Genomic DNA, 115,343 nt, shown 5'->3' on the forward strand with positions numbered 1-115,343 from the left:
CTTTGTGAGGGCGGCGGCGTCGCCGGTGGTGTTGTACTGGTTGACGGCGTCCTGGAGCTGCTGGGTGTGGTAGTCGGTCATGGCGCCGCCTAGGGTGGTTGAGGCCCACTGGTCCAGGGTGACCTGGCCGATGAGGTTGGTCAGGGCCCGGTCGGTGAACTTCGGGTAGTAGGTGGTGGTGCCGTCGGCGTTGACGTTGCTGCCCAGTGGGCCGCCGGTGTTGCCTTTATCGGTGGAGGCGTCTACGCCTTGGGGGTAGCGGGCCATGACCGCGGCGACGGACTGGCGGGCCTCGGGGGACAGGTTCAGGGGGTCGGTGCCGGAGCCCAGGCCGTTGAGGATGCCGGAGGTGGCGGTGGCACGGGCGGAGCTCTTGTACTGCCTTGCAGGATCGGCCATGCCCGTGGAGGGGAGTTGGTCGATCTGGTTGGCGAGCATGGCCCAGTCGGTGGTCCAGGACTGGTCTGTCAGGCCGCCGGTCTCAATGAGCTGCTGGATGCGCTTGGCGTGCTCGACGGACTGGGAGGTGGTGACCGGTTCGGTGGTGCCGTCCGGGTTGGTGACCAGCCACTTGGTGGCGGCGTCGGGGTTGCCGGTCATGGCATGCACGACCCCGGCCAGCGGGTTGTCTGTAGGGCCTATAGGGAACTGTTTGTCATATGCGTCCCGCCCCTGGGGCTGATAGCGCCCTGGATCGGGGTTGAAGTTCTCCAGCCGGTTGGCGAGTGTGAGTAGTAGCTGGTCGTTGTAGTTAAGGCCGATGTCCTCGGGGGTGCCGTCGGAGTCGATGTCGGCGGGACGGGAGGCGGCGAGCATCTGGTTCAGCGCACCTATGCGCAGAGGCTTGCCCTTCTCCTCCGCATAGTTCACGAGCCGGTTGGCGTAGGCCTCGGCCTTGTCGTCGTCCCAGGTCATTGAGGCGGTGGCAAGCACGTGCCCCAGAGCATCGGCCAAGTCCTCGCCCGCGTTCGGACGGTCGCTGGTGCTGATGCCCTGTGGGTGAGTGAAGGTCAATTGGTCTTGGGTGTCTCCGGGCAGGTCCAGCAGGCGGCCGGGTCCGATGTTGTTCAGGATGGTGTTGGCGTAGACCGCGTCGCCTTGGTTGGCCTGGACGCGCCCGATGAGCTCGTCCCACTCCTCGGGGGTGCAGCCGTTGATGGAGTAGTCCACCATGGTCTGGGCGTCGGCGCGGGCCTGGTTGACCTTGTCCACCTGGTTGTGCGTTTTGATGTTCTCGGGGGTGTCCTCGGTGCCTTCGGGCAGCCAGTAGCAGATCGTGCCGTCCGCGGCGGTGGTGGTTATGCCGCCCTCGTTCGCGGCCTTGGCCGCGTCCAGGCGGGCTTGCAGGGAGTTGATCTCAGTCTCCAGGGCGCTGGCGTGTTGGCCGGCCGTGTTGGAGCGCCCGCTCAGCTTGGCGGGATAGTCCTGTACCCGGTTGGTGCTGGTTACCGTTTCCCAGCTGGTCTCGGACTGGTCCTTGTAGTCGGTCAGCTTGTCGATGATGTCCTGGACGCCATCGGCGTCAAGCGATACATAAGTCATTGCTCACTGCCCCCACTTCGCGCGGTAGTCGTCCTCGTCGACATACGTCGGCTCGGCCTCCCAGTCGTCACTGACCTCTACGGTGGCGCTACGCACGTTGGAGATCATCTCGTCGATGATTCCCACAAGCTTGTCGTGCATGGTGTCAGCCAGGGGAGACTGCCACACAGAGTCCTCCCCGCCCAGGCCTTGGGTCAGCAGGGTGGACTTCGGAGTCATACCCACTGTGGCCGGATCCGCATCCAGGTCGTCCTGAGCCTGCTCAAGCGCATCAGCCACCCTCTTCAAAGCGAACTTCTTGTAGTTGTAGTCCTCCCCATCACCCGGCGGTGGGATAGGCGAAGGACCCGGAGACGGGCAAGGTGTGGGGTAAGACATCAGTAGTCAGGTCCTTTCAAAGTGTTCGAGCGAAATAGGCCGACAGAACGCGGCCCGGCTCATCAACCATCCTGGGTTTTATGGCTCCTTGGTTGGCCTGGTGTTGAGGGTTTGGATTTCGGCTACGGGGATGTTGGTGGTTGTGGTGGTGGTGTGGGTGTTCATGGTGCCGGTGGCGCCGTCGGTGGCGGTGTAGGTGATGGTGTAGGAGACCTTGACGTCTACCGGGGTGGTGTTGTCCTTGAAGTGTGCGCTGGAGCGGTCGAAGACGATGATGCAGTCGGTGCCCTTGGTGTCGTTGTCCTGGGTCCAGGGGATGCCGAAGCTGGTGCAGGAGGCGGTGCCGTCCTTGGGCTGGAGCGTCAGCCGGGACGCCGTGGCGGTGATGGTGGCGGTCACCGGGCCGGCGGTTGCGGTCACGCGTACTTCCTTGGGGGTGTCGCCGGTGGCCCAGATCCAGGTGTCCATGCCAACGACCGTGGCTTGCATGTCTCCTACCGTGGGGTTGTAGCCGATTGTGGCCGTAGGAATCGTCACCGCGTCCCACGCCGCCCGCGCCAGGGTGGCGCCGTCGATCACCGGGTCCGGGGGCGTGCCGCCAGCGGGCACCCACACCGGGCCGTTCTCGGCGAAGTACTTGTCGGAGATCGCGAAGTACTCCTCGATGTCGTTGTATTCGAGGTACTCTGATGAGCAGGCCGGGCCGTACCAGTGGCCCTCAGTGTCGTCAGCGTGGGATTCGTAATCCGGGTAGCGTTCCTTGTGCTGCTCTACGGTTTTACCGCCGGCGTCGAAGTGCCTGATATCCCAAGCCGCCTGCCCGGAGTCAAACCACTCCGCCAGCTCCTTTCCGCTTGATCCCTGCTCGTACCAGCACACCGGGTGTACCGAGCTTGCCACCGTTTGCGAGGAGACCGTTGTCCCGCCTGCCCCAGAGCCATCCGACGCAGCCGACACATACTCCGCCGACACCGCAATCTGCACAGAACCATCCCCACCCGACGAAACCGAACCAGAAGAGGCCCCAGTATTCGCGTCGCGCCCGTAATCGGCCCGCGCCGACGGTGTGCTTGTGAGGAGTGCGGCCAGGCAGAGTGCTGTGGCGCAGACAATCGATACTGCCCTGTTCGTTGTTGGCATCGTTCATACCGTGCATTCGTTAGTTGAGACAAGCTGCTCGTAGGAGTCCTTCCAGGTATCGTCCTCGTACACCATGGTAAAAATGTACTCGTAACGACCTTGGAGTGTCTCCGGGTTGCTGACGTCATTTCCGTCGGCATCATAGGCGACGAGGTCGGAATGATCGCTGCAGACCCTTACTTCCGCCCGTGCGTTGGCCGGGTCGGGGGCGGTCATGGTCACGGCGATGACCGCCACGCGCAGGTTTCCATCAACAGTCTCGTCCGCGATCGGCTCATAGTTGTCTTGGAGGGTCTGATAGGCCTCTGCGGTCATGAGCGGTTGGGCGTTTTCTACGCCGGTGCCGGTGAACCAGATGTTCCAGGTGACCTGGTCGTAGTTGATGAAGGCCTTGAGGACCTCGGTCTGCGGATCGTCCAGGTCCTCGGGGATGGAAGTGACTATGTAGCGGTCGGTGGACAGCGACTCCGCGGTTACCACGCCCGCCGCTTCCGCGGAGGCCGCGGCGGACGCGGACGCAGCCGCCGCGGCGGCCGACTCCGAGGCCTTGGCCGAGGCCATCGCCTCGGGGTCGAAGGTGCCGATGCCCAGAGGGTTGTCCTCGGAGTCGGAAGAGCACCCTACTAGCGCTGAGCTGGCAAGCAGAATGGCTAGCGTCTTACTAATGAGGTGCTTGTGTGTGTTCTTCTGGCTGCGGTGCTCGGGGATGTGGTCAGTGGACATTGGGTTCCTTCAGGGGACGTTTCGATGCGACGAGTCGTGTGAACGACGGCGGGCGGCCGACGTGCCGGATCTGCAACCCGGACGCCGACCGCCCCGACGTGCCGCTTGTGAGCCGCCTTATGCGTCGTAGGATGCGACGTCGGCGAGATCTGCCGCGTCAGTCACGCCGTTGGCGGCGGCGATGTTGTTGTGGTTGTGCGCCACGTCCGTCGCGGCATCCGCCAGAATCGCCTCGAAGGCAGTCAGCTTGGGCTTGAACTCGTCCCATGCGGCACGGAAGGACTGCGCGTTGGGGCTCTCCCAGTTGGCGTTCTGCAGTGCCGTGTCGGTGTCCGAGTGGATGGAGTGGGCGGAGTCCACATCGGCCTTGAGGGTGTTGTAGAGGGTCTCGAGGGTGTCGAGGTCTGCGGTGGTGGTTGCCACTGGTTACTCCTAGGGCTCAGGTTCGGATACATCTCTGTCGCATGGTCTTGACTGAGACGGGTACGTGACCGTTTTCGCGTACCGGGCAGCACCTAGGTTTCCATGTCGAGCCGCTCAGTGCAAGCGGTTTGGGTAGAACTACCCATGTGGTGTCGGTGCCTGTAGGCGCACCACTTTGAGGATACGGCGTGATTCTGCGGTTCTGTACTCGTGTGAGAGGTGCGGTGTTGTCATTGCCTCAAACTTGGTTGCAACGTTGCCGTGGCGTAATCGCCTGCGGTGGGGGTACCGTACCGCTGTCCCGCAGATCTCACCCACGAGGTTCCAACGATGTCTCAGCCCCAGGACGGTCGCGTCGCTCGGCGTCGCGACCGTGATGCTCGCGGTTCGTTGTCCACCCGCGCCAGGCGGACCCGCACCGCGTCACGCCTGCCCTCCGCGCCTCGGGAGCGGCGCCCGCTGCTGGCCGCGCTTGCAGTGCTGCTGATTGTCGGTGGGGCGCTGCTCGCCGGACTGCTGGCTACCCGTGCGGACCACCGAGTCGAGGTTCTGGTCGCCGCCCACACGGTTCGAGCGGGGGAGGTCATCACCGACGAGGACCTCGTATCGACCCCGGTGTCCTCGACGCTCGGCACGCTCATTCAAGCGACCCAGGCGGAGCAGGTGGTTGGGCGCACGGCCCGCGTCGAGATCGCCGAGGGGCAGCTGCTGGACACGTCGCAGCTGCTGGACACGTCGCTGCCGGGGACCGGCACTCAGGTGGTCGGCGTCTCGCTCGAAAGCGGCCGGTTTCCGGCCGGTGGGCTGACCGCGGGAGATGTGGTGGACGTCGTCGACGTCAACGACGGGGCCGTCAAGGTGGGTGGCGCCCAGGTGCTGACTGCGGTCCCCAACTCCGGTTCGAACAATGACTGGACCTCCGGGTGCGTGCTGTCCCTGATCGTCTCCAGTACCGATGCGCCGACGCTGGCGGCCGCCAGCGCGAGCGGCAGTATTGCCGTGGTCCTGACCGCCTCCGGCCAGCCGATCGGGGAGGGCTGATGCTGCTATCCATTGCCTCGGCCAAGGGCTCGCCCGGCGCGACTACCGCCGCCCACGTGCTGGCCGCCGTCTGGCCGCGTGACGTACAGCTGGCCGAGCTTGACCCGGCCGGCTCGGATCTCATGTACCGGCTGCGCACCCGGGCCGGACAACCCATCGACTCCGCACGGGGGCTCGTCTCCCTGGCAGCGGCGGTGCGGCGCGAGTCCGCAGCGGCGCTGGAGGATCACCTCACCGTCGTCGAAGGCGGGCTGGAGGTGCTCATCGGCCTGGGCCGCCCTGACCAGGCGGCGGCCATCGGCGGCGGCTGGGCGGCCGTGGCCCAGAGCCTGCGGCAGCCGGTTGACGTCATCGCCGACGTCGGGCGTCTCACTCCGGGCACGCCGAGTCTGGCCGTGGCGCTTGCCTCCGACCGCCTGCTCCTGGTCGCCCGTCCCGGTGTGGACCACTACGGGCACCTCCGCGAGCGCCTGAGGTGGATCGCCGAGGAGACAGCCCACCGGACCGAGCGTCCCGAGCTCGGCGTGCTGCTCATCGCCCCGTGGAAGGAGCGCCATGAGGCGGAGGCCCTGAACCGGTTGCTGCACTCCGGAGGCCTGGACGTTCCCGTGGTGGGGGTGCTCGCCCACGACGACGCCGCGGCGGACGCGCTGTCGGGACGTCGTCCCCGGCCGTTGGACCGCACCCTGCTGGTGCGCTCCGCCCGGGAGCTGGCCGCCGGGCTGGCAGGAATGGGGGAGCAGCGATGAGCGTGGACCAGAACCTCGTACGCACCATGCGTGAGGAGGTCGCCGAGCTGCTCGCCAAGCAGCGGCACGACGACGCCGCCTCCGGCATCCCGCCCATGACCCCGGAGGATGAGCGCCAGTTCGCCCGGGCCCTGATTGGACGTGTGCTGGAGCAGTACGCCCGCACCGAGATCGCTGCCGGGCGCAGTCCCCTGGACGCCCAGGCCGAGGAGGAGGTCTCCCAGGGGATCCACGCCGCCCTGTTCGGGGTCGGCCGCCTGCAGCCCCTGCTGGAGGACCCCGACGTGGAGAACGTGGACATCAACGGCTACGACAACGTCTTCATCCAGTACGCCGATGGACGCGAGGAGCGCGGAGCACCGGTCGCCGATTCCGACGACGAGCTCGTCGAGCTCGTCCAGGTGCTCGGCTCCTACTCCGGGCTCGCCTCCCGCCCCTTCGACTCGGCCAACCCGCAGCTCGACCTGCGGCTGCCGGACGGGTCCCGCCTCTCGGCCGTCATGGACGTGTGCTCCCGCCCTGCCGTGTCGGTGCGCCGTGCCCGCCTGGACAAGGTGGGGCTGGACGAGCTGGTGGGCCTGGGCACCCTCAGCCCCCGGCTGGCGGCCTTCTGCTCGGCGGCGGTGCGCGCCCGCAAGAACATCATGATCGCCGGCGCCACCAACGCCGGCAAGACCACCTTCCTGCGCGCGCTGGCCAACGAGATCCCGCCGTCCGAACGCCTCATCACCGTAGAGCGCGCGCTGGAGCTGGGGCTCGGTGAATTCGCCGACCTGCACCCCAACGTGGTCGCGTTCGAGGAGCGCCTGCCCAACTCCGAGGGCGCCGGCGCCATCACCATGGCGGACCTGGTGCGCCGCTCCCTGCGCATGAACCCCTCTCGCGTGATCGTCGGCGAGGTGCTGGGCGATGAGATCGTCACCATGCTCAACGCCATGAGCCAGGGCAACGACGGCTCACTGTCCACCATCCACGCCAACTCCTCGGCTGAGGTGTTCAATCGCATCGCCACCTACGCCATCCAGTCCGCCGAGCACCTGCCGCAGGACGCCACCAACCTGCTGATCGCGGGCGCCGTTGACTTCGTCATCTTCCTCACCCGTGAGAACCGGTTCAGCGAGGGCGGCTCCATGCGTCGTTACGTGGCCTCCGTGCGGGAGGTCAACGGAGTGGACGGGAGGGTGCTGTCCAGTGAGATCTTCGCCGACGACGGCTCCGGGCACGCCCAGCCGGCGGCGCCCATCGAATGCGTCGCGGACCTGATCGAGGCCGGCTACGACCCGGCCGCCGCCTACGCGCGGGGGGCCCGATGAACAGCTCCACAGCCATGGCCGCCCTGCTGGCCGGTGCGCTCATCGGCACCGGGCTGTTCCTGCTGATCGCCTTCGCCCTGGGCGCTGACCCCCTGCCCGCCCGCGTTCCGGGGGCCGACGGCGGACGGCAGCTGCTCGCCGGCCGCCCGCTGCGTCGGTTCATCCTGGCCGGCGGCGTCACCGTCGCCGTGCTGGTGCTGACTCGCTGGATCGTACTGGCGGCGGCCGGCGGCGTGTTGGTGGTGGTATGGCCGCTGCTGTTCGGCGGCGCCCGCCAGGAGCGGGAGGCGGCGGCCAGAATCGAGGCGCTGGCGACTTGGGCGGAGTCCTTGCGCGACACGATCGCCGGAGCCGTCGGCCTGGAACAGGCCATCCCCGCCACCGTCTACGCCGCGGCCCCGGTTATTCGCGAGGACCTGGCGCTGCTGGCCGACCGGATGCGCGTGCGCGTGCCCCTGGCCACCGCCCTGCGCCAGTTCGCCGACGACCTCGACGACCCGACCGCCGACCTGATCGTATCGGCGCTGATCATGAACTCGCGGCTGCGCGGCCCCGGGCTGCGCCAGCTGCTGGGCTCGCTGGCCGACACGGCCCGCGCCGAGCTGGACATGCGCCAGCGCGTCTCCGCCTCCCGCGCCGGGACCCGGCGCTCGGCCCAGATCGTCGTGGTGTTCTCCGTGATCGTCATGCTGGGGCTCGCACTGTTCAACCGGAGCTTCGTGGAGCCCTACGCCAGCGCGCAGGGCCAGCTGGTCCTGCTGGTGGTGGTCGGACTGTTCACCGTGGGCCTGATGTGGATGCGGCACCTTGCCGGCGTGGTGCTCCCACGCCGTTTCCTGACCGTCACGAACGGGGGCGCCGCATGAGCATCTGGATCCTGGTAGGCGGCGCCGTCAGCGGTGCCGGGCTGCTCCTGCTGGCGGTGCTCATCGCTCCGCCGCGTATCCAGCCCGCACCCGCACTGGCCGAGCTGGACACGCTGCGGGACGAGACCAGGCTGCGCCGCGACGCCCGGCGCCTCAACCCCGCCGAGCGCGCCCTGCCCGACTGGCTCGACACGGTCGGCTTCCGTGCGGCAGCGCTACTGCGGCGCACCGGAATCGACCTGGGGTCCCTGAGCGCCGACCTGGCCGTCATGGGCAGGTCCCTGGAACGGCACCTGGTGACCTCGCTGCTGTACGGGCTGGTCGCATTCACCGCACCGCTGGCCCTGGTGGGGGCGGCAACCGCGCTCGGAACGATCACCTCCTGGGAGACCCCGGTCCTGGCGTGCATCGTGCTCGGCCTGCTGGCCCTGATCCTGCCCACTGCCCGGTTGCGCGGGCAGGCCGACGAGGCGCGCCGCGACTTCCGGCACGTGGTGGGCTCCTACCTGGACCTGGTGTCAATGTCCCTGGCCGCCGGCCGGGGCGTGCCCGAGGCCCTCGACGCGGCCTCGACCCTGTCCGACGACCCGGCCATGGTGCGCATCCGTGACGCCCTGGCCGCAGCTCGCCTGCGCGGCGAGACCCCCTGGGCCGCCATGGGCGGCCTCGGGGACCAGCTGCGGATCGACGAGCTGCGCGACCTGTCGGCCGCGCTCGGGCTCGTCGCCGAGGACGGGGCCAAGATCCGCGAGTCACTGGCCGCCAGGGCCACCAGCATGCGGCGGCGCGAACTGGCCGACGCCGAGGGCAAGGCCGGGGAGAGCTCCGAATCCATGCTGGTGGCCCAGCTCATCATCGCCATGGGCTTCATCGTGTTCCTCGTCTACCCGGCCCTCGCCGGGATCATGGGCGGCACGTGACGCTCCCGGCATGACCCGATCCGCCAAGAAAACAACCCTGCAGAAAGGAACGGACATGCTCCGTCTTATGTGCGCACTTCAAGTCATCGCCGGTGACCTCACCGGCACGATCCGAGGCCGTCTGGGCACTCGCGACGGCGAGAGAGGAGCCTCTACGGTCGAATGGGTGATCATCACCGGATTCCTCATCGTGCTGGCGGCCCTGGTAGGCCGGGTCGTCTACGGGCTCGTCCAGGACGCCTCCTCCAACCTCGAAGTGCCTACAATCGGCAACAACGGTGGCGGCGCCGGTGGCGGGAACGGGGACAAGCCCTGACCATGTCTGCCTGGATTTGCAAGCGACTGCGGGAGGAGACCGGCGCCTCCTCGGTGGAGCTCCTGGTCTTCTTTCCGCTGCTGATGCTCATCATCCTCGTCACCGTGCAGGTCGCACTGTCCTGGTACGGCAATGAGGTGGCCATCGCCACCGCCCGGGAAACGGCCCGGGTGGTGCGCGAGGGCGCCGCCACCCAGGCGGAGCTCGCCCAGGCGGAGGCCGACGGCGCCCAGTACGCCACTCGTGTGGGCGGAGGCCGCGCGCTCACCGACGTCGACGTGCACATCGCCTTAGACGGGGAACAGGCGCGGATCATCGTCACCGGCACCTCCATGGACATCATCGCCGGACTCGCCCCCGGCATCGAGGCAACCGTCACCGCACCGATCGAGACCTTCCGGGAGGACACATGACCAGCGCTCCTCGTACCGCATCCGGGCGCCGGCGACGCGGCGAGCGCGGCACCATGTCGGTGGAGATGGTCGTGATCGCTCCGGCCCTGCTGATGATCGTCATGCTTGTGGTGGCCGCAGGGCGCTGGGTCTCCGCCGAGGGCATGACTCAGGCCGCGGCGCGCGACGCTGCCCGCGCCGCCTCCATGGAGCGCTCCGCCGGCATGGCGGCCAGCGCGGCCGCGGCCAGCCTGGCGGCGGCCGACACCGCCAACGCCGAGTGCAGCTCCGCCACCGACGTGTCCGACTTCTCCCGGGGAGGCACGGTGAAGGTCACCGTCAGCTGCCGGGTGCGCCTGGCCGACCTCGGCCTGGTGTTCCTGCCCGGCACCACCACCGTCACCTCCACCTCGATCTCGCCGGTCGACACTTGGAGGGGAACCCGATGAGGACACGCACCCACGAACGCGGCTCTACATCGGTGTTCGCGGTGATCGTGGCCGCCGTGCTCATGGCGCTGGCCGGACTGTGTGTTGACGGCGGCAAGGTCCTCAATGCCCGTGCCACCCTGACCGACACCGCCGAACAAGCCGCCCGCGCCGGCGCCCAGGAGATCTCCGCCGGCTCCATGCGCGGTACTGCCGGCGTCAGCCTCGACGCGACGGCCGCCCGCACGGCGGCCGGCAGGCACCTCACCGCCTCGGGCATCAGCGTCGACAGCTTCACCGTCGCCACAACCGGTCAGGAGGTGGTGGTCACCCTGGAGGAGGACGTGCCCACCACCATGCTTCGCATCGTGGGCGTGGATTCCGTGCACGTGAGCGCCACCGGCAACGCCCGTGCCGCTGTCGGCATCAACCAGGAGGAATCGTGACACCGACGCTTCAACGGACGCCACCGGGGCCGGCCCGCTTCCGCTCCCCGACACCGGAGCAGCGCGAGCCCGTGTGGCGCTCCATCCTGTCCGTCCTCGTGCTCGCGACCGTCATCATCGGCCTGCCCTGCCTCCTGCTCTGGCAGGCGGGGCCGCCGCCGTTGCCGCAGCACCTGGACGTCTCCGTCTTGACTCGTGCGGTAACTGCCGAGACCGTGCTCGGGGTACTGACCTGGGTGGTGTGGCTCGCCTGGTTGCAGTTCACGGCATGCACCGTGGTCGAGGTCGCCTCCGCGCTGCGCGGGCGCGGCCTGCCCGCGCACGTGCCGCTGGCCGGCGGCACCCAGGTGCTCGTGCGCCGCCTGGTCGCCTCCGCGCTCGTCCTGGGCGCAGTCGCCGCCCCCGCCGCCGCGGCCGAACCGGTCACCGCACCGGAGCCGCCCCCGATCGCGGCCGTGCAGGCACACGGCGCCGTCGACGCGGCCCCGGCCGCACTGAGCCGGGACGCGGGCCCAGCCGAAAGCAGCCCAGACGCTCACACGCAGGCGACAGCTCCTGCGGACCAGGCACAATCCGTGCGCTACATGCTCGGCGACACCGAGTTGCCGAGCGACATCGGCTCCGCGCTCCTCGGGCAGCGCGTGTACATAGTCCAGCCGCCCGCCGGCCGCTACCACGACAACATGTGGGACATCGCCGAGCGCACCCTGGGAGACGGCCGCGCCTACCAGCAGATCTACGACCTGAACGTCGGCCGGGTTCAGCCCGACGGACGCTCCCTCGAACTCGCCCGGCTCATCCAGCCGGGGTGGTACCTGATCGTGCCCGAATCCGCGCAGAACGTCGAACGCGTCGTCGCCGTTCCCGTCGATGAGACCGCCCAGACGCAGGCGGATGCCGCCGCCGGGAGCGGTTCGTCGGCGGGACCCGCCGATGGGGCCGCGGCCTCCGACAGCTCCAACCAGGCGGTTGCCGCGGTGCCGGATGTTCCTCCTGCCCAGATGCCCGCGATCGGCGCCCTCATGGCTGCCACCCTCACCGCGATCCTCGCAGACCGGCGACGTCGCTCCCTGGGGGGCGCGCCCGGAGACGACGCCCTTGAGCTTGCTCGGCTCATGCGCGTGGGAGCCGATCCGCAGCGCTCGGACCGGCTGAACCGGATCCTGCGCAGCCTCGATACCCTGCCCGGTAAACCGGTGCCCTACGCCGTCGTCATCGACGACGCCGCATGCCGGCTCCTCCTGCCGCGCCCGCTCCCGCAACCTCCGGAGCCCTGGACCACTAACGACGGCGGCGCCACGTGGAGCCTGGCGGCAGGCGCAGAGCCGGTATCCTCCGGCAACGGCACGACAAGCGACATTTCTCCCGGCTGTACGGGACTGGTGACCATCGGCCGTGATGAGCACGGAGCCGACATCCTTATCAACCTCGGTGCGGTCGACGGCGACGTGGTGGTCGGGGGAGAACCCACCGCCGCTGCCGAACTGGTCGCCGCCCTGGCACTCGAGCTGTGCACCAATCCGTGGTCGCAAGCCGCCTCCGTGATCACCGTGGGCCTGCCCACCGCCCTGGGACGCATTGTCGGCGAGCGGATGCGCACAGCAGCTGACCTGGACGAGGTTGCGGCCGCCTACCCGCCGGCACCCGCTGACGTCCTGGACGGGCGCCACCGCGGCGAGCAGGTGTTCGTCCTCGCGGCAGGCCCGGACACTGCTACGCCGGGACAGCACGGCTTCAACCTCATCCGCACCGGCCGGGCCGACGACGCCCGTTGGCGAATCGACCTCGACTCATCCGGAACCGCCCGCATCGACCCGCTGGGCGTAGCCGTGACCGCGACGAGAGCCACCGAGCCGGAACTCGACGGGCTGGTGGGGCTGCTCGCTCCCGCGGCCCCCCTGCCCCCAGGGGACGATTCGCGCCCACCAATTCCGGACCCGCCCCAGCCCCCGCTGTCCGCGGCGGCACTGCGCACCGCCGCAGTCAGGATTCTGGTGCTCGGTCCCGCCGCCGTCGAAGCGCCTCGACCGGTAGAGCCCGAGCGCCTCGACCTGCTGACCGAGGCGGCGGTCTGCCTGGCCCTACATCCCGAGGGCATCAGGCCCGAGACCCTGGGCGCCATGCTCTGGCCCCTCGGCGTCACCGGCGACGTGGTCGCCGCGACGGTCGGGCGCCTGCGCAACTGGTTCGGCAACGACTCCCAGGGCATCCCGCATGTGCGTGAGGACGTGGATGGCCGACTGATACTCGGCCCGGACGTGGTCTGCGACTGGGACGTGCTGCGCTCGCTGCTGTACGCGTCCCGCCGCAGCGATCTTCACGACGAGGTGGGGCTACTACTCGACGCCCTGCGCCTGGTGCGCGGGCAGGTGGACTCCGAGCTGCCGCACGGCCGGTACAGCTGGCTCGCCAGGGTGCGCACCGCCCGCGAGGCCGATGCACTCATCACCGACGCCGCGCACCGCGTCTTCCAGATCCTGCACGACACCGACCCCGACGGGGCGGCGCTCGCGGTGGGTACGGGGCTGAAGGTTGTTGACCTTGACCAGCGGCTGTGGCGCGACCGGCTGAGGCTCGCGGCGGTACGCGGCCGCGACGAGCTGCTCGCCGAGCTCGACGTACTGCTGGACGCCGCCGGCGCTGAGGACGTCATGCACGTGGATCCGGCCACAGCGGCACTGGTTGAGGAGCTCGCCCCCGGCGCCTCTGTCCGACGTACAACGGCCTGACCCTCCCGGAGCTCCCATGCGCGTACTACTGAGTGTTCAGCCCGACCCTGCCGATGGAAGGCTGCCGGGCGACTTCATCGTCACGGCACAACCGGAGTCCACGGTCAGTGAATTGGCGCAGGCCCTGGACCGCGCCCTGGGCGGACGTGCCGAGTCGACGCCGGAACAGCCACTCCAGCTTGTCGTCGAGCGGCAGGAAGCCACAGGCGATTCCAGTCATGCGGCGCCGTCCCTGTGGCGGGGAACCACCCGCCTGGATCCGCACAGGAGACTGGACGACGGTTCCGTCCACGATGGCATGACGCTGGGGCTGGGAGGTCCCGCAGCGGACGGGCTCGAACCTGAAGGCGTCGTCGAACTGCGCGTCATCTCCGGTCCTGGCGCGGGAACAGTGCGTCGCCTTGGTCTGGGGCGCTACACCATCGGCGGCGCCGGTGCCGACATCAGCCTGGAGAGGCAGGAGACCGGGGCACTGGTCGACCTGGTCGTGTTCTCCGGCGGTCGGGTGGTGCTGAGCCCACGCGACGAGGCCGCCGAGCGGCTCATGGACCCCGACCCCGCTCGTAAGCGCGCTCTGCCTGGACCACTGGTGCTCGGCCTCAAAAGGGAACCGGAACCGGAAAAGCGGCGTCGCCGACGTCATCGTCGGCGCCGTGCCCGCAAGCGGGACGACGCGGCCACGGTGCAGGCCCTGGAGGAGCAGGAGCCGGACGCCCCCCGCAGGTTCCTGGAACTGGACCGGCGCCCGCTGGTCCCCGACACCGCCTGGAATGACGGCGCGGTGCTTGCGGTTGGACGCACCCAGCTGACCATCGGGCCGGTGCCCGCCGCGGACGCCGTGGCCACCCCCACTCCGGGCGCGCCCACCATCGACTTCAACCGACCGCCGCGCCTGGCCCGTCCCACTCGAGAACGGACCTTCACCCTGCCGCGCGAACCGCAGCAGCCCCGCAAGCAGCCCTTCCCCCTCGCCCTGCTGATCTCGCCGCTGATCATGGGGGGCGGCATGTATCTGATCACCCACAGGACCGCGACGCTGCTGTTCGTGGTGCTGTCACCGATCCTGATGCTGGCCAACCGCATGCAGGGCCGCTCCACGCGCAAGCGCGTCTACCAGGAGGACCTGGGCCGCTACCGGCGCCAGAAGGCCGACACCGAGGCCGCCGCCCATCGGGCCCTCCTGGACGAACGGGGACTGCGGCGCGGGGACCACCCGGACCCGGCCGAGATCCTGCTGCGAGCCACGGGCCCTCGTTCGGGGCTGTGGGAGCGCCGTCCCGGCGACCGCGACTGGCTGGATCTGCGGGTTGGCACCGCGGACGTGCCCAGCGAGGTGGTAGTCCAGGATCCCACACGCGCCTCCTATGAGGAGCCACTGCGCTGGACCGTCCCTGACGTCCCGGTAACGGTAGGGCTCGGCAGGCTCGGCGTCGTCGGCGTTGCCGGGCAGGAACGCCACCGGACGGCCGCATGGCTGCTGGCCCAGGCCGCCGCCCTGCACTCTCCGGCGGAGTTGAACCTCGTCATCCTCGCCGACCCGGAGCGGGCGGATGCGGCCGAGGCGGAATGGGACTGGGCACGCTGGCTGCCGCACCTGCGCACCCCTGAGGGCGTCGGCCCGCGCGCCCGCGTCGGGCTGGACGAGGAGACCGTGACGCGACGCGTCAACGAACTGCTCGCGATGATCGAGGCCGGCCGGGAGAAGGACGCCAAACGGGCACCCGGACGTCTGCTCGTCGTGCTGGACGGCGCCCGGGCGCTACGCCTGCTACCCGGCATGGTGCAAGTCCTGCGTGAGGGGCCGCAGCTGGGCATCCACCTGCTGTGCCTGGACGTCGACCGGACGGCCCTGCCGGAGGAGTGCCGCGCGGTGGTTGCCACCGGGCCGGGCCCGGCGGTCGTGGCCGAGACGGGCTGCGACGAGGTTGAGCAGATCGTGCTCGACCTGGTCCCCACGGGATGGTGCGAGCGGGTGGCCCGCGCCCTGGCCCCGATTCGAGACGTGTCTGCCGCGGGCGCGGAGGGAACCATCCCGACCAGTTCCAGGTTCCTGGACGTGGCCGGCATACCCGAGCCCAGCGGCCAGGCCGTGCTACAGACCTGGCAGCGGGTGGGCCGCACCACGCGGGCCGTGATCGGCGAGGACGCGGAGGGGCTGTTCGCCGTGGACATTCGCGCCGACGGGCCGCACGCACTCGTCGCCGGCACTACCGGCTCGGGCAAGTCCGAGCTGCTGCAGACGCTGATCGCGTCCCTGTGCGTGGGCAACTCACCCGATGACATGACCTTCGTACTGGTCGACTACAAGGGTGGTGCCGCGTTCAAGGACTGCTCCCGTCTGCCCCACACAGTGGGCATGGTCACCGACCTCGACGGGCACCTCACCGCCCGGGCGCTGGAGTCGTTGGGGGCTGAGCTGCGTCGTCGCGAGCTGCAACTCGCCGGCGCCGACGCCAAGGACATTGAGGACTACGTGGCGGCCATGGAGCCCGGAGACGAGCCCATGCCGAGGCTGATGATCATCATTGACGAGTTCGCCGCCCTGGTGGCCGAGCTGCCCGAGTTCGTCACCGGCCTGGTGGACATCGCCCGCCGTGGACGTTCCCTGGGCGTGCACCTGGTCCTGGCCACGCAGCGGCCTGCCGGTGTGGTCTCCGCCGAGATCAAGTCGAACACCAACCTGCGCATCGCCCTGCGCGTGACCGATGAGGCGGACTCCGACGACGTCATCGAATCGCCCGTCTCCGCCCAGATACCGCCATCCATTCCCGGCCGCGCCTTCGCGCGCCTCGGGCATGCCAGCCTGCGCCAGTTCCAGGCCGCGCGCGTGGGGGGACGCCCCCGCGGCGCCGCCCCACAGGCGCCGCTGCGCGCCGGCCCGCTGACGCTGGCGGAGATGTCGCGCCCCGAGCCTGCCCCGCCCCAGCTGGAGGAGGACATCTCCATCCCCACCGACCTGGCCACGCTGGTGGACGCCATGAACCAGGCCCACGCGTTGACCGGCCGACCCGACCCGCACAGCCCATGGCTGGAGCCGCTGCCGGAGAACGTAACGCTCGACGCGCTGGAGGAACGGCTAAGATCCGAGCAGCCGCAGACCGACGCGGTGCCAGCGGTCTCGTCGCAGGCAGCTGCCGATGTCCTGGACCAGGGCTTGCTGCCCCCGCTGATCCTTGGGCTTGAGGACATCCCGTCCGAGCAGGCCCAGCGTCTGATGACCTGGGACTACACCCGCGCCGGGCATCTGGGTGTGGCGGGGGCGGCGCGATCAGGCCGCTCCACGCTGCTGCGCGCCCTGGCGGTGGCGGCCGCCCGCACGGCGTCCCCCGAGGACCTCCACATTTACGGCATCGACGCCGGCAGCGGCGGACTACTGCCGCTTGTCTCCCTGCCGCACACGGGCGCCGTGGTCACCCGCGACCAGCCGGACCGGATGCGCCGGCTCACTGACCTACTCGGCAAGGAGATCAGCCGCCGTCAGCAGGCGCTCGCAGTAGGCGGCTTCGCCTCCATCACCGAGCAGCGGGCCGCCGTCCCCGCATCTGAGCGCATGCCCTACCTGCTTCTGCTGCTGGACCGCTGGGACGGCTTCAAGGCAGCCTTCGAGCAGGTCGACAGCGGTCTGCTCCTTGAGCGGATGGAGACGCTGCTGCGCGAAGGGCCTGCGGCCGGGCTGCGCGTGGTCATCGCCGGGGACCGCGGTACCTTCCGCGGGCGCATGGGCATGATGCTGGAGGATCGGATCGTGCTGCGCATGCCCGCGCCGGAGGACTTCGAGCTGGTCGGAATGCGTTCCCGGGACGTGCCCGAGTCCATGCCTCCCGGACGCGCCTTCCGCAGCGGCACCAGCCCCCGGGAGGTGCAGCTCGCACTGCTTGACGCCGACGCCGCCGGCACCGCGCAGGTGGCCGCAGTGCACAGGGAGGGCGAAGCATCCAGGCAGCGTTGGGGGGAGATTCCCGCGGAACTCCGGCCTCCACGCGTGGACGAGCTGCCACTGGCAATCACCGCCGCCGAGGCACTGGCCCTCGGACCGCAGCTACGGGAGGGCGAATTCGCGCTCGGGGTGGGAGGCGACACGCTGTCTATCCTCCCGCTGCGTATGGATGAGATCGGCAACGGCGTGCTGGTGACGGGGCCGCGGCGCTCGGGTAAGTCCACTGCCCTGTGCTTCGGGCTGCAGACCGCGCTGGAAGGCGGTGCCCCGGTGATCCTCGTGCTCGCCCGCCGCTCTCCGCTGGATGCCTACAGGAATTGCTCCGGGATCATCGGAGTCCTTGACAGCTCCGCCAAGGCCGATGACCTGCGTGAGCTGCTGAAGGCTCACGGGACGTCGACCCTGGTGGTTGTGGACGATTACGACGTGTTGGGCAATGACCATGCGCTCGTGCCGGTTCTCGAGGAGCACGTCAAGACATGTCGTGATCAGTCGGGCGGTGTGCTGGTGGCCAGTGGCGTGGACGAGCTGACGGGGATGTACCGGGGACTGATGACGTTGGTCAAGCGGAACCGTACCGGCCTGATCCTGGCCCCGCGCTCTTCGCAGGACGGCGACGCCCTGTCCGCGCGCCTGCCCCGCTCGGTGGGGCAGCCGGTTCCCCTGGGGCGTGGCATCCTGGTCCGATCGGGCTCCTGGTCCTGGGTGCACGTGCCCCACGGCGACGGCGCTCGGTAGTCCCGCACGCATGCAGTCCCGGGGTGGTTGAACGAGGCCTCAGCGGGCGGCGACCGGGGCGGACCACTCGATCCGCTCGCGCATCCGCAGCAGGGCGGAGACGATGGTCTCGGTGCGACCGGGGGTGAGCCGGTCGATGGGGACCGAGCAGCTGATCGAGTTCCGTACTGGCGAGGAGTAACGCAGCGGCACGCCGAAGCAGCGCAGCCCCGTCTGGGACTCCTCGTCGTCGATGGCGTACCCGCGCTCGCGCGTGCGCTCCAGATCCGCCGCCAGAGCCGGGGCGGTGTCGATCGAGTGCGGGGTCAGGGGTGCGGGGAACTCGGTGATGGTCACGTCCGGGTGCTCGGACAGCACCGCCTTGCCGAGCGAGGTGAGGGTGGCGGGCATGCGGCGGCCGACCCGGTGGTGGTAGCGGCGGTACTCGTGCGACTCCACTGTCAGCAGATAGACGATCTGATCGCCGTCGAGCCTGCCCATGTGCATCGTCTCACCCAGGCCGAAGGCGGTGTCTGACAGGACGGGGTCCACCAGGCGGATGTAAGGATCGCGGTCGAGGTAGCTGGTGCCGGCGAGCAGTGCCCTAATCCCGATGGAGTACTCCGCCCCGCTCGGGTCGGTTTCCACCCAGCCGCGCGCGACCAGGGTCTGCAGCAGCGCATACGCCGAGGAGCGGGGCGTGCCCAGCCCCTCGACGACGTCACCCAGCTTGGTGACAGAGCCGTGCCTACCGGCGAGGAACTCCAGCAGCTCCACCGTGCGCGCGGCGGACTTCACCTCGCGCACGCCGGTGTCGCCGGCGCTCGTGCCGTCCGTGGTCTCACTCATGCCGACGCCACCAACCTCCCTCGGGGAACCATATGCCAATCCGGCCTGCCCGCGAGCACCGGTGGGGCGATCGGGCAGGAGAGTGAGCATATTGGAACGAGCCGTCGCGGTAGCCCCACTCACGCAACACGACTTAGGGCTGGCGGGTGTTGGTGTTCAGGACCTGGATCTCGGCGACTGGGATCTCAACGGTGCTGGTGGTGGTCAGGGCACCTCTAAGTAACCCGAACGATCCGTCGTCGACCTCCACGACGCACTGTACTGGACCTCCACATCCATCGGGGTAGTGCCGCCCAGGTGAGCGCTGGAGCGGTCGAATACGATAACGCAGTCGGTGCCCTTAGCATCGTTGGCAGGAGTCTACGGAATCCCGAAGCCCGTGCAATCGGCCTCGGCGTCCTGCGTCGAAAGATCCAGCCCCGACGATGTAGCAATAACCGTCACGCTGGTCGGGCCCACCGTGGCAACAATCTCCACCCGAGTAGGCGTATCCTCCGTGGCCCACACACAGGAGGGTTATTCATGGGGTGTATGTGAAGGTGAGGGCGAGTACGGTGGTGATGGTTGTTGGGAAGGTTTGTATGGGTCGGCGGTAGCCGGTGTGTAGGACGCGCCAGGTTTTGAGGTTGGCGATGGTCCGTTCGGCCATGTAGCGGATGCGGTTGATCGAGGTGTTGAAGGCCTTGTCGGCCTCGTGCAGGGGCATCCCGGGTAACTTCTTGATGGGGGTGGTCATGCCCAGCCCGAGGTAGCCCTTATCCCCGATATGGAGGGCAGCGGTAGCGCCGTCGGGCAGGTGGTCGGGTGGGACGTCCAGCAGGCCGCTGGCCCGCAGCGCGGCGGCGTCATGCGTGGCTCCGGGTAGCGGGTCCGAGACCCAGGCGATCGCCCCGGAGGGGGTGCAGGCCACCTGTACGTTCAGCCCGGTGGTGCGGTACTTGCCGGAGAACAGGCCCGGGACACCCTTCCAGTCCCAGCACTTCAGTACGGTTCCGTCAATGATCAGGGTTTGGGTGGGATCCAGGTCCTCCACCGTCGCCACCGCCCGACCGAGGGCGTGGGCGATCAGGGTGGTGTAGGCGCCGATGATGCGGGAGGCGGTGGGCTGGGAGATGTCGAAGATCTCGGCCAGCAGCTCCTGGCTGATGTTGTGGCGCAGCGCCATCACGGTCAGCTTCACGCGCTGGTACAGGCCCAGGACCCGGCTGCCGGCCACCGGCAGATCTCCCTGGCTGTGCAAGATGGCGCACAGGTCAGTGAGCTGGTGGGGGTCGAGTTTCGTGCTAGCGTTCATGGTGGCGGTCTGCTTTCTGAGAAGTTTGGACTATGACACCCAAAGCGTCTCAGGAGCAGGCCGTCCTAACCCTTACCCTCTATGCGCGTGTCGCGAATCACCCACACCCCCTATGAATAACCCTCCAGACCTCATCAGGAGCCTCCCAGGAACATCACGTAAGGAAAAATCACGATTTGACCATGCCAGTCATCGGCGCGTGCCGCCAGAACCGCTAGTAGGACTGTCAAGCAGACGAGTATCTGTCCGCCTTATGAGGCCGGTGTTTGCCCGCGGAGGGAAGTGGAGCCTGCATGGGCGTGCCGCAGTGCGTTGCGTGAGCAGAAGCACTCGCATCCTGCGTAACGGCACGGTATGGTAACGGCAGCTTTGTTCCTCGAACCCTGCTGGGAGGCCATGCATGTGCGGTGACGCCGATACCACTGATGGGGGTCCCCAAGAGAACCTCTACCGAGATGCCATCAACGGTCACTACACGGACGTTGGTAACTCGATCTCTTACAAGCTCACCCCGCCCAACGGCGCCGGGCACATCTGCACTGCGGTCTGCCAGGGAACCGTCGAGGCGTGGGTGTCTCCCGCGGCGGAGGACTGGATCGAGGGCATCGACACGCTGGGATCCGACATCAAAACTGCCTTCAGCAATTACTGGGACGACGTCTACGACGCGTATGCCCAGGAGCCCGAGACAGTTGAGGTCCCTGGCGAGGAAGCCTGGAAGGCGGACTGGGAGTGACGCGCCGGCCGCCTGCCATTGATCGTTTCCCGCTCCCGCAGGAGGAGAATTACCCATGACACTGGTCAAGGTCAATATTGACGACTTGCGCTCGGTGGCCACCTCGCTGTCCAGCATCGCGGACACCGTTGAAGGCCTTTATGAGACCACTACGGCGGCGGGGCAGAAGCTCTACCTCTCTACGGCCTCTCTGGCAAGCGTGCCTGACTACGTGCAGAGCCTGAAAGACGAGTCGACCTTCCTGTCAGCGAAGGTCGACTGGATCGTCCTGATCAACTCCGACAGCGAAGGCAACCTGCCCGAGTCCGGGGAGGTGAGCTACGAGGTCGATGGCGAGGACCCCGACACCCTGGAGGAGATGGAGACCGCACTGGGTGAGGCGATCGCGGCTCTCGGCGCTGACATCGCCACCTCCGACTATGAGGAGGGAGATCCGCGCCTTGAGACCCTGAACAAGTATCTGGATACCTGGGGCGGCAACGCGAATGCTACCGCCGCCATGTTCAGTAGCCTGGGTCCCGATGGGACGCTGGCGCTGACCGAGGCGGTGGGGAACCACGTGGGCCTGGCCTATCGGGCCGGCGAGTCCGAGAGTGAGCTTGCCCAAACCACGCTGGCTCAGTTGAAGGACGCCCTGGAGACTGCCACTAAGGAGTGGAAGCCGGACTACGCCCAGCAGTTCGGCTCCGACCTGGTAGAGGCCGCACAAGGCCTGGACTACGACTCTCCCTACTACCGGATCGGTGATCGCAACGAGTCCCTCGCGTACCTCCTGTACAATGCCAACGGCACCAGTAATCCATTCATACTGGGCGCGGCCGAGAAGATGGACCAGCTCCAGCTTAAAGCCAACGAGTACCACCTGCCTAGCCCGTGGACCTGGTACGGGCCCTCGCGCTTCCTGCCCAACATGATCAATGAAGCCGACGAGGGCTGGGCCTTTGACATTCCCTCGATCATCATGCACGACTTGGGTGATCATCCTTCCGCCTCCAACCAGTTCTTCTCCGGCAATGACAGCCGGGTCAACTACTGGGTAGGTAAGCATCCCTATAAGATGGGCGACCTCTCCGGCATCGCCGCCGCCCTGGACTCTGCTTCAACCTATGGATTCGCCATGATGTATGACAGGGAGAAGACCGCCACCATCGCCGCGCGCGGCCTGGAGGCCATCGCGAACCGGGACGACTTCGGCGTAAAACGCGGCAAACGCGGAGTCGAAGGAGCCCAGTCCCTTGAGCACATTCTTGAGACCTACATGGACTCCCTAGTCGACTCCTACGCAAACTCGCAAACGGACCCGTGCGGCGACAGTCCGACCTACAGCTTCAGCACGGTTACGGGGCAGAAACTCGCCAACCGTCCCTACTTCAGTGTCAGCACGCTGGATTCGATCCTCGCGGTTGTTGGCCAAGACGGACAGGCACTGATCGACCTGCGCGCAGCGGTCAACGAAGCCGAAGCCAATTCTCTGCCCCCAGGAAGCGACGAAAGCGACATCATTCAAGTGGCTGATGCTTGGGGCAGCACCGAAGGTGCCATAGCCAATGCGATTGGCACCGGCGGTATTAACAAGGCCCGCTCCAATGACGAGTATGCGCAGGCCTGGATCGATCTGGCCGGCAAGCCCGCCTCCGAACTGGCCGGCCTGGTCAAGACCTACGCGCCAGCCGGGACTGCCAAGGGCGTTGGCTGGGCGTCAGATGCGCTTGTCAACCATCTCCAGGAACAAGCCAGCCAGACCTGGGCCAACACCGAGGAGAAAGAGAAAGAGAAACAAGAGCTAATGGCGGACGAGGCATATTCCTCTTTCATGCGCAGACTCCTTTGGGCTGCCGACGCCGCCGAACTCAACGGCTACCAGAATCCCGACTCGGGCCTCACGCTCGACGGATATGAATACGCCACCGTCCAGGAGCCGGACGGCACCTACAGGCTCATCACCCCAGAAGAATACGAACGCCTGAGCGACGCCGATAAAATTGCCGCAAACAAAGAGATGCGAAATATCGCAACCAGCGATTACGGCATGGATGCCGCCGCAACCAACGCCGACACCAGCTTCAATCAGATGTTCCAGGAACGCTACCCATGAGCCGCACACGTAGCCTCAAGTCGTTCCTGGTGCTGGTAATGGCGGTCGGCCTGGTCGCTGCCTGCGGTCATGGTGGCGCCGATCAAGAGGCGACTGCCACGTCGGAGCCGATTCCCACCACGGCCCTGACACTTGCGGACGTACCTGGAGCAACTAGTCGGGCCGCCTACCGCGGAAAACGTTTGGAAGTGCTCTGCAAGCGCGTCGAAACCAGCATCCGCCATGCTACCTTGATGTCAGGGTCAGGCAAGCCGGTTACTGTCGAGTATGAAGTGGGTGACGTCACTGTGCATGAGACTCTCGCCCTCGATCTGAACACCATCAGGCCTAACGCTAGTTTCGCCGGTATTGCCAAGGACATTGCCGCGTGCGACGGCACTACTGAGGAGACCCAGTTCTGGTCAGAAGGTGCGATTGAGCCGAGTGGGGAGGGCGTCTTTCACGCCACTGCTGACCTGCCGGAGACCCTGGTGGGTTTCACCATCAACACGACCGGTGAGGATGGTGTCCAGCACCATATTGAGCGTATCTATGCAGCCGTGACCACCAACGACGGCGAGTACCCCGGCATTATTGTGCTGACCACTGTGTCCGATACTGACCAGCCCGGCACGCCCGCGCCCCTGGACCTACTCGACGCCGCCCTGGAACGGGCCGATGCCACTTTGGACCCGACCGCCATCACCACCGACCTCGGCCCCCACACCACCCCACGCCCCACCAACACCCCCGCGCAAGGCTGAATCGTAATCGTGACCTCAGCCGGTTCTTTCCCGGGCGTCGGAGAACCTGGCCTTGAGGGAGTCGATGATCTTGCTCGTCAGCTGCTTGGCTCGGGTGGGCACGGCGCGGTTCAGGGTGGTGTCGTTGACAGCGTGCTAGGGCGCCCCAAGGCCACCGCCACGCGCCGCGTCAAGGTCCTCACCACCACGCCCTCAAGCCGGAAGAACCGCAAATGTCCGAAGCAACCGAACGACATGGTGGCGGACAACTGTCTACGCAGGTGGACTCGCACCCATCAACGGAGACGCTGCTGTCTTCGTCGCCACCAATAAAGGACCGCAAACATGCCCCTCGTCATCGTCGCCGTTGCGGTAGTCCTGCTCATCTTGTTGATGACGCGCTTCAAGCTCAACGGATTCATCTCCCTGCTCGTCGTCTCCGTGCTCGTCGGCGTCTTCGCCGTCGCCACCGGGACCCTCACCTACGACGACGACCCCGCCGGGCTGGTGGCCATCGCCGACCTCATTGAGGACGGCATCGGCAGCCAGATGTCGTCCACGCTCGTAGTCATCGGCGTGGGTGCCATGATCGGCCGCGTCATTGGCGACGCCGGAGCCGCCCAGCGCATCGCCCTGAAGATCGTCGACGTGTTCGGTGAGCGCGGCGTGCAGTGGGCCATGGTCGTCACCTCGGTGGTCATCGGCATCACCATGTTCTACGAGGTCGCCTTCGTGATCATCGTGCCGGTCGCCGTCACCCTGGTTCGGGCCACCCGGCAGTCGCTGCTGTGGATCGGACTGCCGATGTCCATCACCCTGTCGACCATGCACAGCTTCCTGCCGCCGCACCCCGGCCCCACCGCGGTCGCCGGCATGTATGACGCCTCCGTGGGCCACACCCTGGCCATCGGCCTGCTCATCGCGCTCCCCATCGGCATCGTCGTCGCCATCGTCAGGCCGCGACTGCCCTTCGTGCGCACGGTCACCCCGGAGATCCCGCAGGGCCTCATCTCCGACAAGGAGTTCTCCGACGACGAGCTCCCGCCCATGGCCCGCTCCCTCATGGTTGCGCTGCTGCCGGTCATCCTCATCGCCGGCGCCGCGCTGTACGACATGGCCCAGCCCGCCGACAACCTGCTCACCGACATCATCGGCTTCGTCGGCTCCCCGGCCATCGCCCTGCTGATCGCGCTGCTGACCTCGATCGTCGTGTTCAGTCCCGCCGGCGGCCGGTCGATGAGCGAGGTGGCCGCCTCCATGGCGGACGGCGCCAAGTCCATGGCCATGATCCTGATGGTCATTGCGGGCGGCGGCGCCTTCAAGCAGGTCCTCACCGGTGCGGGCGTGGCCGACTACATCGCCGAACTGACCGGCGGCTGGTCCATCAGCCCGATCATCCTCGCCTGGATCATCGCCGTGATCCTGCGCATCGCCCTCGGCTCGGCCTCGGTAGCCGTGGCCACCGCCGCCGGCATCGCCGCCCCGCTGGTCGCCGTATTCATCCACTGACCCAATCGCTCAATCACCGTCAAGAAAGGACACCGCATCATCATGCGCATCGGATTCATCGGTCTCGGCATCATGGGCAAGCCCATGGCCATCAACCTGGTTCACGCCGACTACGAGCTGGTCGTCTTCAACCGCAGCCCCCAGGCGGTCGCCGCCCTGGTGGCCGAGGGCGCCAGGGCCGCCGACTCGCCCCAGCAGGTCGCCGAGCAGGCCGACGTCGTGCTTACCATGTTGCCCAACGGCCCCGACGTGCTCTCCGTCGTTGAGGGGGAGCGCGGCCTACTCGCCGGCGCCCACGCGGGCCTGACCCTCATCGACATGAGTTCCATCTCCCCCGGTGTCTCCCAGCAGATCGGCGGCCTGCTGGAGGAACAGGGCGTGGGCATGCTCGACGCTCCCGTCTCCGGCGGCGAAGCCGGCGCCATCGACGGCACCCTGGCCTTCATGGTCGGCGGCCCGCAGGACCTGTTCGACCGCTACCGGGACGTCCTGGGCGTCATGGGCTCCTCGGTGACCCGGGTCGGCGAGCTCGGCGCCGGCAACACCGCGAAGCTGGCCAACCAGGTCATCGTCGCCGTCAACATCGCCGCCCTGTCCGAGGCCCTGGTGCTGGCGCACCAGGCCGGTGTAGATCCGCGCGACGTCGTCGACGCCATCCGCGGCGGCCTGGCCGGCTCCAAGGTGCTTGAGCAAAAGGCCGAGAAGATGCTGACCGACGAGTTCGCCCCCGGCTTCCGAATCGACCTGCACACCAAGGACCTGAACAACGCCCTGGAGACCGCCCACTCCGTGGGCGCCGCCCTGCCCCTGGCCGCGGCCGTGCGCGAAATGATGACCGCCATCTCCAACGACGGCCACCTGCGCGACGACCACTCCAGCCTGCTGGCCTACTACGAGCGTCTGGCCGGCACCGCCCTGGCGGACTTGGCGGAATAGACCGGGCACCCGCCGGGAGGAGAAACCGAGATGACTGCACCCAAGATCGAGAAGTTCGAGGTCTACCCGGTCGCCGGCCGCGATGTCGGCGGCCGGGCGTGCAGACCTTCGACCTGTGCACCACGGTGCATGCCGTGACCGCCATCAGGGCGGCCATGCTGGACCTGCTGGGCAAGTACCTGGACCCGCCAGTGGCGGCCCTGCTCGGCGGAGGCCGTCTACGGCTGGAGGGCTCGGTCCGCGTCGCCCAGCTCTGCCACGACCTGGGCCTGACCTGGGGGCTGCCACTCGAACAACCACTTCGACATCTGCCTGGCGATGGTCGTCCAGTGCGGAGCCGCCGCCCCGGGCCGCAGTAGGTCCGCGCCTTCCCGGCCTGCCTCAGCCGATCCCGGTGATGGGCGCGGACAGCGGCGTACCCGAGGCGTCCCGGCGCTCGTCGGCCTCCGGCAGGTCGACGGGCTGCCCCCCACTGCCCACGGCGCGGGCCGGACCGACCCCCACCCAGGCGAGCACCAGCTCGTCCTCACCGCGCAGGAAGCGCTGGGCACGCACGCCCCCGGTCGCCCGCCCCTTGGCCGGGTACCGGTCCAGGGGGGTGACCTTGACGCTGCCGGAGCCGGTTCCGGGCAGCGCGCCCGCACCGTCCGCCACCGTCACCACCACGGCCTCGGCCAGCAGGTCGACGGGCACCGCCGCCCCGGCCACCACGCGGGCGCCCTCGTGCAGGGCGACCCCCGCCATACCGCCGGCGCCACGTCCCTGCGGACGCACCTTGGACGCCTCGAAGCGCAGCAGGCGTGCATCTGAGGTCACCAGCACCAGCATGTCCGAATCTGCCGCCACCCCGGCGAAGACCACGCGGTCGCCGTCGGCCAGCGAGATGACCTCCCAGGCATCGCCGCTCCTGGGCTCGCTGCCCGGCTTGACCCGCTTGACCACTCCGCCGGCGGTGGCCAGCACAATCGGTATGCCGGAGTCATCTCCGGGGGAGCCGATAGGCACCAGCCCCACGATCCGCTCCTCCGGCTCGACGTCGGCCAGCAGCTGTGCGGGTTGCCCGCCGGCCAGCGACGTCGTCCCCTCCAGTCGCGGCACCTCCGGGGCAGACAGCACCTCCATGCGCACCAGCCGACCAGTATCGGTGATCGCACCTACGTGGCCACGCGCCGTCGTCGCCACCTGGGAGACGACCGCGTCATGCCGCTGCCGACCGCCCGTCCGCGGCACCGGCTCCGCCCCGCCGACGCGAGCCACCAGGCCGGTCGCCGACAGCAGGACGCGGCACGGGTCATCCGGCACCGTCAGCGGCACCTCACCGGCGCTGGCCATCAGGCTCACCGCCGCGGCCTGCCGCATGGCCTGGGAGGCGCCCGCGCCGGCACCGCCGGGTGCGCCCACACCGCCGCTGAGCGCCCCCGCGCCCGTGCCCGCAGCCTCCAGCAGCACCGTGCGCCGCGGCGTGCCGAACTCCTCCGCCACCGCCGCCAGCTCGCGGGACACAGTTGCCCGCAGCAGCGACTCGTCGTTCAAGATCGCCTCCAGCTCCGCGATCTCGGCCGCCAGCTCGTCGCGCTCCTTCTCCAGCTCGATCACCGAGAACTTGGTAAGACGCCGCAGCTGCAGCTCCAGGATGTAGTTGGCCTGTGGCTCGGACAGGTCGAATACCTGCATCAGCCGCCGCCGGGCCGTGGCCGCGTCCTCACTGGAGCGGATCACCTGAATGACCTCGTCGATGTCGACGATCGCGATCAACAGTCCCTCCACCAGGTGCTGGCGCTCGCGCCGCTTGCCCAGGCGGAAGCGGGTGCGCCGCTCCACCACCGTCAGGCGGTGGCGGACGAATACGTCCAGCAGCTCGCGCAGGCCCAGCGTGCGCGGCTGGCCGTCCACCAGGCACACGTTGTTGATGCCGAAGGAGTCCTCCAGTGGCGTGTACCGGTACAACTGCGCCAGCACCGCCTCAGGGTTGTAGCCGTTCTTGACCCCGATCACCAGGCGGGTGCCGTGCTTGCGGTCGGTGAGGTCCGCGACGTCGGTGATGCCCTGCAGCTTCTTGGAGGCCACCGTCTCCTTGATGCGGGCGATCACCTTCTCCGGCCCCACCAGGTAGGGCAGCTCGGTGACCACAATGCCCTTCTTGCGGGCGGTGATGTTCTCGACGCGGGCAGTGGCACGCGTGGAGAACTTGCCGCGACCGGTGCGGTAGGCCTCCCGGATCCCGTCCAGGCCCACGATCATGCCCCCCGCCGGCAGGTCCGGCCCGGGCACGAACGCCATCAGGTCCTCCAAAGTGGCGTCCGGATGGGCGAGTAGGTGCCGGGCCGCCGCCACCACCTCGATCAGGTTGTGCGGCGGCATATTCGTGGCCATGCCCACCGCGATGCCGGAGGCGCCGTTGACCAGCAGGTTCGGGAAGGCCGCCGGCAGCACCTCCGGTTCGGTGAGCGTGTAGTCGTAGTTGGGTGCGAAGTCGACCGTGTCCTCGTCGATGTCAGCCGTCAGCGCCAACGCGGGGGAGGCCAGGCGGGCCTCCGTGTAGCGGGGGGCGGCCGGGCCGTCGTCCAGGGAGCCGAAGTTACCGTGCCCGTCCACCAGTGGCAGACGCATGGTGAAGGGCTGCGCCAGACGCACCAGTGCCTCATAGATGGCCACGTCCCCGTGGGGGTGCAGTCGCCCCATGACGTCGCCGACGACGCGGGAGGACTTCACATGCGGGCGGTCCGGGCGCAGGCCCATCCGGTCCATCTGGAACAGGATGCGCCGCTGCACGGGCTTCAGACCGTCGCGTGCATCCGGCAGGGCCCGCGCGTAGATGACCGAGTAGGCGTACTCCAGGAAGGAGCTGCGCATCTCCGTGGGCAGGTCCTGGTCCACAATGAGATGGTCGGCGGGCGGGGGCGTCGGTGGGGCGGACTTCGGCATGGTCGCATTGTGTCCCGGGGCGGCTTCGCCAACGGGGCAACGACACCCGGGGGTGACGGGAACGATGGCATGATCTGCCCCATGACGTGGACTGCGCAGGCTCGCCCCGGGGATGAGGCCCCCACCCCGACGTCGCTTGTTGACGAGGTCACCCGGGCCGGCTACTACCCGGAGCTCGTGCTCGGCACCCTCGACGTCGCCGTCGCGGGGGAGGAGGTGCTGGTTGACCTGGTACAGGCCGAGACCGTGTTCGACGACGCCGTCCACCGGCACCTGACCGTGCTCGCCCTGACGCCCAGCCGGCTGGTGATCGTGCACGTGGACGACGCACCCCGCGAGGACGGACTGCCCGGGGCGCTGGCCACCAGCGAGGCGGTGCCGATCTCCCGGATCAAGTCCGTGGGGCTCACGCGCGGCGTGTCCGAGCCGGCCGTCGGCGGTGGACGCCTGACGGAGATGACCATCGCCCTGTCCTGGGGGTCCGTGCGCCGTATCGACCTCGAGCCCGCCGCCTGCGCCGATCCAGACTGCCAGGCGGACCACGGACTGACCGGCGTGTCCGTGCCCGATGACATCGTGGTGCGCGTCGCCGCCGGGGTGGAGGGGGACGAGGCCCTTGCCCGTGCCGAACGCTTCGCCCGGATCCTGTCCGCGGCCACCGCCCGCGCCGCGGCGCGCGCATGACCGCCCCGCACCTGCGGCAGGTCCTGGCGGCGGCCGCGGCCGGTGCCGGCCTGGCGCTGCGGGACGGTCCGCCAGGATCCATCACCGCCGCTGAGGCCGACGTGGCCGCCTCTGAATGGGGACTGCGCGGCTCCGACGCCATGTCCGCCACCGAGACCGCGCCGTTCACCTCCGCCGGGGTGGTCGTCGTCCTTGTAGACGGTCTGGGGTGGCACCAGCTTCATGAGCGCCGCGGGCACGCCCCCACCCTGCGCACCTGGCTGTCCGACGCGGCCTCCTCCCCGGCAGGCGGGCCCGCCCGGACCTGCGTCCCCTCCACGACGGCGGCCGCCCTGACCACGCTCGGCACCGGCGCGCCGCCCGGCATCACCGGCATGGTCGGCTACAGCGTGCTCAACCCGCGCCTCGGCCGCGACCTCCCCGCCGACACGACCCCGCACGCCACCCAGAACCTGAGTCTGATCACCTGGGAGGGAGACGCCCCCGATCCGCGCCGCTGGCAGGACGTGCCCACCATCTTCGAACGGATCATCCCCCCACACGGTGATGCAGCGCGCGCTGCGACCCCGGCGGTAACCATCGGCCCGGCGCGCTTCGCCGGCTCCGGACTGACCGAGGCGGCGCTGCGCGGCGCCCGCCACCTGGGAGCGGACCGCATGGAGGACCGTCCCGGCCTGGCCGCGGACGCCCTGCGGCGCGGAGTGCCCCTGGTGTACCTGTACGTCGGCGAGCTCGACCACGCCGGTCACCGCCACGGCTGGCGCTCGGAGAACTGGCTCGAGCAGCTTGAGCGCCTGGACGGGGCCATGGCGGAGCTGCTGCGCCGCGTGCCCGCCGGCACGCGCGTGCTGCTGACCGCCGACCACGGCATGGTCGACACCGACCCGGCTCACCGCATCGACCTGACCGATCACCCCGAGCTTGCCCGCGACGTCGTCGCCGTGGCCGGGGAGCCGCGCTTCAGCCAGCTGTATGTGCCTCACTCCGACCCGGAGACGGCCGCAGCGGTCGCCTGCCGCTGGCGGACGGTGCTGGGAGAGCGGGCGCTGTGGGTGGGCACTCGCGCACAGGCCGCCGCCCGGCTCGGTCCCATCGGGGAACGCGCGGAAGGCGTCCTGGGCGACGTGCTGGTGGCCATGGCGGACAACTGGGTGGTGGTCGACCCGCGTGTTCACTCCGCGGCTGCGATCGGCCTGCCGGGCGTGCACGGCTCACTCACGGAGACCGAGATGACCGTTCCGCTGCTGCTCGCCCGTACCTGACCGGTCCTGCCCGCGGCCCTGGCGGCCGGCTGACCCGCTACTCCGGTTTGGAGCCGAAGACGATCTCATCCCATGAGGGTACGGAGCGGCGCACCCGCCGCTTGGGCTTGGGCGCGGGCGCCGCGGGCATGTCCGGCAGCGCCTCCTGGGTGGCGTCGGCGTCGTCAGGGGTGCCTGCGCTCGGCTCCTCCTGGGTGCGTGCGGGCGCCGGGGCCTGATACAGCCTGCTGCCCGCCGGGTGGTTACCGGTGTGCGCGCGACGCCTCTCCGACATGGACACTACCTGCGCCTGCCCCCGGGGCTCGGTGGCGTCCTCCGGGACGTCGTCTACGGCGTCGGGGGCGCTGACCTCAATGCGGCGACCACGGTTGGAGGCCAAGTCCGCCAGCAGCGCATCCGTGGAGTCCACGGCTGCCGGCCGCGGGTCATCACCTCCGGGTGCCGGGGACGCGGCAGCGGGCGGTGACGCTGCGGGAAGGGCCGCGGAGGAGGCGCCGGGAGCCGCGGAATCCTGGTCGAATACGGTGGGGCGTCGCCCACCGCCCGCCTCCGTGAGCCAACGGGCCTCGTCATCCAGGGCGGACACGGAACGTGCCGTCAGGTCCAGTTCCCAGTGCGCCTGCTTCGCCTCAGCGCCCTGGACGAAGGTCAGCACGATCTGCCACGGCTCCCTGCCCTCCCGCAGTGCATCCCACTCCAGGCTGCTGGGCTCGACGCCGCGCGTGGCCAGCCTGTCCACGGCGAGCTCGCCCAGGACCGGGGAGTCCTGCTCCCAGCCGATCCTGCACGCCTGCGCCTGCTGCACCGCCCACAGGCGCTCGGCGACGACAGGCCCCTCGAAGCGGCGCACATGCTCGACGTTCAGGCCGGTGGCGGAGGCGACCTCCTCCGCGCTGGCACCGGCACGCATGAGTGCCTGCAGCTCCCGGGGGCGCACTGCCGTACCGGGAGCGGGCGGCTCCGGGGTGGGGGAGAGGGCTGCGGGGCGCGCGCGTCTCACAGCGGCGCGCAGGGCGTCGTCGACGACGATGCTGTAGCGCTCCCCGCGTGAGTCGGTCATGACGATGGTGTCGCCATTGGCACCCAACAGCTCAAGCTCGATCATTGACGTGGGCCTCCTTACAGTCCCTCATGCAACCCGAGGCGGGCGGGCTGGCACATGTCTCAGCGTGCCATCTATGCCGCTCCGAGTCCGGGAGGCGGGGCGGTGTGGCACGCACGAGCTCGACGGCTGTTCGCCCACAGCCGTTGCGTATGCCCTGATGAGGCGGTTCCCGCGGCCGCGACGTGGTGCTATGGTGCGCGTGCCCTAGCTCGGAGGGGCGGCGTACGTTCGGCAAGCAGGACGATCGCCGTTCCCGGCAGCGCCTGCCGCTGCCCGAGAGCCCAAGCGAGAGCCGTCCACAGGAGAAAGTGACGAGGCCATGGCAACCGACTACGACGCCCCGCGCAAGAACGACGACGAGCCCGAAGCCGATTCAATCGAGGAGCTCACCGCTCGTCAGAAGGATCAGTCCTCGGAGGCGATTGAGGAGGATGAGAACGAAGTCGCCGAGGGCTTCGAGCTCCCCGGAGCCGACCTGTCCCGGGAGGAGCTGAGCGTGCATGTCGTCCCGCAGCTCGAGGACGAGTTCACCTGCTCGGAGTGCTTCCTCGTGCACCACCGCAGCTCGCTCGCCTACGTCGATGATACGACCGGCCTGCCGGTGTGCACCGACTGCGCCGGCTGACGGGACTACAGATAAGGAGGAGAACCTCATGGGCCTTTTCTCCCGCCGCCACCACGACGACGCCGAGGCCGCCGAGGCTGATCAGGAGGAGCCCGCGCGGTCCCCGGCGCAGGACGTCGGCACCGGTCCCTGGGATGCGGCGGACGTCCCCGACGGAAGCGCGCCCGCCGGACGCATCGACCTCGGCGCCCTGCGGGTGCCCGCCGTCGACGGCATGCAGCTGCGTATGGAGCGAGCCGGCCGGGGCGCCGAGGCCTCGGCAGTCGTCCTCATCCTGGGTGGCTCGACCATGGAGCTGCGCGCCTTCGCCGCCCCCCGCTCGGCGGGTATCTGGGACGAGCTGCGCGCGGACATCGCCGCGGAGCTGACCCGGGCCAAGGCCACCTATGAGCTGGTCGACGGCGACTACGGCACCGAGATCCTCGCACAGATGCCGGTACGCACCCCGGAGGGGCGGTCAGGAACCGTGGCCGCCCGCTTCATCGGCGTCGACGGCCCGCGCTGGTTCCTGCGCGGCGTGCTCCAGGGGCGTGCCGCCACCGACGATGGCGCCGCCCGGCAGCTGCGGGAGGTCTTCGCCAACACCGTGGTCGTACGCGACGGCACCGCCCGCCCCCCGCGGGAGATCCTCCCGCTGCACGCGCCGGGCGTGACCGCTGCCCCAGAAGCTGAGGAACTACCCGGCCTGGATCCGCTGCAGCCCGGCCCGACCATCGCCGAGGTGCGATGAGTCGGCGCCCCGGGTCCGCGCTCATACGGCGTGTTGCCGGCGGCCTGCGCGCCGTGCGCGGAGGCCATGGGGATGCGGACGGCGCCGAGCCGGCCCCGGCGCCTCGGCGCGGCGACACCCCCATCAAGGACCTGGAGCCCCGTAGGCGCGCCCGCGTATCGGGCGTACTGCGCGCGGTCACCTACCGGCCCGCCTCCGCTAAGCCGACACTGGTCGGCCAGCTTTATGACGGCACCGGTGCGGTGGACCTGGTTTGGATAGGTCGGCGCACCATCGCCGGTATCGGGCCGGGTGTCCGCCTGCGCGCCGAGGGCATGGTGGTGGCGGGTCGCACCCGCCCCAGCATCTACAACCCCCTGTATGAGCTCATTGGGGAGGACGAATGAACGAGCATCCGGGCGGTGCGACACCGGTGACCCGCGGCGAACGCCCCGAGCGCGCAGGCCACGGAGGGCTCAGAGCCCTGGACGCCGATCGCTTCGACGCCGCTGCCGCCGTTGGCGGCTGGCGCGGCATCCTGGAGTCGGTCGCCCCCACGCTGGTCTTCGTCTGTGTCCTCGCCGTTCGTCCCGACGCGCTGGTGCCCGCCCTGGCCGGCTCCCTGCTGGTCAGCGCCGCGGCCCTGCTTGCGCGGCTGCTGGGACGCCAGCCGCTGACCCAGGTGCTCGGCGGCGGCGCCCTGGCCGTTATCAGCGCTCTGTGGGCGTGGCGCTCCGGAAGCGCCACGAATTTCTATGCGACCGGCCTGGTGATCAATGCCGTCTGGTTGGCGGTCACCGGCGGGTCGCTGCTGCTGCGTCGTCCGCTGGTCGGCCTGCTCCTGGATGCCTGGCATGCCGCCTCCGGCAGCGGACGGGGCGAACAGAGTGCCGCTGTCGCCCGCCGCCACGCGCTGGGCACCGCGATCCTCGCCGCCATGTTCGCCCTGAGGCTGGCGGTGGAACTGCCCTTGTACCTGGCCGGCGAGGCCGCGGTCGGGGCCTTGGGCATCGCTCGGCTCCTGCTCGGCCTGCCCCTGTTCGCTGTGACTGTGTGGTTCGTGTGGCTGGTCGTCGGCCCGGCCCTTAGGCGGGCTCCTGCGCCTGCGCCTCAGGGCTGACCGAGCCCGTCGCCGGGGCCTGCTGCGTGGCGGCGGTGAAGATCGCGGGAACCTCTGCCAACGCGGCCTCGCCCGCCTGCGCGGTCAAGAAGAGGAGCTCATCGCCTCTCTCGAAGCGCTCCTCGTGGCCCGGGCGGATCGGCCGGTAGTCGCGCAGGATCGCGGTGAGCACCGTGTGCGGGGGCAATTCCACGGCGCTGACCAGCTCGCCGATCACGGGGGAGTCGTCCGGCAGCGTCAGCTCGTGCATGAGCGCACCGGACTGGTGGAAGGTGAACACGGGCACCAGGGCGCCGACGCTGACGGCCTCCTCCACCAGTGCCGTCATGATCCGCGGGGTCGACACGGCCACGTCCACCCCCCAGGTGTCGTCGAACAGCCACTCGTTCTTCGGATTGTTCACCCGCGCCACCGTGCGCGGTACCCCGTACTCGGTCTTGGCCAGCAGGGAGATGACCAGGTTGGCCTTGTCATCCCCGGTGGCCGAGACGACGACGTCGCAGTCGCCGGCGCCGGCATCGGCCAGCGAGCCCACGTCGCAGGCGTCCGCCAGCTGCCAGTCCGCCTCCGGCACGGAGGCGATGCGCATGGCGTCGGGGGAACGGTCTATCAGGGTGACGTCATGCCCGTGGCTGATGAGTTCCCGGGCGATCGAGCGCCCCACCGAGCCGGCTCCGGCAATGAGGATCTGCATGCTCAAACCTCCTGTGCGGGCGGGCGGGACAGCGCGCGCTGCAGTGCCGCCAGTTGCGGGGTGTAGGCGGCCAGGTGCAGCCGGTCGTGCTCCTGGATGATGGTGTTCTCCTGCGGGATGACGGCTCCCGAACCACGCGAGATCCAGGCGACCCGCACGCCGAGGCGGTCCTCCAGGGCGCCCACCGTGGTGCCGACCCACGCGGAGGACACATCGGGCTGCACCAGGCCCACCGCCCCTGAGGGATCCATGAGCTCCCGGGCGGTTCCACCGGGGAGCACATGGCGCATCATGTGCTCGGCGGTCTGCCGCACGGTTGCCACCGTGGGAATGCCGAGCCGCTCGTAGACATCGGCGCGGGTGGCGTCGTAGATGCGGGCTACCACATGCTCCACTCCGAACAGCTCCCGCGCCACGCGCGCCGCAATGATGTTGGAGTTGTCCCCGTTTGACACTGCGGCGAAGGCGTAGGCCTCGTCGATTCCCGCCTGCTCCAGGGCATCCCGGTCGAAGCCGATCCCCTTGATCTTGCGGCCGTTGAAGGTGGGCGGGAGGCGCCGGAAGGCGTCGGAGTTACGGTCGATTACGGCCACCGAATGACCCATACGGTCCAGCTGGGTGGCCATGGAGGCGCCCACTCGGCCGCAGCCCATGATGACGAAGTGCACGGGGGCAACGGTACCCCGTCGTCGCACGCTTGGCGCAGGCGGGAGGCGGACGTAGCATCGTCGTTCGTGCGTGACTTCGCCGACCGCGTCAAGCGGCTTCTTGTCGGCCGCCCGGTGCCCGGCCGGGCACCGGGGGAGACCCTCCTCCCCAAACGGATCGCCCTGCCCGTCTTCGCCTCCGACGCCCTGTCCAAGGTCGGGTACGTGCCGGATGCAGTCCTGGTCACCCTGGCGGTAGCGGGTGCGGCCGCAACGGTCGCGGCGCCCTGGATCGCGCTTGCCGTCGTCGGCGTGCTCGTCATTGTGGTGGCCTCCTACCGCCAGACCGTCCACGCCTATCCCTCCGGCGGCGACTACGAGGTGGTCTCCACCAACCTTGGCGACCGGGCGGGGCTGCTGGCCGCCTCCGCCCAGTTGAGCGAGTACGTGCTCACCGCGGCCGTGTCCACCTGCGCTGGTGCCGGCTACCTGGCCGCCATCGTGCCCGCGCTGGACCCCTACAGGGTGGAGATCGCCGTCGGCCTGGTCACTGTCCTGGCGCTGGTCAACCTGCGCGGCGGTCGCGAGCCCGGCGGCGCCCCGGTCCTGCCCGCCTACCTGTTCATGGGTGCTGTAGGGGCAATGGCCGTGGTCGGCCTCATCCAGGAGCTGACCGGCGCCCTGGGGCGGGCCCCCTCCGCATCCTATGAAGTTGTTTCCCAGGCCGGTCGGAACCAGGGCCTCACGGGCCTGGCCGGGGCCTTCCTCGTCCTGCGTGCCTTCGCCTCCGGCAGCGCCGCCCTCGCCGGCGTGAATGCGATCGCCGACGGCGTGCCCTCCTTTCAGCGTCCCAAGTCCAGGAACGCAGCCGCCGTACTGGCGCTGTTCGGGCTCATCGCAGCCGCGATGCTGCTGAGCGTGGTGCACCTGGCCGGGGCTGTCGGTGTGCACATGGTTGAGAACCCCGCCACCGACCTGGTGGACCACGGGGCGCCGCTGGGTGAGGACTACCGCCAGGATCCTGCGATAGGGCAGATCGCGGCGGTCGTCTTCGCCGGCTTCCGTCCCATGTTCTACGTGGTGACCGCGGCTACCGGACTGATCCTGGTGCTGGCCGCGAACACCGCCTTCAATCGCTTCCCAGCACTGGCCGGTGCCCTCGGCCGTGACGAGTTCCTGCCCCGGCAGCTGTCCCAGCGCGGCGACCGCCTCTCCCGTTCCAACGGCATCATCGTGCCGTGGGCGGGCGCGGTGGTGTTCATCGTCGGCTTCCAGGCCAGCCCGTACCGGCTGATTCAGCTGTTCGTCGTCGGCGTGTTCATCTCCTTCACACTGTCCCAGATCGGCATGGTGCACCACTGGAGCCGGGAACTGGCCACCGCCACCGACCCCGGCAAGCGCCGCCGGACGTACCGCTCGCGCATCGTCAACGCCATCGGAGTGGCGGCAACCGGGACCGTGCTGGTGGTAGTCCTGCTGACCAAGTTCACCCGCGGCGCCTGGATCACCGTGGCCATCATGGCGGTGCTGTACCTGGTGATGAGTGCCATCCGCAGCCACTACCGGCGCGTGAGTGAGGAGATCGCCATCGGCGACCTGCACGACGCACGCCCGCTGCCCGCGCACGTGCACGCCATTGTGCTGGCCTCCCGCCTGCACCGGCCGACTCTGAGGGCCCTGACCTACGCGTTGTCCACCCAGCCGACATCCATCGAGGCCGTATCCGTTGACATCGGCGACGGCGGCGCCGCGCGGCTCCTGCGCGACTGGGAGGACGCCGAGCTGCCGGTGCCGCTGACGGTGCTCGACTCCCCGCACCGGGATGTCACCCGCCCCGTCGTCTCCTACGTGCGCAGCGTGCGACGGGACTCGCCGCGTGAGCTGGTGGTGGTGTTCCTTCCCGAGTACCTGGTGCGCCATTGGTGGGAGCGGGCCCTGCACAACCAGACCGCGCGGCGGCTTAAGACCGCGCTGTTGCTCACCCCGGGCGTGGTGGTCGCACCCGTTCCCTGGCGGCTGGGTCCGCTCGGTGAGAGTCACATTCACCGCGGTTCGCGCGCGGGCACGGCCGAGGACATCATGGACGTCGACGTCGCCACCCGCAGCGCGCAGGAGCATAGGCTCGCTCCCTCTCACAACCCGAGTACCAACCGCCCGCCCACGACGCAGGAGAACGCATGAGCCCCCATCGTCGCCCCGCCCCGCCCCGCCGGTCGGCGCCGCTCCCGGCAACCCCCGAATACGTGACGCTGACAGTCGGCGCTCCCGCACACGGCGGCCACTGCCTCGCCCGTCCCGTCGACGACCCCTCCGGGCGCGTCGTATTCGTCCGCCACGCGCTGCCCGGAGAGCAGGTGCGGGCGGTGATGACGGAGAAGAACTCCAAGATCTGGCGGGCCGACACCGTCGAGGTACTGTCCGCCTCGCCCGACCGGGTGCGCCCACTGTGGCCGGAGGCCGGACCCGGGGGAGTGGGCGGCGGGGAGCTGTCCCACGTCTCCCTGCCCGCCCAGCGCACCTGGAAGCGGTGGGTACTGGCCGACTGCCTGCGGCGCATCGGTGGCGCGGCGGTGGTCGACGCCGTCTCCTCCCTGCCGGGCGTCACCGGAGGAGCGGTGCCGATCGAGGCCATGCCGGGTGATGCTGCTGCGGAGGCGGATCCCGATCCGAGAGTGCGAGCCCGTGCCGGTGCCGGGACCCGCACGCGCATCTCGCTGTCGGTCACCGAGGACGGCGAGGCCGGCATGCACGGTTTCCGCTCCGGCACCGTGCTGCCTGTGCGGGAAGTGCCCCTGGCAGTGCGCGCCATCCAGGAGCTTGGACTGATTGAGCGCGCACTGTGGCGCAAGCACTTCCGCCCGGGCATGCGCATCGACGCCGTCGCCCCCAGCGAGGGCGAGCCCCTGGTCCTACTGGAGGGTGGTGGAAGGCGAGCCCGGACCCAGACCGTGCTGACTGCCGCCGGGCGTTCCACCGGCCGCCGGAGGGTCGGCGAGGTGGTGGACGCGGCCGGCCTGGGCCTGGGGAGGCTGCATTACTCCGTGCATGCCGACGGCTTCTGGCAGTCCCACCGCGAGGCCCCGAGCGTGCTGGTGGACCGGGTAGTGCGTGCTGCACTCGGGGAGGAGCCGACCGCCTGCGGCACCCGTGCCGACGACGCCCCGTTGGATACCGCGCGCACCGCCGGCACTCGTGTCCTCGAGCTGTATGCCGGGGCCGGACTGTTCACGCTGCCGCTGGCCGCCCTGGCCGGCGCGGTGCACTCCCTGGAGGGCAGTGGGCAAGCGGTCGGCGACGCCCGCCGCACGCTGCACGACTATACCGGTGCGGAGCTGACCGCAGGTCGTGTCACCCCGGATGCGGTGGCGCAGCTCGGCCGCTTCGAGGCCCACGGCTCCGCCGCAGGAGCGGGCGCCGACGTCGTCGTCCTGGACCCGCCCCGGCAGGGTGCCGGCCGCGGAATCATTCAGGCGGTGGCGGCCTTGAACCCGCGTCGGGTGGTGATGGTCGCCTGCGATCCGGCGGCACTCGCACGCGACCTGGGCGTCTGCCTGGAGGTCGGCTATCGGCCTGCGGCCATGAGCGCCTTGGACATGTTCCCGCACACGCACCACTTCGAGACCATCGCCGTGCTGCAGCGGAGCTGACTGCGGAATGGCCCTGTGCTCCAGCGGCGGGTCCGCGTTTTCGCAACTCCCGTGTGGCGTATGCCGCGGCGGCGGCGCTCCCGAGTCGTGCCGCTGTGCCGCAGGTTGCCGCCGGATGAAGCATCGTCGGCTACCGTGATCGGCAGCCGACTTCACCGCAGTGCATGCAGTGCGCCAGCGCGCACCAGGATGAACAGGAATGAACTTGACGAGTCTTGACACCTTCAACTCCCGTGCCACCCTCGACGTGGACGGGCGCCCCTATGAGATCTTCCGGCTCGACGCCGTCGCCGGCCTGGACCGGCTGCCCTATGCCCTGAAGGTCCTGGCGGAGAACCTGCTGCGCACCGAGGACGGCGCCAACGTCACCGCCGAGCACGTGCGCGCGCTGGCCTCGTGGGACCCTGCCGCCGAGCCCAGCACGGAGATCCAGTTCACCCCGGCGCGGGTGGTCATGCAGGACTTCACGGGCGTGCCCTGCATCGTGGATCTGGCCACCATGCGTGAGGCGGTGGCCGAGCTGGGGGGCGACCCGGAGGTCATCAACCCGCTGGCCCCCGCCGAGATGGTCATCGACCACTCCGTGCAGATCGACTCCTTCGGCCTGTCCACATCTCTGGAGCGCAACAAGGAGCGCGAGTACGAGCGCAATGCGGAGCGCTACCAGTTCCTGCGCTGGGGGCAGGGGGCATTGGCTAACTTCCGCGTGGTCCCGCCGGGCACCGGCATCGTGCACCAGGTCAACATCGAGTACCTTGCCCGCACTGTCTTCACTCGGGAGACCACGGGGGCCGACGGCGCTCCCGTCACCCAGGCCTATCCGGACACCTGCGTGGGCACCGACTCGCACACCACCATGGTCAACGGCCTGGGCGTGCTGGGCTGGGGCGTGGGCGGTATCGAGGCGGAGGCCGCCATGCTCGGCCAGCCCGTGTCCATGCTGATCCCGCGCGTTGTCGGCTTCAAGCTGTCCGGGTCGATCCCCGCCGGCGCCACCGCCACGGATGTGGTGCTCACCATCACCCAGATGCTGCGCGCGCACGGCGTCGTCGGCAAGATCGTGGAGTTCTACGGCGAGGGCGTGGCCGCGGTGCCGCTGGCCAACCGCGCCACCATCGGCAACATGAGCCCCGAGTTCGGCTCCACCGCCGCCATCTTCCCAATCGACGACGTCACCCTGGACTACCTGCGCCTGACTGGACGCTCCGAGGAGAACATCCGCCTGGTCGAGGAGTACACCAAGGCCCAGGGCCTGTGGCACGACCCCTCGCGGCAGGCGACCTACTCCGAGTACCTCGAGCTGGACCTGTCCACCGTGGTGCCCTCCATCGCCGGCCCCAAGCGGCCCCAGGACCGTATCGAGCTGTCCGAGTCGAAGGCCTCTTTCGAGAAGACCCTGCCGACGTATGCCGACGAGGCCCACAAGCCCACGCCGGTCACGCTCGCGGACGGCACGCAGGTCACCCTTGACCACGGCCATGTGGCCATCGCGTCGATCACCTCCTGCACCAACACCTCCAACCCGTCGGTGATGGTTGCGGCCGGGCTGCTGGCGCGCAACGCCGTCGCCAAGGGGCTGCGCTCCAAGCCCTGGGTGAAGACCTCCACCGCCCCCGGCTCCCAGGTGGTCACCGACTACTACGAGAAGGCCGGGCTGTGGCCGGCCCTGAACGAGCTCGGCTTCAACCTGGTCGGCTACGGTTGCGCCACCTGCATCGGCAACTCCGGTCCGCTGCCCGCCGAGGTGTCGGCGGCCGTCAATGACGCCGACCTGGCGGTCGTGTCGGTGCTGTCCGGCAACCGCAACTTCGAGGGGCGCATCAACCCCGACGTGAAGATGAACTACCTGGCGTCCCCGCCGCTGGTGATCGCCTATGCCCTGGCCGGCACCATGGACTTCGACTTCGACACCGAGCCGCTGGGCCAGGACGCTGCGGGCCGGGACGTGTTCCTGGCCGACATCTGGCCCGACCCCGCCGAGGTACAGGCCGTCATCGACGCCACCATCGACCGGGAGATGTACACGCGTGACTACGCCGACGTGTTCGCCGGCGATGCGCGCTGGCAGGGCCTGGACACCCCGGAGGGGGAGACCTTCACCTGGGACGATGACTCCACCTACGTGCGCAAGGCCCCCTTCTTCGATGGGCTGACCATGGAGCTGACCCCCGTGGAGGACGTGACCGGAGCCCGTGTGCTCGCCCTGCTGGGAGACTCGGTCACTACCGACCACATCTCCCCGGCCGGTGCCATCAAGGCCGACTCCCCGGCGGGCCGCTACCTGGCCGCCCGCGGGGTGGCGCGCAAGGACTTCAACTCCTACGGCTCGCGCCGCGGCAACCACGAGGTCATGATCCGCGGCACCTTCGCCAACATCCGCCTGCGCAACCAGCTGCTAGACGGCGTGGAGGGCGGCTACACCCGCAACTTCCTCACCGGTCGGCAGGAGACGATCTTCGACGCCGCACAGGCCTACCAGGAGGCCGGGGTGCCGCTGGTTGTGCTGGGCGGAAAGGAGTATGGCTCCGGCTCCTCGCGTGACTGGGCGGCCAAGGGCACGGCCCTGCTCGGGGTCAAGGCGGTCATTGCCGAGTCATTCGAGCGCATTCACCGTTCCAACCTCATTGGCATGGGCGTGGTGCCGCTGCAGTTCCCCGTCGGCGAGTCGGCGGCCACACTTGGCCTGGACGGCACCGAGACCTTCTCGATCACCGGCCTGACGGCTCTGAACGACGGCGTCACCCCTCGCACTGTCACGGTCACGGCCCGGCGGGACGACGGTGAGCAGGTCGCCTTTGAGGCGACTGTGCGTATAGACACCCCCGGTGAGGCGGATTACTTCCGTAACGGCGGCATCCTGCAGTACGTGTTGCGCGGCCTGGCGCGCGGCGACCAGCGGTAGGAGGCGGCCCGCCCGCCGCAGTCTCGGTCCTCAGCGGAGGGCGCACCGGCGTCCACAGGTGTGTTTCATGCCAGGTGCCGCGGGTGCTCTCCACACCTCCGCTGCGCACATTTCGCGATTGCGTCAGTATCTTGCGATGTCTCGGTGCTTGGCCGGCTCAGTCCGGGTCGGCCGAACACCGGCGTCACTGGCGCGAACGAGGTGCGCTAAGGGAGAGGAGACGACAATGGATGGGATATGGGGAGCGGGCTGGAGTCCGGATGGGGATGTGGACGACGCCAACGGTCGGCCCGCACCGCATGGGGGACTCGGCGAGCTGGCGAATCGCCCCAAGGGGCTGGTTTCCACCATCGGGGGGTTGATGCCGGTTGATCGTCCGGTGAAACTGTCTGAGACTGTGGCGGCCAACGTTCGCCTGGAAGCAGCGCGAGTCGGAGTTACCCAAGGGGACCTGGCTCGCGAACTCGGCTTGTCCCGTTCGGCAGTTTCCCTGCGCTACACGCATAGAGTCGCCTGGCGTATTGATGAACTCGAGCGTGTCGCCTGGTACTTGAACCTACCGGTCACCGACCTGTTCGCCCCTCCGGAGGCGAGGCGGCGGCGTACCACGTTCTTTTAGCTGCATCGCAGCGATGCTTCGGGCTCCGGTTGTCTGCCCATGCGTCCCCCTGTGGGTGCTGCTCGCCTGCCTGTGGGCACTGGTCGTCTGCCTGTGGGCACTGGTCGTCTGTCTGTGGGCTCTGCTCGTCTGTCTGTGGGCTCTGCTCGTCTGTCTGTGGGTGCCGGTTGTCCGCCCGCCCCGTGCGCCCGCCCGCGCCTCGGGCGGGAATGCGGATTGAGGTGTGTGAGATCGGGTGGAAACATGCGAGCCTGGCTCACGAGGATAGTGCTGGGGTGGACAGTGTAGGGCTGGCATGGATCGGCGTGACTCATGGTGGTGGGGCCGCCTGCGACCAGGTGGCGCGGCTAACGAGTCTGCCAGGAGCATGCTTGGTCAGGAATCGTCACGACATTCCAGATCCGCACTCGGGGGTCGTGTACGGGGTTGCGGTGGTTGGCCCGTGCTTGACGATGTGGCTGTGCGCTACGCCTATTAGGGGTCTGCCACGCCATTTGGTGGGTTACTGAGCGTCGTCGGGGCAGGTGGTGGCTTGGGTGTCTGGTGCTGGTGCGGGCCGGTTGGTCTGGTGGGGGCTGGTTGGTCTGGTGGTGGCTTGGGTGTCTGGTTCTGGTGCGGGGCGGTTGGTCTGGTGGGGGCTGGTTGGTCTGGTGGTGGCTTGGGTGTTTGGTGCTGGTTGGTCTGGTGGTGGCTTGGGTGTTTGGTGCTGGTTGGTCTGGTGGTGGCTTGGGTGTTTGGTGCTGGTTGGTCTGGTGGTGGCTTGGGTGTTTGGTGCTGGTTGGTCTGGTGGTGGCTTGGGTGTTTGGTGCTGGTTGGTCTGGTGGTGGCTTGGGTGTCTGGTTCTGGTGCGGGTCAGTTGGTCTACTGGTGGCCCGGGACCCGGGTGCTGGGGCTGGCGCGGTCGCCGGTGACTGCATAGGCCAGGGATGACAGCGCGCGTAATGGAGCGCAGGGGTTGGGTAGCAGGGATGGGGGCCGGCGGGTGACACTACCTGTAGCGTGCGCGACCCCTCAGGCCGGGGCGCCCGAACCCTCAGGCCAGGGCTCCCGCCCCCCCGGGCCGGGGCGCAGCTCCTCGACGCCACCTTCACCGGCCGCACCTGCGAGCATCAGAAGCTCCCTTTGGCGGGAGGTTCATTGAGCCGTTTTCGCCAGGCTCGGCGGCTCGGGGGAGCAGATCGGTGCGATGTTGCGGGAAGACTGAGCCGGGAGTGCGCGCGGTGCAGTGCACGCGGGGGTCCGCACCACCTTGCGCTGGCCTGGACCTCCCCGTCATCAGGCGAACTCTGGACAGCCTGAGGGACCTCCTGGCGAGGGAAGGCGCATTCAAAGAGGGTTCTGCCAGCGCGTAGTTCCCGCATGCTCCCCACGTGCACGCGAAGAAGGCGCGGTTGCCTCGCCGCGTCCGTGGCGCTGTGAAGATTCATCCGGAGCGCTCGCTCTCGCAGCGTTACGTTAATTACGTAAATACAACGTTGCCTTTTTGGTGTGGTCACGCGGTTTTCGGCGTGTCATACATTACTGCGATTTGCGTGATCGGCGTGAGCTCAGCTTGCGCCGATCACGCTGCGCTGACCCTGCTCGGATACGACTACATGGGGCGGTCGGGTGAGCCCGAACCTGCCCTGCTCAACCGCAGAACAGGGCCCGGCGAAGGGTGTCGAGCCGACCCCCGAGAGCGCCGGAAGCATGCGATTACGCCGACGTCGTCGTCGGGAGTGCCGGTGGCTTGCCAGGGCGGGACGGACCCCGGAGGGCACCCCGGCCGGGGTGCCTGCGGACTAGGTGTGAGTGCACGGAATTGTCGGGACAAAGGCGCTCGCTCGGAGAATTCGGCGTGTGAGTGTGCTCACGGATCTGACTCGGCGTCCTAAAGTCGGACCTGAGCGAACGCGGCCCCGATACGGGCGCCGGGCGAGGAGGCCAAATGTTCCAGATCCGAATCCACGGTCGCGGTGGCCAGGGAGTGGTGACTGCGGCAGACCTACTGGCGTACGCCGCCTTCAAGGAGGACCGGTACGCCCAGGCCTTCCCGTCCTTCGGCTCCGAGCGCACGGGAGCGCCGGTGGTCTCCTACTGCCGGATCGACACCCGACCCATCCGTACCCACGAGCCCGTGCTCGCCCCGGACGCCGTGATCGTCCAGGACCCCACCCTGCTGGGCGTGATTGACGTCTTCGCCGGTCTGCGAACCGGCGGCTATGCACTCATCAACTCCGCCAAGTCCTTCGACGACTTCGACCTGGACCCGGCCACGGTGGCCGCCGTCCCTCCGGAGCACCGCCTGACGGTGCCCGCCACTGACCTGGCCATGGAGCACCTGGGGCGGCCACTGCCCAACGCCGTCCTGCTCGGAGCATTCACCGCCGTAACCGACGTCCTCGGCATCGAGTCCCTGTGCGCCGCCATTTCGGACCGCTTCTCGGGAAAGGTCGGCGAGCGAAACATCGCCGCCGCCCGGGCCGCCCACGAAATCATCGTGGACAAGCTGGCGCGCGAGCCCGCCGACTGCCGAACCCAGACTGACAACAACCACGAGGAGGAAGCCGGTGCTGCGTGAAATAGAGGGCTCCAAGGCCGTGGCCGCCGCCGTGGCCGCTTGCCGCCCGGATGTGGTGTGCGCCTATCCGATCTCACCGCAGACGCACATCGTGGAGGAACTGTCCCGGCTGGTCAAGGTGGGTGAGCTGGACTCCGAGTACGTCAACGTCGAGTCCGAGTTCGCCGCCCAGTCCGTCGCCATCGGCGCCAGCGCTGTGGGCGCCCGGGCCTACACGGCCACCGCATCTCAGGGACTGCTGTTCATGGCGGAGGCCGTGTACAACGCCTCCGGCCTGGGCCTGCCGATCGTCATGACCGTCGCCAACCGCGCCATCGGCGCCCCCATCAATATCTGGAACGACCAGTCCGACACCATGAGCCAGCGCGAGTCCGGCTGGCTCCAGCTCTTCGCCGCGGACAACCAGGAGGCCGCCGACCTGCACGTTCAGGCCTTCCGCATCGCCGAGGAGCTGAGCCTGCCGGTCATGGTCTGCATGGACGGCTTCGTCCTCACCCACGGCGTCGAACGCGTGGACGTGCCCGAACAGGAGCAGGTGGACGCCTTCCTGCCCCCGTTCCAGCCCGTCCAGAGCCTCGACCCGAAGGATCCCGTCACCATCGGCGCGATGGTCGGGCCCGAGGCCTTCACCGAGGTCCGCTACCTGGCACACCGCAAGCAGCAGGCGGCCCTCGAGGTGGTTGACCGCGTGGGCCGGGAGTTCGCCGCGGCCTTCGGCAGGCAGTCCGGCGGCCTCCTGCACGCCTACCGCACCGAGGGCGCCGAAACCATTGTCGTTGCGCTGGGGTCGGTGACCGGCACGCTCAAGGACGCCGTCGACACCCTCCGGGACGACGGCGTACCGGTGGGCCTGGTGGCGCTGACCTCCTTCCGTCCCTTCCCGGAGGCCGCCATGGCGCGTGCGCTGGCCGGGGCCGGGCGGGTGGTGAGCCTGGAGCGCGCCTTCTCCCTGGGGCGCGGCGGCATCGTCGAGGAGGACCTGCGTCGCGTCCTTTGGAACCGTGCGGGCGAGGTCGCCCTGACCACGGTTGCCGCAGGCCTGGGAGGCCGCGACATTACCGCGGCCTCCCTGGTGGAGGTACTGCGCCGCGCCGACCGCGGCGAGCTCGCCCCGCTGGAGTTCTTGGACCTGGATGAAGCCACCGTTGCCGCCCACCTGGCGGCCGTCGGCCCCCGCACGGAAGGAGCAGCATCATGACGACGTCGACCACCGCCACCACCGCACCACAGCAGTCGGAGGGTCGGACCCGTTTCTACCAGGTCGGCTCCTTCGCCGTCGGCAACCGGCTCCTGCCGGAGGTCCGCTCCCTCCAGTCCAGCCGGGAGCGGAACAACACGCTCACCTCCGGGCACCGCGCCTGCCAGGGCTGCGGGGAGGCCTTGGGCGCCCGCTACGTGCTCGACGCCGCCACGGCGGCGGCCGAGCAGGCCGGAGGCAGCCTGGTCACCGTCAACGCCACCGGCTGCCTGGAGGTCTTCTCCTCGCCCTACCCCGAGTCCGCCTGGCGCCTGCCCTGGCTGCACTCCCTGTTCGGCAACGCACCCGCCGTCGCCACCGGCGTGGCCGCGGGGCTGAGGGCCAAGGGGCGTGACGACATCCGGGTGGTCGCCCAGGGCGGCGACGGCGGCACCGTCGACATCGGCTTCGGCTGCCTCTCCGGCATGTTCGAACGCGGCGACGACGTCCTCTACGTCTGCTACGACAACCAGGCCTACATGAACACCGGGGTGCAGCGCTCGGGCGCCACCCCACCGGCGGTTCGCACCGCCACCACGCAGGCGGTGGGAGACGCCCCGGGCAACGTGTTCGGCCAGGGCAAGGACGTGCCCCGCATCGCCATGGCCCACGAGATCCCCTACGTGGCCACAGCCACCGTCGCTGACCTGCACGACCTGGAGCGCAAGGTCGCCTACGCCATGAGCCTGCACGGTCCCCGCTATATCCACGTGTTCGTCCCCTGCCCCCTGGGCTGGGGGTCGAAGTCCTCCCACACCGTGCGCATCGCCCGCCTGGCAGTGGAGTCGGGGCTCTTCCCGGTCTTCGAGGCCGAGCACGGCGAGGTCACCGGGGTCAGCCCCATCCGCCGCCAGGTGCCGGTGGAGGACTACCTGGTGCTCCAGCGTCGCTATGCCCACCTGTTCCGACCCACCCGGGACGAGCAGACGATCGCCCGCATCCAGGCCATCGCCGACCGCAACATTCGTCGCTACGGCCTGCTGGGGCATCCCGATGCGGTCCCTGTCCTGAACGACGAGGTCACGGGCGCCGCCTCCACCCTGGGGGCACGTGCGGACCTCAACGACGCCCCCAAGGAGGACTGACATGACCACTATTACTGCTCCTGAAGCCGCGTCCGCCGGGGGTGGCGCCGGAAAGGTCCGTCCCTTCGCCATCACCCTGGCCACGGCCTCCTCCCTGGAGAACAAGACCGGCGCCTGGCGGGTGGAGCGCCCGGTCTACCGCGACTTCCTCCCGCCCTGCAACGACGCCTGCCCCGCCGGGGAGAACATTCAGAAATGGCTCTATGACGCCGAGGACGGCTCCTACGAGCGGGCCTGGCGCACGCTCATGCGCGACAACCCGCTGCCCGCCGTCATGGGCCGCGTGTGCTACCACCCCTGTCAGACCGCCTGCAACCGCGGCAAGGTGGACGAGGCCGTCGGCATCAACGCCGTCGAGCGCTTCCTGGGCGACGAGGCGCTGCGCCAGGGGTGGCAGCCCGACCCGTGCGCGCCGGATACCGGTAAGCACGTGCTGGTGGTCGGGGCCGGCCCGGCCGGGCTCAGCGCCGCCTACCAGCTGCGCCGGCGCGGACACGCCGTCACCGTCCGCGACGCCGCCCCCAGGGCGGGCGGGATGATGCGGTACGGCATCCCCGCCTACCGCCTGCCCCGCGATGTGCTCGACGCCGAGATCGCCCGCATCGAGGGCATGGGGGTCCACTTCATCCTGAACAGCAAGGTCGATAACATCACCTCCGATCTGGACTCCGGCGAGTTCGACGCCGTGTTCCTGGCCATCGGCGCCCAGGTCGGGCGGCGCACCTACATTCCGGCCGGTGAAGCCGCCCGCATCCTCGACGCCGTCACCCTGCTCAAGGACGTGGAGGACGACCGTGAGGCCGGCGACGACGCCGCCGACCAGCTGATGCTGGGGCGGCGCGTGGTGGTTTACGGCGGTGGCAACACGGCCCTCGACGCCGCCCGCACCGCCAAGCGCCTGGGCGCCGAGGAGGCGATCATCGTCTACCGGCGCACCCGCGACCGCATGCCCGCCCACGACTCCGAAGTCGTTGAGGCCCTGGAGGAGGGCATCCAGATGCGGTGGCTGTCCACCGTCCAGCACGCCGACGCCGGCAAGCTGCGCATCGAGAAGATGGAACTGGACGAGACCGGCTTCCCCCAGCCCACCGGTCAGTTCGAGGACCTGGAGGCCGACTCCCTGGTCCTGGCCCTGGGGCAGGAATCCGACCTGGGCCTGGTCGACGGGGTGGAGGGGCTGACGATCAAGGACGGTGTGGTGCAGGTCGATGAGCAGTTCATGACCGGCCACCCGGGACTGTTCGCCGGCGGCGACATGGTGCCCTCCCAGCGCACCGTCACGGTCGGCATCGGACACGGCAAGCAGGCCGCCCGCGCCATCGACGCCTACCTGCGCGGCGAGGTCTACCAGCACCCGGAGCGTCATCCGTTGGCCCAAATCGGTGCTATCAACGCCTGGTACTACTCCGACGCGCCCCAGCAGGTGCGCGAGCGCCTGGAAGGGGCCCGCCGCTCCCAGACCTTCGACGAGGTCGTCCAGGGACTCAGCGCGGATGACGCCCCTGTTCGAGGCACGGCGCTGCATGAGCTGCGGCAACTGCTTCGAGTGCGACAACTGCTTCGGGGTGTGCCCGGACAACGCCGTGATCAAGCTGGAGCCCGGCAAGCGCTACGCCTTCAACTACGACTATTGCAAGGGCTGCGGCATCTGCGTGGAGGAGTGCCCCTGCGGCGCCATCGAGATGGTCCCGGAGCTGAGCTGACGGCGCCTCGGCCGGCGTCAGCCGGGGGTCACGCCCAGGTTCTCGATCACCTCGGCGCCGGGCAGGGCGGCAAGCAGGACCCCGGGCACCAGTAGCTTGGAGTGGCGCACGCCGGAGCCGATGAGCATCGTGTCGCGCGCGGCCACCTGCGCGTCGATCAGCAGCCGCCAGTCGGCGGGCAGGCCGACCGCGGGGTGATGCCGCCGTAGGCCATGCCGCTCATCTCCACGGCCTGCTCCATGGGCAGGAAGGACGCCTTGCGCACGTCGATGAGCTGCTTGACCAGGTGGTTGACGTCGGCGAAGTCGGTGGCCCGCACCACGCAGGCCGCCAAGCGCCGCTCGCCCGTGCGCTTACCCGCCACCAGTACGCAGTTACCGGTGGCCTCGGGGTTCAGCGAGTACTCGGCGTTCAGCGCGTCCGTGTCGGACAGGGAGGGGTCGATCTCCACCACCTGCGCCGCAGCAGCCAGGTCATGCCCCTCCGTGGTGTCGGCGAGGGCCCGTAGCGCTGCCGCCACGGGCGGGGCGAGCAGGTCCGTGCGCTCCAGGGCGGGCTGCCAGCCGAGCGTCTCGGCGAAGACATCGGCGGGTTCACGCAGTTCGGTCATACGGCACAACCTCTCAATTCTGGGCGGCGGGAGGAGCCCTGGCCAGAGGGGAGCTCCGCAGGGAGTCTACGGCGCAGTTGTCCCACAGCGGTGATCAACAGCGGGAATGAACCGGTGCATGTGCGGCGTTGCCACCTGCGACAACAACCGATCGAGGCACGCGCGCCTCACGAGCACCGCCGCGGACCGGAGGCCCGAGTGGGCATGGGACCGGCACGGGAAGACCGAGGAGAAGTACATGGGCGACACCACCGCCGTCACCGCGTCCCCACAGGTCCAGGAGGTCGATCTACTCGTCGTCGGAGGGGGTAAGGCAGGCAAGTCACTGGCCATGCTGCGTGCCCGCAAGGGCGACAGCGTAGTCATGGTTGAGCGCGACAAGGTCGGCGGCACCTGCATCAACGTCGCCTGCATCCCCACCAAGACCCTGATCTCCTCCGCCCGCGTCCTGCACCAGGTCCAGGGTGCGGCCGCCTACGGCGTGTCCCTGCCCGAACTGGGCGCCGACGACTCCAGCTCACGCGACGACACCGCGCTGCTGACCCGCGCCCGCATCGACATCTCCGCGCTGCGCCGCCGCAAGGAGAGCGTCGTCGGCGGCATGGTGGCGGCCCACGAGACCATGTTCGCCGACTCCGGGATGGACTTCGTCCGCGGCACCGCGCGCTTCGTGGCCCCGCGCACCGTTGAGGTCACCACCGCCGACGGCGCCGTGCGCCGGGTGCGCGGCAGCCGTGTCCTGATCAACACCGGCACCACCCCGGCCATCCCCAGTATTCCGGGCCTGGCCGACACCCCCTACTGGACCAGCGAGGACCTGCTCACCCTGCCCGAGCTGCCCGGGCACCTGCTCATCCTCGGCGGTGGGGTCATCGGCGTGGAGATGGCCTCCCTGATGGGAATGCTGGGTGTGCCCGTCACGCTGCTCCACTCCGGGGAGCACGTGCTGAACCGGGAGGACGACGACGTCGCCGCCGAGGTCACCGCCGGCCTGAAGGCGCTCAGCGTGGAGGTCCTCACCGGCGCCCGCGTGAGCGCCGTGCGTTCCTCGGCCCGCTCCGGGCCGGTGGTGGTGCGCACCGAGGACGGCCGCGAGGCCACCGGCTCCCACCTGCTCCTCGCCCTGGGACGGACCCCGGTCACGGCCGGGCTGGGCCTGGAGGCGGCCGGCGTGGAACTGACCGAGCGGGGCTTCGTGCGCGTCGACGACCACCTGCGCACCACCGCCGACGGTGTCTATGCGGCCGGAGACGTGGCCGGCACGCCCATGTTCACCCACGCCTCCTGGAACGACTTCCGGGTGCTGCGCGACCTGCTGGACGGCCGCGACGCCTCCACCGCCGGACGGGTCATCCCCTGGACCGTGTTTGCCACCCCCGAGCTCGGGCACGTGGGCCTCACCGAGGCCCAGGCACGGGCCGCCGGGCACAACGTGCGCGTCGCCAAGACCCCCACCGCCGCCGTTCCCCGCGCCAAGACGCTGGGCGCCACCGCCGGCTTCTACAAGGTGATCGTCGACGCCGACACCGACCAGATCCTCGGCGCCGCCATCATCGGTGACAGTGCCGGAGAGGTCATCACCGCCGTCCAGGTGGCCATGCTCGCGGGCATGCCCTGGCAGCAGCTGCGGGACGCCCCCATCTCCCACCCGACCATGGGGGAGGGGCTCAACATCGTCCTGGACTCACTGGGCTGAGCCGCACCTCGCGGCCGGACGCCGCGGCGGCGTCAGGGCCGGAGAGTGCTGGCGCCCCAGACCCTCCGCGAGCCACAGCCCACACGTTCACTGCCCCGCCGCCGGGAGGCCGGCGGGGCAGTGGCAGGATGTCCTGCGTGCTTCACGTCGTCTTCTTCGAACCCCGCATCCCGGGCAATTCCGGCGCCGCCATCCGCCTGAGCGCCAACACCGGGGCCATGCTGCACCTGGTTGATCCCCTGTTCGACATGGATGACGCCAAGCTGCGTCGCGCCGGCCTCGACTACCACGACCTGGCCCGCACGCGCGTACACGCCTCCTGGGAGGAGTGCCTGGAGCAGCTGCCCGGGCGTATCTTCGCCTTCACCGCCCACACCGCCACTCTTTACACCGAGATCGCCTGGCGGGAGGACGACGCGCTGCTCTTCGGCCCCGAACCCACCGGCCTGCCCGAGTCGATCATGGAGCACCCGCGCGTCACCGGACGCGCGCGCATCCCCATGCTTCCCGACAGCCGCTCGCTCAACCTGGCCAACTCCGCCGCCGTCGGCCTCTACGAGGCCTGGCGCAGCCTCGGCTTCCCCGGCGCCGGCTGACAGGCGCCTCAGAGCATCCGGCCGGGGCGGACCGAAAGGTCCTCGACGACGGCATCCAGCGGCATATCAACCGCCACCCGCACCGACGCGGCTACCGATTGCGCCGTCATATGATCCGCGGCGCGGTAGGGACGTCCCGCTCCGCCGTCGACGGCTCCCTCCACCATGGAGGCATTCTTGTGGTGCAGGCGCCGCTGCATCGGGGTATCAACCCGGCCGGGATAGATCGTGGTGACGCGCACACGGCCGCGTTCCTCCTCCCGCAAACCGTCGGCAAAGGCCCGCAGCGCGTGCTTGGAGGCGCAGTAGAGGGTCTGCCCCGGCCATACGCGCAGCCCCCCGCCGGAGTTAATGAGCACCACCAGCCCGCGCGCCCCGCGTAACGGATCCAGCAGCAGGCGGGTCAGATGCGCCGGGGCGACCACATTCAGATCCAGTACCCGCCGCCACTGCTCGGCAGTGAGCTCCGCCAGTGCGGCAGCGGACTCCATGCCGGCCGAGTGCACGAGCACGTCGAGCAGCTCCAGGTCCAGATCCTCCATCGCAGTGGCCACGGCCGCGTCATCGGTAAGGTCCAGGGGCAGGGTCCTGACCGAGGCGCCGTGGGCGGCCCTGAGCGCGTCGGCGCACGATTCCAGGTTCTCGGCGCTGCGCGCCACGAGGACCAGATCGTGGTCCCTGGCCAGGTCGCGGCAGATTGCCAGGCCGATGCCGGATGTGGCTCCCGTGACCAGCGCGAGCGGGCGTCGGGAAGTCACTGCGGGTCCTGGAGGAACGGGGCGGCGCCGGGCTCGCCCGGCTGGGAGTAGGTGACCGTCAGCAGCGCCCTGGCAATGGCGTGGAAGGAGCACTGGGCGGCCACAACCGTCGCCGAGGCGTCGTCGTCGAGCCCGAGGGTGTCCACGTCCAGGGCGTGGACGGCGAAGATGTAGCGGTGGTCTCCATCACCCGCCGGCGGGTAGGGGCCGGACCAGGCGTGCGTGCCCGAGTCGTTGATGGCGTGGAAGGCGGCGCCGTCCAGCTGGAGGTCGGATTCCCCCACGCCCTGGGCCAGTGAGGTCACCGATACGTCCAGGTCCTGCACCGTCCAGTGCCACCAGCCGGCGGGAGAGGGGGCGTCCGGATCGAAGCAGGAGACGACGAAGGAGCGGGTGGCGGCCGGGAAACCCGACCAGTGCAGCTCGGGGGAGATGTTCTCATGTACCGCGGTGAAGTGATCGGGCATGCGCTCGCCGTCGACGAGGTCCGCGGAGGCCAGTGTGAAGACGGGGAGCGCGGGAAGCGATTCGTAGGGGAAGGGCGGGCGAGTACGGGTCAGGTCTGCGGTCATGACGGGCCTCCTAAGGGCGGATGAAGCATCGGTCGGGGCGGCCGACCAGGCGGATGCCAACCACTGTAGACGCGGCCTCCTAAAAGATACGTGTCAGCGGGGGAGGCTACTCTTGCAACGACCGATCGAACAGGTGTTCGATATACTCGCCGTTGGGAGGAGAGAGTCATGGGACAGGCTCGTCGTAGTGCCGGGGAGCTCGCAACCGCATCGCGTGCGGACCGCCTCGCCGCGGCCCGGGCCGCGCTGCTGCGCGCCGAGTCCCGCGCCGGAGTGCGCGGTCGGGAGGCCGTGCGGGTCGCCCGCGTACTCGCCGACGCGGAACAGGACGTGCGTGTGGACGGCGCCACTGCGCTCGCGGCCCCGATGCCGGTGCCGGGAATGGGTGAGTCCTCGTTCGCCTCGTTCCTGCCGGTGGGTGCTGATGCCGCCGGCGCGGCGACCCTGACCGGCTCCGTGGGGGCGCTTCTCGCCCTGGCGGCCCTCCGTCAGGGGCGGACGGGCTGGTGCGGGGTCATCGGCTGTGAGGGGTTGGGCTGGTGCGCCGCGGCCGAGGCCGGCCTGGATCTTTCCCGGGTACTCGCCGTCCCCGCCGTCGACCTGCCGCCCAATCTGCTTACGGCCGCCGTCGGAGCCCTGTTGGACGGCGTCAGCGTCCTCCTCATATCCTCCACGGCTGCATCCTGCCTACGGCCCCGAGACCGGCGCACCCTCCTGGCCCGCGCCCGCGAGCGCCACTGCCTGATACTCACCCCCTTCGCCTGGGAGGGGGCGCGCTCCCTGACCGCATCCCCGCTACGCCCGCACGCGGCAGACGCCCCGGCTGCGGGCGTCACCCCTCTGGATGACCGCACGCGGGTGGAGGAGGCGCGGGAGCTGGCGGGGGGCTACCTGCGAGGCCTGGCCTGGACCCTCCACGGCCCCCACCACCCCGGGCGGCTCCGCCTGCTGCTCGATGCCGCGGGTGCGCATCTTGCCCCTGAGGCTCCCGAGACGCCTGCCGCGTCGGCCCGCACGCCCCGGCCGCACCTGGTTGTAGTCGGCGGATCGGAGGCGCATGAGCCCCGGGAGGAGACCGCGTGACCCCCTTCGCACCCGCCGTCGGCCCCTCCTCCCCGGACTTGGCTCCAGACCGCCGTGAGCCGCGGCTCATCGCCGTGTGGACCCCGGACTGGCCGGTAGTCGCCCTGGCTCTGGAGGCCCGACACCCAGATACGCCTGATCCGGCCCTGGCCCCCGTCGCAGTGGTGGGTGGAAGGGGCGTCGTCGCGGCATCGGCTCCAGCCCGAGCGGTTGGTGTTGCCCGTGGCATGCGACTGCGTGTTGCCCGGTCGCTGTGCCCGGGGCTCATCGTCCTGCCTCCGCAGCCCGATCGTGAGGCGCGGGCGTATGAAACCGTCATGGAGGCCCTCTCCGAGCTTCTTGCCGACCCGCTCGTCGCCCGCCCCGGGCTGGCGCTGTCCACCGCCCACGGCCCTGCCCGGTGGGCGGGAGGAGAGGACCCGCTGGCCGCCGCACTGGTCGAGGCGGTGGCCGCCGGCCCGGGGGTCGAGTGCCAGGTCGGCATCGCCGACTCCCTCCTCGGCGCCATCCTCGCCGCCCGCCGGGGCGTCGTCGTCCCGCCCGGAACCACGCCCGAATTCCTCTCCCCCTGGCCGCTGGAGAACCTGCTGCACGCCCTTACCACTGAGCGGGGACGTCAGAGGGCGCGCCCCCTCCTGGAGGACTTCGACCGCCTCGGACTGCGCCATCTGGGTGACCTGGCGGCGCTGCCCCGCCGCGATATCGCTGCCCGCTTCGGGCCCGAGGGGGAGCGCCTGCACCGTCTCGCCTCGGGAAGCTGGGAGACCCTGCCGCGGGTCGTCCGCCCGGCCGCCGACGTCGCCGCGCAGACCCTGCTGGACCCGCCCGTTGAGCGTGCGGATACCGCGGCGTGGGCGGCGCGTTCTCTGGCCGAGCAGTTATCCGCGCGCCTCATCTCCCTGGGACTGTCTGCCGCACAGCTCCGCGTGGAGGCGCGATGCGAGAACGGGGCGGAACTGGGCCGTTCCTGGCTGCTCGGTACTGCTCTCTCACCTGCTGAGCTCACCGACCGCGTGCGCTGGCAGCTGGAGGGGTGGCTGGCAGGCCGGGCTGGACGGCCTCCCGCCGCGCCCCTGACTCATCTGCGCCTGGTCGCCCTGGGCCTTACGCCGGCGGGGTCCGCTCAGGCCGGCCTGTGGAGTGCTCCCGGGGAGCAGGCGGAACGGCGGGCGCATCGCGCCGCCGGGCGGGTTGAGTCCCTCCTCGGCGCGGGTGGTATCCGCGTCCCTCACCTGCTCCCCGGGCGCGACCCGCGGTCTCGAATCGCGCTTGTCAACTGGGGGGAGAGTGCTGCGCAGGCTCCGAGCGCGGCCCCCTGGGATGGTGCGCTGCCGACGCCATCGCCCGCCCTCGTCCCTCCTGAGCCGCTGCCCGCGCGCCTCCTTGACGCGGATGGGCGGGACGTCGGGGTCGACCTGCAGGGCCAGCTGACCGCCGCCCCTGCGGACATGGCCGTGGAATACTCCGGTGAGGGGCATGCGGCGTCGCGGTGGGGTACGGGCTGGGACGGCGATTCGGGGAGTCGGCCGACGCGGGTGCGGGTCCTGTCCTGGGCCGGACCCTGGCCCGTCGACGAGCACTGGTGGCGTCCCGGAGGCGCCTCGCGCCGGGCGTATCTGCAGGTCGTCGTCGACGTCGGTCCGCCCCTGTTACTCGCCCGCTCGGGACGGTGGTGGGTCGACGGCGTCTACTCCTGATTGATCCGGGTGCGCCCTCCCGGGCTCGGGTGGGCCGCTATGCGCCGGGAGGGGGCGAGAATGACGATGGACTGTCAGGGCCGTGACGCCGACTGCGCACAGCCAGACCAGGGCGATACTCCAGCCTGCGAGCACGTCGGTGAGCCAGTGATAGGCGAGGTACACGCGTGACAGGCCCACCAGCACAATGACCACGCTGGCCGCCGTGGCTGCCAGCGCCTTGCGTGCCGGCGCCGTCGTGGAGAACAGTACGAAGCCGGCCAGTACCCCCATGAAGACTCCGGTGTTGAAGGAGTGCCCGGACGGGAAGGACCATGAGGATGCGGGCTGCCCCAGCAGCAGGGAGGTTGATGGCCGGGATCGGGCGAAGATGATCTTCAGCAGCACGGTGAGCAGCGAGGAGCCGATCATCGCCCCGGCCAGCACCAGGGCGTGCCGACGCAGGCCGCGCAGAAGGAGCAGGGTGCAGGTGAGCACCGTAAGCGCCGTCAGCCCGAGTGTTCCGCCCAAGTGCGTGAACATCCAGGCCACTGCCGTGATGAGCTCGTGGCGCAGACTCACCGCCCACGCCGTGACCGCGGGGTCGTGGGCGGCAAGGGACCGGCCCGACTCGGTGGTCACTGCGAGCCAGACGAACACGGCGGCCGCCGCAGCCGCCGTCAGGGCCAGGCGCGGGCGTGGATCCCGCTGCGGGACGGCCATGGTTTGTTGCATAAAGCAAGAGCATACAAACGCATCCTGGGTCTGGGCTGTGGCTTGCGTGTGCGTAGGGGCGGATGTGTGGTGGCCGGTAGCATCGGGTGGCGTGGCCCCGGACCTGCCGGGCGGGCGCCGGAAGCTGCGGAGAAGGGGAGCGCCCCGCTCCGGGAGAGGAATCAGGACACTCATGGCCAAGCTCTACTTCCGCTACGGCGCCATGAACTCGGGTAAGACCACGGGACTGCTCCAGACCGCCTACAACTATGAGGAGCGCGGGCAGCGGGTGCTCCTCGTCAAGGCTGCCATTGATACCAAGGGTGACGACACCGTGGTCTCCCGCCTGGGCATGACCCGTCGAGTCGATCTGCTCGTCACCGCGACCGACGACGTGCGTGCCCTTGTACGCCGGGCCGCCCTGGGGGAGCGCGCGGCCGACCCGCAGGCCGGCCCGCGTGAGATGGTCGACTGCGTACTGGTCGACGAGGCGCAGTTCCTCACCCCTGCGCAAGTCGACCAGCTCATGGAGATCGTGCTCATCGACGATGTGCCCGTACTGGCCTATGGGATTCGCACCGACTTCCGCACCATGAGCTTCCCCGGATCGCGCCGCCTGCTGGAGGTCGCCCACTCCCTGGAGGAGCTCAAGACGATCTGCCGCTGCGGGCGCAAGGCCATCTTCAATGCCCGCAAGGTGGGGGAGGAGTTCGTTTTCGACGGCGATCAGGTGGCCATCGACGGCGTCGACGTCACCTACGAGTCCCTGTGTGGCAAGTGCTACCTGGAATTCGGGGGCGTGCTGCCGGGGGAGTGAGGGCCGGTGAGGGCGTCGGGACGCGACGCGCGAGCCGGCGCACACCGGGATATGCGGGCCAGAGCGCCCTCCCGAGGAGATCCTTGTATTGGGGGAAATACAAGCGATACACGTGGAGGCGTGGATGTCTACTACGCCATCATCGCCGACATCGTCGGTTCCCGGCGTCTGACCGACCGGCACGCCGTGCAGGCCACCTTCGCCGATGCGCTCACGCGGGCGGCCGCGGGGCTGGCGCTGCCGCAATCGCCCATCGCCACCGTAGGTGATGAGTTTCAGGCCATCGCCGCCTCGCTGCCCGCCGCCCTGACGCTCACTGTGCGCGTCCAACTGCTTCTTCCCGAGGGGTTGGCCCTGCGCTTCGGCATTGGTGTCGGACGGGTGGAGACGGTCTCCGCCGACGCCGACGGTGCTGGCGCGGCGACTCTTCGGCAGGGGGCGCCGGGGCGGCGAGCCCTGGCAATCGCAGCCGGGACCGGGGTGCTAGTCGTCGTCGGGATTCTCCTCGCCCGGGGACCACTGGGACTTGCGGCCGCCGGTGTCGTGGTCGCCATCGTCGTCCCGGTGGTGTGGAGCGTTTGGGAGATGCTCGCGCCCAGCGAGTGGGGCGGGGCGGTGTCACTCATCGCGTTCGCCGTCGGCTGTGGGATCTGTGCCGTGCTAGCTGCCCCCGTTGGCACGTCGGCGGCGCGAGCGTGCGCCGTGGCGGGCCGAACCGGTGCGGGGCCGGTTGAAGCGGCTTGCTGGGTGCTGAGAGATGCGCGAAAAACGTGATGCACGTCTCACTGGTACGGGTGCGTTTAGGGCTGTGAGGGGCGAATTCATGTCGGACCCTCGCGCTACTGTGTACATATGTTCGAAGGTAGGGGTGTTGAGAGCCAGCCCGCCCGGCGTGCCCGGGCGGGTCGGGTGCCGTCGCCTGCTGCCGCGAAGCTGACGGCCGGGCCCCTGGCAAGCCCTCAACCTCGCCATGCGACAGGATCCCGGATGGATGGTGAGGTTGAGGACCTGGTCGGTCGTCTGTCGGGGGTGCCGGCGGGCGCTGACCTGGCAGATCTGATTGAGGGCCTGTTGTCGGTGCTGCTGGTGCCTGCCCACCCGGACGTCACCACTGATGACACCGATGGCGCGGTGGACGCCAATGAGGTTTTGAGTATCCCCGATACCGACGCTGTGTTGGCAGCGGTCACCAGCCCGGCCGAGCGGACGCTGGCCGAGGCGGCCGGGCGGCTGGGGGTGGACTGGGGACAGGGTGCAGGGGCTGATGTGCTGGCCTGTTTGGGTGGCCAGGTGCTCAGCGAACTGGTGGGGGCCTGCCACCGGCTGGGTGCCTGGGCGGCCTGGGCGGAGGGCGTGGCTGCCGCCTGCCTGACCCGGACAGCGGAGATGAACCGCGGCACTCCGCCCTGGGGGCCGGGTGGCCGGCTTGAGCAGTTCATTACCGAGGATGAGCGGAGGTTCACCGCCAGCGGGGAAATCGCCGCCCGACTCGGCACTACTCGCAGCAGTGCGGACCTACTCCTGGACCGTGGCCAGGCATTGCTACAACCCGAGTTCGCAGCCACGGAGGCCTTGCACCGGGCCGGTCTACTGGACACCTCCAAGACTGCCTTGATCATCCGCCGCCTGCAGGACGTCAACCCCGACACGGCGGCAGCGGTGCAGGAACGGGTGCTGGCCCGTGCTCCACGCCGCACCTGCTCGCAGCTGGGGCGGGATATTGATCGGGCCCTGGCCGCCCTCGACCCCAACGGTGCTAGCAGTCGCCGTAGGCGGGATGTGGCGGGGCGGCGGGTGACCCGGCCCCGTCCGGCCGGTGAGGGGACCCACGAGATGCGTCTGCTACTGCCAAGCCTGGACGCGCTACTACTGGACGCCACCCTGGACGCGATCGCCGCCAGCGCACGAGCCGCCGGCGACAGCCGGTCCCTGTCGCAGCTGCGGGCCGATGCCATCACCGGCATGACCCTGCGCACCTTGCAGGGCAGCCAGAACCTGGCCTGTCGGACTGCGAGCGCCGGCGACGTCCGCACCTCCACCACTGGGATGGGGGCTGCTGATCTGCTGCCGGACGGGGTGCCGTTGGCGGGCCTGCTGGGAGCTCTAAGCGGTTTGGTGGAGCCGTCTCGACCATGGTGGACGCCATCCGGCATCACTCCCGTGTTCCCGCCCCCTGGAATCACTGTCAACGTTGACGTCACCGTGCCGTTGAACCAGCTCCTACCCGAAGACGGCAGCGAAGGCCTGCCCGCCTGTGATGGGAGGAGTCTGCCCACCTCGCCCGGGGGAGGAGCAGCGCCTGTAGGAAGTGGGGCGACTACGCCCGGAACCGGCGGCGGGAGCAGTCTGCCCGGAACCGGCGGCGGGAGTGGTGTGCGAGCCAGTGCCGGGGCTGCTGGGGCGGCGGAGGTTGTGATCGGTGCCGGCCGCGTGGCGGTCCCCGCCATCACAGCCAGGGCTCTTGCACTGGGAGGGAGCTGGCGCAGGCTGGTCACCGATCCGCTGTCCGGGGCGGTACTGGATGTGGGCCGCGCCCACTACCGGCCCCCGGCCGCCCTCCGTGACCTAGTGCAGGCAAGGGACACATCCTGCACGTTCCCCGGTTGCACGGTCCCGGCCTCCCGCTGCGACATTGATCATGTGCGTGCCTGGGCCGACGGCGGGACCACGAGCCTGAACAACCTAACGGTCCTGTGCCAGGCCCACCACCGTCTCAAGCACACACCCGGCTGGACCCTGTCGCGTCAAGACGGGGATGCCTTGGTGTGGACTACTCCGACCGGCCACCGGTACCGGCGTGACGCGGACGGAACCATTACCCTCATGGCTCACCGGCTCGGGCCGCGTCAGCTTGCCGTGCCCGCGCAGCGCGTGCCCGAGGGCCTCGCTCAGGCCGTCGATGACGCGGTCGTGAGCCGCCTTCGCCACGGACTGAAGCTCGCCACCGCTCCCGGCCGCCCCGACAGTCCCGGCCGCCCCGGTCGGCCTCCACAGGTAACCAGCCGTGGGCCCCGCCCCGGGCAGGTAGTCGGCGCCTTCGAGGCCGTTCCTTATCCGGATGCCCTGCACGACCTCGGCCTGGCCCCGCTGCTGGACGAGATTCCGCCCTTCTGAGGCCCGCCCTTTCTGAACCGCCCTCCCCGTAGCAGCGTTGAGGACCACTTCCATGAGTCGCGACACCGGCATTCACCACTACGCCGAGCTCCACGCCCACTCCGCCTACTCCTTCCTCGACGGCGCCAACGAGCCCGAGGACCTCGTCGTCGCCGCCGCCGAGCTCGGCCTTGAGGCGATAGCCCTGACCGATCATGACGGCATGCCCGGAATCGTCCGGCACGCTCAGGCGGGTCGCGCTCATGGACTCGCCACAGTCCATGGTGCCGAGCTCACCCTGGACGACGGCGCCCACCTGCCGATTCTCGCCCGGGGGCCGCTGGGCTACCACCGCCTGTGCGCCGCCATCTCCCGCCATAACCTGGCTGCCGGCAAAAGGGCGGATCCGGCCCACCGGCTGCCCGAGCTCGCCGTCGCCCTACGGGCGGATACGGATGCGGGCGCGGGAACCGGCGCCTCCACCTGCCTGGTACTAACCGGCACCGCTAACGGGCCCCTCCGTCGTGCCCTCGGTGACCAACGGCGCCCAGACGCCTGGGACATCAAGGCTGCCGACGCCGCCCTCGGACGCCTTGTCGACCACTTCGGCCACGATGCGATAGCCGTCGAGATCTCACTTAACGCGGGCCCCACCGACGCCGCACTCACTACCGTCCTGACCGGGCTGGCCGAACAGTATCGGCTCCCGCTCGTCGCCACCGGTGCCGTGCGCTGCGCTCGTCCGGGCGACTCCCGCCTCGCAGATGTCCTGACCGCCACGCGTTTGCGCACCGATCTTGAGGGCGCCCGCGGGCACCTCCCCGCGCTTGGACGCTGGCTGCGCGGCCCGCAGGACATGGCCCGCCTGCATCGCCGGGCCCCCGACGCCGTCGACGCCGCCGCCGAGATCGCCCAGGACCTCGCCTTCGACCTCGCCCTCGTAGCCCCGGGCCTGCCCGACCCGGAAGTCCCTGAGGGCCACACGCCCGCCACCTGGCTGCGCGAACTCACCCGTCGCGGCGCCCTGAGGCGCTACGGAACCGAGGCGGAGGATCCCGAGGCCTGGAGGGTCCTCGCGCACGAGCTGGATGTAATCGAGTCAATGGGCTTTCCCGGATACTTCCTCATCGTCCGCGCCATCGTCGACTTCTGTGAAAGTGCCGGCATCCTCTGCCAGGGGCGGGGCAGCGCCGCCAACTCCGCCGTCTGCTACGCCCTGGGCATCACAGCGGTGGACGCCGTCCGTCACCGCATGCTCTTCGAACGCTTCCTCTCCCCGGGCCGGACCGGCTACCCGGACATCGACCTCGACATCGAGGCCTGCCGCCGCGAGGAGGTGATCCAGCACGTCTACGCCCACTACGGGCGCGACTACGCCGCCCAGGTTGCCAACGTCATCTCCTACCGGCCCCGCTCCGCGGTCCGTGATGCCGCCCGGGCACTCGGCCACCCCGCCGGGCTGCAAGATGCCTGGGCGGCCCGGATGTCCTACCACTGGAGAAGCGTCCGCGCCGAGGACACCGCCACGGACGGGCCTCCCGAGCAGGTCCTCGACGTCGCCGAGCACCTGCTGCGCCTACCCCGGCACCTGGGCATCCACTCCGGCGGCATGGTGCTCGCCGACCGCCCCGTCACCGAGGTGTGCCCCGTGCGCTGGTCCGCCATGGAGGGACGCACCGTCCTACAGTGGGACAAGGACGACTGTGCCGCCGCGGGCCTGGTCAAGTTCGACCTGCTGGGACTGGGAGAACTGACCGCGCTGCGCCTGGCCTTCACCAGTCTTGCCGAGCGCGGTGAGACCGTGCCCGACCTCGCCCCCGGTGGAGTCCTGCGCCCCGCGCAGACGGGCCGCCCCTGGGACCTGCACACCCTGCCCGAGGAGGACCCGGCCGTCTACCGGCTGCTCAGTGCCGCCGACACCGTCGGCGTCTTCCAGGTCGAGTCCCGCGCCCAGATGGCCACCCTGCCCCGGCTGCGTCCGCGCAAGTTCTACGACATCGTCGTAGAGGTCGCCCTCATCCGTCCCGGCCCCATCCAGGGAGACGCCGTCAATCCCTACATCCGGCGTCGTCTGGGCCGTGAGGAGGTCACCTACTTGCACGACTCCCTCAAGCCCGCCCTGTCCAAGACCCTGGGAATCCCGCTGTTTCAGGAACAGCTCATGCAGATCGCCGTCGATGCGGCCGGCTTCACCCCGGCCGAGGCCGACGCCCTACGGCAGGCGATGGGTGCCAAGCGCTCCGTCGAGCGCATGGAGGCACTGCATGAGCGGCTGGTGCAGGGAATGGAGGAGCGGGGTATTGACGCCCCGACCGCAGAGACCATCTTTGACAAGCTCCGCGCCTTCGCCGACTTCGGCTTCCCCGAGTCACACGCCTTCTCCTTCGCCTACCTGGTGTACGCCTCCGCCTGGCTCAAGGCCCGCAAACCCGAGGACTTCTACGCCGGCATCCTCGCGGCCCAGCCCATGGGCTTCTGGTCCCCGCAGACCCTGGTAGCCGATGCGCGCCGCCACGGAGTGCGCGTGCTGCCCGCAGACGTCAACTTCTCCCGGGAGCAGGCCCATGTTGAGCCCCGGGACGACGCCGTGCCCGCCGACATGCGCCCAAGCCCCAATGCGCTCAGCCCCCTGGACGTACACCCCGAGCTCGCCGTCCGCCTGGGGCTGGCTCCCATCAGGGGACTGGGCGAGGCCGCTGCAGCCATAGTCGCCGAACGCAGCGCCCACGGCCCCTACCGCGACATCGCCGACCTCGCCCGCCGCGTACGCCTGAGCCGGTCTCGTCTTGAAGCACTCGCCGCGTCCGGGGCCCTGGCCTCACTCGGCGTCGACCGCCGTGAGGCCCTTTGGGCCGCAGGCGCCCTGGCGCAGGAGTACGGGCGGCCTCACCGCCCCGGCCGTAGTGCTCACGGTCGGCCCGCCTGGTACCAGCCGCCGCTTCCCGGCACCGCCGTCGGCGCCCACGCCCCACAGCTGCCCGCCATGACCGACCGGGAGCGCCAGGACGCCGACCTGCGACTGACCGGGGTCTCCACTCAGAGCTCACCCATCGCCTTTCAACGCGAGCGGCTCACCGCCGCCGGTGTACTCACCGTGGCCGAGGTCCTGGGCCATGAGCCGGAGCGTCGGGTGCGGGTTGCCGGGCTCGTCACCCACCGGCAGCGCCCGAGTACCGCGGCCGGCACGATCTTCCTCAACCTTGAGGACGAGACCGGTCTGCTCAACGTGATCTGCCCCGTCGGCATGTGGCGGCGCCACCTCGAGGTCGGACGCCGGGCGGCGGCGCTCGTGGTGCGGGGAATGGTCGAATCCGGCGACGGCGTGACCGCGCTGGTGGCCGAGCGCCTGGAGGCGCTGCCAGACGTCACTTCACCGGGCAGCCGCGACTGGTGCTGAACGGTTCGTACCCCTCTAGCCCTTGTCACCGGAATAGGAAGGAAGCTCACCTACAACAGGGGCGTCCTTGGTGTGCAGCTCGGAGTACACGGACCAGGCCACGCTCACCAGCGGAACGGCCACAATCGCGCCGAGCAGGCCCGCCGAGTAGGTGCCCACCGCGACGGCGATGATGACCACCACCGGGTGCAGCGACACCTGCCGCCCCATGATCAGCGGCTGCAAGATATGCCCCTCGATCTGGCCGATGCCGGCCACGCCCAGGCCCACGACGATCATGGTGATGAATCCCTTCGAGGCCAGCGCCACCACCATGGCGATGATCATCGCCGTCGGTGCGCCGATGATCGGGATGAAGGCGCCGATGAAGACCAGCACCGCCAAGGGTGCGGCCAGGGGCACGCTCACGATCTGGAGGAAGACCCCGCACATGATCCCGTCGGTCAGCGCCACGATCACGGTGCCGCGGGCATAACCCGCGAAGGTGTACCAGCCGGCGCCGGCGGCGTGGTGGACGTCCTCGCGCATGCCGGCCGGCAGCTCGTTCAGGAACCACCGCCACATGCGTCCACCGGAGGCCAGGAAGAATATGGTTGAGAACACCGCCAGGGCCAGCACGGCGAAGATGTTCACCACCGTGCCCGCGTTGGACAGCACCTCGGTTGCCAGAGTAGGTGCGTTGTTCATCAAGTAGTGCTGTCCCTGCTCGAGCAGCCGCTGTAGCTGCCCCATGAGCTCCTGCTGAGTCAGATCCAGCGGCAGCGGGCCGTTGACGATGAAGTCCACGATCGTGTCGACGCCGTCGGAGAACTGTGAGGCCAGGGTGTTCCACTGATTCGTGACCGAGGTGACCACATAGGTCACCAGTCCCACCACGAAGGCGAGGGCGGTGAGCAGCGCGAGGAAGGTCGCCGGGTACCGTGGCATGACCCGGGCGAACAGGTTCACCAGCGGCTGCAGGATCGAGGTGAGCACCAGGGCCATGAACACCCCGACGAACACCGGAATCACTCGTGAGGTGGCGAAGAAGACCAGGCCGATGACGATGATCAGACCCAGCAGCAGCCAGGCCGACAGGCCTCCCCGCACCAGCCACGAGGGCAGGGAACTGAGCACCGCACGGGGTGCGGAGGCGGCGTCACGGCTCTCCGCGTTCTGAGGGGCTGCCGTGTGAGTGTCCTCGTAGCGCAGCTGCTGCTCACGGGCATCGAGTCGGGCGCGCTCAGCCCGATCGATCGTGCGGCCCAGCACGTCGCGCCCCTCACGCAGACGGGAGGTGAAGTGCCGCAGCGCCGAGTCCGACGCCGTCCCCTCCCGCCCCGCAGGCTCCAGGCGCCCTCCCCGGGACTGCTCGGGGCTGTGCCCGTCCGCCTCCGGGCCCGGTTCCGTGCCCGGCGTCGGGGTCCTGCCCCCGTCCTCTGGTGAAGCGGTCATGTCTGCCATATCAGTCCTCCACTCCGAGTAGTACGCCCAGCTCAGCCGGGGTGGCGGCTTGGGCGACGGCACCCCGCAGCGCCTCCTGATCGCCGTAGCCCCAAAGCACCCCAACGCAGTCAATGCCCATTTCCGCAGCCCCCTCGACGTCATGGTGGAGGTCGCCGACGTGGATCGGCCGGCTCAGGTCGGCGCCGGCCGCGCCGAGGCGCCGGAGCGCCGAGTCGATGACCTGCGCCTTCCTGCCTCCGACGTCCCCGGCACGGGCACCGCTGACCACGGTGAAGTAGTCGAGCAGGTCGGCGTGCGCCAGAATCTCGCGCGCGTAGCCCTCGTGCTTGGAGGTCGCCAGTGCCAGCGGCACCCCGCGGGCGTGCAGGGCGCGCACCAGCTCCGCCACGCCGTCGTAGAGGGGAGAGTCGAGCATGGTCCTGCGGTAGTGGCGCCGGTAGGTGGCCACCGCCTCGGCGTTGGCCGCGCCGGTCAGGCCCGCGTACAGCCGGAACCCGTCAACCAGTGGGGGGCCCACGAAGCGCATCAGCTCGGTGGGCGCTTGTGCCGGCAGCCCGAGCTCGCTGAACGCGGCCGCAAGCGCCGCGAGGATAGCGGGTGCGGAGTCTACGAGGGTGCCGTCCAGGTCCAGCAGGACGACGGATGGTGCGTATGCGGGTGGGAGCGGACGGCTACGAGGGCCGGCTCCGGCAGTGACTTGCATGTCTTCTCTTGCTCGCTCTCACTCACGGACGTGGTTCAGCCTACTAGCGTGGAACACATGAACGCAGACACCACACGCCCCCGCCTGCCGCGAACCGCGGCCGTCACCCCGGGCCGGGGCGGCCAGCCGAGACTACTCATTGACGCGCCTGCGGGCAGCGCCGAGATCTACCTGCACGGGGCGCACCTGACCGCGTGGACGCCTCGCGGTGGCCGGCCCGTCATCTTCACCTCGCGCCGGGCGGTCTTCGACGGGGCCGCCGCGATCCGCGGTGGCGTGCCGCTGTGCCTGCCCTGGTTCGGCGCGGGTGTGAGTGGTGCGCGGCGCCCCGCACACGGTTGGGGCCGCATCTCCACCTGGCAGCTGCGTAGCGTGGAGTCGCGCGCGGACGGGGGCGTGCAGGCTCTGCTCGCACTCGAGCGCGACGGCATCGCCGCCTTGTACTCGGTGGGTGTGGGGGAGGAGCTGTCACTGACTGTCTCACTGCGCCGTACCGGTGCCGCGGACGCATATGCGGATGAGCCGGTGGAGGTCGCCCTGCACAGCTATCTGGCGGTCGGCGATGTGACGGCCGTGGAGGTCACGGGCCTGGACGGCGCCGCCTACCTGGACAAGGTGACCGGCATGAGCGGGCGGATACAGCACGGCCCGCTGCGCATCACCGCGCCGACGGACCGCGTATTCGACTCCGGCGCGCCGGTCACCGTCACCGATCCGGCCTACGGGCGCCGCATCACCGTCACCGGCGTGCGTGCCCGGAACACCGTGGTGTGGAATCCCTGGAGCGCGGGCGCCGCCTCGATGACGGACCTGGACGATGACGAGTTCGCCTCCATGCTGTGCGTGGAGAGCGCCGTCGTCGGGGGCAATGCCGTGCGCCTCGGTCCTGGGGAGTCGGTGTCACTGGGCACCAGGATCGCCGTCGCCCCGCTATGAGGGCTGTACGCGCCGCCGGGAGCGCTGTGACGTATGGCACCCGGGGTGGATTTGCCCGGCCTGGCCCGGAACGTGTTAACTTTCCTGCGTCAGCGGTGCCGGGCTGTGCCCGGCGGTGCTGGCGACGAGTCCGAGTGGCGGAATAGGTAGACGCGCTAGCTTGAGGTGCTAGTGCCTGATTAAAAGGGCGTGGGGGTTCAAGTCCCCCCTCGGACACCCGCAGTAGGGGCCGCGGCCATCAGGTCGCGGCCCTAAGTCGTCTTGGCCGATCACGCGCTTCACCTCCGCCCGCGTCCTGGAACGGGGCTGACGGTCGTCTCCTGGCTGGCGCGCGTAGTCCTGCTCGCCTGAGCCGGCCGGCGCTGCGCCGGTAGGGTTGAGTCATGCAGCCCTTCGAGATCCGCGTTCCCGCCGAGACCCGTGACGGCGCCAACCTGCCCGAGCTCCTGCTGTCCGCCCCGGCGGAGGCAGACATCGACCGCATCGCGGAGGTATGCCAGGATCCCGACATCCAGGAGTGGACCACCGTGCCGCGCGGTTACACCCGCGCGCACGCGCAGGACTTCATCGACCGCACCGTGAGTGCCGGCTGGGAGGCCGGCAACGACCTGAATTGGGCCGTGCGCGAGGTCGGCGCCGACGGCACCGCCACTCTGGTCGGCATGATGGGCATTTCCGGTCAGGCCGACGGCGCCTGGGAGATCGGTTACTGGCTGGCCCCCGAGGCCCGTGGTCGGGGCACGGTCTCCCGGGCTGCGCGAGGTCTCATCGACGTCGCCTTCGACCCGGAGGGTCAGGTGCATGCCGCTGTTCTGCGGTGGCGCTGCGACATTCACGACGGCGTGCCCAACTGGGCGTCCTGGCGGGTCGCCTGGGGACTGGGCTTCCGCCGCGAGGGGCGGGTGCGCTCCTTCCTCGCCAACGACGGCGTCCTGCACGACGGCTGGGTGGGCACGCTCCTGCCCGATGATCCCCGCCGCCCCGCCGCTCCCTGGGACGGTCCCGTCACGGTCGGCGGGCAGGTGGCCGGCTCCTCGCACACGCACGGCGCCGCCACCCCACTGGTGGCCGCCGACCCGGTCGGTGAGCGCGAGGGCGACGACCCCGAGGCGCTGGTGCGCCGCTTCCACTCCACCTACGGCCTGCCGATCCAGACCGACGGGCCCAGCCTGGACCGTGAGAGCCTGCACATGCGCATGAGCCTGATCGCCGAGGAGTTCGCCGAGCTGACCGGCGCCGTCTACGGGCAGGCGGCCCGCGGCGAGGTCGAGGCCGCCTATAGGCGGGCCGTTGCGGCCGACGACGGTACCCGCGACACGGTGGAGGCCGCCGACGCCCTGGCCGATTTGGTCTACGTCATCTACGGCATGGCGCTGGAGACCGGCATCGACCTGGCCGCGGTACTGGCCGAGGTGCAACGCTCCAACATGTCCAAGCTCGGGGCGGATGGTCGGCCCATCTACCGGGAGGACGGCAAGGTCCTCAAGGGGCCCGGCTTCTTCCCGCCGGACGTTCCCGGCGTGCTCGGCCTCTAAGAGCCCCGGGACGCAGCCGCCGTCGTCCGGTGCTCCCTGGGATGGGCCGGAGCGCGTGGCAGGATGACTCCCATGACTCAGGCCGATCCCGCTGTGGCGGACGCACTCCCCGAAACCAACCCCTTCGCCCGCCCCTGGGAACTCGACCTGGAACTGCCCGATTTCGGCGCCGTCTCGCCGGCGGACATCGAGCCGGCGGTACGGGCCGGTATGGCGGCTCAGCGTGCCCAGTGGGAGGCGATTGCCACCAACCCCGCCGCGCCGACCGTGGAGAACACGGTCGCCGCCGTCGAACGCAGCGGCGAACTGCTGTCCCGCGCCCTGACCGTGCTGTACGCGCTGACCTCGGCTACCGACAGCCCCGAGCTGGACGCGCTGGAGGAGGCCCTCGCCCCCGACCTGGCCGCCCACGAAGACGCCTACAGCCTGGATGCGCGCATCTACCGGCGCTTCAAGACCCTCGACGAACAGGTGCGTGCCGCCGCCCAGGCCACGCCCGCCCGGACCCCGGTGGACGCCGACGGTCAGGCGATCGACGCCGAGACCGCCCGCTACATCCGCCTGGCCGTAGAGGAGTTCGAACGCGACGGCGTCGCCCTGACCGGCCCGAACGCGGACCGGCTGCGCGCCATCAACGCCCGCCTGACGGCCCTGTCCACCCGCTTCGCCACGCTCACCACCAAGGCCATGCACGCCGCCGGCGTCGCCAACTTCACCGCCACTCCCGCGCTGGCCACCACCGCCGCCCACGCCGAGCGCGTCGCCCTGCTGAACCGGTCACTGGGCCGTGCACTGTCCGGCGAACATGACACTCGGGCCCTCGTGCTGGAGGAGGCCGGGCTGCGGGCCGAGCGCGCCCGCCTGCTCGGCTACCCCCACCACGCCGCGGTCGTCGCCGCCGAGTCGGCCGCCCGCACCAGCCAGGCCGTCAACGAGCTGCTCGCCCGCCTGGTGCCCCCGGCCATGGCCAACGCCCGCCGCGACGCGGAAACCTACGCCGCCCGCATGGCCGCCGACCCGGCCACCCGACCCGGGGAGAGCTTCGGCCCCGCCGACTGGCCCCGCTACGAGGAGGCCGAGCGCAAGGAACGCTTCGGCGTCGACGACGCCACCCTCGCCCCCTACCTGGAGCTGGACAACGTCGTCGAACGGGGCGTCTTCTACGCTGCGAGCCGCCTGTACGGCATCAGCTTCCACGAGCGTCCCGACCTGGCCGCCCACATGTACGCCCCGGATGTGCGCGTCTGGGAGGTGCGCGATGGCGAGGGTGACGATGCACCCCTGCTGGGACTGTTCGTCGGCGACTACTACGCCCGCGAGGGCAAGCACGGCGGCGCCTGGATGGACTCCCTGGTGGAGCAGAGCCACCTGACCGGGCGCAGGCCGGTGGTCATCAACTGCCTGAACCTGACCAAGCCCGAAACCGGGCCCACGCTGATGAGCTGGGACAACGTGATCACCGCCTTCCACGAGTTCGGCCACGCCCTGCACGGCCTGTTCGCCGATACCCGCTGGCCCAGCGCGTCGGGCACCAACGTGCCCCGCGACGTCGTCGAGTTCCCCTCCCAGGTCAACGAGAAGTGGGCACTGCACCCGCAGGTCATCGCCTCCTACGCCCGCCACGTGGACACCGGCGCGCCCCTGCCGCAGTCCCTCGCCGAGCAGCTGCGCAGCCAGGGCGCCTTCGGCCAGGGCTACGCCACCACCGAGTACTTGGGGGCGGCCCTGCTCGACCAGGCGTGGCACACCCTGGAGCCGCAGGAGGTGCCCGACGACGTGACCGCGGTCGAGGCCTTCGAGCATGCCGCCCTGGCCGACGCCGGCATTGACGATGCCCTGGTCCCGCCCCGCTACCGCACCACCTACTTCGCCCATGTCTTCGGCGGCGGCTATGCGGCCGCCTACTACGCCTACATCTGGAGCGAGGTTATGGACGCCGACACCACCGAATGGTTCCGCACCGACGGCGAGGGCGGCCGCGGCGGCGACCTGGGCCTGAATCGCCGGGCCGGGGAGCGCTTCCGCCGTGAGTTCCTCTCCCGTGGGGACTCCCGCGACCCGCTCGTCTCCTACCGCGCCTACCGCGGCCGCGACCCGGAGATCGCCCCGCTGCTTCAACGCCGGGGGCTGAACTGGATCGTGGCCTCGCCGGTAGACGCGCCCCACGGTTGAGCCGGTATCCTTGCCCACATGACGAACGACCCGCGGTCCGCGCTCAACCGACTCATCGCCGCCTTCGAGGCGCACCTGGACGCCGCCGCAACGGGTGACGAGGCATCCCCGGCCGTGGTTGCGGCGGAGGACGCCCTCCAGGACGCCTTCTTCACATACGACGACGCCCTGTTCACCGCCTACGGCATCGAGCTCCCCTTCGACACCTTCGACTCCGACGAGGATGACGATGAGGCGGAGGACGATGAGGACGCGGACGACTACGACGATGATGACGTAGACGATGAGGACATGGACGCGGACGACTACGACGACTACGACGACCGGGAGGTCGACGACGACTACGAGGCCTGAGCGCCCCGGTCAGAAGCGCTCGGGGTAGCCGACCTCCGGGGCGGTCACCTCATCCAGGGCATGGCGGATCTGCGCCGGCAGGTCCAGGTCCTCGGCGGCCAGGGCTCCGCGCAACTGCCCGGGGGTGCGTGCCCCCACGATGGTTGAGGCCATCCCGGCGGCGTCCCGAGCCCACGCCAGGGCCACCTCTACGGGCTTGCGGTCCAGGCCAACGGCTGCCGTGGCCACGGCCTCCACAATGCCCTGGAACCGCTCGCCCAGGTAGGGCGCCACGTAGGCGCGCAGGTGCGGGGAGGCGCCGCGCGAATCCGGGGGAGTGGTGGCCCGGTACTTGCCAGTGAGTACTCCGCGCCCGAGCGGGGCGTAGCCGATCACGCCGAAGCCGAGTCCCGTCGCCGCCGGCAACAGTTCCCGCTCGATGCCGCGTGACAGGAGCGAGTGCTCCACCTCCACCGCGGCCAGGCCCGGCCCGCCAGCCTCACGCAGCAGGTCCGCCAGGTGCACGCTCGCCCAGGCGGGGTGGTTCGATACCCCCACATAGCGGGTGCGGCCGCTGGCGACGGCGATTCGTAGCGCGTCGGCGGTCTCCTCCAGCGGAGTGGTCGCATCGGGGACCTGCACCAGCCATAGATCCAGGTGGTCCGTGCCCAGGCGCGCCAGCGAGTCATCCAGCGTGTCCAGCAGGGTGCCCCGAGAGGCATCGGCCGCCGTCGAGCGGGCGCCGGTGCGCCAGGTGCGCACACCCGCCTTGGAAACCAGCACCACGTCGCGCCGATCCACCGCCCCGGCCAGCAGGCCGCCGATCACCTCCTCCGAGGCGCCCTCGCAGTAGGAGGCGGCCGTGTCCAGCAGGGTTCCGCCGGCGTCGAGGAAGATCTCCAACTGGTCCTTCGCCTCAAGCTCATCGGTGTCCCGCCCCCAGGTCATGGTGCCGAGTCCGACCGCCGATACGCGCAATCCGGTGCGCCCGAGCCGCCTGTGTTCCATGGCCCAACCGTATGGCGTCGTCGGCGCCATACCGGGCAGGCCGCCGACGGCGCGCCCCGCCGCCCGCCCCGGATTGCCAATCGGGGGCGGGCGGCGGGGCGCCATTCGTCTACTTGCGGACAGTGATGGCCCAGGAGGCCTCACCGGTCTTGGTGAACTCGGTGACGGTGTAGCCGTTGTCCGCCGCCCAGGCGGGCAGCGACTGGGTGCCCTGGGTGCAGTCGAAGGCGATGACGAGCTCGTCGCCGGTCTCCAGATCAGCCATCGCCTCCTCAGCCTCCATCACGGGGAAGGGGCAGACGAGGCCCTCGGTCTCCAAAACGGTGCGCATAACTGGGTCCTTTCGATGAGTGAATTGAGGATGGGGTGACGGGGTGAGCGGTCAGCGGCTCACGAGCGCGCCTGTCGCCTCGGACTCACCCAGGCGCTCGGAGGCGGCGGATGCTGCCGCGCGCGCGGCACGCCGCTGATTACGGGGGCGGATAAGGGTGACGTACGCGGCGGCGCCCACGCCCAGCACCTGGAAGACGAGCGCCGTCCAGCCCTGCCAGGACAGCAGGGAGGTCTGCACCAGGGCGTTGCCGATGGAGCAGCCGCCGGCCCAGGCCGCGCCCACACCCATGAGCAGCCCGCCGCCGATCGAACGGCGAATCACGGTGGCGGAGGGGACGCGGACGCGGAACTCACCCGACGCGCGGGCGCTGAGATGGGAGCCGATGAGGATGCCGAGCACCAGCGGCACGCCCCAGTCGAGTCGGCTGCCGTCCCCCGTCACCAGCCACCCGACCAGGTTCGACGACGGCGTGGTGATTCCCAGCCCGTCGTGGCGGCCGCTGGCCCACGAAGTCGGCCAGGCGATGACCGCCACCAGCCCGACGAGCACGCCCGTCACCAGCGGGTTCCAAGCGCGTTCGAACAGCAGGTGGTTCAGGCCCGTGCGCTGGGGAGCCAGCTGCAGGACGGCGGGCCGGTCCGCGGCAAGCCGCAGCTGCCACCGCACCAGGAGGGCGACTGCTGCCGCCAGTGCGAGCACGCCGACCCAGTCGGGCAGCCCGAAGGTGGCGGGAATCGTGGTCAACTGCGTGGTCCACAGGCCCTTGACCCAGGTGGTCACCGGGGCTAGCACTCCGGTCTTCGAGGCCGCAGCCGTCCCGGCGTAGGCGATGAGCGCGAACCAGGAACCCACCAGGCCCTCCCCGGCCCGGTAATAGGTGCCCGTGGCGCAGCCCCCGGCCAGCACAATGCCGACGCCGAACAGTAGCGAGCCGACCGCGGTCGCCACGACCGACAGTGTGGGCACCTCCGGGGTGATGGCGCCGGTAGCCGTTAACAGGGTGACGCCGACGGCCTGGACGGCGATGGCCAGCAGGAAGGCGGTCATCCACCGCCAGGATCCGGAGACCCACAGGTCTCGGAAGGCGCCGGTGATGCAGAAGCGGCCGCGTTGGAGGACGAGTCCGAGGAGGCCGCCGACGATTAGTCCGGTGAGAATCATTGGAAGTCCTTGGTCCGACCGCCGAGGACGGTCTGGTGGTAAAGGACGCAGGTGGGGCGACTGCTTCGGCGTAATGCGCCGTCGGCCACAGGCGTAACCCTCCCGCGACTGTGGGGAAAGGGGCTGAGGCCTGACCAGGGGTGCCTACCGGCGCGTGCCGCGGCGTCGGCGGGCCGGGGGAAGAAGCAGGGTATGCGTATTCGAGTGCTGCCTCACTGAGCCCTGGCCAGGTCGAGCATGCAGCAACACGCTCCGCGCCGGGCGCGAAGGTTGCGGGCTGCGATCTGGGAGCTCATGAGATTCATCTTCCGTTCAGGGACTGCGGTTGACGGCGGCCGCCGACTGTTAATCGGGGCCGTGGCCGAGATGCTAGGCGCGGTCGGCGACTGCGCGCCAAGGCCGTATCACTTTGCGAGACTGCCCGGTCGGGATCGCGCCTACGCCGCGGGGGTGCGTCTGGCGGTGAGCAGCCGTTCGACGCCGTCGGCGGGCAGTTCGGGAGTGGTCCCGCCGAATACCGGGCACTGGGCGTGGTAGGCGCACCAGTCGCACAGGCGGGAGCGGTGCGGGGCGAATTCGCCCGCGGCGGCGCAGTCCTCCACCTCGTCCCAGATGCGAGCCAGCTTGGTCTCGGTGGTCTCCAGCTCGGGAAGCCGCGGATCGTGGGTGAGGGTGCGGCCATCCTTCAGGTAGACGAGCTGCAGGCGTGATGGGGCCCGTCCGCGCAGACGCCAGAGCACCAGGGCGTAGAAGCGCATCTGGAACAGCGCCTCCTCCTGGAAGCGCGGGCCCGGGGACCGGCCGGTCTTGTAGTCGACCACGCGCATGGCGCCGTTAGGGGCCACGTCCAGGCGGTCTACGAAGCCGCGCAGCAGCAGCCCGTCGCGCGTCTCCGCCTGCACGAACAGCTCCCGCTCGGCCGGCTCCAGCCGCGTGGGGTTCTCCAGCTGGAAATAGGCACCGACCAGTTCGCGGGCCTCATTCAGCCAGGGGTCGACCTGGGCGGGGTCCGCGAACAGGGCCATCACTGCGGGGTTCTTCTCCCGGTGCGCCTCCCACTGGCCGGGCAGCATCGCGAGCGCGGCCTCGCGGGTGCGCTCGCGGGCCGGCAGGTCGTAGAGCCGCTCCAGGATCGCGTGCACGAGCGTTCCCTTATGGGTGGCCAGGGAGCCGGGCTCCGGGATACGGTCCACGGTGCGCAGGCGGAACAACAGCGGGCACTGCATGAAGTCCTTGGCCCGCGACGGCGACAGCGCTGTGCGCCCCGAGCCGCGACGGTTGCCGCACCCTCCGGGACCCGTGGCACGGGCGGAGTCACCAGGGCCCGTGGGGCGCACGCCGTCGGCGGTCGGTACGGCATCGACCTTGGTCGTCACGGCGGGTGCGGCGTCGGGCCGGCTGGGGTGTTCACTCATGTGGGCGAACCTACCGCCGCCCGGCGACATGAATGGGACTTGGACGGTGGGCCGTCCACAGCCACCGCCTCGCCCCCTGTCGTGAGCCGCCCCTGTGGACACCGGAGCAGCCCCCCGACATGAACCTATTGACAGGACAAACTGTGGGACCTATGCTTTTTGTCACAGAATCGTCTACGCAAAGGAGCGGCTATGGGCGAGGTGGTGTTGGAGGCGCGTTCGATCGCCAAGTCCTTCACGGGGGCCAAGGTCCTGGACGACGTGTCCCTCGACTTGCGCAGCGGCGAGGTGCATGCACTGATGGGGGAGAACGGTGCCGGGAAGTCGACCCTGATGCGGATCCTCATCGGCGTCCTGCGAGCCGACGCCGGTCAGGTGCTGATAGACGGCCGCCCGGTGCGCATCGGCTCGCCCCGCCAGGCGATGGACCTGGGAATCGCCATGATCCACCAGGAGTTCAACCCGGTGCTGGACATGCGCGTGTACGAGAACATCTTCATCGGTCGTGAACCGCGCAACTCCCTGGGGCTGGTGGACCTGCGGCGCATGCGTCGGGAGGCAGTCGAGCTGCTGAAGTCCATGGAGGCCGAACTGCCGGTCGATGCCTACATGCGCGAACTGTCCGTCGCACAGTGCCAGCAGGTCGAGATCGCCAAAGCGCTGTCCGCCCAGGCGCGGGTCGTCATCATGGATGAGCCAACCTCCGCGATCACCGAGGATGACGCCGAGAACCTGTTCGCACAGATCCGGCGTCTGCGAGACGCAGGGGTCGGCATCATCTACATCTCCCACAAGATGGAGGAGATCTTCCGCATTGCCGATCGCATAACGGTGCTGCGCGACGGCAGGCACGTAACCACCGGCGATGCGTCCGAATTCGACGATGCCGCCTTGATCAGGTCCATGGTTGGTCGCAGTATCGACGACGTCTTCCCCAAGCGGGAGGTGTCTGTGGGGGAGCCCGTCTTGGAGGTGCGCCATTGGAGCGTACCGAGCCGGGTGCACGACGTCAGCCTGACGCTGCACGGCGGCGAGATCCTCGGCATTGGCGGGCTCGTGGGCGCGGGCCGATCAGAGTTGGTGGAGTCGCTGTTCGGATTCGGGCGGCACTCGGGTGGCACGGTGCTGCGCGACGGTCTTCAGGTGCACCTGAAGCGGCCCGCCGACGCCATCGGGCACGGCATGGCCCTGATCACCGAGGACCGCAAGCGCACCGGCCTGAACCTGAGTGGCACGGTGCTGGAGAACGTGACGCTGCCCTCCCTGGAAAGGCTGTTCCCCGGCGGCCTCATATCTCCCCGGAGGGAACGGCGAACGGTGAGTCATTACATGCAGTCGCTGCAAGTCAAGGCGACCTCACCGAACCAGTACGTCGTGGAACTGTCCGGCGGCAACCAGCAGAAGGTCGTACTGGCCAAATGGATGCTGATGCAGCCCGATGTAGTCATCTTCGACGAGCCCACCCGCGGCATCGACGTTGGCGCCAAACACGACATCTACGAGCTGATCGGCGACCTGGTCGAACAGGGCAGGGCGGTCATCCTCATCTCCTCCGAGATGGGGGAGCTGATTGGGCTCAGCGATCGAATCATGGTGCTGGCGGAGGGCCGCTGCACTGGAATGCTGGAACGCTCCGAATTCTCACAGGAGGCGATCATGGAGCTCGCCTCGCGATTCGAAGGATGAATCATGAATGCTGTTATGCAAAGGCTCAGAGGCTGGTCCGTCCGCGACGCGGGGATCCTGGTCGTATTCATCGCCCTGGTCTTCGCGTTGTGGCTGGTGTCTCCTGGGCACCACTTCCTCAGCGTGAACAATGTACTGCTGATCCTGGTCCAGACCACGATCAACGGCATACTCGCAATGGGGATGATGTACGTCATCATCTCCGGGGAGATCGATCTGTCGGTCGGCTCTACCATCGCGCTGGCCGGAGTGGTCGCCGCCATGCTGGCGCACCCCGGTGAGTATCCGGTCGTGGTGCCGATCCTCGCGGCTCTGACAGTGGGCGCGCTGGTGGGACTGCTCAACGGAGTGGGCGTCGCCTATGGCGCGATCCCCTCATTCATCGTCACCCTGGGCACCATGACCGCAGTACGTGGGCTTGCGCTGATCGTCTCGGGCGGTGCCCCCGTCTTCAACGTGTCAGCCACTTTCGAGGCCGTCGCCAGCGTGAAGATCGGGCGCTTCCCGGTGATGGCGATCTATCTGGTGGTCATCTTCGCGATATGCGCCTTTGTGCTGAGCCGGACTGTATACGGCCGGCGCGTCTACGCCGTGGGCGGCAATCCGGTCGCTGCCGAGGTCTCCGGCGTCAACGTCAAGCGATCCAAGGTGTCGGTCTTCGTCATCGCCGGCCTGCTGGCGGGCTTCTGCGGGGTATTGCTCGCCTCGCGTACGATCAGCGGCTCGCCCACGGCGGGCGAGTCATACGAGCTGGATGCAATCGCCGCCGTCGTTATCGGGGGCGTGTCCATGTCCGGCGGGCGCGGTCGGGCCTCCGGGGTGCTCATCGGGGCACTGATGATTGCGGTGATCGCCAACGGGCTCGACATCCTCGGGATCGATGCCAACTTCCAGCGGCTGGTCAAGGGCGCCATCATCGTGGCGGCGGTGCTCCTGGACGTCAAGGCGCGGCGGCGTAGCTGAGCCGCCCGGTATCACACTGCGAACAGGAGAAGAACTATGAAGCGCGTAGTAGCCGTTCTCGGTGCGCTGATGGTGGCCGCGTCCATGGTCTCGGCCTGCACACTCGGCGCGACCGACGGACGCTTGCGGATCGCACTGGTGATGAGTCATATGACCAATTCGTTCACCACGACGGTAGCCAACTCGGCCGTAGCCGAGGGCGAGGAGCTCGGTATCACGGTGACCGTTTTTGACGGCAACAGCGACGCAGCCACGCAGATCAGCCAGATCGAGTCCGCCGTCGCACAGGGGTACGACGGCATCCTGGTCGAACCCGTTTCCAAGGAGGGCATCGCGCCGGGGCTCAAGGCGGCCAATGAGGCGGAGATTCCGATCGCGACCATCGTGCAGCAGGCCGAGCAGCAGGAACGGGCCGCCTCCTACATCGGCGGGGATGACACCGCTGCGGGCAAACTGCAGATGGAGAAGGTCATTGAGGCGATCGGTGAGGAGGGTGCGATCGCCGTCCTGTACGGCCCCATGGGATCGGACGGGCAGTTGCAGCGCAAAGCGGGCTACGACGCGGTGCTGGCGGAGCATCCGGGCGTGAGCGTGGTCCTGGAGCAGACCGCCAACTGGGACACTGCCCAGGCACTCACCGTCACTGAGAACTGGCTGTCTACCGGCACCCGTATCGATGCGATCGTCGCGCAGAACGACTCGATGGCGTTGGGCGCACTCAAGGCACTGACCAATGCTGGCGAACAGGGTGACGTGCATGTGTCCGGCGTTGACGCCACGGACGACGGCGTTGCATCCATCCGCAACGGTGGCATGGCCGGCACTGTCTCCCAGGACACGGCCGGCATCGGACGACTCGCGGTCGACACCATGGACAAGCTCATTAAGGGCGAGACGGTCGAGGCCGTCAACTACACCGAGGCGGTTTGGATCACGGCCGACAACATCGACACGCTCGACTCAGACGGCTGACCGCGAATTAGGGGCTGGATCAGCGACCGACTCCTGAGAACGTGCGAGTCGTTTACGCAGCGCCCGCCGATAGGGTCGGCGCATGACCGCATCTGTCGCCCGACGCCGTTCGGACTCCTGGACGCTGTTCACGCTCGGCGGCGCGCCCGTCGTCGTCGCCCCCACCTCGCTCCTGCTGGGCCTGCTCATCGCCGGCAGCTGGTACCCGGTGGTCTCCTCCGCACTTGCCGGCCATGGCGCCATCACCGTGCTCGGCACGGTCGCCGCCACGGTCTTGGGCGTGGGGGTGAGCGTCCTGATGCACGAGCTCGCCCACGGCGCGGCCGGCACGCTGCTGGGGCGCCGACCGGTGCGATATGAGCTGTACCTGTGGGGCGGGCGCACCAGCTTCGGCCCCTCCAGCCGGTGGCGCCCCTGGAAGGACGTGATCACCTCCCTGGCCGGACCGGCCGCGAACCTGACGCTGTGGACCGTCGGGCACGGTCTGCTGGACCGGATCGAGTCCGCGCCCGTGTTCGTTGCGGCGTGGGCGCTGACCTGGGTCAACCTCGCCCTGGCCGTCTTCAACGCCCTGCCGGGCCTGCCGCTCGACGGCGGACACGCGCTGGCCGCACTGGTCGAGCAGCTGACCGGCCGGCGCGTTCTTGGTCAGCGTCTGGCCGCCGTCGGTGGGCTGATCGTGGTCGGCGGCGTCGCCTGGCGCTGGATTCTGGCGCCGCTGCTGGCTGGCAGGCAGCCAGACGCTTTCAGCCTGTTCTTGGCAGTCATGATCGCCGGGCCCATCGCCACCACCTCCTGGCGAGTCCTCGGCCTGGGCCGAGGCACCCGCGCCGCCGCCCGACTCGACCTGCGCACCCTGACCCGTCCGGTCGCCGTCGTCCCCGCTGACACGCCCCTGACCGCCGCGCGCGAGCAGCTCGACGCCGGAGCCGGGCTTGTACTCGTCGCTGAAGGCTCCCGGATCCTGGGCACGCTCGACGCCCCCGCCCTAGCCGAGCTGGAGCGTTCCGGCCTGCCCGACGCCGCCGCGGTCGCGGTCAGCCAGGTATGCACCGTGCTGCCGGCGGCCGCCGTGACGACCCAGGCCACCGGGCAGCCGGCTGCAGATGCCCTGGCACGGGCGCGCACGGTCTCTCGGTGGTTGGTGCTGGTGGAAGGGGGACGCGTCGCCGGCGCCGTCCCCACCGGGGCCCGCTGAGCCCGGGAGGGGGACTGCGCGGGCATTGGCGCGTTGAGGCATGGGGTGCGGGCCTTGGGGAGGTGGCGTTGGGTACGCCCCTTCGGTGTCTGCTACGCCGGTTAGACCTGTGCTGTAGGCTCCAGAGCCCTTCAACAGACAACTAACCGGCGTACTAGAGCCCTAACCGGCGTAGTAGACGACCCCGGGCACGGGCACACCGCCGGCCCCACCTCGCAGCCCAAGCACGCGTGCGGAGCACCCGGCCAAAACCTACGGCGCTGCGCGCTGCCACGAACGCCGCCAGCACCCGACCCAATCGCAGGCAACATCGCCGCATCCTCAAACACGAAGCGCCGTTTATGCTGCTGCCATGACCGACGTCGATCCAGTTGCCCGCGACGCCGACGACCGCTACTTCGCCGACAACCGCGCCAACTGGGACGATCGCGCGGTGCTGCATGAGGCCAGCGGCTACGGCATTGCAGAACTGCTCGCCTCCCCGACCGCTATCACCGCTGAAATAGCCCCAGACCGCGAGCGCCTGGGCGACCTGAGCGGCATGGACGTCGTCCACCTCCAATGCCACCTCGGCCTGGACACGGTGAGCCTGATCCGGCTGGGCGCTCACCGGGTGGTGGGGCTGGACCTGTCGGGCGAGTCGCTGCGCCGTGCCCGGTCCATCGCCGGGAGAGCCGGCGCCGACATCGAGTTCGTACAGGCAAACGTCTACGACGCCCGGCGGGCGCTGGCGGGGGACTTCGACCTCGTCTACACCTCCCTGGGGGTGCTGTGCTGGCTGCCGGACGTGGCGGCCTGGGCCCGCGTCATCGCCTCACTGCTGCGACCGGCGGGTCGCCTGGTACTACGTGACGACCACCCGATCCTGCAGGCAGTGGGGGATGACACCACTCATGGTTTGACGCTCCACGAGCCGTACTTCCAGCGCACCGACCCCATGACCTGGGAGGACGAGGGCTCCTACATCGAGGCCGCCGACGGTGCTCCCGTCGTCACCCACCCGGTCAGTCACCAGTGGAACCACGGCGTCGGCGAGATCCTCACCGCCCTAATGGACGCGGGCATGGCGCTGGACGAGGTGACCGAGACCCGCTACTCCGCCTGGTGCCGCTGGCCCGAGCTCATGGAGCGCTGCCCGCAGGGCTACCGCTTCATTGATCCGGCGCTGCGTGACATGCTGCCGCTGCAGCTCGCCGTCGTCGCCCACCGGCCGAACTGAGTCAGTGACCCCGGTGGTGTTGCTTGGCCCGGCGACGGCGCTGCTCGTAGCGGTCCTGCTCGCGGCGACGCCGGTCGGCGGCCGACGCCTGTGCCCGTGCGGCACCCTGCTCCTCGCGTGCCCGCGCCAGCGCCTCCTGCGATGCCGTCGACGGCGCGTGCCGGGACGCCTGCTGGGCCGGGTTTTGCGGGGTCCCGCGGGGGAGCGGCGCCATCCGGACTTCCTCCGGACCGTGCAATTCGTGCAACCGGGTCGGCGCCCACGGCTGGGGCGCCGATGACAGCGTAACGCCAACGTCGCCGGGGCTCACTAGACTCGGGCCCGATGAGCGAGCAGACCACTCCCGCCGTGCAGCCGCGCGTAGCCACCCAACAGGTGCTGGGGCAGGCCGGACGCCGCGGCCCCTTCCGCTATGGCGAACGCGTGCAGGTCACCGACTCCAAGGGCCGTAAGCACACCTTCGTGCTCGACCCCGGCGGCTTCTTCCAGTCCCAGCGCGGCAGCTTCTACCATCGCGACGTGGTCGGCCGCGACGAGGGCACGGTGATCACGACCGAGTCCGGGCATGAGCTGCTGCTGCTGCGACCGCTGCTGGCGGACTATGTGCTGTCCATGCCCCGTGGCGCCCAGGTCGTCTACCCCAAGGACGCCGGCCAGGTAGTCGCCTTCGCAGACATCTTTCCCGGTGCCCGAGTGCTGGAGGCGGGGGTGGGGTCCGGCGCCCTGACCATGAGCCTGCTGTCCGCCATCGGGGAGGGCGGCCACCTGCTGTCAATTGAGCGGCGCCATGACTTCGCGGCGATCGCCGCCTCCAACGTCGATGCCTGGTTCGGCCGCCACCACCCCGCCTGGGAGCTGCGCACCGGTGACTTCGCCGACGTGGTTGCCGCCCATGTCGCCGATGCGAGCGTGGACCGGGTGGTGCTGGACATGCTCGCCCCCTGGGAGAACATCGACGCCGCCGCCCGCGCGCTGGTGCCCGGCGGCGTGTTCCTCGCCTACGTCGCCACGGTCCCGCAGCTGTCACGCACCGTGGAGGCACTGCGCCACTCCAGGCGCTTCACCGAGCCTGAGTCCTGGGAGTCGGCGGTACGCAATTGGCACGTCGACGGCCTGGCCGTGCGCCCCGACCACCGCATGGTCGCCCACACCGGCTTCCTGATCTCCGCCCGCCGCCTCGCTGCCGACTCCGCCCCGCTGGCCCGCAAGCGTCCGCCCGCCCGCGGCGCCTACGACGACGCCGGCTACTGGACCAGCGAGGACGTGGGGGAGCGCACCAGCACCGACCGCAAGGTCCGCCGCGTGCTGCGCGACTGCCGGGCCAAGCAGCCCGAGGACGCGACCCCGGTTCAGCCGGGCCCTCCCGGACCGCAGGAGCCGGAACATGAGTGAACCCCAGCCCCTGGGCATGCCCGCGCGCGACTTCACCAGCCATCAGCTGCGCGAGGCCCGCGCCGAGGCCATCAGCCTGTCCGCCAAGAACGAGCGCCTGGTAACGGCCCTGAACGCCGCCCGCGAGCGCATCGCGGAACTCGGCACCCAGCTCGACGCCGTCACCCGCCCGCCGCTCACCCTCGGCCTGCTCACGGGCCTTCCCGGCCCCGCCGAGGTCGACGTATCCCTGGGTGGGCGGCAGCTGCGGCTGGGACTCCACCCCGATTTGGATGCGGCCGAGCTGCGGGTGGGGCAGCGCGTGGCCGTCAACGACCAGATGCTGGTGGTCGGCGCCCTGCCCGTGCCCGACACCGGTGAGGCCGTTACCCTGGACGAGGTGCTGGCCGACGGCGGCGACGCCGCGGCCGTCGGCGGTGAGAGCACCGCGGTGCCTGCGGCCCGCGCCCTGGTCACTACCGGCTCCGGCGCCACCCGCGTGGTGCGGCTGGCCGGGCACCTGGACGCCGACGCGCTGCGGCCCGGCGACACCCTGGCCGCCGACCTGCGCGCCGACCTGGTAACCGCCCGTATCGCCCGCACCAGTGTCCAGCAGCTGGTCGTCGCCGAGACCCCGGACGTGTCCTGGGACGACATCGGCGGCCTGGGCCCGCAGATTCAGCAGATCCGCGACTCCCTGGAACTGCCCTTCGCACATCCCGAGCTGTACCGCGCCTACGGGCTGCAGGCCCCCAAGGGCATGCTCCTGTATGGTCCGCCCGGCTGCGGCAAGACCCTGATCGCCAAGGCGGTCGCCACCTCCCTGGCTCGCTCTACGGGTGCCGGTGTCCACGACGCCGCCTTCCTGAACATCAAGGGCCCGGAGCTGCTGAGCAAGTTCGTGGGCGAGACCGAGCGGCAGATCCGCGCCATCTTCGACCAGGCCCGCAAGGTCGCCGCCGAGGACCGGCCGGTGGTCATCTTCTTCGACGAGATGGAGGCCCTGTTCCGCACCCGTGGCAGCGGTGTCTCCTCCGACGTGGAGACCATGATCGTGCCGCAGGTCCTCACCGAGATCGACGGCGTCGAGTCGCTGAACAATGTGGTCATCATCGGTGCCTCCAACCGGGAGGACATGATCGATCCGGCGATTCTGCGGCCCGGCCGCTTCGACGTGAAGATCCGCATCGACCGCCCCGACGCCGAAGCTGCTGCGGAGGTCCTCGGCAAGCACCTGCGCTCCGACCTGCCCCTGGACCCGGCGGAACTGGCTGCGGCCGGAGGCGACCGGGAGGTAGCCGCTGCGGCGATGCGCCGCGCCGTCGTCGCCGACCTGTACGCACGCACCCCCGAGCGGGCCGTGCTGGAGCTGACCTACGTCTCCGGGCGGCGCGAGACCCTGTACCTGGCCGACTTCGTCTCCGGCGCGATGCTCGCCGCCATCGTCGCCCGCGCCAAGACCGCCGCCATCAAGGATGAGCTGGTCGGCGGGGACGGCGGCCTGTCCACCGGGCGGCTGCGCGCGGCGGTCGCCGTCGAGGCCCAGCAGAACGAGGAGATCACCGCCGCCACCGCCCCCGAGGCCGCCGGCCGCGTCGTCGGCCACCGCGGCGAGGCGATCCACGCGGTGCACCGGATCCAGGAGGGGCGTGAGGGTTCATGATCACACCGGAGAACCACCAGTACTCGGAAGGCGCGGCATTCGGGCCGGTCCGCCGCCCCGTCGGCCTGGAGACCGAGTTCGGGGTGCTTGAGCCGGGCAACCCCTACGCCAACGCGGTGGTCATGGCCAGCCGGATCGTCGCCGCCTATGGCGCCGTTGCGCGCCCGGCGGCCGGCACCAGCGCGGTCGTGCGCTGGGACTACGAGGGCGAGGATCCCCTCGCCGACCTGCGCGGCGGCCGCCTGGAGCGGGCCGCCGCCCACCCCAGCCAGCTCACCGACGACCCCGATCGGCCCGCGCCCGCGGGCGACCTGCCCCCGGCCCCGTGGGGCACGCGCCCGCGTCCCAGTGCTGCGGAGGCCGCCCTGCCCCAGGCCAGCACGGCCGTACTGACCAATGGAGCGCGCCTGTACGTGGACCACGCCCACCCGGAGTACTCCTCCCCGGAGGTACTCACCCCCCGCGACGCCCTCGTATGGGACCGGGCCGGGGAGGTGATCGCCCGCCGCGCCATGACGGCCCTCGACCCGGCTGCTGGGGAGGTCGTGCTGTACAAGAACAACGTCGACGGCAAGGGCGCCGCCTACGGCTCCCACGAGAACTACCTGGTGCGCCGCGACCTGCCCTTCGACACGCTGGCCGCCGCCCTGATCCCCTTCCTGGTGACCCGGCCCGTATTCGCCGGGGCCGGCCGGGTGGGCATCGGGCAGCGCAGCGAGCGCCCCGGCTTCCAGATCAGCCAGCGCGCCGACTACGTGGGTACCGACATCGCCCTGCAAACCACCTTCAACCGCCCCATCGTCAACACTCGCGACGAGCCGCACGCCGACGCCGCCCGCTTCCGCCGCCTGCACGTGATCAACGGCGACGCCAACCGCTTCGATGTGCCCATCTACCTCAAGGTCGCCACCACCGACCTGCTGCTTTGGTACCTGGAGCGCACCCACGACCGCGGCCAGGGCCTGGGGGCGCTGACCGACCTGCGCATCACCGCCGACCCGGTCGAGGAGCACTGGGCGCTGTCCCACGACCCGACGCTCACGTACACGCTCGCCACCGCCCGCGGCCGACTGACCGCACTGGAGATCCAGCGCGCTCACCTGCAGGCCATCACCACCGCCCTGGGCGAGGACTACGGCGGCACCGACGCCGAACATGTCGGCGCCGAAACCGCCCAGGCGCTCGCCCTTTGGGACGAGACCCTGGAGGCGCTGGACGCCTACGCCGCCGCTCACGGCACCCCCGCCCAGCCGCAGGCCACCGCTCGGGCCGCACAGCTGGTCGAATGGGTCGCCAAGCTGCAGCTGTGCGAGGGATTGCGCCGGCGCTCCGGGACCGACTGGGGCGACCCGCGTCTGGCCGCCGCCGACATTCAGTGGGCCGACCTGCGTACCGGCCGCGGGCTGGCCGAGAAGCTCATTGCCGCCGGCCGCACCCGCCGCCTGGTCACCGACGCCGAGGTGGAGGCCGCCGCCGACCGGCCGCCCGCCGGCACACGCGCAGCCGTCCGCGGCACAGCCGTGGCCGAGCACGCCACCGTCGTCGCCGCCTCCTGGACCAGCCTGGTGCTGGACATCCCGGGGCGGGGCGAGCTCCTGCGCCTGCCCCTGCCGGACGCCGTCGCCGTCTCGGAATCAGAATCGGCCCGTATCCTGGATGCCGTACGCGGCGCCGTCACCCCGGAAGAACCCCTCGAGTCAGGAAGTGAGGATCCCGCATGAGCCTTAACGAGCAGATCCAGCCCGGCGCCGTCCCCGACGACGCCGCCGCGCCCGTGGCGCCCGCCGCGGGGCACTCCCAGACCGCCGGGGTGGACGACATCCTCGACGAGATCGACGCCGTCCTGGAGACCAATGCCGCCGCCTTCGTCCAGGGATTCGTCCAGAAGGGCGGGCAGTGACGGTGACGGCCTCCCCGGCCGCAGGCTCCGGCCGCCGTCCCCCGGCACGGCGGATCATCGGCGTCGAAACCGAGTACGGCATCACCTGTGCCTCCACGGCGGGCGGCCCCCCGCCGCTGGACGCCGATCACGCCGCTCGGGAGCTGTTCGCGCCCCTGATCGCCCGCGGACGCTCCTCCAACGTCTTCACCCGCGGCGGCGCGCGCCTGTACCTGGATGTCGGCTCCCACCCCGAGTTCGCCACCGCCGAATGCGATCGCCTGGCGGACCTGCTCGCCCAGGATCGTGCGGGCGAGCTGACCATGGCGGACCTGGCCGCTCAGGCCAACGCCCGCCTCGCCGCCCAGGACGTGCCCGGCCGCATCCACCTGCTTAAGAACAACCTCGACGCCGAGGGCACCGGCTTCGGCTGCCACGAGAACTACCTGGTGCGCCGACGCGGCGATTTCTGGAATGACGCCCGCACCCTGGTACCACACCTGGTCACTCGGCAGATCCTGGTCGGTGCCGGGCACATCCTCACCGACCCCGCCGGCAGGCGCCCCGCCCGCTATGCCTTCTCCCAGCGTGCCGACCAGATGGAGGACGCCGTATCCTCCGCGACCACCCGCTCCCGCCCGCTGATCAACACCCGCGACGAGCCTCACGCCGACGCCGAGCAGTACCGGCGCATGCACGTGATTGTCGGGGACTCCAACATTGCCCAGGGCTCCACCCTGCTCAAGGTCGGCGCCATGGACCTGCTGCTGGACTACCTGGAGGACGGCGGTGACCTGTCCGACCTACGGCTGGCCGATCCCATGCGCGCCATCCGCGACACCTGCCACGACCTGACCGGCACGGTGTCCCTGGAACTCGCCGATGGGAGGACCATCAACCCGGTAGACCTGCAGGCCGAGCACCTGGCCCGCGTTAGCGCGCACGCCACCGCCGAACTGGACCTGGACGACGCCTACCGGAAAGTACTGGACCTGTGGGAGCGGGGCCTGGAGGCGGTGCGCTCCGGGAACCCGGCGCTGGTCGCCACCGAGCTGGACTGGGCCGCCAAGTACCAGCTGCTGAGCCGCTACGCGCAGCGTGCCGGTACCGGCCTGGATGATCCGCGCGTGGCCCGCCTGGCCCTGGCCTACCACGACGTCGACCCGAACGACGGACTACGAGCGCGACTCGAGGCCGCAGGGCTGCTGAGCCGCATCATCGACGAGGACGCCTGCCGCGCCGCCGTCTGTACCCCGCCCGCGACCACCCGCGCCCACCTGCGCGGCACAGCGGTCGCCCGCGCCGAGGACCTGCGGCGCGACCTGTCGGTCGACTGGGTCAACCTCAAGCTTGATGATGGTCGTAGCCGCCCCGTGGCCCTGCGCGACCCCTTCGCCGCCGTCGACTCGCGCGTGGACGCGCTACTGGCCGCCATGGAGGAGCCAGACTCGCCACGCTCTGGCATACTCATTAGCAGCCCATGAGCCAATACACCGACAAGACCACGCCCGTCCCCGCCGCGGGGCCGGATGGCAAGCCGTTGACCCGCCGCCAGCTGCGCGAGCTCGAGCGGGAATTCGAGCGTGCCCGGCAGCGCAGCATAGAGATGCACGCCTCGGCGCCCCCGCCTGCGGTCGTGCATGTCGACGGCGGCCCCGGTGTGCCCACCGCGGTGGTCCCGTCGGAGCAGGAGCGGCAGGAACCGCCCGCCATTACCGGCGCCCAGCGCGCCATCGGCGCAGCCCTGGGGCGGCCCCGTCCCCGCGGGCGGGTCGCCGTCGTACTCGCCGTCGTCGTCATCGTCGCGATCGTGCTGGTGCCGGTCATCGTCTCCCGCCTCGGCGACGGGGGCGAGGCCACGGGCACGGCCACCGGTCAGGTGACCGCGGCGGACGCCCCAATCGACTCCGTCCTGGAGGTCGCCGGACGAGTCGGCTCCGTACCGGTGGTCTCATTGAGTGCTCCGCTGGCGCCGGCCACCTCAGTCACGACCGACACACTGATCGCGGGAGACGGCCGCACTCTGTCCCCTGGGGACGCCGTCCTGCTGTCCGTCTCCACGTTCTCCGGGACCAGCGGTGCGAACACCACCGGCACCCCCACCGGCGTGCGCATCTACCGGGGCACCGTCGATGCCTCTGCTCTTGGCGAGGTGCTCGCCCAGACGGTCACCGGTATCACGGAGGGGTCCCGACTGGTACTGCGCGCCCCCGTGTCGGGCGCCGACGGCGCCGTCGTCACCGAGATCACCGTGGTTGATGTCCTGCCCACCACGGCCTCGGGCCAGGCGCAGGATCCCGCGGACGGCATGCCCGCCGTCACTTTCGGCGACGACGGCAGCGTGTCCCTGTCGATTGAGGGGCTGGCCGCCCCCACCCGGGCTGTCGCCTCGGTCCTGGTGGCGGGCGATGGGCAGCAGATCGACTCCGGCGACGTCATCATCGCCCGCTACGCCTTCGTCACCTGGTCCGACGCCGCCTTGGGCACATCCAGCTACGGCTTCACAACCGTTCCCAGCACGATCGACATGACCAACACCATGGCGGGCATCTCTCAGCAGCTGGTGGATGTGACCGTGGGCAGCCGGATCGTGCTGGCCCTGCCGGCCGATCAGGCCGCCGGTGACGACGCGCTGGCTGTAGTCATCGACATTCTCGCCGTCGCCGCCGACGGCACTGTCACCGACGCCACCTCATCCCCGACCGAGAGCGCCGCCCCCGACGCCGGGGGCGGCATCGTCAGAGTGACCCCAAGCCCCGGCAGCGCCGGCCAGGAGGAGCAGTAGACATGAGTGTTGCCGTGCGCGTGATCCCATGCCTCGACGTCAAGGACGGCCGCGTGGTCAAGGGCGTGAACTTCGCCGGTCTGCGCGACGCCGGCGATCCGGTGGAGCTCGCCGCCCGCTACGACGCCCAGGGAGCGGATGAGATCACCTTCCTGGACGTGTCCGCATCCGCGGAGGGGCGGGCCACCATGCTGGATGTGGTGGCCGCCACCGCGGAGCAGGTTTTCGTGCCGCTGACCGTCGGCGGGGGCGTGCGCAGCGTGGACGACGTCGACCGCCTGCTACGCGCAGGCGCCGATAAGGTCGGCATCAACACCGCCGCCATTGCCCGCCCGGAGCTGCTGTCGGAGGTCGCCGCCCGCTTCGGCAATCAGGTGGTGGTTCTGTCGGTGGACGCCCGGCGCTGCCCGCAAGGCGTGGCCACGCCCTCCGGCTACGAGGTCACCACCCACGGTGGCACTCGTTCCACCGGTATTGACGCCGTGGAGTGGGCCGCCCGCGCCGCCGAGCTGGGCGCGGGCGAGATCCTGCTGAACTCCATGGACGCCGATGGTGTCACCGGCGGATTCGACCTGGAGATGCTCGACGACGTGCGCCGCGCGGTGCGTATTCCGCTGATCGCCTCCGGCGGCGCGGGGCGGCCGGAGGACTTCGCGGCCGCGGCTGACCACGGCGCCGATGCCGTTCTGGCAGCCAGCGTCTTCCACTACGGCACTATGACCATCGGGCAGGCCAAGGAGGCGCTGCGGGCCGCCGGCCACCCGGTGCGCTGAGCTATGCGGGTAGGTGAAGACCTGGGGGGAGTTCTCCCCATACACCTCCACCCGGTTCTCATGTTACGGTTCGTGCTACACCAGGAAAGGCGAATTAATGACCAGCTATGACCCCAATCAGAATCCCGGGAACAACCAGGGCTATCCGGGCGGCCAGCCGCCGCAGTACCAGGGCGGCCCCAACGGACAGGCCCCCCAGTACCAGGGCTACAACCAGCCCGCCGGCTACGGCATGAACCCCACGGCGATGGCAACCGAGAAGAACAGCCTCGGTGGCTGGGCGCTCGGGCTGGGCATCGCCTCGGTGTGCTGCGGCATCTTCACCGGTATCCCGGCGATCATCCTGGGCTACCTCGGCATGCAGGCCGCCAACGAGGGCCGTGCCAACAACAAGGGCATGGCCATCGCGGGCATTGTCCTGGGCGTGCTGTCCATTGTGTGGTCGATCATCAACATCTCCACGGGCATGGTCAACAACGTGCTCAACAACTGACCCGGTGCACCTGTGACCGGCACCCGTATTCCTGCTGGAGTCGTAAGTGACTCCGACAAGCGCCGCCGCGCCCTGACGGGCGCGGCGGTAGCCGTATCGTGCCTGCCCGGAGCGCTGATCATCGGTTCGAGGCTACTGGGGCGGGACGGAGTAGACCTGTGCATCATGCACCGCCTGACCGGCTACTGGTGTCCGCTGTGCGGGGGCACCCGCGCGACCCGTGCGCTCATGCACGGCGATGTGATCGATGCGGTCGGCTACAACCCCTTCGCGTTGCTGGTGCTGGCTCTGGGCGCCGCAGTGCTGGTGCGCTGGGTCAGCGGCCGCCGCAGGAGCCATCCGCGGCCGCTGCTCACCTCACGCGAGGCCATTGCACTGTTCGCGGCCGCCGGCGTATTCGCCCTGCTGCGGAACCTTCCGGGAATGTGGCTGTATATCAACCCCCTCCTGGGGCCCGCAGGCTGAGCCGTGGCCGCCCCTCAGCCTGGGGCGTGCGAGAATGAAGGGGTGACAGCCTCAGCCAAGACTCTGGACCCTGAACTCTCAGCCCGGCTCAAGCGGGATGCGAATGGTCTGGTGGCCGCCGTCGTCCAGCAGTACGACACCCGTGAGGTGCTGATGGTCGGCTGGATGAACGACGAGGCGCTGCGCCGCACCCTCACCGAGGGGCGCGTGACCTACTGGTCGCGCTCACGGCAGGAGTACTGGCGCAAGGGTGACACCTCCGGGCATTACCAGTACGTCAAGGCCGTGTCCCTGGACTGCGACGGTGATGCGCTGCTGGTTGAGGTGGACCAGGTCGGCGCCGCCTGCCACACGGGGGAGCGCACCTGCTTCCTGACGGGCGGGGACCTGGGTGCCGCGGTGGGTGAGCGTCCCTCCTACCGGACCGATTTGCCTGAGCGGCCCCCGGCCGGGAACCATGAGGAGCGGAGGGGGTGACTACCGGGTGAACGGCTTCGAAGAGCTGGCCGCCGCGGCCAGGGCCTGTGTGGCCGCGCGCGAGCAACGCGTCCCGTTGGATGCTCTTAAGGAGGCCGTGCGCGCGGCCCCCGCCTGTCGCGATGCTGTGGCCGCCCTGCACCGTGAGGGACGTGCCGTGTCGGTGATCGCCGAGGTCAAGCGCGCAACCGCCACCTTCGCCGACCTGTCCGGAGTCGGTGACGTCGCCATCCTTGCGGGCTTCTACGCCGCTGGCGGCGCCGCCTGCGTCTCTGTTGTCACCGAGCCGGTTCGCTCCCACGGCCGCCTGGCCGATCTTGACGCCGTTCGCGCCGCCGTGGACGTACCCGTACTGGTCAATGACGTCATCGTCACCCCCTACCAGGTGCATGAGGCCCGTGCCCACGGTGCCGACCTGCTCATGCTGGACGCCCGTCTGGAGCCACTCATCCTGGAGTCGCTGATCGAGCGCACCCACTCCCTGGGGATGGTGGCGGTCGTCGAGGCGCACTCTCGGGGGGAGGCCGTCGCCGCCGTTCAGTCGGGGGCCCGCCTCATCGCGGTGGACGCCCGGGACCCGGAGACCCGGATGGTTGACCGGTCCCGGTTCGAACGGGTTGCCCGGGTACTGCCCGGCTCCGTGACCCGCATTGCCGCCGGCGGAGTGCGCGGGCCCCATGATGTGATGAGCTACGCGCGTGCCGGCGCGGACGTCGTGCTCGTTGGTGAGGCCGTCATCCGGTCCGCCGATCCTCAACAGTTCGTAGCCGAGCTGGTCGCCGCAGGCAGCCACCCGGCGCTCCTTCCCGCAACTCATCGAGAGGCGCTGTAAGTGCCAGTCACCCTGCTCACCCCGGCCGTAACTGTCGCGGCGTCGATTCCCAGTCCCGCCCGGTCCGTGTGGTATCTGGGGCCGTTCCCGCTGCGCGCCTATGCCCTGTGCATCCTGGCCGGGGTGTTCGTCGCCGTCTGGTGGACCGACCGCCGCTACCGTGCCGTTGGCGGGGGAGAGGACCAGGTGCTGGATGTGGCCCTGCTGGCGGTGCCCGTGGGCATTGTGGGCGCCCGGCTGTACCACGTGGTCACCTCCCCGGACGCGTATTTCGGTCAGGGTGGGAATCCCGCGCTCATCCCACAGATCTGGCGGGGAGGGCTGGGCGTTTGGGGCGGCATCTTCTTCGGGGCCGTGGCCGCGGCCTGGCTGCTGCGCCGTCGTGGGCTGCGCTGGGCGCCCTTCGCCGACGCCGTCGCGCCGGCGCTGCTGGTTGCCCAGGCGATCGGACGGCTGGGCAACTGGTTCAACCAGGAGCTGTTCGGCTCCCCGACGACACTGCCCTGGGGGCTACGGATCGACTCGGCGCACCTGCCGAACGGCTATGCACCCGGTACGCTGTTCCACCCCACGTTCCTGTACGAGGCGCTGTGGAACCTTGCGGGAGCAGCCTTCCTCATCTGGCTGGAACGATTCCTGCGGCGTCGTGACGGCGCTGTGGGCGGGCGGCTGCTGTGGGCATACCTGATGGTGTACACGGCCGGCCGCGTGTGGATCGAGTGCCTGCGCATCGACGAGGCTCAGCTGATTGCCGGGCTGCGGCTCAACGTTTGGACCTCCATCGCGATCTTCTTGGTCGGTCTGGTTTGCTTCGTCGTCCTCTCCCGTCGGCCCCTGAGCGATGAGGTTGTCGGCGGGCGGCGGTGATGACGGTCCCAACCCGGCGGCGAGCGCGCCAGTTGCTCGTACACGGGCCGGGAGTCATCTAGGCTTGGCCTATGCGCAGAGCGAAGATCGTATGCACCCTTGGGCCCGCCACCGATTCTCCTGAACAGGTGCAGGCGCTCGTGGACGCCGGCATGAACGTATGCCGCATCAACCGTTCCCACGGCCGCGCCGAGGACCAGGAGGAGGTCATAGCGCGCGTGCGCGCCGCCGCTGAGGCCTCGGGCCGCGCCGTCGCCATCCTGGTTGATCTCCAGGGCCCGAAGATCCGCCTGGGCAACTTCGTTGATGACCAGAAGGTCATGCTGAACAAGGGCGACGAGTTCACCATCACCACCGACGACGTCCTGGGCACCGTCAAGCGCGTCTCCACCACCTTCAAGGGACTGCCAGGGGACTGCCGTCCCGGGGACCGGCTGCTGATCGACGACGGCAACGTGGCCGTGCGCGTCACCGCCGTAACCGATACCGACGTCGTCACCCGCGTGGAGGTACCCGGCTACGTCTCCAACCACAAGGGCATCAATCTTCCGGGTGTGGCGGTGTCCGTGCCCGCCCTGAGTGAGAAGGACCGTGAGGACCTGCGCTGGGCGCTCAAGATCGGCGCCGACCTCATCGCTCTGTCCTTCGTGCGCAACGCCGACGACATCAAGGACGTCCACGAGATCATGGACGAGGTCGGTGTACGCATTCCGGTGATCGCCAAGATTGAGAAGCCGCAGGCCGTGGAGAACCTGCTGGACATCGTCTCCGCGTTCGACGGCATCATGGTTGCCCGTGGTGACCTCGGCGTCGAGATGCCCCTGGAGGCGGTGCCGCTGGTGCAGAAGCGCGCCATCGAGCTCGCCCGCCGTCAGGCGAAGCCGGTGATCGTCGCCACCCAGGTGCTGGAGTCGATGATCCAGAACCCGCGTCCGACTCGCGCGGAGGCTTCCGACTGCGCCAATGCCATCCTCGACGGCGCCGACGCCGTCATGCTCTCCGGGGAGACCTCGGTGGGCGCCTACCCGATCGAGGCCGTGCGCACCATGGCGAACATCATTGAGAACGTGGAGGAGAACGGCGGCGAGCGTATCGCCCCCTTGGGTTCCTACCCGCAGACCCGCGGCGGTGCCATCACCCGTGCCGCCGCTGAGATGGGCGAGCAGCTCGACGCCACCTACCTGGTCACCTTCACCCAGTCCGGCGACACCGCTCGCCGCCTGTCCCGTCTGCGCTCAACCATCCCGCTGCTGGCCTTCACCCCGCTGCGCTCCACCCGCAACCAGCTGTCGGTCTCCTGGGGTGTACAAACCTACGAGGTGCCCGAGGTAAAGCACACCGATGACATGGTTGATCAGGTCGATGAAGTGCTCCAGGCCAAGCATCTGGCCCAGCCCGGCGACGAGGTGATCATCGTTGCCGGCATGCCCCCGGGCACGCCCGGCTCCACCAACTCCATCCGCGTGCACACGGTGGGGGAGCGCGGCGATTACCGGGTGTGAGCGCCGGGTCGGGCCCGCAGTGATGCGCGGGCAAAACGGGTATCGGCCCATCGCAACACGCAGTAGAGCAGTTGCGTGGCGCCGGGCATGAAGCCCGCCCCATGGTGGTAGCAGGGGTCCATGGTGGTGACCAGGATCGCGCCGGGCGTGGTGGACTCGTCCAGGAAGGTGGTCACACCCGCCTCAGCCCCGTCCTCCTCCAGCGTCACCAGTGGCACTGCGCCTTCGGGCAGTTGGAAGACGCCGTGGTGGTGCCAGATCACGGCGCGTTCAGACAAATACTCCCACACGGGATGCTCCGGGCTGCGGCGCCGCATGCCGGAATCCTCCCCGGTGCGCCACCACCAGAAGTTGGTGGGTCGTGCTTGCCATTGCAGGCCCGGCAACCACTCCTGGGCGGAGTTCTCCCCGAATACGACCAGGGTGCCGCCGCGTTCGGCGACAGCTCGCATGGCGGCGGCATGTTCCAGCAGCATCCGGGGGTGGGAGCGGTCCGCGACGAGCAGGACATCGAGAGCGGCGAAGTCTGCCGCCGTCGCGTCGGGCAGATACAGGTCGGCCAGGCGGTAGGGCCGCAGTGCGGGGTCGGCCAGGGTCTTTAGCTGTGAGCCGGTGCCGGTGTGGGCGAAGCCGATCATGGGTGCGGGGTTCATGCGTTACCTCCGAGCCAGTTGCGAATGTTGTCGGTGAGTCGAGTCAGGGTGGTCCCGGGGGTGCGGGCGAAGATTGCCAGATCCAGGCCGGCATGAACCACGACACGGCCCTCTGCCACCGGGAACTCCACATCGATGGGCGCCCGCAGCGGTCCCAGACCGTTGATGACCGTGGTGCCTACCGGCAGGTCTAACAGGTAGCCCCGACCGTAGAAGCCGGCCACGCCGAACTGTTCCAGTTGCTCCCGGGTACGGGGAATATGCGGCCCGGAACGGTACAGCAGCTCTTCGACATCGACGCCGTCCCACACCGGGTGCGAGGCCAGGCGAGTGATGCCCAGGTCGCGCGGGCCGTGATACTCCAGCAGCCGCCATTTGGGCAGGCCGGTCACCCAGGGCTCCACCACGTGACCGTTGACCAGCATGCGGCCACCGGCCCTCAAGAACGCGTCGAAGTGCGCGCGGTGGCCGGCCAGGTGGCGCTGATCGCACATGCCGGAAACGAGGATGCCGGGCGTATGCGCCAGTGCCTCTTCATCCAAGTCGTAGGGGTCGAGGGGGCGAAATCCGTCGGGCACGTCGGCGGCCCCCATGGTGGGGGAGTGCCCATCTGGTGCGGGCATGAGCCAAAGGGGTTCGTTATGGGTCATCAGCGGGTTCCTTTCCACTCAGGAGGTTCGGTGTGGGCAAGGGTGGTCTGCGCGGCGGTATGTCGGTGGATTCCGTAGTCAGGGACGACGACGCGTTGCGGCTGGCCTCCGATGTTCACTTCGGGGGTCGCCACCGGCAGGCCGTACAGACAGGAAAGGGTGTTACCGGTCAGCAGTCTGGCCGTGGCGTCGATGCGAATATCCGCGGAGTCCACGATCAGCAGTGTCCGGTCCGCTATCCGCAACGCATGGTCGGGGTGATGACTGGTCATCACCACGGCCATACCGTCCTCTGCCAGGGCGTGGAGGACGCCCAGCACACAGGCCTGATTGCGCAGGTCCAGAGCGGAGGCGGGCTCATCCAGGACCAGTGCGCGGCAGCCGGTGGCCAGTGCGCGGGCGATCAGGACTAATTGACGCTCACCGCCGGACAGGGCCTGGTAGTCGCGGTCGCGCAGGTGGATGATGCCGACGCGCTCCATCGCCGCCTCTGCGGCCTCATGGTCGGCGCGGCCCGGACTGGCGTAGGCGCGTACGAAGCGGGCGCGACCCATCAGCACCATATTCAGTACTGAGAAGGCGGCTGTTGCGCCGTGGGACTGGGGGACGTAGCCGATGATGGCACGCTGGGTGACCTCACCCTCGGTGGGGTTGCGCAGCCCGGCCAGGCAGGTGACCAGTGTGGTCTTGCCGTGGGCGTTCGGTCCGAGCACGGCCAGCACCTCCCCGGCCCCCACCCGTAGGTCCACGCCGCGGAAGATCCACCGGCTGCGTCCGTACCTGAAACCGAGGCCGGCGGCGTCGAGCACCGTCTCGGGCCGCCTGGTGCGGGTCGCCTCGGCGGTCGCGGCGCCGACAGCACCAGTAGTCACTGAATTAGTCACTGAATTAGTCATTGAGTTAGTCATTGAATTAGTCACTGAGCCACACCCGCCTTCTGAAGCGTACGAGCAGAACCACGAAGAACGGCGCGCCGATGATCGCGGTGAGAATTCCCAGCGGCACTTCGACCGAGGCGATGGAACGGGCGAGGGTGTCCACCGCCGTGAGGTAGCCGCCGCCCAGCAGGAATGAGGCGGGCAGCAGCACCCGGTTGTCGCCGCCCACCAGTAGACGGGCCAGATGTGGTACGAGCAGGCCCACCCAGCCGATGACGCCGGACACGGAGATGGCGGCCGCCGTCAGTAGGGCCACGGCCAGCAGTGCCGCGTTGCGGTAGGGGGCGGGCGGCACGCCCAGGGCGCGGGCGTCGTCGTCGCCCAGAGACAGGATGTTGAGCCGCCAGCGCAGGAGGAAGACGGTGAGCGTGCCCAGCAGTATCGGCGGCAGGGCGGTGAGCACACCGCCCCATCCGGCCGTCGCCAGGGAGCCGAGCAGCCAGAACGTAATGGCGGGCAGATCCCGGTAGGGGTCGGCGACATAGGTGAGTAACGAGGTCAGTGCGCTGAACAGGGCGCTGACAACCACGCCGCCGAGTACGATCATCAGCAGGGGTGCGCTGGAGACGATGCGACTGAATGCCACTACGCAGCCCAGTGAGCCTAGTCCGAACAGGAAGGCGCCGCCCACCAGCCAGGAGGAACCGAGTCCCAGCACCATGGTCAGTACCCCGCCGAAGGACGCGCCGGCGGATACGCCAAGGACCTGGGGGCTCACCAGCGGGTTGCGGAACACCGATTGCAGTACGGCACCCGCCGTCGCCAGGGCGGCACCGACCAGGAAGGACAGGACTACTCGTGGCAGCCGTACCTCGAATACAATGCTCGCCTCCTGGGCGTACCAGGTGCGTTCCAGCGGGATTACCCGGTCGATCAGCATGCGGGCGACCTCTACAACCGGGATGCTGAATCGGCCCGCCGCCAGCGCCAGCAGGCACACCACCAGCGAAACCACTCCGATCACGATGACGGTCACCCAGGGCATTCCCCGGTACCGCCGACCGGTGGGGGGATCAGCGGGAGAACTGGTCATAGCCCTGCGCCTCGGCGTTGGCATCGAAGCGCAGGATCTGGTCGATCTCATCCTGCGACACTGAGTATCCGTAGAGGAATTCGTAGTTCTCCCGCAGCTGCTCGCGCAGGTCGAATGCGGCGGTGTCCGGGTAGGCGATCTGGGCCGCCCACATCATGGTCAGATGCGATTCGGCGCTGGGCGGATCCCACCAGAAGCCTCCGGAGGGAACCGCGTAGACCTTGTGGTTCTTGACGGCCCGCAACTGCGACAGAGCGGAGTCGGCATACAGATCCGCCGGCGTCAGGGCCGTCATGGAGGAGACGAAGATGATCTCCGGATCCCAGGCGAGCAGTTGCTCCACGCTGGTGGCGTTGGAGGTCGAGTAGTCGACGTCCGCGCCGACATTCGTGGCCCCGCACAACGTCATCCAGGTATTCATGTAACCGCGGGTGGAACTCATGCCGGCGTTGTAGCCGGAGTCGCCGGCCGAGCGCAGGAACAGGACGGTTGGCGAGGCGGTCTGCTGGGCGGCGAACTCCTGCAGCGAGGCGATGGTCTGGTGCATGCGCTGAAGGATCTGCTCGCCCCGATCCTCGCGTTGCAAGAGGGTCGCGAACATCTTGATCCACTGCTCCAGGTACTCCTGGGTGCCGTAGCGCAGTCCGATCACCGGGTATCCGGCGGCCTCAATGGGTTCTATGTAGGTGGCGGAGTCCCCCTGGTCGGCCCACTGGATTACGACGTCGGGGTTGATGCGGGTGATCTCCTCGACATTCGGGATGAAGTCGGAGTTGGCGACGGTGTTGTTTGAGACCGCGGCGGGGAACATCGTCTCGAACACGGAGCCGCGGTCGCGTTTGACTGTGGATTCGTTCACACCGGAGATGCGGTCGTAGCCCTGGTCGATCGCGGTGAGGATCGAGGGGGAGGGGATGACCGTGGTGACGATGGACTCGATCGATCGGGTGAAGGTGTGAGTCTTGTCGCGTTGATCGGTGACGACGATCGGCTCAGCCAGAGTGGCGCCGCGCTCGGCGGGGATGTCCTGACCGGAGCGTGAGGAACAGGCGCCGACGGCGAATAGCGCGGGCAGTGTCGCGGCGACTCCGGCGGCCGCCCGGATGACGGTGCGCCGTGGGTAGGGGTGCACGTGCATGAGGCTCCTTCAGAACTCGAGGCGACCGGCCCATGCGGGAGAGTCCCGCCAACCGGTCCAGTAAGTGCTGCCTACCCTAACTTAATGTGATCGTTTTGTGAACCTATGACGGTATGTCAGTTCATCCGGGCGGCCCCAGGCGGGGGTGATTGCGGCTCAGGTGAGGCGCCTGATCAGGGGGAGAGTCGCGCAGCGGAAGCCTCCCGGGAAGCGTGTGACCTCGCTGAACTTCAAAGGCACTGGGGTGATGCCGCGCGAACGGAGTTCACGCTCCAGACGGGTAGCGCGCTCGTCGATGACTATGTGATCGGGAGCCAGTGCGAAGGTGTTGACCATGAGTGCGAGCGTCTCCGCTTCGGTGGCCTCGATCAGCTCGAGGTGTTGTGCTACGCGCTCGCGCGAGCGAGGCGTGAGGGCGGGTGAGTAGATGTATCCCAGGCCGGGACCAACGAGGGTGAGCTTGGTGTCAAGGTGGACCACACCCCGGTGTGAGAACTCGATGGGTATGATCTCGCGATCGATACCCGCCCGGGCGAATGCCTGCCGCAATGAGCCGACCCCCTTGAGGTCGGTGGCCTCGCTCAGTCCTACGAGCACGACATCATCGGTGACTATGACGTCCCCGCCCTCAATGTGGCCATCGTCCAGGGGGACCACGCGTGAGACCTCTGCGAGTAGCGGATAGAGTGCCCGCTGCTCGCGTCGGCGCACAGGGTCCGCCGAGCGGGCGAGGAACAGGACGTCATCGACCGCGAAGGCGATATCGCGCGGGTACAGCTGTACCGAGACGTCATCGATAACGCCCAGCGTGTGTACCACTACCCCGGACTCGCGCAAAACGGAGACGAACTGTGCGTGCTCGCGCTCGGCAATGTCGTGATCCGGGATGCTCACGGTGTTCTTGGAGAGGTAGAACGCGTAGCTCGGGTTCGGACTGCGGAGTGTCTCGCGCACCAGTGGCCACCATCCGAATCGCTTGTACGGTCCGACGACCACTTCCTTCAAGGGGGCGATGTCGCTGGGGTTGTGCACTTGGATCATGTTGCTCCTCGGGTCTGGTATTGGTGTGGCGGGCTCGATGTTGTTCGGCCGGCCCGGGTGAATCCAGGGGTCAGCGGGGCTCGAGGAGGGGCGCTATGCCCCGGACGAGCTGTTCCGCGTCAAGGTCAGGATCTAATGCGCGCTGCAGCAGAAACCCGTCAACGGCGGCCACCAAGGCGAGTGCCTTGGCCTGGGCGTCCGCTGTCGTTGAGTCGGTACGCACGCGTAGTCGCTCGGCCAGGCGGGCGCGGAAGGCGGAGAACATTGCGGCCAGGTCGCGCCGCAGTGCGGCGTCGTGTGTGGCCGCAATCAGCGCCTCGTTCAGTAGGGCGGCGCCCGGATGAGCGGGTCCAACATTGAGTTGAAGGAGGAAGGATGTCAGTCCCTCACGAAGGTCGGGAGCCTCCATTGCCGCTTGGAATGGGCCATCCAGAAGATCTCGTGCGCCCTCATATGCGGCAGTGCGCCGTAATGCCTCAATGCTCCCCACGTGGTAGTGGACGAGTCCGGGGCTGACTGCGGCGCGCTCGGCCACACGGCGGGTGGTCACCATCTCCCAGCCGCCCTCGACTACCAGTTCCTGTGCGGCGGTGACCAATGCCTGACGAGTCGATGCTGAATCGGGCACGCGATCCTCCTGACTGTGTTGGTAGATGGGCGACGGCCTTGTACGTTTGCCTTGGACGATCGCCCAAGGCAAACGTACAAGAGTCTTCACCGGGAGGCAAGTCTCGCCTCGAGACCGGTTGGCATTAGGGGTGTCGGCGCGATTGTGATGCCGGTAACTCGCGTCAAGCTGCCGGGTCGCGAGAAGTCGGTTCGTCGTCCGCCAAGAATGCCTACGCCTGCGCAGCGGCAGGACGAGGACAGGAGGTTTGCTGTGGGGCCGGCAGTGTCAAGGAGATGTCAAGGCGCGGGGCGATCTGCTTCGCGGGCTCGTCTTGGTCCAGTGCTCCCGCCCCGCGCCCATAGGGCGGGAGCCGGGCCATCTCGCCCAGGGCGCCTTCTCCCGGTCTCCAGCGCCCAGGGCCGTGAGCCCCCAGGACCATGCGGGGCGTCGTCGTCGACGGTGGGGAAGAACTCGATTCGTTTCTGATGGGAGTAGACAGGATAGACGCATCGCCCGGAGCCGCTTTCGTTGCGGTTCCGGGCGAATCCGTACCTCCGGTGGGACTCGAACCCACAACACTCCGATTTTGAGTCGGATGCCTCTGCCAATTGGGCTACGGAGGCGCGGTTGCTCACACGCGGGGCGGCGTGCGGGCCTCACGACGGACCCGAGCATACTAGTATCGAGCCGTGAGCAACGAGTCCGCTTCTTCCAAGTCCCGCAGAGTCCTTGTCGCCGAGGACGAGACTCTCATCCGCCTGGACATCGTCGAGACCCTGACGGATGCAGGCTATGAGGTCGTCGCCGAGGCCGCGAACGGGGAGGAGGCGATCCGCCTCGCGGAGGAGCACCAGCCCGATCTGTGCGTCATGGACGTGAAGATGCCGGTGCTGGACGGAATCACCGCCGCTGAGCGCATCATCGACGCGCACGGCTGCGCCGTGGTCATGCTGACGGCCTTCTCCCAGACAGAACTGGTGGAGCGCGCCGGCGCCGCCGGAGCCATGGCCTACGTGGTCAAGCCCTTCACCCCGGCCGATCTCATCCCCGCCATCGAGATCGCCATGTCCCGCCACGAGGAGATCCGTTCCCTGGAGTCCGAGATCTCCGACCTGCAGGAGCGCTTCGAGACACGCAAGCGCGTCGACCGTGCCAAGGGGCTGCTCATGGAGCGCATGGGGCTGAGCGAGCCCGAGGCCTTCCGCTGGCTGCAGAAGACCTCCATGAACCGGCGCCTGACCATGCGTGAGGTGGCCGACGCCGTCATCGAGCAGGTCGGCGGAGCCAAGAAGGAGTCCTGAACGCGTCCGTCGAGGACGCGCCGGAGCGCACATGGCCCAGCGGCGCTCTCAGGCCCCATCAAGCTCGACGTACAGGCAGCGCAGGGTGCCGTGGGCTACACCCCGCCCGTCCTCGTCGCTTATCTCCACCCGGTAGACGGCAGTGCGCCGTCCACGGTGCAACGGCGTGGCCACCGCGGTCACCCAGCCGCGGCGCGCCGGCCGCAGATGACTGACCTGCAGGTCGGTGCCCACCGGCACCGTGCCCGTAGGCGCACCCTCGCGCGCCGCCACCGATGCCGCCGTCTCCACCAGCGCCGCACTCGCGCCTCCGTGCAGCACCCCGGTGAGCTGCCGGGCGCCGTCGACCGGCATGCGGATGACCGTGTGCTCCGCGGAGCGCTCCTCCAGCTCCATGCGCAGGGTGGACATCAGTGTGCCGTCTCGAGTGTCTGCGGGCGCAGACGTGCCCAGGGCACTCATGGCTGAGACCGCGGAGCCGGACGGACGAGGCACCGGGAAGGGACGGGCGGACTTGGCGGGGAAGGCCACGGGCGCGTCCGCGGAGGCAGATGTGGGGTGCGTGTCGTTCATGCCCTTAGGCTGTCACGGTGAGCACCAAAGAGACCAGCCCCGCCGCCCGGGACGTCGCAGGGCGCCTGCTCCTCATCGATGGTCACTCCATGGCCTTCCGCGCCTTCTACGCGCTGCCGGCGGAGAACTTCACCACGACCACCGGCCAGTCCACCAACGCGGTGTACGGCTTCGTGTCCATGTTCCTGTCCCTGCTGGAGCAGGAGGCACCCACCCACGTCGCCGTCGCCTTCGACCTGCCCGGCGGAACCTTCCGTACCCAGGAGTACTCGGAGTACAAGAGCACCCGTGATGAGACGCCGCCCGCCTTCGCCGGGCAGGTGGAGCTGCTGCAGGATGTGCTCGCGGCCATGGGCGTGCCCACCGTGACCTCACCCGGATACGAGGCCGACGACATCCTGGCCACCCTCGCCGCTCAGGGCCAGCTAGAGGGAATGGAGGTGCTCGTCTGCTCCGGGGACCGTGACTCCTTCCAGACGGTCACGGACCATTGCACCGTCCTGTACCCGATCAAGGGCGTTTCCACGATGCGGCGTATGACCCCGGCGGAGGTGGAGGAGCGCTACGGCGTTCCGCCCGAGCGCTACCCGCACCTGGCGGCACTGGTGGGGGAGACCTCCGACAACCTGCCGGGCGTGCCCGGGGTCGGGCCCAAGACCGCCGCCAAGTGGATTCGCCTGTACGACGGTCTCGAGGGCGTCATCGCACACGCCGATGAGATCAAGGGCAAGGCGGGCCAGTCCCTGCGCGACCATCTCGACGACGTGCTGCGAAACCGCCGCCTCAACCACCTGCTGACCGACCTCGACCTCGGACTCGATCCCGCCAACGACCTGAAGCTGGCAGGGGCCGACCGAGACGCCCTCGCCCGCGTCATGGACGCCTTGGAGTTCCGCAACCTCCAGCAGCGCTCCGAGCGGATACTTCCCTTCGCGGACGCCGTGTCCGCAACCCCGAAGGCCGACGCCGGGGACTCCCCGGCCGCCCGTCTGAAGGCCGTCGGTATCGCGGTGGTGGGGCGCGATGTCGCCCCCGGCGCCGTCGGCCCTTGGCTGGACGCCAACCTGGCGTCGCAGGACCCGGCCGCCCCGATCGGGGTTGACGTGTTCGGTGTCCTGCACCCCGGCCAGGGGGACGCGACCATGGTGTCGCTCTCGGACGGCGCCGTCGCGCTCGTCGCGGACCTGTCCCTCCTCGATCCGGCTGATGAGCAGGCCCTGTCCACCCTGCTGGCCGACGCCGGCAGGCCGAAGATCGTCGCCGACGCCAAGGGCGCCTGGCACGCCCTGCACGCCCGCGGCATTGACCTGGACGGCGTAATCGCCGATCCCGCGCTCGCCGGCTACCTGTGCCGACCCGAGCAGCGCGCATACGACGTCGGCTCGCTGGCCCAGCGGTGGCTCGGAATAGACCTGGAGGCGCTCACCGCCGCCCCCGACGACCAGCCGCAAAGCGCCTTCGACCTGGACGCCCTGGCCGACGACGCCCCGACGGCTGCGGCACTGGCAGCCGCCCGCAGGGCCGCCGTGCTCCTGCCCCTGCAGCGTGCCCTGGAGGAGCAAATGGGCCAGCGTGGCGTCCTGGACCTGTTCCGGGACCTGGAGATGCCGGTGGCGGCGACCCTGACGCAGATGGAGGACGCCGGCATCGCCGTGGACGATGCCGTCCTGGCCGCGCGCCAGACCGAGCTCGACGCGCGGGTGACCCACGCCGCCGAGGGCGCCTTCGCGGCAGCCGGGCACGAACTCAACCTCTCCAGCCCCAAGCAGCTGCAAGCCGTGCTGTTCGACGAGCTCAAGATGCCCAAGACGCGCCGCACGAAGACCGGCTACACCACCGACGCGGACGCCCTGGCGTCCCTGTACGTCAAGACCGGTCACCCCTTCCTGGAGCACCTGCTGCAGCATCGCGATGCCATCAAGCTGCGGCAGACCGTGGAGGGCCTGCGCAAGGCGATCTTGGCTGACGGGCGTATTCACACCACCTTCCAGCAGACCGTCGCGGCTACCGGCCGCCTGTCCTCCACCGACCCGAACCTGCAGAACATACCCGCACGCACCGAGGAGGGTATGCGTATCCGCGAGGCCTTCACCGTGGGCGCCGGCTACGAGTGCCTGCTGACGGCCGACTACTCGCAGATCGAGATGCGCATCATGGCGCACCTGTCCGGGGACGCCGCGCTGATCGAGGCCTTCCGCTCCGGGGAGGACCTGCACCGCTACGTCGCCGCGATGGTTCATGGCATCGGCGTGGACGAGGTCACGCCCCAGCAGCGCAGCCACGTCAAGGCGATGAGCTATGGGCTGGCTTATGGGCTGTCCACCTTCGGGCTGGCGCGCCAGCTGGGCGTGGACACCGGCGAGGCCGCCGGGCTGCGGGAGGCCTACTTCGCACGCTTCGGGCGTGTACGCGACTACCTGGAGCATGTGGTGGAGCAGGCGCGTCGCGATGGGTGGACCCAGACCATGTTCGGGCGGCGCCGCTACCTGCCGGACCTGAGCAGCGACAATCGCCAGCGCCGCGAAATGGCCGAGCGCGCCGCCCTCAACGCCCCCATCCAGGGCAGTGCGGCAGACATTGTGAAGAAGGCCATGGTTGATGTCGCTGAGGGGCTGGCCGACGCCGGGCTCCGCTCACGCATCCTGCTGCAGATCCACGACGAGCTGCTGCTGGAGATCGCCCCGGGGGAGGACGAGGCCGTGCAGGCGCTGGTGCGGGAGCGGATGGGCGCAGCCGCCGAGCTTTCGGTGCCCCTGGACGTCTCCGTGGGGCGCGGAACCACCTGGCGGGAGGCCGCCCACTGAGCCGAAACCGGGCTTTTTCGGGCTCGGCGTGAGGAATTCCACGCAAATGGGGGCCGGGTTTGTGACACGCCCACAAGTCACGGATTGGGAACGTGCTGGTATGGTCAGGCGTGCACGCCCCTGGGCGCCGAATCAGGCGTCCAACCGCGGTGCGGAGCTGGTCCGGGCCGGCCCGCTCGGCGGGGGACGTGTGGACTCTATTGACCCGACCCTTCTGTCCATATTCGGAGCAACTACTCAATGACCACCAACACGCCCAGCCCCGCCCCGGTCGCCGTCAACGACATCGGCTCGACCGAGGAGATCCTCGCCGCCGTCGACGAGACCATCAAGTACTTCGATGACGGCGACATCGTCGAGGGCACCGTCGTCAAGGTTGACCGCGATGAGGTCCTCCTCGACATCGGCTACAAGACCGAGGGCGTCATCCTCGCTCGTGAACTGTCTATCAAGCACGACGTCGACCCCGAGGAGATCGTCTCCGTCGGCGATGACGTCGAGGCCCTTGTCCTCCAGAAGGAGGACAAGGAGGGCCGCCTGCTGCTGAGCAAGAAGCGCGCCCAGTACGAGCGCGCGTGGGGCACCATCGAACGCATCAAGGAGGAGGACGGCGTCGTCTCCGGCACCGTCATCGAGGTCGTCAAGGGCGGCCTCATCCTCGACGTCGGCCTGCGCGGCTTCCTGCCCGCCTCCCTGGTGGAGATGCGCCGCGTCCGTGATCTGCAGCCCTACGTCGGCCGCGAGCTCGAGGCCAAGATCATCGAACTGGACAAGAACCGCAACAACGTGGTCCTGTCCCGCCGCGCCTGGCTGGAGCAGACCCAGTCCGAGGTCCGCACCAACTTCCTGCAGACCCTGCAGAAGGGCCAGGTCCGTACCGGCGTGGTCTCCTCCATCGTCAACTTCGGTGCCTTCGTGGACCTGGGCGGCGTGGACGGCCTCGTCCACGTGTCCGAGCTGTCCTGGAAGCACATCGACCACCCCTCCGAGGTTGTGGAGGTCGGCCAGGAGGTCACCGTCGAGGTGCTCGACGTCGACTTCGACCGCGAGCGCGTCTCCCTGTCGCTGAAGGCGACCCAGGAGGACCCGTGGCAGGCCTTCGCCCGCACGCACGCTATCGGTCAGGTCGTTCCCGGCAAGGTCACCAAGCTGGTTCCCTTCGGCGCGTTCGTCCGCGTCGAGGACGGCATCGAGGGCCTGGTGCACATCTCCGAGCTGGCCCAGCGCCACGTGGAGCTGCCCGAGCAGGTGGTCAAGGTCGGTGACGAGGTCTTCGTCAAGGTCATCGACATCGACCTGGACCGTCGCCGCATCTCCCTGTCGCTCAAGCAGGCCAACGACGGCGTCGACCCCAACTCCGACGACTTCGACCCGTCGCTGTACGGCATGGCGGCCGAGTACGACGAGAACGGCAACTACAAGTACCCCGAGGGCTTCGACCCGGAGACCAACGAGTGGCTCGAGGGCTACGAGGCCCAGCGGGAGGCCTGGGAGGCCGAGTACGCGGCCGCGCAGGCCCGCTGGGAGGCCCACAAGGCCCAGGTCGCCCGCGCTCTGGAGGAGGACCAGGAGGACGGCGACGCCGCCCCGGCGGACGCCACCTCCTTCTCCTCGGCCCAGCCGGAGGCCACCGGCACCCTCGCGTCCGACGAGGCGCTCGCCGCGCTGCGTGAGAAGCTGACCGGTAACTGATCCAGGCCGCGTAGGCGGCCGCTCATATCGGCTCTCGCGGCCGCTGAGCAATCACGATCGAGGCCCGCCCACCACCAGGTGGACGGGCCTCGATTCGCAAGCAGGTGAATCGACTGAGTTCGGGAGTGATGATGACGACCTGGGATGAGCTCGCCCAGTTGATCCGTGACGCGGGCGATCCACGCAGCCTGCAGGCACAACAGCGGCTGTACCAGCTGGTCGTGGCCGAGCCTCCCGTGGGCGAGCCGTCGGAGGAGGTCGCCGCCGAACTTGCCGACGCGCTATCGGCTGTTGACCGTGTCTGGCTGCCCGGGCTCGGGGAGGACCCGGACCGGTCCAGCGCTGAGATCGACGCGGCCATCGCGGCCTGCGCCGCCGCGCGGCGGGGCGTGGGCATGTCGGTGCTGCCCCTGCGCTACGCCGAGGTGGAGCTGTGCACCTACTACGGCCGCAGTGACGATGCACTGGAGAACCTGCGCGTGGCGCGCCTGTTCTCCTTCGACGCCGTCGACCTCGGTGCCACCCTGGCCACGGCGCGCATGCACGACGACTACTCGGGCGTGATTCGCACCACGACGGCGGTGCCGACCCGCCCGGACGCCGACCCGGCTGCGACCGCCCTGGGCCTGGCCGCCGGCCTGCTGCCGTACCTGGCGCAACGTCGACGCGTCGAGGCGGAGGATGCGCTGGCCACGCTGGCGATCCTGGAGGTGCCGGCGGAGCTGCGGCTGCGGCTGCTCGGCGACGAGCTGGAGTACCTGGGCCTGTCGGGCCAGTGGGAACGGGCGCTAGCCCGCCTGCGCCATACGGACACTGCGGCCGAGGATGCGTCCGGCTGGAGCCTGCTCAACGCCGCCGTCGGCACGAGCCTGGTGCTGCGGGAGGCGAACCGTGCAGGATACGGTGCCAACGCCATCGGCTCCGTCCTGAACTGGTCGAACCCGTGGGTGAAGCCGCCTGCCGTCACCGGCTGGGACACGGTCGCCCGTGCGTACGACGCCGTAACCGCCTTCGCCCGTGCCCTGGCCGCACGCTTTGACGCGCGCAACGGCAACAACGCGGTCTCCTATCGGACCGAGTCCCGCATGGCCGCGGAGGCGGCCGGCCTGGCTAACCGCTCCTACGGCACCGTCACCGGTCCCGCCGTTGACCCCCGGCGGCTGGCGGACCGCCGGTCCCTGCTGGCCGACGTCGACCGGCTGCTGATCCTGGCCCGTGGATACGGCCTGGAGGCGGTTCACGAGCAGGCGATCTCCACCGCGGAGACCGTTGGCCGTTCCCTGGCAGAGGTGACGGACGACTCCCAGCTGGAGACGGTTGTGGCCCTGCGCGTCGCCTTCGCTCGCCTGCTCCTGGAGCTCGGCGCCGACGAGCGTGCCGAGCGGGAGGCCCTGGACACCACCGAACTGTGCCTGTCTCAGGGCTGGGTGGAGCTGGCCTGCGGCAGTCTGGCGACCGCGGCGCGCGCGGCGGCCGCGCGCGAGGACCACGCGGCCGTCGCGGCGCACTGGGAGCGAGTGCGCGAGCTAATGGGCACGTGGCCGCTGGGGCGTTTCGGCGAGCGGATAGGAACCCTGACGGATGCAGTCGGGCACCCCGAGACGTCCAGCCTTGCCCTGGTCGCGCTGGCCGAGACGGTTGCCGGGGGAGTCGCGGAGGATCACTCCCGTGCCCCGGCGGCACGGGAGGCCTGCCGCCGCTGCCGCGAGGAGCTTGAGCGCTGCAAGGAGCAGCCGGGCGGCGTCGTCGAGCGCGTCCAGGCAGTCGAGGAGCGCCTCGCCCCCTACGGGCGCGGCCGGGGCGGACGCCACCGCGCCGATGAGCAGGCGCCGGGGGAGGAGCTATCCGCCTAGCAGCCGGTGGGGGAAATCCCCGGGCACCCTGCTAACCTGGCTCTGCCCGGGACGACCCGGAGCCTACGGACACCACTCGGGGACGGCCCCAGGGAAGGGGCACGCATGTCCTGGCTTGTTCTGATCGGTTCCGGCCTGTTGGAGGCAGTCTGGGCCACTGCCCTGAGCCGTTCGGAGGGCTTGTCCCGGCTGGTTCCCACACTGGTGTTCCTGGCCGCCTGCCTGACCTCCATGGGCGGACTCGCCTACGCGCTTCGGGAAATCCCCGTTGGCACCGGTTACGCCGTATGGACCGCGGTGGGCGCGGCGACGACGGCCACGTGGGCCATGGCCACCGGCGCGGAGGCGGCTTCCCTGGCGCGGGTACTGTTGCTCATGGGGCTGGTCGCATGTGTCGTCGGCTTGAAGCTCATCGACCACTGAACAGACGCCGACCGCCACGCTCGGATGGTAGCCTGTTCGTAATACGTGACCGTTGCGTATTCACTGCATTGTCCAAGGAGGCCTCATGGCCGCGTGTCAATCGGCGCATCGTCTCGGCCCGGGGGTCAGCAGGCGCACAGCCATCGGCGCGGCGCTGCTGGGACTGGCCGGATCGGGAGCCATAGCGCTGACGGGCTGCGCGGCCGACCAGGGAGTCGAGAAGCCGGTCCTGTACATCTATCCCGAAACCACCATGGACCTGAGCGTGCGCCTCGACTATGACGGCGAACTCACACACCTGTATCCGGACGCGCCGGCCGACGGCGGCCGGGTCGAGTGGGAGGTGACGGCGAGACCCGACGGCGTGCTCACCGACTCCTCCGGGCGCAGCTACCCGTACTTGTTCTGGGAGGGGAGGTCTCGGCCTGCCCTGTCGCAGGAAGCAGGAGCCGTGGTAGCGGCGGCAGACGCCAACCGGTTCCTGGAGGAACTGGCAGCCGCCACGGGGCTCAACGACCTCGAGGCCGCGGACCTGATCACCTACTGGGCGCCCCGGATCGCCGCCCGCGAACAGACCCTGGTGACGGTGGCCACCGAGCAGTACGCAGCCATGGCCCGGTACACGCTCACCGATGCCGCCGGGCGGGAGATCATCCCGGACACGTTCATTCGCCTGTACCTCGTAATCGGAGATGCGCCAAGCCACCCGGTTCCCGAACAGGAGCCGCCCACCCCGATGCGACGCACCGGTTTCACGCTGGTGGAGTGGGGCGGATCCGAACTCTAACCGTGTATGTGTGACAAGACGGGCATGATGGGGCCATGAGCACGACCATGCATGCTTCACCGCTCCGCCACCGGCGGCCCACCGGGCGCGCCCTGTACGTCGGGCTGACCGGCGGCATCGGCGCCGGCAAGTCCGAGGTTGCTCGCCTGCTGGCCGCACACGGAGCCGTGGTCGTGGCGGCCGACGCCATCTCCCGAGAGGTGGTCGCCCCCGGCACCGATGGCCTGAACGCCGTGGTGGCCGAGTTCGGGCAGGAGCTGCTCAATGCCGACGGCGCCCTGGACCGTGCCGCGCTGGGCCGGATCGTCTTCGCGGACCCGCTACGCCGCGCCCGCCTGGAGGAGATCATCCTGCCGCTGGTGGCCGCCGAGGCCTGGGCGCGCCTGGAATCCGTACCGGCCGGACAGGTGGCCGTCTACGACGTGCCCCTGCTGGTTGAGGGGCAGATGGGGGGCATGTTCGACGTCGTCGTGGTGGTCGAGGCGGAGCTGGAGACCCGCCTGGAACGTCTAGAGCGCCGCGGCCTGGAGCGTGAGCAGGCCCTGGCGCGCATCGCCTCGCAGGCATCCGACGCCGAACGGCGCGCCGTCGCCGACGTCGTGGTCTGCAATTCCGGAACCCTGGAGGAACTGGCCATGGCTGTATCGCGGCTGTGGACGGAACAGCTTGCGCCCGCAGCTGACTAGCGGTCCACAGCCGCCTGCACCCGTACGACCCTAGCGGCTGCCGCGTAGCCTTGGGGCCATGCGTCCTGTCACCGACCTGCGCCGCGCCGACAAGCCCTTCGAGGTCATCAGCCCCTACACCCCGTCGGGCGACCAGCCCGCCGCCATCGCCGAGCTCACCGAGCGGCTGAACGCGGGGGAGAAGGACATCGTGCTGCTGGGCGCCACCGGCACCGGCAAGTCCGCAACCACGGCGTGGCTGGTGGAGCAGGTGCAGCGCCCGACCCTCATCCTGGAGCCCAACAAGACCCTCGCCGCCCAGATGGCCGCCGAGTTCCGTGAACTACTGCCGAACAACGCGGTGGAGTACTTCGTCTCCTACTACGACTACTACCAGCCGGAGGCCTACGTCCCCCAGACGGACACCTTCATTGAGAAGGACTCCTCCATCAACGACGAGGTCGAGCGGCTGCGGCACTCCGCCACCAACTCCCTGCTCACCCGCCGAGACGTGGTGGTGGTCTCCTCCGTGTCCTGCATCTACGGCCTGGGCACACCCCAGGAGTACGTCGACCGCATGACGCCCCTGCGCGTGGGGGAGCAGATCGACCGCGACGAGCTGCTGCGCCGCTTCGTCACCATGCAGTACACCCGCAACGACATCGACTTCACCCGCGGCACCTTCCGGGTACGCGGGGACACGGTGGAGATCATCCCCATGTATGAGGAGCTGGCCATCCGGGTGGAGTTCTTCGGCGACGAGATCGACGCCCTGGCCACCCTGCACCCGGTCACCGGGGACGTGATCGACCGGGTCGATGAGGTGTTCGTGTTTCCGGCATCGCACTACGTGGCGGGCCCCGAGCGCATGGAGCGGGCCATCGCCGGCATTGAGGAGGAACTGGCCGACCGCCTGGCGGTGCTGGAGCGCGACGGCAAGCTGCTGGAGGCGCAGCGCCTGCGCATGCGCACCACCTATGACCTGGAGATGCTACGCCAGATCGGCTCCTGCTCCGGCGTGGAGAACTACTCGATGCACATCGACGGCCGCTCCCCGGGCACGCCCCCCAACACGCTGCTGGACTACTTCCCGGAGGACTTCCTGCTGGTGATCGACGAGTCCCACGTGACCGTCCCCCAGATCGGCGCCATGCACGAGGGTGACGCCTCGCGTAAGCGCACCCTGGTGGAGCACGGTTTCCGGCTGCCCTCCGCCCTGGACAACCGGCCCCTGACCTTCGCCGAGTTCGAGGACCGGGTCGGGCAGACCGTCTACCTGTCCGCCACCCCCGGCGAGTATGAGACCCGCCGCGCCGACGGTGTGGTGGAGCAGATCATCCGGCCCACCGGGCTGGTGGACCCCAAGATCGTGGTCAAGCCCACCGAGGGGCAGATCGACGACCTGCTCGAGGAGGTGCGTCGTCGTGTAGACAGGCACGAGCGCGTCCTGGTCACCACCCTGACCAAGCGCATGGCCGAGGACCTGACCACGTACCTCGCCGACCGGGGCGTGCGCGTGGAGTACCTGCACTCCGACGTCGACACGCTGCGCCGTGTGGAGATCCTCCGCTCGCTGCGGCTGGGGGAGTTCGACGTGCTGGTCGGCATCAACCTGCTGCGCGAGGGCCTGGACCTGCCGGAGGTCTCACTGGTGGCGATCCTCGACGCCGACAAGGAGGGCTTCCTACGCTCCTCCACCTCCCTGATTCAGACGATTGGGCGGGCCGCCCGCAACGTCTCCGGTGAGGTGCACATGTACGCCGACCAGGTCACCCCCGCCATGGCCGAGGCCATTGAGGAGACGGAGCGGCGCCGCACCAAGCAGCTGGCCTACAACGCCGAGCACGGCATCGACCCGCAGCCGCTGCGCAAGAAGATCGCAGACGTCACCGACATGCTCGCCCGGGAGGACGTGGACACCGCCGAGCTGCTGGCCGGCGGCTACCGCGGGCACGAGGAGAAGCAGGTCGTCTCCCGCCGCAAGCAGGCGGCCGAGGCGACCGTGCGCGAGAAGCTCGCCGGGACGGCCCAGTCCGACCTGGCGGGGCTGATCCAGGAGCTGACCGACCAGATGCACGCCGCCGCGGAGGACCTGCACTTCGAGCTGGCCGCCCGCCTGCGCGATGAGATCCAGGACCTGAAGAAGGAACTGCGGGACATGCGGGCCACCGCCTGAAGCGGCGGTGCGTCCGCCGCGCCCGGGCGTGCTGCGTGGCGGGCCGCGGCGTCGTCGACGTCGGCAAGCACACACCGTTTCGGGCCGCGCGGGGGTGGCGGCTCCGGCACCCCGCGGCGATAGACTCGGGGGCACAAGCTCATACGGAGGGGAGTACTCCCAGCAACGGCGACGTCGTCATCACGGCGGCCCGGAACGGCACCGCACCGCGGCAGCCCCGGCCCCCGGCGTCGCAGGCCAGATGATGAGCGCAGTCAGCGCCCCTGGCGGGAGGAGACCTCCGGTACCCGACCGTACCGGAGGTACAAGCAGTGGATGTCCACGCCCTCGGCTGGCTCGCCCTGGCCGCCATCATCATCACGATGATCACGATCGACATCGTCGGTCACGTACGTACCCCGCACGAGCCCACTCTCAAAGAGGCGGCCCAGTGGTCGATCGGCTATATCGCGATGGCAGTGGTCTTCGGCGGGATCGTCTGGGCGATTTGGGGCGGCACCTACGGCCAGGAGTACTTCGCCGGGTACATCACCGAGAAGGCGCTGAGCATCGACAACCTGTTCGTGTTCGTCATCATGATCGCCGCCTTCCGGGTGCCCCGGAGGTACCAGCAGGAGGTGCTGCTGGCCGGCATCATCATCTCCCTGTTCCTGCGGCTCGCATTCATCCTGGCCGGGGCGGCCCTGATTGAGAACTTCTCCTGGATCTTCTACCTGTTCGGTGCCTGGCTGCTGTGGACCGCCTTCTCCCAGGCCCGTGAGGGTGTGGAGGAGCCCGACGCGCACGAGGATGAGGAGTACCACCCCACCGGCTTCGTGCGCCTGGTGGCCAAGGTTGTGCCCATGACTGACGGATTCGTCGCTGGCAAGCTCATCCACCGGCACGCCGGCCGCACCATGATCACCCCCATGCTGCTGTGCGTGATCGCCATCGGCACCGCGGACGTCATGTTCGCCGTCGACTCCATTCCGGCGATTTACTCGCTGACCAGTGAGCCCTACCTGGTCTTCGCCGCGAACGCCTTCTCCCTGCTGGGCCTGCGGCAGCTGTACTTCCTGATCGACGGGCTGCTGGACCGGCTCATCTACCTGCACTACGGACTTGCCGCCATCCTGGCCTTCATCGGCTTCAAGCTGGTCAACCACGCCCTGCACACCAACGAGGTGCCGTTCATCAACGGCGGCGAGCCCTGGGAGGTAGTCCCCGAGCCGGAGATCGGCACCTCGCTCGGCTTCATCGTGGTGGTCATCCTGATCACCGTGGTCGCCTCCGTGCTCGTCTCCCGGCACCGGGCCCGCCGGGCCGCACGGGAGGCCGCAGGCGAGGGCGTTGGCATTGCCGAGTCCGGGGACGCGGTCACGGCGCAGTCCGGCGCCTGAGCCGAGAACACGCTGAGAGCCTCTCAGGAAGTTCCGGGTCGGGTAGTACATGCTGACCCCGTGACCAGGACACATTTCATGACTGCGCCCGCCGCCACAGCCGGAGCCGCGGATACGACCGGGCTGACGGCGGGCGAGGTAGCCGAGCGCGTGCGCGCCGGACAGACCAACGCCTACCGGGACACCACCTCCCGTTCGGCCGCCGCGATCCTGCGCGCCAACGTCTTCACGATCTTCAACGCCATCCTGGGCGCCGCCCTGGTGCTGATCCTGCTGTTCGGCTCCTGGAAGGACGCCCTATTCGGCTTCGTGCTGCTGCTGAACACGGCCACCGGCACCATTGCGGAGGTACGCGCCAAGCGGGCCCTGGACCGCCTGTCCGTGCTGGACGCGCCGCGCGCCCACGTGCTGCGCGACGGCGTCGAGCAGGACGTGGACGTGGCCGCGGTGGTGCTCGACGACGTGCTGCGGCTGCGCAGCGGCGAGCAGGTACCCGCCGACGCCGTGGTGCTGACCAGCGACAACCTGGAGCTGGACGAGTCCATCCTCACCGGCGAGTCCGACCCGGTGCGCCCCGACGCCGACGACCGGGTCATGTCCGGCACCACCGTCACCGCAGGCACCGCCCTGGTACGCACCACCGCGGTCGGCGCCGACGCCTACGCCCGCCGGCTGGCCCGGGAGGCCCGCCGCTACTCGGTG

General features: G+C 69.5%; 100 protein-coding genes, 2 tRNA genes and 2 pseudogenes (2 of these 104 only partly in view). 73 read left to right on the forward strand and 31 right to left on the reverse strand.

The annotated features are described in order from the left end of the window. The 5 genes from E4J16_RS05435 to E4J16_RS05455 form a co-directional block, all read right to left on the reverse strand. Positions 1-1,542, reverse strand: the 5' portion of a protein-coding gene (locus E4J16_RS05435; RefSeq protein WP_136313466.1) for a DUF6571 family protein. Its footprint begins 594 nt before the window's first position; only the first 1,542 of its 2,136 coding nucleotides appear in the window; it begins with the start codon at positions 1,540-1,542; its stop codon lies off the left edge, out of view. A 3-nt stretch (positions 1,543-1,545) separates the two neighbouring features. After that, positions 1,546-1,830 carry a hypothetical protein gene (locus tag E4J16_RS05440; protein ID WP_136194568.1) on the reverse strand — a complete coding sequence of 95 codons (285 nt, stop codon included), beginning with the start codon at positions 1,828-1,830 and terminating at the stop codon, positions 1,546-1,548. Positions 1,831-1,998: 168 nt separating this feature from the next. Continuing rightward, on the reverse strand, positions 1,999-2,820 hold the full coding sequence (locus E4J16_RS15665) for a hypothetical protein (RefSeq protein WP_240038297.1): 822 nt from the start codon (positions 2,818-2,820) through the stop codon (positions 1,999-2,001). Positions 2,821-3,063: 243 nt separating this feature from the next. Further along, positions 3,064-3,783: a hypothetical protein gene (locus E4J16_RS05450; protein WP_136193851.1), complete on the reverse strand. Its 720-nt coding sequence runs from the start codon at positions 3,781-3,783 to the stop codon at positions 3,064-3,066. Between the two features lie 117 nt (positions 3,784-3,900). Continuing rightward, entirely contained in the window at positions 3,901-4,206 is a 306-nt protein-coding gene (locus tag E4J16_RS05455) for a hypothetical protein (RefSeq protein ID WP_136193852.1), read from the reverse strand. A gap of 330 nt (positions 4,207-4,536) precedes the next feature. Here E4J16_RS05455 and E4J16_RS05460 point away from each other — a divergent pair, with 330 nt between their 5' ends. The 11 genes from E4J16_RS05460 to E4J16_RS05510 are packed head-to-tail and all read left to right on the forward strand — an operon-like array spanning position 4,537 to position 18,081. After that, the gene (locus tag E4J16_RS05460; RefSeq protein WP_136193853.1) at positions 4,537-5,247 is read left to right on the forward strand and encodes an SAF domain-containing protein; all 711 of its coding nucleotides are present in this window, start codon (positions 4,537-4,539) and stop codon (positions 5,245-5,247) included. Next, the gene (locus tag E4J16_RS05465) at positions 5,247-5,996 is read left to right on the forward strand and encodes a CpaE/TadZ family protein (protein WP_136193854.1); all 750 of its coding nucleotides are present in this window, start codon (positions 5,247-5,249) and stop codon (positions 5,994-5,996) included. The genes E4J16_RS05460 and E4J16_RS05465 overlap by 1 nt, the downstream gene beginning before the upstream one ends. Then, a complete protein-coding gene (locus tag E4J16_RS05470; RefSeq protein ID WP_136193855.1) occupies positions 5,993-7,309 on the forward strand; it encodes a TadA family conjugal transfer-associated ATPase in 1,317 nt (438 codons plus the stop codon). The genes E4J16_RS05465 and E4J16_RS05470 overlap by 4 nt, the downstream gene beginning before the upstream one ends. Further along, a complete protein-coding gene (locus E4J16_RS05475) occupies positions 7,306-8,175 on the forward strand; it encodes a type II secretion system F family protein (RefSeq protein ID WP_136313467.1) in 870 nt (289 codons plus the stop codon). Before E4J16_RS05470 ends, E4J16_RS05475 begins: the two co-directional genes overlap by 4 nt. Then, positions 8,172-9,095 carry a type II secretion system F family protein gene (locus E4J16_RS05480; RefSeq protein WP_136193857.1) on the forward strand — a complete coding sequence of 308 codons (924 nt, stop codon included), beginning with the start codon at positions 8,172-8,174 and terminating at the stop codon, positions 9,093-9,095. Before E4J16_RS05475 ends, E4J16_RS05480 begins: the two co-directional genes overlap by 4 nt. 55 nt (positions 9,096-9,150) lie before the next feature. Beyond that, entirely contained in the window at positions 9,151-9,411 is a 261-nt protein-coding gene (locus E4J16_RS05485; RefSeq protein WP_136193858.1) for a hypothetical protein, read from the forward strand. Positions 9,412-9,413: 2 nt separating this feature from the next. Then, a complete protein-coding gene (locus E4J16_RS05490; RefSeq protein ID WP_136313468.1) occupies positions 9,414-9,824 on the forward strand; it encodes a TadE/TadG family type IV pilus assembly protein in 411 nt (136 codons plus the stop codon). Then, a complete protein-coding gene (locus E4J16_RS05495; protein ID WP_136313469.1) occupies positions 9,821-10,252 on the forward strand; it encodes a TadE/TadG family type IV pilus assembly protein in 432 nt (143 codons plus the stop codon). Before E4J16_RS05490 ends, E4J16_RS05495 begins: the two co-directional genes overlap by 4 nt. Then, positions 10,249-10,677 carry a TadE/TadG family type IV pilus assembly protein gene (locus E4J16_RS05500; protein WP_136313470.1) on the forward strand — a complete coding sequence of 143 codons (429 nt, stop codon included), beginning with the start codon at positions 10,249-10,251 and terminating at the stop codon, positions 10,675-10,677. Before E4J16_RS05495 ends, E4J16_RS05500 begins: the two co-directional genes overlap by 4 nt. Then, a complete protein-coding gene (locus E4J16_RS05505; protein WP_240038300.1) occupies positions 10,674-13,406 on the forward strand; it encodes a LysM peptidoglycan-binding domain-containing protein in 2,733 nt (910 codons plus the stop codon). The genes E4J16_RS05500 and E4J16_RS05505 overlap by 4 nt, the downstream gene beginning before the upstream one ends. A gap of 16 nt (positions 13,407-13,422) precedes the next feature. Next, positions 13,423-18,081 (forward strand): FtsK/SpoIIIE domain-containing protein, encoded by a 4,659-nt coding sequence (locus tag E4J16_RS05510; protein WP_136313472.1) that lies wholly within the window; start codon positions 13,423-13,425, stop codon positions 18,079-18,081. 39 nt (positions 18,082-18,120) lie between these two features. On the opposite strand, the gene E4J16_RS05515 is transcribed toward E4J16_RS05510, so the two are convergent. Together E4J16_RS05515 and E4J16_RS05520 are read right to left on the reverse strand one after the other, a co-directional pair. After that, entirely contained in the window at positions 18,121-18,909 is a 789-nt protein-coding gene (locus E4J16_RS05515; RefSeq protein WP_136193864.1) for an IclR family transcriptional regulator, read from the reverse strand. Between the two features lie 520 nt (positions 18,910-19,429). Continuing rightward, a complete protein-coding gene (locus E4J16_RS05520; RefSeq protein ID WP_136193865.1) occupies positions 19,430-20,203 on the reverse strand; it encodes a transposase family protein in 774 nt (257 codons plus the stop codon). A 400-nt stretch (positions 20,204-20,603) separates the two neighbouring features. On the opposite strand from E4J16_RS05520, the gene E4J16_RS05525 reads away from it, so the two are divergent. From E4J16_RS05525 to E4J16_RS15315, 6 genes are all read left to right on the forward strand, one after another. Continuing rightward, positions 20,604-20,939: a hypothetical protein gene (locus tag E4J16_RS05525; RefSeq protein WP_136193866.1), complete on the forward strand. Its 336-nt coding sequence runs from the start codon at positions 20,604-20,606 to the stop codon at positions 20,937-20,939. A gap of 55 nt (positions 20,940-20,994) precedes the next feature. Continuing rightward, positions 20,995-23,034: a hypothetical protein gene (locus E4J16_RS05530; protein WP_136193867.1), complete on the forward strand. Its 2,040-nt coding sequence runs from the start codon at positions 20,995-20,997 to the stop codon at positions 23,032-23,034. Continuing rightward, positions 23,031-23,777: a hypothetical protein gene (locus E4J16_RS05535; protein ID WP_136193868.1), complete on the forward strand. Its 747-nt coding sequence runs from the start codon at positions 23,031-23,033 to the stop codon at positions 23,775-23,777. Before E4J16_RS05530 ends, E4J16_RS05535 begins: the two co-directional genes overlap by 4 nt. A gap of 324 nt (positions 23,778-24,101) precedes the next feature. Then, positions 24,102-25,265, forward strand: coding sequence for a GntT/GntP/DsdX family permease (locus E4J16_RS05540; RefSeq protein WP_136313473.1), 1,164 nt, complete (start codon positions 24,102-24,104; stop codon positions 25,263-25,265). A 42-nt stretch (positions 25,266-25,307) separates the two neighbouring features. Further along, complete coding sequence (gene garR, locus E4J16_RS05545; protein WP_136193870.1) at positions 25,308-26,201, forward strand: 2-hydroxy-3-oxopropionate reductase; 894 nt, start codon at positions 25,308-25,310, stop codon at positions 26,199-26,201. Between the two features lie 134 nt (positions 26,202-26,335). Beyond that, a complete protein-coding gene (locus E4J16_RS15315) occupies positions 26,336-26,560 on the forward strand; it encodes a hypothetical protein (protein ID WP_204520066.1) in 225 nt (74 codons plus the stop codon). A 22-nt stretch (positions 26,561-26,582) separates the two neighbouring features. Here E4J16_RS15315 and E4J16_RS05555 read toward each other — a convergent pair whose 3' ends face one another. Further along, the gene (locus E4J16_RS05555) at positions 26,583-29,126 is read right to left on the reverse strand and encodes a DNA gyrase/topoisomerase IV subunit A (protein ID WP_136313474.1); all 2,544 of its coding nucleotides are present in this window, start codon (positions 29,124-29,126) and stop codon (positions 26,583-26,585) included. Positions 29,127-29,207: 81 nt separating this feature from the next. Between E4J16_RS05555 and E4J16_RS05560 the strand changes: the two genes are divergently transcribed. Both E4J16_RS05560 and E4J16_RS05565 read left to right on the forward strand, forming a co-directional pair. Then, positions 29,208-29,810 (forward strand): DUF5998 family protein, encoded by a 603-nt coding sequence (locus E4J16_RS05560; RefSeq protein ID WP_136313475.1) that lies wholly within the window; start codon positions 29,208-29,210, stop codon positions 29,808-29,810. Next, complete coding sequence (locus E4J16_RS05565; RefSeq protein WP_136313476.1) at positions 29,807-31,072, forward strand: alkaline phosphatase family protein; 1,266 nt, start codon at positions 29,807-29,809, stop codon at positions 31,070-31,072. The genes E4J16_RS05560 and E4J16_RS05565 overlap by 4 nt, the downstream gene beginning before the upstream one ends. A gap of 37 nt (positions 31,073-31,109) precedes the next feature. On the opposite strand, the gene sepH is transcribed toward E4J16_RS05565, so the two are convergent. Further along, entirely contained in the window at positions 31,110-32,177 is a 1,068-nt protein-coding gene (sepH, locus tag E4J16_RS05570) for a septation protein SepH (protein ID WP_136193874.1), read from the reverse strand. Between the two features lie 319 nt (positions 32,178-32,496). Here sepH and E4J16_RS05575 point away from each other — a divergent pair, with 319 nt between their 5' ends. From E4J16_RS05575 to E4J16_RS05590, 4 genes are read left to right on the forward strand one after another with little or no spacing between them, the layout of a single operon-like run. Further along, complete coding sequence (locus E4J16_RS05575) at positions 32,497-32,802, forward strand: DUF4193 domain-containing protein (protein WP_136193875.1); 306 nt, start codon at positions 32,497-32,499, stop codon at positions 32,800-32,802. A 28-nt stretch (positions 32,803-32,830) separates the two neighbouring features. Continuing rightward, on the forward strand, positions 32,831-33,532 hold the full coding sequence (locus E4J16_RS05580; RefSeq protein ID WP_136193876.1) for a DUF3710 domain-containing protein: 702 nt from the start codon (positions 32,831-32,833) through the stop codon (positions 33,530-33,532). Then, positions 33,529-33,918 carry an OB-fold nucleic acid binding domain-containing protein gene (locus tag E4J16_RS05585; RefSeq protein ID WP_136313477.1) on the forward strand — a complete coding sequence of 130 codons (390 nt, stop codon included), beginning with the start codon at positions 33,529-33,531 and terminating at the stop codon, positions 33,916-33,918. Before E4J16_RS05580 ends, E4J16_RS05585 begins: the two co-directional genes overlap by 4 nt. Beyond that, entirely contained in the window at positions 33,915-34,631 is a 717-nt protein-coding gene (locus E4J16_RS05590) for a DUF3159 domain-containing protein (RefSeq protein WP_136313478.1), read from the forward strand. The genes E4J16_RS05585 and E4J16_RS05590 overlap by 4 nt, the downstream gene beginning before the upstream one ends. Here the strand turns inward: E4J16_RS05590 and E4J16_RS05595 are convergent. Both E4J16_RS05595 and E4J16_RS05600 read right to left on the reverse strand, forming a co-directional pair. Then, a complete protein-coding gene (locus E4J16_RS05595) occupies positions 34,597-35,325 on the reverse strand; it encodes a potassium channel family protein (RefSeq protein ID WP_136193879.1) in 729 nt (242 codons plus the stop codon). The genes E4J16_RS05590 and E4J16_RS05595 overlap by 35 nt on opposite strands. Before the next feature lie 2 nt (positions 35,326-35,327). Next, positions 35,328-35,993, reverse strand: a complete 666-nt coding sequence (locus tag E4J16_RS05600) for a potassium channel family protein (protein ID WP_136193880.1) — start codon at positions 35,991-35,993, stop codon at positions 35,328-35,330. A 66-nt stretch (positions 35,994-36,059) separates the two neighbouring features. Here E4J16_RS05600 and E4J16_RS05605 point away from each other — a divergent pair, with 66 nt between their 5' ends. The 9 genes and pseudogenes from E4J16_RS05605 to E4J16_RS15670 all read left to right on the forward strand — a co-directional run bounded on the left by E4J16_RS05605 (position 36,060) and on the right by E4J16_RS15670 (position 49,725). After that, on the forward strand, positions 36,060-38,153 hold the full coding sequence (locus E4J16_RS05605) for an APC family permease (protein ID WP_136313479.1): 2,094 nt from the start codon (positions 36,060-36,062) through the stop codon (positions 38,151-38,153). Continuing rightward, positions 38,150-39,619 carry a class I SAM-dependent RNA methyltransferase gene (locus E4J16_RS05610; RefSeq protein ID WP_136313480.1) on the forward strand — a complete coding sequence of 490 codons (1,470 nt, stop codon included), beginning with the start codon at positions 38,150-38,152 and terminating at the stop codon, positions 39,617-39,619. The genes E4J16_RS05605 and E4J16_RS05610 overlap by 4 nt, the downstream gene beginning before the upstream one ends. Positions 39,620-39,824: 205 nt before the next feature. After that, positions 39,825-42,521: an aconitate hydratase AcnA gene (gene acnA / locus E4J16_RS05615; RefSeq protein ID WP_136193883.1), complete on the forward strand. Its 2,697-nt coding sequence runs from the start codon at positions 39,825-39,827 to the stop codon at positions 42,519-42,521. Between the two features lie 361 nt (positions 42,522-42,882). After that, complete coding sequence (locus E4J16_RS16325) at positions 42,883-43,140, forward strand: helix-turn-helix domain-containing protein (RefSeq protein ID WP_476692237.1); 258 nt, start codon at positions 42,883-42,885, stop codon at positions 43,138-43,140. 1,927 nt (positions 43,141-45,067) lie between these two features. Then, the gene (locus E4J16_RS05625) at positions 45,068-45,700 is read left to right on the forward strand and encodes a 2-oxoacid:acceptor oxidoreductase family protein (RefSeq protein ID WP_136193885.1); all 633 of its coding nucleotides are present in this window, start codon (positions 45,068-45,070) and stop codon (positions 45,698-45,700) included. Then, complete coding sequence (gene porA, locus E4J16_RS05630; protein ID WP_136313481.1) at positions 45,690-46,898, forward strand: pyruvate ferredoxin oxidoreductase; 1,209 nt, start codon at positions 45,690-45,692, stop codon at positions 46,896-46,898. The genes E4J16_RS05625 and porA overlap by 11 nt, the downstream gene beginning before the upstream one ends. Beyond that, the gene (locus E4J16_RS05635; protein WP_136193887.1) at positions 46,895-48,022 is read left to right on the forward strand and encodes a thiamine pyrophosphate-dependent enzyme; all 1,128 of its coding nucleotides are present in this window, start codon (positions 46,895-46,897) and stop codon (positions 48,020-48,022) included. Before porA ends, E4J16_RS05635 begins: the two co-directional genes overlap by 4 nt. A 1-nt stretch (position 48,023) precedes the next feature. Next, a pseudogene (locus E4J16_RS05640) lies at positions 48,024-49,463 on the forward strand (NAD(P)-binding protein); the annotation flags it as partial. Between the two features lie 82 nt (positions 49,464-49,545). Then, positions 49,546-49,725 carry a 4Fe-4S dicluster-binding protein gene (locus tag E4J16_RS15670; protein WP_240038405.1) on the forward strand — a complete coding sequence of 60 codons (180 nt, stop codon included), beginning with the start codon at positions 49,546-49,548 and terminating at the stop codon, positions 49,723-49,725. 17 nt (positions 49,726-49,742) lie between these two features. On the opposite strand, the pseudogene E4J16_RS05645 reads toward E4J16_RS15670, so the two are convergent. Continuing rightward, positions 49,743-50,335, reverse strand: a pseudogene (locus tag E4J16_RS05645) (YbaK/EbsC family protein). A 238-nt stretch (positions 50,336-50,573) separates the two neighbouring features. On the opposite strand from E4J16_RS05645, the gene E4J16_RS05650 reads away from it, so the two are divergent. Beyond that, complete coding sequence (locus E4J16_RS05650; protein ID WP_136313482.1) at positions 50,574-52,031, forward strand: dihydrolipoyl dehydrogenase family protein; 1,458 nt, start codon at positions 50,574-50,576, stop codon at positions 52,029-52,031. A gap of 137 nt (positions 52,032-52,168) precedes the next feature. Next, positions 52,169-52,627 (forward strand): tRNA (cytidine(34)-2'-O)-methyltransferase, encoded by a 459-nt coding sequence (locus E4J16_RS05655; RefSeq protein WP_136193891.1) that lies wholly within the window; start codon positions 52,169-52,171, stop codon positions 52,625-52,627. Positions 52,628-52,635: 8 nt separating this feature from the next. Here the strand turns inward: E4J16_RS05655 and E4J16_RS05660 are convergent, their stop codons facing one another. Both E4J16_RS05660 and E4J16_RS05665 read right to left on the reverse strand, forming a co-directional pair. Beyond that, positions 52,636-53,385, reverse strand: a complete 750-nt coding sequence (locus E4J16_RS05660; protein ID WP_136193892.1) for an SDR family oxidoreductase — start codon at positions 53,383-53,385, stop codon at positions 52,636-52,638. Further along, positions 53,382-53,957, reverse strand: a complete 576-nt coding sequence (locus E4J16_RS05665) for a YbhB/YbcL family Raf kinase inhibitor-like protein (RefSeq protein ID WP_136313483.1) — start codon at positions 53,955-53,957, stop codon at positions 53,382-53,384. Before E4J16_RS05665 ends, E4J16_RS05660 begins: the two co-directional genes overlap by 4 nt. Positions 53,958-54,125: 168 nt before the next feature. Here E4J16_RS05665 and E4J16_RS05670 point away from each other — a divergent pair, with 168 nt between their 5' ends. Continuing rightward, positions 54,126-55,040 carry a hypothetical protein gene (locus tag E4J16_RS05670; RefSeq protein WP_136193894.1) on the forward strand — a complete coding sequence of 305 codons (915 nt, stop codon included), beginning with the start codon at positions 54,126-54,128 and terminating at the stop codon, positions 55,038-55,040. Continuing rightward, the gene (locus E4J16_RS05675) at positions 55,037-56,737 is read left to right on the forward strand and encodes a DNA polymerase Y family protein (RefSeq protein ID WP_420809327.1); all 1,701 of its coding nucleotides are present in this window, start codon (positions 55,037-55,039) and stop codon (positions 56,735-56,737) included. The genes E4J16_RS05670 and E4J16_RS05675 overlap by 4 nt, the downstream gene beginning before the upstream one ends. Here E4J16_RS05675 and E4J16_RS05680 read toward each other — a convergent pair. Further along, positions 56,690-57,451: a phosphatase PAP2 family protein gene (locus E4J16_RS05680; RefSeq protein ID WP_136313484.1), complete on the reverse strand. Its 762-nt coding sequence runs from the start codon at positions 57,449-57,451 to the stop codon at positions 56,690-56,692. The genes E4J16_RS05675 and E4J16_RS05680 overlap by 48 nt on opposite strands. A 172-nt stretch (positions 57,452-57,623) precedes the next feature. On the opposite strand from E4J16_RS05680, the gene E4J16_RS05685 reads away from it, so the two are divergent. The 4 genes from E4J16_RS05685 (at position 57,624) to E4J16_RS05700 (ending at position 64,737) form a co-directional block, all read left to right on the forward strand. After that, positions 57,624-58,247, forward strand: a complete 624-nt coding sequence (locus tag E4J16_RS05685; RefSeq protein WP_136313485.1) for a thymidine kinase — start codon at positions 57,624-57,626, stop codon at positions 58,245-58,247. 120 nt (positions 58,248-58,367) lie between these two features. Next, complete coding sequence (locus E4J16_RS05690) at positions 58,368-59,021, forward strand: SatD family protein (protein WP_136313486.1); 654 nt, start codon at positions 58,368-58,370, stop codon at positions 59,019-59,021. 213 nt (positions 59,022-59,234) lie between these two features. Continuing rightward, the gene (locus tag E4J16_RS05695) at positions 59,235-61,361 is read left to right on the forward strand and encodes an HNH endonuclease signature motif containing protein (RefSeq protein WP_240038301.1); all 2,127 of its coding nucleotides are present in this window, start codon (positions 59,235-59,237) and stop codon (positions 61,359-61,361) included. A gap of 52 nt (positions 61,362-61,413) precedes the next feature. Further along, the gene (locus E4J16_RS05700) at positions 61,414-64,737 is read left to right on the forward strand and encodes an error-prone DNA polymerase (protein ID WP_136193899.1); all 3,324 of its coding nucleotides are present in this window, start codon (positions 61,414-61,416) and stop codon (positions 64,735-64,737) included. Between the two features lie 15 nt (positions 64,738-64,752). Here the strand turns inward: E4J16_RS05700 and E4J16_RS05705 are convergent, their stop codons facing one another. Both E4J16_RS05705 and E4J16_RS05710 read right to left on the reverse strand, forming a co-directional pair. Continuing rightward, positions 64,753-66,180 carry an AI-2E family transporter gene (locus E4J16_RS05705; RefSeq protein WP_136193900.1) on the reverse strand — a complete coding sequence of 476 codons (1,428 nt, stop codon included), beginning with the start codon at positions 66,178-66,180 and terminating at the stop codon, positions 64,753-64,755. A gap of 1 nt (position 66,181) precedes the next feature. Next, positions 66,182-66,886, reverse strand: a complete 705-nt coding sequence (locus tag E4J16_RS05710; RefSeq protein WP_136193901.1) for an HAD hydrolase-like protein — start codon at positions 66,884-66,886, stop codon at positions 66,182-66,184. A 57-nt stretch (positions 66,887-66,943) separates the two neighbouring features. Between E4J16_RS05710 and E4J16_RS05715 the strand changes: the two genes are divergently transcribed. The 5 genes from E4J16_RS05715 to E4J16_RS05735 all read left to right on the forward strand — a co-directional run bounded on the left by E4J16_RS05715 (position 66,944) and on the right by E4J16_RS05735 (position 71,883). Next, complete coding sequence (locus tag E4J16_RS05715; protein WP_136313488.1) at positions 66,944-67,822, forward strand: D-hexose-6-phosphate mutarotase; 879 nt, start codon at positions 66,944-66,946, stop codon at positions 67,820-67,822. A gap of 128 nt (positions 67,823-67,950) precedes the next feature. Further along, a tRNA-Leu gene (locus tag E4J16_RS05720) sits at positions 67,951-68,038 on the forward strand. 167 nt (positions 68,039-68,205) lie between these two features. Next, positions 68,206-69,357, forward strand: a complete 1,152-nt coding sequence (locus E4J16_RS05725; RefSeq protein ID WP_136193903.1) for a bifunctional GNAT family N-acetyltransferase/nucleoside triphosphate pyrophosphohydrolase family protein — start codon at positions 68,206-68,208, stop codon at positions 69,355-69,357. A 63-nt stretch (positions 69,358-69,420) separates the two neighbouring features. Continuing rightward, positions 69,421-71,529, forward strand: coding sequence for a M3 family metallopeptidase (locus E4J16_RS15965; protein WP_136313489.1), 2,109 nt, complete (start codon positions 69,421-69,423; stop codon positions 71,527-71,529). 18 nt (positions 71,530-71,547) lie between these two features. Continuing rightward, complete coding sequence (locus E4J16_RS05735) at positions 71,548-71,883, forward strand: DNA primase (RefSeq protein ID WP_136313490.1); 336 nt, start codon at positions 71,548-71,550, stop codon at positions 71,881-71,883. 9 nt (positions 71,884-71,892) lie between these two features. Here E4J16_RS05735 and E4J16_RS05740 read toward each other — a convergent pair whose 3' ends face one another. The 4 genes from E4J16_RS05740 to E4J16_RS05755 all read right to left on the reverse strand — a co-directional run bounded on the left by E4J16_RS05740 (position 71,893) and on the right by E4J16_RS05755 (position 75,780). Next, a complete protein-coding gene (locus E4J16_RS05740; protein WP_136313491.1) occupies positions 71,893-72,870 on the reverse strand; it encodes an aldo/keto reductase in 978 nt (325 codons plus the stop codon). 109 nt (positions 72,871-72,979) lie between these two features. After that, on the reverse strand, positions 72,980-73,201 hold the full coding sequence (locus E4J16_RS05745; RefSeq protein WP_136193907.1) for a sulfurtransferase TusA family protein: 222 nt from the start codon (positions 73,199-73,201) through the stop codon (positions 72,980-72,982). A 51-nt stretch (positions 73,202-73,252) separates the two neighbouring features. After that, entirely contained in the window at positions 73,253-74,365 is a 1,113-nt protein-coding gene (locus E4J16_RS05750) for a YeeE/YedE family protein (RefSeq protein ID WP_136313492.1), read from the reverse strand. A gap of 437 nt (positions 74,366-74,802) precedes the next feature. Then, the gene (locus tag E4J16_RS05755) at positions 74,803-75,780 is read right to left on the reverse strand and encodes a RecB family exonuclease (RefSeq protein WP_204519957.1); all 978 of its coding nucleotides are present in this window, start codon (positions 75,778-75,780) and stop codon (positions 74,803-74,805) included. Positions 75,781-75,972: 192 nt separating this feature from the next. On the opposite strand from E4J16_RS05755, the gene E4J16_RS05760 reads away from it, so the two are divergent. The 5 genes from E4J16_RS05760 (at position 75,973) to E4J16_RS05780 (ending at position 81,818) form a co-directional block, all read left to right on the forward strand. Beyond that, complete coding sequence (locus tag E4J16_RS05760) at positions 75,973-77,466, forward strand: sugar ABC transporter ATP-binding protein (RefSeq protein ID WP_136313493.1); 1,494 nt, start codon at positions 75,973-75,975, stop codon at positions 77,464-77,466. Positions 77,467-77,469: 3 nt separating this feature from the next. After that, entirely contained in the window at positions 77,470-78,429 is a 960-nt protein-coding gene (locus tag E4J16_RS05765; RefSeq protein WP_204519959.1) for an ABC transporter permease, read from the forward strand. 36 nt (positions 78,430-78,465) lie between these two features. Next, positions 78,466-79,401 carry a sugar ABC transporter substrate-binding protein gene (locus E4J16_RS05770; RefSeq protein WP_092536324.1) on the forward strand — a complete coding sequence of 312 codons (936 nt, stop codon included), beginning with the start codon at positions 78,466-78,468 and terminating at the stop codon, positions 79,399-79,401. Positions 79,402-79,483: 82 nt separating this feature from the next. Next, the gene (locus E4J16_RS05775) at positions 79,484-80,599 is read left to right on the forward strand and encodes a site-2 protease family protein (RefSeq protein WP_136313494.1); all 1,116 of its coding nucleotides are present in this window, start codon (positions 79,484-79,486) and stop codon (positions 80,597-80,599) included. A gap of 352 nt (positions 80,600-80,951) precedes the next feature. After that, positions 80,952-81,818 (forward strand): class I SAM-dependent methyltransferase, encoded by an 867-nt coding sequence (locus E4J16_RS05780; RefSeq protein WP_136313495.1) that lies wholly within the window; start codon positions 80,952-80,954, stop codon positions 81,816-81,818. Position 81,819: 1 nt separating this feature from the next. Here E4J16_RS05780 and E4J16_RS05785 read toward each other — a convergent pair whose 3' ends face one another. Next, positions 81,820-82,032 (reverse strand): DUF2992 family protein, encoded by a 213-nt coding sequence (locus E4J16_RS05785; RefSeq protein ID WP_136313496.1) that lies wholly within the window; start codon positions 82,030-82,032, stop codon positions 81,820-81,822. 110 nt (positions 82,033-82,142) lie between these two features. On the opposite strand from E4J16_RS05785, the gene E4J16_RS05790 reads away from it, so the two are divergent. From E4J16_RS05790 to pyk, 13 genes are all read left to right on the forward strand, one after another. Further along, entirely contained in the window at positions 82,143-83,210 is a 1,068-nt protein-coding gene (locus E4J16_RS05790) for a tRNA (adenine-N1)-methyltransferase (RefSeq protein ID WP_136313497.1), read from the forward strand. Further along, positions 83,203-84,852 (forward strand): proteasome ATPase, encoded by a 1,650-nt coding sequence (arc, locus tag E4J16_RS05795; protein WP_136313498.1) that lies wholly within the window; start codon positions 83,203-83,205, stop codon positions 84,850-84,852. The genes E4J16_RS05790 and arc overlap by 8 nt, the downstream gene beginning before the upstream one ends. Then, positions 84,849-86,573, forward strand: a complete 1,725-nt coding sequence (dop, locus tag E4J16_RS05800; protein ID WP_136193916.1) for a depupylase/deamidase Dop — start codon at positions 84,849-84,851, stop codon at positions 86,571-86,573. The genes arc and dop overlap by 4 nt, the downstream gene beginning before the upstream one ends. Next, positions 86,570-86,752, forward strand: a complete 183-nt coding sequence (locus E4J16_RS05805) for a ubiquitin-like protein Pup (RefSeq protein WP_136313499.1) — start codon at positions 86,570-86,572, stop codon at positions 86,750-86,752. The genes dop and E4J16_RS05805 overlap by 4 nt, the downstream gene beginning before the upstream one ends. Continuing rightward, positions 86,749-88,215, forward strand: a complete 1,467-nt coding sequence (pafA, locus tag E4J16_RS05810; protein ID WP_240038305.1) for a Pup--protein ligase — start codon at positions 86,749-86,751, stop codon at positions 88,213-88,215. The genes E4J16_RS05805 and pafA overlap by 4 nt, the downstream gene beginning before the upstream one ends. Continuing rightward, positions 88,212-89,516 (forward strand): FKBP-type peptidyl-prolyl cis-trans isomerase, encoded by a 1,305-nt coding sequence (locus E4J16_RS05815; RefSeq protein WP_136193918.1) that lies wholly within the window; start codon positions 88,212-88,214, stop codon positions 89,514-89,516. Before pafA ends, E4J16_RS05815 begins: the two co-directional genes overlap by 4 nt. 2 nt (positions 89,517-89,518) lie before the next feature. Beyond that, on the forward strand, positions 89,519-90,289 hold the full coding sequence (gene hisF / locus E4J16_RS05820) for an imidazole glycerol phosphate synthase subunit HisF (protein WP_136193919.1): 771 nt from the start codon (positions 89,519-89,521) through the stop codon (positions 90,287-90,289). A 97-nt stretch (positions 90,290-90,386) separates the two neighbouring features. Further along, positions 90,387-90,782: a DUF4190 domain-containing protein gene (locus E4J16_RS05825; protein WP_136313500.1), complete on the forward strand. Its 396-nt coding sequence runs from the start codon at positions 90,387-90,389 to the stop codon at positions 90,780-90,782. Positions 90,783-90,794: 12 nt separating this feature from the next. After that, positions 90,795-91,247 carry a DUF2752 domain-containing protein gene (locus tag E4J16_RS05830; protein WP_240038307.1) on the forward strand — a complete coding sequence of 151 codons (453 nt, stop codon included), beginning with the start codon at positions 90,795-90,797 and terminating at the stop codon, positions 91,245-91,247. A gap of 42 nt (positions 91,248-91,289) precedes the next feature. Next, positions 91,290-91,724 carry a phosphoribosyl-AMP cyclohydrolase gene (gene hisI, locus E4J16_RS05835; RefSeq protein WP_136313501.1) on the forward strand — a complete coding sequence of 145 codons (435 nt, stop codon included), beginning with the start codon at positions 91,290-91,292 and terminating at the stop codon, positions 91,722-91,724. A 7-nt stretch (positions 91,725-91,731) separates the two neighbouring features. Continuing rightward, entirely contained in the window at positions 91,732-92,556 is an 825-nt protein-coding gene (locus E4J16_RS05840; RefSeq protein WP_240038308.1) for an indole-3-glycerol phosphate synthase TrpC, read from the forward strand. Further along, positions 92,557-93,423, forward strand: coding sequence for a prolipoprotein diacylglyceryl transferase (lgt, locus tag E4J16_RS05845; protein WP_136193922.1), 867 nt, complete (start codon positions 92,557-92,559; stop codon positions 93,421-93,423). A 71-nt stretch (positions 93,424-93,494) separates the two neighbouring features. After that, on the forward strand, positions 93,495-94,925 hold the full coding sequence (pyk, locus tag E4J16_RS05850) for a pyruvate kinase (protein ID WP_136193923.1): 1,431 nt from the start codon (positions 93,495-93,497) through the stop codon (positions 94,923-94,925). On the opposite strand, the gene E4J16_RS05855 is transcribed toward pyk, so the two are convergent. From E4J16_RS05855 to E4J16_RS05890, 8 genes are all read right to left on the reverse strand, one after another. Continuing rightward, the gene (locus tag E4J16_RS05855; protein ID WP_136193924.1) at positions 94,913-95,578 is read right to left on the reverse strand and encodes a hypothetical protein; all 666 of its coding nucleotides are present in this window, start codon (positions 95,576-95,578) and stop codon (positions 94,913-94,915) included. The two genes, pyk and E4J16_RS05855, sit on opposite strands and share 13 nt — an antisense overlap. Further along, entirely contained in the window at positions 95,575-96,228 is a 654-nt protein-coding gene (locus E4J16_RS05860) for a hypothetical protein (RefSeq protein WP_136193925.1), read from the reverse strand. Before E4J16_RS05860 ends, E4J16_RS05855 begins: the two co-directional genes overlap by 4 nt. Next, a complete protein-coding gene (locus tag E4J16_RS05865) occupies positions 96,228-97,112 on the reverse strand; it encodes an ABC transporter ATP-binding protein (RefSeq protein ID WP_204519961.1) in 885 nt (294 codons plus the stop codon). Before E4J16_RS05865 ends, E4J16_RS05860 begins: the two co-directional genes overlap by 1 nt. Positions 97,113-97,140: 28 nt before the next feature. After that, the gene (locus tag E4J16_RS05870) at positions 97,141-98,199 is read right to left on the reverse strand and encodes a FecCD family ABC transporter permease (protein WP_136313502.1); all 1,059 of its coding nucleotides are present in this window, start codon (positions 98,197-98,199) and stop codon (positions 97,141-97,143) included. Further along, entirely contained in the window at positions 98,180-99,337 is a 1,158-nt protein-coding gene (locus tag E4J16_RS05875) for an ABC transporter substrate-binding protein (RefSeq protein WP_136193927.1), read from the reverse strand. The genes E4J16_RS05870 and E4J16_RS05875 overlap by 20 nt, the downstream gene beginning before the upstream one ends. Before the next feature lie 156 nt (positions 99,338-99,493). Beyond that, the gene (locus E4J16_RS05880; protein ID WP_136313503.1) at positions 99,494-100,378 is read right to left on the reverse strand and encodes a dimethylarginine dimethylaminohydrolase family protein; all 885 of its coding nucleotides are present in this window, start codon (positions 100,376-100,378) and stop codon (positions 99,494-99,496) included. Between the two features lie 70 nt (positions 100,379-100,448). Next, on the reverse strand, positions 100,449-101,006 hold the full coding sequence (locus E4J16_RS05885) for a TetR/AcrR family transcriptional regulator (RefSeq protein ID WP_147680071.1): 558 nt from the start codon (positions 101,004-101,006) through the stop codon (positions 100,449-100,451). A 531-nt stretch (positions 101,007-101,537) separates the two neighbouring features. Then, positions 101,538-101,611, reverse strand: a tRNA-Leu gene (locus tag E4J16_RS05890). Positions 101,612-101,677: 66 nt separating this feature from the next. Here E4J16_RS05890 and E4J16_RS05895 point away from each other — a divergent pair. Further along, positions 101,678-102,289 carry an ANTAR domain-containing response regulator gene (locus E4J16_RS05895; protein ID WP_136193930.1) on the forward strand — a complete coding sequence of 204 codons (612 nt, stop codon included), beginning with the start codon at positions 101,678-101,680 and terminating at the stop codon, positions 102,287-102,289. Positions 102,290-102,337: 48 nt separating this feature from the next. Here E4J16_RS05895 and E4J16_RS05900 read toward each other — a convergent pair whose 3' ends face one another. Next, on the reverse strand, positions 102,338-102,862 hold the full coding sequence (locus E4J16_RS05900) for a PaaI family thioesterase (protein ID WP_136193931.1): 525 nt from the start codon (positions 102,860-102,862) through the stop codon (positions 102,338-102,340). An 89-nt stretch (positions 102,863-102,951) separates the two neighbouring features. Between E4J16_RS05900 and polA the strand changes: the two genes are divergently transcribed. From polA to E4J16_RS05945, 9 genes are all read left to right on the forward strand, one after another. Continuing rightward, positions 102,952-105,666 carry a DNA polymerase I gene (gene polA, locus E4J16_RS05905; RefSeq protein ID WP_240038408.1) on the forward strand — a complete coding sequence of 905 codons (2,715 nt, stop codon included), beginning with the start codon at positions 102,952-102,954 and terminating at the stop codon, positions 105,664-105,666. Positions 105,667-105,906: 240 nt separating this feature from the next. Beyond that, positions 105,907-107,358, forward strand: a complete 1,452-nt coding sequence (gene rpsA, locus E4J16_RS05910; RefSeq protein WP_136193933.1) for a 30S ribosomal protein S1 — start codon at positions 105,907-105,909, stop codon at positions 107,356-107,358. 128 nt (positions 107,359-107,486) lie between these two features. Further along, entirely contained in the window at positions 107,487-109,211 is a 1,725-nt protein-coding gene (locus E4J16_RS05915; RefSeq protein WP_338028885.1) for a hypothetical protein, read from the forward strand. Positions 109,212-109,316: 105 nt separating this feature from the next. Continuing rightward, positions 109,317-109,634: a DMT family transporter gene (locus E4J16_RS05920; RefSeq protein ID WP_136193935.1), complete on the forward strand. Its 318-nt coding sequence runs from the start codon at positions 109,317-109,319 to the stop codon at positions 109,632-109,634. Positions 109,635-109,719: 85 nt separating this feature from the next. Next, positions 109,720-110,421 carry a transcriptional initiation protein Tat gene (locus tag E4J16_RS05925; protein WP_136313505.1) on the forward strand — a complete coding sequence of 234 codons (702 nt, stop codon included), beginning with the start codon at positions 109,720-109,722 and terminating at the stop codon, positions 110,419-110,421. Positions 110,422-110,468: 47 nt separating this feature from the next. Beyond that, the gene (gene coaE, locus E4J16_RS05930; RefSeq protein WP_136193948.1) at positions 110,469-111,107 is read left to right on the forward strand and encodes a dephospho-CoA kinase; all 639 of its coding nucleotides are present in this window, start codon (positions 110,469-110,471) and stop codon (positions 111,105-111,107) included. A 58-nt stretch (positions 111,108-111,165) separates the two neighbouring features. After that, complete coding sequence (gene uvrB / locus E4J16_RS05935) at positions 111,166-113,262, forward strand: excinuclease ABC subunit UvrB (protein ID WP_136193937.1); 2,097 nt, start codon at positions 111,166-111,168, stop codon at positions 113,260-113,262. A 311-nt stretch (positions 113,263-113,573) separates the two neighbouring features. After that, entirely contained in the window at positions 113,574-114,641 is a 1,068-nt protein-coding gene (locus E4J16_RS05940) for a TerC/Alx family metal homeostasis membrane protein (protein ID WP_136313506.1), read from the forward strand. A 78-nt stretch (positions 114,642-114,719) separates the two neighbouring features. Continuing rightward, positions 114,720-115,343, forward strand: the 5' end (the start) of a protein-coding gene (locus tag E4J16_RS05945) for an HAD-IC family P-type ATPase (protein ID WP_136313507.1). The gene runs 1,857 nt beyond the window's last position; 624 of the gene's 2,481 nt are visible here — the first part of the coding sequence; it begins with the start codon at positions 114,720-114,722; its stop codon lies beyond the right edge, outside the window.

Origin of the sequence: Actinomyces procaprae (assembly GCF_004798665.1) — a bacterium.
Taxonomy (GTDB): Bacteria; Actinomycetota; Actinomycetes; order Actinomycetales; family Actinomycetaceae; genus Actinomyces; species Actinomyces procaprae.

Coding starts and splice junctions, on each gene's coding strand:
- E4J16_RS05450 (WP_136193851.1), bottom strand. CDS start 3,783: ATGTCCACTGACCACATCCCCGAGCACCGCAGCCAGAAGAACACACAC.
- E4J16_RS05460 (WP_136193853.1), top strand. CDS start 4,537: ATGTCTCAGCCCCAGGACGGTCGCGTCGCTCGGCGTCGCGACCGTGAT.
- E4J16_RS05465 (WP_136193854.1), top strand. CDS start 5,247: ATGCTGCTATCCATTGCCTCGGCCAAGGGCTCGCCCGGCGCGACTACC.
- E4J16_RS05470 (WP_136193855.1), top strand. CDS start 5,993: ATGAGCGTGGACCAGAACCTCGTACGCACCATGCGTGAGGAGGTCGCC.
- E4J16_RS05475 (WP_136313467.1), top strand. CDS start 7,306: ATGAACAGCTCCACAGCCATGGCCGCCCTGCTGGCCGGTGCGCTCATC.
- E4J16_RS05480 (WP_136193857.1), top strand. CDS start 8,172: ATGAGCATCTGGATCCTGGTAGGCGGCGCCGTCAGCGGTGCCGGGCTG.
- E4J16_RS05485 (WP_136193858.1), top strand. CDS start 9,151: ATGCTCCGTCTTATGTGCGCACTTCAAGTCATCGCCGGTGACCTCACC.
- E4J16_RS05490 (WP_136313468.1), top strand. CDS start 9,414: ATGTCTGCCTGGATTTGCAAGCGACTGCGGGAGGAGACCGGCGCCTCC.
- E4J16_RS05495 (WP_136313469.1), top strand. CDS start 9,821: ATGACCAGCGCTCCTCGTACCGCATCCGGGCGCCGGCGACGCGGCGAG.
- E4J16_RS05500 (WP_136313470.1), top strand. CDS start 10,249: ATGAGGACACGCACCCACGAACGCGGCTCTACATCGGTGTTCGCGGTG.
- E4J16_RS05510 (WP_136313472.1), top strand. CDS start 13,423: ATGCGCGTACTACTGAGTGTTCAGCCCGACCCTGCCGATGGAAGGCTG.
- E4J16_RS05515 (WP_136193864.1), bottom strand. CDS start 18,909: ATGAGTGAGACCACGGACGGCACGAGCGCCGGCGACACCGGCGTGCGC.
- E4J16_RS05520 (WP_136193865.1), bottom strand. CDS start 20,203: ATGAACGCTAGCACGAAACTCGACCCCCACCAGCTCACTGACCTGTGC.
- E4J16_RS05525 (WP_136193866.1), top strand. CDS start 20,604: ATGTGCGGTGACGCCGATACCACTGATGGGGGTCCCCAAGAGAACCTC.
- E4J16_RS05530 (WP_136193867.1), top strand. CDS start 20,995: ATGACACTGGTCAAGGTCAATATTGACGACTTGCGCTCGGTGGCCACC.
- E4J16_RS05535 (WP_136193868.1), top strand. CDS start 23,031: ATGAGCCGCACACGTAGCCTCAAGTCGTTCCTGGTGCTGGTAATGGCG.
- E4J16_RS05540 (WP_136313473.1), top strand. CDS start 24,102: ATGCCCCTCGTCATCGTCGCCGTTGCGGTAGTCCTGCTCATCTTGTTG.
- garR (WP_136193870.1), top strand. CDS start 25,308: ATGCGCATCGGATTCATCGGTCTCGGCATCATGGGCAAGCCCATGGCC.
- E4J16_RS05555 (WP_136313474.1), bottom strand. CDS start 29,126: ATGCCGAAGTCCGCCCCACCGACGCCCCCGCCCGCCGACCATCTCATT.
- E4J16_RS05560 (WP_136313475.1), top strand. CDS start 29,208: ATGACGTGGACTGCGCAGGCTCGCCCCGGGGATGAGGCCCCCACCCCG.
- E4J16_RS05565 (WP_136313476.1), top strand. CDS start 29,807: ATGACCGCCCCGCACCTGCGGCAGGTCCTGGCGGCGGCCGCGGCCGGT.
- sepH (WP_136193874.1), bottom strand. CDS start 32,177: ATGATCGAGCTTGAGCTGTTGGGTGCCAATGGCGACACCATCGTCATG.
- E4J16_RS05575 (WP_136193875.1), top strand. CDS start 32,497: ATGGCAACCGACTACGACGCCCCGCGCAAGAACGACGACGAGCCCGAA.
- E4J16_RS05580 (WP_136193876.1), top strand. CDS start 32,831: ATGGGCCTTTTCTCCCGCCGCCACCACGACGACGCCGAGGCCGCCGAG.
- E4J16_RS05585 (WP_136313477.1), top strand. CDS start 33,529: ATGAGTCGGCGCCCCGGGTCCGCGCTCATACGGCGTGTTGCCGGCGGC.
- E4J16_RS05590 (WP_136313478.1), top strand. CDS start 33,915: ATGAACGAGCATCCGGGCGGTGCGACACCGGTGACCCGCGGCGAACGC.
- E4J16_RS05595 (WP_136193879.1), bottom strand. CDS start 35,325: ATGCAGATCCTCATTGCCGGAGCCGGCTCGGTGGGGCGCTCGATCGCC.
- E4J16_RS05610 (WP_136313480.1), top strand. CDS start 38,150: ATGAGCCCCCATCGTCGCCCCGCCCCGCCCCGCCGGTCGGCGCCGCTC.
- E4J16_RS16325 (WP_476692237.1), top strand. CDS start 42,883: ATGCCGGTTGATCGTCCGGTGAAACTGTCTGAGACTGTGGCGGCCAAC.
- E4J16_RS05625 (WP_136193885.1), top strand. CDS start 45,068: ATGTTCCAGATCCGAATCCACGGTCGCGGTGGCCAGGGAGTGGTGACT.
- E4J16_RS05635 (WP_136193887.1), top strand. CDS start 46,895: ATGACGACGTCGACCACCGCCACCACCGCACCACAGCAGTCGGAGGGT.
- E4J16_RS15670 (WP_240038405.1), top strand. CDS start 49,546: ATGAGCTGCGGCAACTGCTTCGAGTGCGACAACTGCTTCGGGGTGTGC.
- E4J16_RS05650 (WP_136313482.1), top strand. CDS start 50,574: ATGGGCGACACCACCGCCGTCACCGCGTCCCCACAGGTCCAGGAGGTC.
- E4J16_RS05665 (WP_136313483.1), bottom strand. CDS start 53,957: ATGACCGCAGACCTGACCCGTACTCGCCCGCCCTTCCCCTACGAATCG.
- E4J16_RS05670 (WP_136193894.1), top strand. CDS start 54,126: ATGGGACAGGCTCGTCGTAGTGCCGGGGAGCTCGCAACCGCATCGCGT.
- E4J16_RS05680 (WP_136313484.1), bottom strand. CDS start 57,451: ATGCAACAAACCATGGCCGTCCCGCAGCGGGATCCACGCCCGCGCCTG.
- E4J16_RS05685 (WP_136313485.1), top strand. CDS start 57,624: ATGGCCAAGCTCTACTTCCGCTACGGCGCCATGAACTCGGGTAAGACC.
- E4J16_RS05695 (WP_240038301.1), top strand. CDS start 59,235: ATGGATGGTGAGGTTGAGGACCTGGTCGGTCGTCTGTCGGGGGTGCCG.
- E4J16_RS05700 (WP_136193899.1), top strand. CDS start 61,414: ATGAGTCGCGACACCGGCATTCACCACTACGCCGAGCTCCACGCCCAC.
- E4J16_RS05705 (WP_136193900.1), bottom strand. CDS start 66,180: ATGGCAGACATGACCGCTTCACCAGAGGACGGGGGCAGGACCCCGACG.
- E4J16_RS05710 (WP_136193901.1), bottom strand. CDS start 66,886: ATGCAAGTCACTGCCGGAGCCGGCCCTCGTAGCCGTCCGCTCCCACCC.
- E4J16_RS05715 (WP_136313488.1), top strand. CDS start 66,944: ATGAACGCAGACACCACACGCCCCCGCCTGCCGCGAACCGCGGCCGTC.
- E4J16_RS05725 (WP_136193903.1), top strand. CDS start 68,206: ATGCAGCCCTTCGAGATCCGCGTTCCCGCCGAGACCCGTGACGGCGCC.
- E4J16_RS15965 (WP_136313489.1), top strand. CDS start 69,421: ATGACTCCCATGACTCAGGCCGATCCCGCTGTGGCGGACGCACTCCCC.
- E4J16_RS05735 (WP_136313490.1), top strand. CDS start 71,548: ATGACGAACGACCCGCGGTCCGCGCTCAACCGACTCATCGCCGCCTTC.
- E4J16_RS05740 (WP_136313491.1), bottom strand. CDS start 72,870: ATGGAACACAGGCGGCTCGGGCGCACCGGATTGCGCGTATCGGCGGTC.
- E4J16_RS05745 (WP_136193907.1), bottom strand. CDS start 73,201: ATGCGCACCGTTTTGGAGACCGAGGGCCTCGTCTGCCCCTTCCCCGTG.
- E4J16_RS05750 (WP_136313492.1), bottom strand. CDS start 74,365: ATGATTCTCACCGGACTAATCGTCGGCGGCCTCCTCGGACTCGTCCTC.
- E4J16_RS05755 (WP_204519957.1), bottom strand. CDS start 75,780: ATGAGTGAACACCCCAGCCGGCCCGACGCCGCACCCGCCGTGACGACC.
- E4J16_RS05760 (WP_136313493.1), top strand. CDS start 75,973: ATGGGCGAGGTGGTGTTGGAGGCGCGTTCGATCGCCAAGTCCTTCACG.
- E4J16_RS05765 (WP_204519959.1), top strand. CDS start 77,470: ATGAATGCTGTTATGCAAAGGCTCAGAGGCTGGTCCGTCCGCGACGCG.
- E4J16_RS05770 (WP_092536324.1), top strand. CDS start 78,466: ATGAAGCGCGTAGTAGCCGTTCTCGGTGCGCTGATGGTGGCCGCGTCC.
- E4J16_RS05775 (WP_136313494.1), top strand. CDS start 79,484: ATGACCGCATCTGTCGCCCGACGCCGTTCGGACTCCTGGACGCTGTTC.
- E4J16_RS05780 (WP_136313495.1), top strand. CDS start 80,952: ATGACCGACGTCGATCCAGTTGCCCGCGACGCCGACGACCGCTACTTC.
- E4J16_RS05785 (WP_136313496.1), bottom strand. CDS start 82,032: ATGGCGCCGCTCCCCCGCGGGACCCCGCAAAACCCGGCCCAGCAGGCG.
- E4J16_RS05790 (WP_136313497.1), top strand. CDS start 82,143: ATGAGCGAGCAGACCACTCCCGCCGTGCAGCCGCGCGTAGCCACCCAA.
- arc (WP_136313498.1), top strand. CDS start 83,203: ATGAGTGAACCCCAGCCCCTGGGCATGCCCGCGCGCGACTTCACCAGC.
- dop (WP_136193916.1), top strand. CDS start 84,849: ATGATCACACCGGAGAACCACCAGTACTCGGAAGGCGCGGCATTCGGG.
- E4J16_RS05805 (WP_136313499.1), top strand. CDS start 86,570: ATGAGCCTTAACGAGCAGATCCAGCCCGGCGCCGTCCCCGACGACGCC.
- E4J16_RS05815 (WP_136193918.1), top strand. CDS start 88,212: ATGAGCCAATACACCGACAAGACCACGCCCGTCCCCGCCGCGGGGCCG.
- hisF (WP_136193919.1), top strand. CDS start 89,519: ATGAGTGTTGCCGTGCGCGTGATCCCATGCCTCGACGTCAAGGACGGC.
- E4J16_RS05825 (WP_136313500.1), top strand. CDS start 90,387: ATGACCAGCTATGACCCCAATCAGAATCCCGGGAACAACCAGGGCTAT.
- pyk (WP_136193923.1), top strand. CDS start 93,495: ATGCGCAGAGCGAAGATCGTATGCACCCTTGGGCCCGCCACCGATTCT.
- E4J16_RS05855 (WP_136193924.1), bottom strand. CDS start 95,578: ATGAACCCCGCACCCATGATCGGCTTCGCCCACACCGGCACCGGCTCA.
- E4J16_RS05860 (WP_136193925.1), bottom strand. CDS start 96,228: ATGACCCATAACGAACCCCTTTGGCTCATGCCCGCACCAGATGGGCAC.
- E4J16_RS05870 (WP_136313502.1), bottom strand. CDS start 98,199: ATGACCAGTTCTCCCGCTGATCCCCCCACCGGTCGGCGGTACCGGGGA.
- E4J16_RS05875 (WP_136193927.1), bottom strand. CDS start 99,337: ATGCACGTGCACCCCTACCCACGGCGCACCGTCATCCGGGCGGCCGCC.
- E4J16_RS05880 (WP_136313503.1), bottom strand. CDS start 100,378: ATGATCCAAGTGCACAACCCCAGCGACATCGCCCCCTTGAAGGAAGTG.
- E4J16_RS05900 (WP_136193931.1), bottom strand. CDS start 102,862: ATGAACGACACGCACCCCACATCTGCCTCCGCGGACGCGCCCGTGGCC.
- polA (WP_240038408.1), top strand. CDS start 102,952: ATGGCCTTCCGCGCCTTCTACGCGCTGCCGGCGGAGAACTTCACCACG.
- rpsA (WP_136193933.1), top strand. CDS start 105,907: ATGACCACCAACACGCCCAGCCCCGCCCCGGTCGCCGTCAACGACATC.
- E4J16_RS05915 (WP_338028885.1), top strand. CDS start 107,487: ATGATGACGACCTGGGATGAGCTCGCCCAGTTGATCCGTGACGCGGGC.
- E4J16_RS05920 (WP_136193935.1), top strand. CDS start 109,317: ATGTCCTGGCTTGTTCTGATCGGTTCCGGCCTGTTGGAGGCAGTCTGG.
- E4J16_RS05925 (WP_136313505.1), top strand. CDS start 109,720: ATGGCCGCGTGTCAATCGGCGCATCGTCTCGGCCCGGGGGTCAGCAGG.
- coaE (WP_136193948.1), top strand. CDS start 110,469: ATGCATGCTTCACCGCTCCGCCACCGGCGGCCCACCGGGCGCGCCCTG.
- uvrB (WP_136193937.1), top strand. CDS start 111,166: ATGCGTCCTGTCACCGACCTGCGCCGCGCCGACAAGCCCTTCGAGGTC.